The sequence below is a fragment of the Flavivirga rizhaonensis genome, from assembly GCF_004791695.1.
Lineage (GTDB): Bacteria > Bacteroidota > Bacteroidia > Flavobacteriales > Flavobacteriaceae > Flavivirga > Flavivirga rizhaonensis.
This window is the reverse complement of the sequence record NZ_SRSO01000004.1, coordinates 1-115,343: the sequence shown is the minus strand read 5'-3', so window position 1 is coordinate 115,343 and position 115,343 is coordinate 1. Positions and strand designations below refer to the sequence as shown.

105 protein-coding genes and 1 pseudogene (1 of these 106 running past the window's edge) are annotated in these 115,343 nt (G+C 29.6%); 57 read left to right on the top strand and 49 right to left on the bottom strand.

The window, feature by feature from the left end:
- A protein-coding gene (locus tag EM932_RS04215) for a mechanosensitive ion channel family protein (RefSeq protein ID WP_135875824.1) crosses the window boundary here: on the top strand, window positions 1-1,104 show its 3' portion. The gene continues 180 nt to the left of window position 1, outside the view; the window shows 1,104 of its 1,284 coding nt (coding positions 181-1,284); the start codon falls outside the window, past its left edge; it ends in the stop codon at window positions 1,102-1,104.
- Window positions 1,105-1,378: 274 nt separating this feature from the next.
- Here EM932_RS04215 and EM932_RS04210 read toward each other — a convergent pair whose 3' ends face one another.
- From EM932_RS04210 to EM932_RS04185, 6 genes are all read right to left on the bottom strand, one after another.
- Complete coding sequence (locus EM932_RS04210; RefSeq protein ID WP_135875822.1) at window positions 1,379-2,095, bottom strand: T9SS type A sorting domain-containing protein; 717 nt, start codon at window positions 2,093-2,095, stop codon at window positions 1,379-1,381.
- A gap of 381 nt (window positions 2,096-2,476) precedes the next feature.
- Window positions 2,477-3,535: a 3-isopropylmalate dehydrogenase gene (gene leuB / locus EM932_RS04205; RefSeq protein WP_135875820.1), complete on the bottom strand. Its 1,059-nt coding sequence runs from the start codon at window positions 3,533-3,535 to the stop codon at window positions 2,477-2,479.
- A gap of 20 nt (window positions 3,536-3,555) precedes the next feature.
- Entirely contained in the window at window positions 3,556-5,082 is a 1,527-nt protein-coding gene (locus tag EM932_RS04200) for an alpha-isopropylmalate synthase regulatory domain-containing protein (RefSeq protein ID WP_135875817.1), read from the bottom strand.
- On the bottom strand, window positions 5,083-5,679 hold the full coding sequence (gene leuD / locus EM932_RS04195; RefSeq protein WP_135875816.1) for a 3-isopropylmalate dehydratase small subunit: 597 nt from the start codon (window positions 5,677-5,679) through the stop codon (window positions 5,083-5,085).
- An 82-nt stretch (window positions 5,680-5,761) separates the two neighbouring features.
- Window positions 5,762-7,156 carry a 3-isopropylmalate dehydratase large subunit gene (gene leuC, locus EM932_RS04190; RefSeq protein WP_135875814.1) on the bottom strand — a complete coding sequence of 465 codons (1,395 nt, stop codon included), beginning with the start codon at window positions 7,154-7,156 and terminating at the stop codon, window positions 5,762-5,764.
- A gap of 193 nt (window positions 7,157-7,349) precedes the next feature.
- Window positions 7,350-8,237, bottom strand: coding sequence for a DUF72 domain-containing protein (locus EM932_RS04185; RefSeq protein ID WP_135875812.1), 888 nt, complete (start codon window positions 8,235-8,237; stop codon window positions 7,350-7,352).
- 281 nt (window positions 8,238-8,518) lie between these two features.
- On the opposite strand from EM932_RS04185, the gene EM932_RS04180 reads away from it, so the two are divergent.
- The 3 genes from EM932_RS04180 (at window position 8,519) to EM932_RS04170 (ending at window position 10,464) form a co-directional block, all read left to right on the top strand.
- Complete coding sequence (locus EM932_RS04180; RefSeq protein ID WP_135875809.1) at window positions 8,519-9,124, top strand: TetR/AcrR family transcriptional regulator; 606 nt, start codon at window positions 8,519-8,521, stop codon at window positions 9,122-9,124.
- A 50-nt stretch (window positions 9,125-9,174) separates the two neighbouring features.
- Window positions 9,175-9,924 (top strand): SDR family NAD(P)-dependent oxidoreductase, encoded by a 750-nt coding sequence (locus tag EM932_RS04175; RefSeq protein WP_135875807.1) that lies wholly within the window; start codon window positions 9,175-9,177, stop codon window positions 9,922-9,924.
- A 123-nt stretch (window positions 9,925-10,047) separates the two neighbouring features.
- Entirely contained in the window at window positions 10,048-10,464 is a 417-nt protein-coding gene (locus EM932_RS04170) for a glyoxalase (RefSeq protein WP_135875805.1), read from the top strand.
- A 170-nt stretch (window positions 10,465-10,634) separates the two neighbouring features.
- On the opposite strand, the gene EM932_RS04165 is transcribed toward EM932_RS04170, so the two are convergent.
- The 13 genes from EM932_RS04165 to hisG all read right to left on the bottom strand — a co-directional run bounded on the left by EM932_RS04165 (window position 10,635) and on the right by hisG (window position 22,880).
- Window positions 10,635-11,315 (bottom strand): DUF2461 domain-containing protein, encoded by a 681-nt coding sequence (locus EM932_RS04165; RefSeq protein WP_135875803.1) that lies wholly within the window; start codon window positions 11,313-11,315, stop codon window positions 10,635-10,637.
- A gap of 89 nt (window positions 11,316-11,404) precedes the next feature.
- Window positions 11,405-12,181, bottom strand: coding sequence for a tRNA pseudouridine synthase A (locus EM932_RS04160; RefSeq protein WP_135875801.1), 777 nt, complete (start codon window positions 12,179-12,181; stop codon window positions 11,405-11,407).
- Between the two features lie 204 nt (window positions 12,182-12,385).
- Entirely contained in the window at window positions 12,386-12,610 is a 225-nt protein-coding gene (locus EM932_RS04155) for a hypothetical protein (RefSeq protein ID WP_135875799.1), read from the bottom strand.
- A gap of 670 nt (window positions 12,611-13,280) precedes the next feature.
- Window positions 13,281-14,630: a right-handed parallel beta-helix repeat-containing protein gene (locus tag EM932_RS04150; protein ID WP_246040886.1), complete on the bottom strand. Its 1,350-nt coding sequence runs from the start codon at window positions 14,628-14,630 to the stop codon at window positions 13,281-13,283.
- Window positions 14,631-14,921: 291 nt separating this feature from the next.
- Complete coding sequence (locus EM932_RS04145; RefSeq protein WP_135875795.1) at window positions 14,922-15,272, bottom strand: hypothetical protein; 351 nt, start codon at window positions 15,270-15,272, stop codon at window positions 14,922-14,924.
- A gap of 44 nt (window positions 15,273-15,316) precedes the next feature.
- Entirely contained in the window at window positions 15,317-15,943 is a 627-nt protein-coding gene (hisIE, locus tag EM932_RS04140) for a bifunctional phosphoribosyl-AMP cyclohydrolase/phosphoribosyl-ATP diphosphatase HisIE (protein ID WP_135875793.1), read from the bottom strand.
- A gap of 47 nt (window positions 15,944-15,990) precedes the next feature.
- The gene (gene hisF / locus EM932_RS04135; RefSeq protein WP_135875791.1) at window positions 15,991-16,746 is read right to left on the bottom strand and encodes an imidazole glycerol phosphate synthase subunit HisF; all 756 of its coding nucleotides are present in this window, start codon (window positions 16,744-16,746) and stop codon (window positions 15,991-15,993) included.
- Between the two features lie 153 nt (window positions 16,747-16,899).
- On the bottom strand, window positions 16,900-17,634 hold the full coding sequence (hisA, locus tag EM932_RS04130; protein WP_135875789.1) for a 1-(5-phosphoribosyl)-5-[(5-phosphoribosylamino)methylideneamino]imidazole-4-carboxamide isomerase: 735 nt from the start codon (window positions 17,632-17,634) through the stop codon (window positions 16,900-16,902).
- 173 nt (window positions 17,635-17,807) lie between these two features.
- Window positions 17,808-18,389 (bottom strand): imidazole glycerol phosphate synthase subunit HisH, encoded by a 582-nt coding sequence (gene hisH / locus EM932_RS04125; protein ID WP_135875787.1) that lies wholly within the window; start codon window positions 18,387-18,389, stop codon window positions 17,808-17,810.
- Window positions 18,390-18,440: 51 nt separating this feature from the next.
- Window positions 18,441-19,574, bottom strand: a complete 1,134-nt coding sequence (gene hisB / locus EM932_RS04120; RefSeq protein ID WP_135875785.1) for a bifunctional histidinol-phosphatase/imidazoleglycerol-phosphate dehydratase HisB — start codon at window positions 19,572-19,574, stop codon at window positions 18,441-18,443.
- On the bottom strand, window positions 19,574-20,623 hold the full coding sequence (gene hisC / locus EM932_RS04115) for a histidinol-phosphate transaminase (protein WP_135875784.1): 1,050 nt from the start codon (window positions 20,621-20,623) through the stop codon (window positions 19,574-19,576). The genes hisB and hisC overlap by 1 nt, the downstream gene beginning before the upstream one ends.
- A 77-nt stretch (window positions 20,624-20,700) precedes the next feature.
- Window positions 20,701-21,984, bottom strand: coding sequence for a histidinol dehydrogenase (gene hisD / locus EM932_RS04110; RefSeq protein ID WP_135875782.1), 1,284 nt, complete (start codon window positions 21,982-21,984; stop codon window positions 20,701-20,703).
- 38 nt (window positions 21,985-22,022) lie between these two features.
- Window positions 22,023-22,880, bottom strand: a complete 858-nt coding sequence (gene hisG / locus EM932_RS04105) for an ATP phosphoribosyltransferase (RefSeq protein ID WP_135875780.1) — start codon at window positions 22,878-22,880, stop codon at window positions 22,023-22,025.
- A gap of 300 nt (window positions 22,881-23,180) precedes the next feature.
- Between hisG and EM932_RS04100 the strand changes: the two genes are divergently transcribed.
- The gene (locus tag EM932_RS04100; protein ID WP_135875778.1) at window positions 23,181-23,705 is read left to right on the top strand and encodes a thioredoxin family protein; all 525 of its coding nucleotides are present in this window, start codon (window positions 23,181-23,183) and stop codon (window positions 23,703-23,705) included.
- A 47-nt stretch (window positions 23,706-23,752) separates the two neighbouring features.
- On the opposite strand, the gene EM932_RS04095 is transcribed toward EM932_RS04100, so the two are convergent.
- The 3 genes from EM932_RS04095 to fabG are packed head-to-tail and all read right to left on the bottom strand — an operon-like array spanning window position 23,753 to window position 27,412.
- Window positions 23,753-24,568, bottom strand: coding sequence for a prohibitin family protein (locus EM932_RS04095; protein ID WP_135875776.1), 816 nt, complete (start codon window positions 24,566-24,568; stop codon window positions 23,753-23,755).
- Between the two features lie 12 nt (window positions 24,569-24,580).
- Complete coding sequence (locus tag EM932_RS04090) at window positions 24,581-26,614, bottom strand: VWA domain-containing protein (protein WP_135875774.1); 2,034 nt, start codon at window positions 26,612-26,614, stop codon at window positions 24,581-24,583.
- Between the two features lie 51 nt (window positions 26,615-26,665).
- Complete coding sequence (gene fabG, locus EM932_RS04085; RefSeq protein WP_135875772.1) at window positions 26,666-27,412, bottom strand: 3-oxoacyl-[acyl-carrier-protein] reductase; 747 nt, start codon at window positions 27,410-27,412, stop codon at window positions 26,666-26,668.
- 233 nt (window positions 27,413-27,645) lie between these two features.
- Between fabG and EM932_RS04080 the strand changes: the two genes are divergently transcribed.
- Entirely contained in the window at window positions 27,646-28,341 is a 696-nt protein-coding gene (locus EM932_RS04080) for a DUF6970 domain-containing protein (protein WP_135875770.1), read from the top strand.
- 96 nt (window positions 28,342-28,437) lie between these two features.
- Here EM932_RS04080 and EM932_RS04075 read toward each other — a convergent pair whose 3' ends face one another.
- The 8 genes from EM932_RS04075 to EM932_RS04040 all read right to left on the bottom strand — a co-directional run bounded on the left by EM932_RS04075 (window position 28,438) and on the right by EM932_RS04040 (window position 36,324).
- Window positions 28,438-29,013: a DUF4082 domain-containing protein gene (locus tag EM932_RS04075; protein ID WP_135875768.1), complete on the bottom strand. Its 576-nt coding sequence runs from the start codon at window positions 29,011-29,013 to the stop codon at window positions 28,438-28,440.
- A gap of 223 nt (window positions 29,014-29,236) precedes the next feature.
- Window positions 29,237-30,109: a succinate--CoA ligase subunit alpha gene (sucD, locus tag EM932_RS04070; RefSeq protein ID WP_135875766.1), complete on the bottom strand. Its 873-nt coding sequence runs from the start codon at window positions 30,107-30,109 to the stop codon at window positions 29,237-29,239.
- A gap of 102 nt (window positions 30,110-30,211) precedes the next feature.
- A complete protein-coding gene (locus EM932_RS04065) occupies window positions 30,212-31,156 on the bottom strand; it encodes a UDP-3-O-(3-hydroxymyristoyl)glucosamine N-acyltransferase (protein ID WP_135875764.1) in 945 nt (314 codons plus the stop codon).
- A gap of 7 nt (window positions 31,157-31,163) precedes the next feature.
- Entirely contained in the window at window positions 31,164-31,730 is a 567-nt protein-coding gene (efp, locus tag EM932_RS04060) for an elongation factor P (RefSeq protein WP_135875763.1), read from the bottom strand.
- A gap of 25 nt (window positions 31,731-31,755) precedes the next feature.
- On the bottom strand, window positions 31,756-32,541 hold the full coding sequence (lpxA, locus tag EM932_RS04055) for an acyl-ACP--UDP-N-acetylglucosamine O-acyltransferase (RefSeq protein ID WP_135875761.1): 786 nt from the start codon (window positions 32,539-32,541) through the stop codon (window positions 31,756-31,758).
- A 2-nt stretch (window positions 32,542-32,543) separates the two neighbouring features.
- Window positions 32,544-33,953 (bottom strand): bifunctional UDP-3-O-[3-hydroxymyristoyl] N-acetylglucosamine deacetylase/3-hydroxyacyl-ACP dehydratase, encoded by a 1,410-nt coding sequence (locus EM932_RS04050; RefSeq protein ID WP_135875759.1) that lies wholly within the window; start codon window positions 33,951-33,953, stop codon window positions 32,544-32,546.
- Window positions 33,944-34,966, bottom strand: coding sequence for a UDP-3-O-(3-hydroxymyristoyl)glucosamine N-acyltransferase (gene lpxD / locus EM932_RS04045; RefSeq protein WP_135875757.1), 1,023 nt, complete (start codon window positions 34,964-34,966; stop codon window positions 33,944-33,946). The genes EM932_RS04050 and lpxD overlap by 10 nt, the downstream gene beginning before the upstream one ends.
- 137 nt (window positions 34,967-35,103) lie before the next feature.
- A complete protein-coding gene (locus tag EM932_RS04040; protein ID WP_135875755.1) occupies window positions 35,104-36,324 on the bottom strand; it encodes an HD domain-containing protein in 1,221 nt (406 codons plus the stop codon).
- Window positions 36,325-36,428: 104 nt separating this feature from the next.
- On the opposite strand from EM932_RS04040, the gene porX reads away from it, so the two are divergent.
- The 3 genes from porX to EM932_RS04025 all read left to right on the top strand — a co-directional run bounded on the left by porX (window position 36,429) and on the right by EM932_RS04025 (window position 39,320).
- Window positions 36,429-37,982: a T9SS response regulator signal transducer PorX gene (gene porX / locus EM932_RS04035; RefSeq protein WP_135875753.1), complete on the top strand. Its 1,554-nt coding sequence runs from the start codon at window positions 36,429-36,431 to the stop codon at window positions 37,980-37,982.
- Between the two features lie 85 nt (window positions 37,983-38,067).
- Entirely contained in the window at window positions 38,068-38,478 is a 411-nt protein-coding gene (gene tsaE, locus EM932_RS04030; RefSeq protein ID WP_317129355.1) for a tRNA (adenosine(37)-N6)-threonylcarbamoyltransferase complex ATPase subunit type 1 TsaE, read from the top strand.
- 281 nt (window positions 38,479-38,759) lie between these two features.
- Window positions 38,760-39,320 (top strand): hypothetical protein, encoded by a 561-nt coding sequence (locus EM932_RS04025; protein WP_246040885.1) that lies wholly within the window; start codon window positions 38,760-38,762, stop codon window positions 39,318-39,320.
- 64 nt (window positions 39,321-39,384) lie between these two features.
- Here EM932_RS04025 and EM932_RS04020 read toward each other — a convergent pair whose 3' ends face one another.
- The gene (locus tag EM932_RS04020; protein ID WP_135875751.1) at window positions 39,385-41,808 is read right to left on the bottom strand and encodes a TonB-dependent receptor domain-containing protein; all 2,424 of its coding nucleotides are present in this window, start codon (window positions 41,806-41,808) and stop codon (window positions 39,385-39,387) included.
- Window positions 41,809-42,012: 204 nt separating this feature from the next.
- Here EM932_RS04020 and EM932_RS04015 point away from each other — a divergent pair, with 204 nt between their 5' ends.
- The 4 genes from EM932_RS04015 (at window position 42,013) to EM932_RS04000 (ending at window position 45,410) form a co-directional block, all read left to right on the top strand.
- Window positions 42,013-43,212, top strand: a complete 1,200-nt coding sequence (locus EM932_RS04015; protein ID WP_135875749.1) for an alanine dehydrogenase — start codon at window positions 42,013-42,015, stop codon at window positions 43,210-43,212.
- A gap of 38 nt (window positions 43,213-43,250) precedes the next feature.
- Window positions 43,251-43,622, top strand: coding sequence for a hypothetical protein (locus tag EM932_RS04010; RefSeq protein ID WP_135875747.1), 372 nt, complete (start codon window positions 43,251-43,253; stop codon window positions 43,620-43,622).
- A gap of 5 nt (window positions 43,623-43,627) precedes the next feature.
- Complete coding sequence (locus EM932_RS04005; protein WP_135875745.1) at window positions 43,628-44,221, top strand: sugar transferase; 594 nt, start codon at window positions 43,628-43,630, stop codon at window positions 44,219-44,221.
- A gap of 121 nt (window positions 44,222-44,342) precedes the next feature.
- Entirely contained in the window at window positions 44,343-45,410 is a 1,068-nt protein-coding gene (locus tag EM932_RS04000) for an SDR family NAD(P)-dependent oxidoreductase (RefSeq protein ID WP_135875743.1), read from the top strand.
- A 1-nt stretch (window position 45,411) separates the two neighbouring features.
- Here EM932_RS04000 and EM932_RS03995 read toward each other — a convergent pair whose 3' ends face one another.
- The gene (locus EM932_RS03995; RefSeq protein ID WP_135875741.1) at window positions 45,412-46,587 is read right to left on the bottom strand and encodes a proline dehydrogenase family protein; all 1,176 of its coding nucleotides are present in this window, start codon (window positions 46,585-46,587) and stop codon (window positions 45,412-45,414) included.
- A 134-nt stretch (window positions 46,588-46,721) separates the two neighbouring features.
- Between EM932_RS03995 and aroB the strand changes: the two genes are divergently transcribed.
- Window positions 46,722-47,789, top strand: a complete 1,068-nt coding sequence (gene aroB / locus EM932_RS03990; RefSeq protein WP_135875739.1) for a 3-dehydroquinate synthase — start codon at window positions 46,722-46,724, stop codon at window positions 47,787-47,789.
- A 41-nt stretch (window positions 47,790-47,830) separates the two neighbouring features.
- The gene (locus EM932_RS03985) at window positions 47,831-48,565 is read left to right on the top strand and encodes a tyrosine-protein phosphatase (RefSeq protein ID WP_135875737.1); all 735 of its coding nucleotides are present in this window, start codon (window positions 47,831-47,833) and stop codon (window positions 48,563-48,565) included.
- 9 nt (window positions 48,566-48,574) lie between these two features.
- Here EM932_RS03985 and EM932_RS03980 read toward each other — a convergent pair whose 3' ends face one another.
- From EM932_RS03980 to EM932_RS03965, 4 genes are read right to left on the bottom strand one after another with little or no spacing between them, the layout of a single operon-like run.
- Entirely contained in the window at window positions 48,575-50,938 is a 2,364-nt protein-coding gene (locus tag EM932_RS03980; protein WP_135875735.1) for a GumC family protein, read from the bottom strand.
- 7 nt (window positions 50,939-50,945) lie between these two features.
- Window positions 50,946-51,719 carry a polysaccharide biosynthesis/export family protein gene (locus EM932_RS03975; RefSeq protein WP_135875732.1) on the bottom strand — a complete coding sequence of 258 codons (774 nt, stop codon included), beginning with the start codon at window positions 51,717-51,719 and terminating at the stop codon, window positions 50,946-50,948.
- Between the two features lie 43 nt (window positions 51,720-51,762).
- The gene (locus EM932_RS03970) at window positions 51,763-53,703 is read right to left on the bottom strand and encodes a polysaccharide biosynthesis protein (RefSeq protein ID WP_135875730.1); all 1,941 of its coding nucleotides are present in this window, start codon (window positions 53,701-53,703) and stop codon (window positions 51,763-51,765) included.
- Window positions 53,700-54,830, bottom strand: coding sequence for an aminotransferase class I/II-fold pyridoxal phosphate-dependent enzyme (locus EM932_RS03965; RefSeq protein ID WP_135875728.1), 1,131 nt, complete (start codon window positions 54,828-54,830; stop codon window positions 53,700-53,702). Before EM932_RS03965 ends, EM932_RS03970 begins: the two co-directional genes overlap by 4 nt.
- Before the next feature lie 672 nt (window positions 54,831-55,502).
- Between EM932_RS03965 and EM932_RS03960 the strand changes: the two genes are divergently transcribed.
- From EM932_RS03960 to EM932_RS03900, 13 genes are read left to right on the top strand one after another with little or no spacing between them, the layout of a single operon-like run.
- Complete coding sequence (locus tag EM932_RS03960; RefSeq protein WP_135875726.1) at window positions 55,503-56,501, top strand: SDR family oxidoreductase; 999 nt, start codon at window positions 55,503-55,505, stop codon at window positions 56,499-56,501.
- A 26-nt stretch (window positions 56,502-56,527) separates the two neighbouring features.
- Entirely contained in the window at window positions 56,528-57,808 is a 1,281-nt protein-coding gene (locus EM932_RS03955; protein WP_135875724.1) for a nucleotide sugar dehydrogenase, read from the top strand.
- A gap of 45 nt (window positions 57,809-57,853) precedes the next feature.
- Window positions 57,854-59,386 (top strand): lipopolysaccharide biosynthesis protein, encoded by a 1,533-nt coding sequence (locus tag EM932_RS03950; RefSeq protein WP_170179717.1) that lies wholly within the window; start codon window positions 57,854-57,856, stop codon window positions 59,384-59,386.
- Window positions 59,386-60,660, top strand: coding sequence for a hypothetical protein (locus EM932_RS03945; RefSeq protein WP_135875721.1), 1,275 nt, complete (start codon window positions 59,386-59,388; stop codon window positions 60,658-60,660). Before EM932_RS03950 ends, EM932_RS03945 begins: the two co-directional genes overlap by 1 nt.
- Before the next feature lie 7 nt (window positions 60,661-60,667).
- Window positions 60,668-61,636, top strand: coding sequence for a polysaccharide pyruvyl transferase family protein (locus EM932_RS03940; protein ID WP_135875719.1), 969 nt, complete (start codon window positions 60,668-60,670; stop codon window positions 61,634-61,636).
- Between the two features lie 6 nt (window positions 61,637-61,642).
- Entirely contained in the window at window positions 61,643-62,704 is a 1,062-nt protein-coding gene (locus tag EM932_RS03935; RefSeq protein WP_135875717.1) for an acyltransferase family protein, read from the top strand.
- Between the two features lie 26 nt (window positions 62,705-62,730).
- Window positions 62,731-63,510: a glycosyltransferase family 32 protein gene (locus EM932_RS03930; protein ID WP_135875715.1), complete on the top strand. Its 780-nt coding sequence runs from the start codon at window positions 62,731-62,733 to the stop codon at window positions 63,508-63,510.
- Complete coding sequence (locus tag EM932_RS03925; RefSeq protein WP_135875713.1) at window positions 63,507-64,631, top strand: glycosyltransferase family 4 protein; 1,125 nt, start codon at window positions 63,507-63,509, stop codon at window positions 64,629-64,631. The genes EM932_RS03930 and EM932_RS03925 overlap by 4 nt, the downstream gene beginning before the upstream one ends.
- Window positions 64,628-66,235 carry a glucosamine inositolphosphorylceramide transferase family protein gene (locus EM932_RS03920; protein WP_135875711.1) on the top strand — a complete coding sequence of 536 codons (1,608 nt, stop codon included), beginning with the start codon at window positions 64,628-64,630 and terminating at the stop codon, window positions 66,233-66,235. Before EM932_RS03925 ends, EM932_RS03920 begins: the two co-directional genes overlap by 4 nt.
- A gap of 10 nt (window positions 66,236-66,245) precedes the next feature.
- Window positions 66,246-67,337 carry an EpsG family protein gene (locus EM932_RS03915; RefSeq protein ID WP_135875709.1) on the top strand — a complete coding sequence of 364 codons (1,092 nt, stop codon included), beginning with the start codon at window positions 66,246-66,248 and terminating at the stop codon, window positions 67,335-67,337.
- Between the two features lie 2 nt (window positions 67,338-67,339).
- On the top strand, window positions 67,340-68,230 hold the full coding sequence (locus tag EM932_RS03910; protein ID WP_135875707.1) for a glycosyltransferase family 2 protein: 891 nt from the start codon (window positions 67,340-67,342) through the stop codon (window positions 68,228-68,230).
- Complete coding sequence (locus EM932_RS03905; RefSeq protein WP_135875705.1) at window positions 68,230-69,372, top strand: glycosyltransferase family 1 protein; 1,143 nt, start codon at window positions 68,230-68,232, stop codon at window positions 69,370-69,372. Before EM932_RS03910 ends, EM932_RS03905 begins: the two co-directional genes overlap by 1 nt.
- 1 nt (window position 69,373) lies before the next feature.
- The gene (locus tag EM932_RS03900; RefSeq protein ID WP_135875703.1) at window positions 69,374-70,762 is read left to right on the top strand and encodes a phenylacetate--CoA ligase family protein; all 1,389 of its coding nucleotides are present in this window, start codon (window positions 69,374-69,376) and stop codon (window positions 70,760-70,762) included.
- Between the two features lie 73 nt (window positions 70,763-70,835).
- Here EM932_RS03900 and EM932_RS03895 read toward each other — a convergent pair whose 3' ends face one another.
- Both EM932_RS03895 and EM932_RS21055 read right to left on the bottom strand, forming a co-directional pair.
- The gene (locus EM932_RS03895; protein ID WP_211344254.1) at window positions 70,836-72,761 is read right to left on the bottom strand and encodes a right-handed parallel beta-helix repeat-containing protein; all 1,926 of its coding nucleotides are present in this window, start codon (window positions 72,759-72,761) and stop codon (window positions 70,836-70,838) included.
- Window positions 72,748-72,906, bottom strand: coding sequence for a hypothetical protein (locus EM932_RS21055; RefSeq protein WP_211344253.1), 159 nt, complete (start codon window positions 72,904-72,906; stop codon window positions 72,748-72,750). The genes EM932_RS03895 and EM932_RS21055 overlap by 14 nt, the downstream gene beginning before the upstream one ends.
- A 558-nt stretch (window positions 72,907-73,464) precedes the next feature.
- Between EM932_RS21055 and EM932_RS03890 the strand changes: the two genes are divergently transcribed.
- The 23 genes from EM932_RS03890 to EM932_RS03780 all read left to right on the top strand — a co-directional run bounded on the left by EM932_RS03890 (window position 73,465) and on the right by EM932_RS03780 (window position 99,518).
- Entirely contained in the window at window positions 73,465-74,796 is a 1,332-nt protein-coding gene (locus tag EM932_RS03890) for an MBOAT family O-acyltransferase (RefSeq protein WP_246040883.1), read from the top strand.
- A gap of 3 nt (window positions 74,797-74,799) precedes the next feature.
- A complete protein-coding gene (locus EM932_RS03885) occupies window positions 74,800-75,747 on the top strand; it encodes a hypothetical protein (protein WP_135875697.1) in 948 nt (315 codons plus the stop codon).
- A 7-nt stretch (window positions 75,748-75,754) separates the two neighbouring features.
- A complete protein-coding gene (locus EM932_RS03880; protein ID WP_135875695.1) occupies window positions 75,755-76,762 on the top strand; it encodes a GNAT family N-acetyltransferase in 1,008 nt (335 codons plus the stop codon).
- A gap of 43 nt (window positions 76,763-76,805) precedes the next feature.
- Window positions 76,806-77,762: a GNAT family N-acetyltransferase gene (locus EM932_RS03875; protein WP_135875693.1), complete on the top strand. Its 957-nt coding sequence runs from the start codon at window positions 76,806-76,808 to the stop codon at window positions 77,760-77,762.
- 4 nt (window positions 77,763-77,766) lie between these two features.
- Window positions 77,767-78,972, top strand: coding sequence for a GNAT family N-acetyltransferase (locus EM932_RS03870; protein ID WP_135875691.1), 1,206 nt, complete (start codon window positions 77,767-77,769; stop codon window positions 78,970-78,972).
- Window positions 78,965-80,134, top strand: a complete 1,170-nt coding sequence (locus EM932_RS03865; protein WP_135875689.1) for a GNAT family N-acetyltransferase — start codon at window positions 78,965-78,967, stop codon at window positions 80,132-80,134. Before EM932_RS03870 ends, EM932_RS03865 begins: the two co-directional genes overlap by 8 nt.
- Before the next feature lie 2 nt (window positions 80,135-80,136).
- Complete coding sequence (locus EM932_RS03860; protein ID WP_170179716.1) at window positions 80,137-81,315, top strand: GNAT family N-acetyltransferase; 1,179 nt, start codon at window positions 80,137-80,139, stop codon at window positions 81,313-81,315.
- A gap of 21 nt (window positions 81,316-81,336) precedes the next feature.
- A complete protein-coding gene (locus tag EM932_RS03855) occupies window positions 81,337-82,542 on the top strand; it encodes a GNAT family N-acetyltransferase (protein WP_135875686.1) in 1,206 nt (401 codons plus the stop codon).
- A gap of 35 nt (window positions 82,543-82,577) precedes the next feature.
- Complete coding sequence (locus EM932_RS03850) at window positions 82,578-83,714, top strand: GNAT family N-acetyltransferase (RefSeq protein WP_170179714.1); 1,137 nt, start codon at window positions 82,578-82,580, stop codon at window positions 83,712-83,714.
- 150 nt (window positions 83,715-83,864) lie between these two features.
- Entirely contained in the window at window positions 83,865-85,022 is a 1,158-nt protein-coding gene (locus EM932_RS03845) for a glycosyltransferase family 4 protein (protein WP_135875682.1), read from the top strand.
- A 51-nt stretch (window positions 85,023-85,073) separates the two neighbouring features.
- A complete protein-coding gene (locus EM932_RS03840) occupies window positions 85,074-86,486 on the top strand; it encodes an MBOAT family O-acyltransferase (RefSeq protein WP_135875680.1) in 1,413 nt (470 codons plus the stop codon).
- 2 nt (window positions 86,487-86,488) lie between these two features.
- On the top strand, window positions 86,489-87,442 hold the full coding sequence (locus EM932_RS03835) for a hypothetical protein (RefSeq protein ID WP_135875678.1): 954 nt from the start codon (window positions 86,489-86,491) through the stop codon (window positions 87,440-87,442).
- A 12-nt stretch (window positions 87,443-87,454) separates the two neighbouring features.
- Window positions 87,455-88,498 (top strand): sugar-transfer associated ATP-grasp domain-containing protein, encoded by a 1,044-nt coding sequence (locus EM932_RS03830; RefSeq protein ID WP_135875676.1) that lies wholly within the window; start codon window positions 87,455-87,457, stop codon window positions 88,496-88,498.
- A gap of 78 nt (window positions 88,499-88,576) precedes the next feature.
- Window positions 88,577-89,482: a sugar-transfer associated ATP-grasp domain-containing protein gene (locus tag EM932_RS03825; protein ID WP_135875674.1), complete on the top strand. Its 906-nt coding sequence runs from the start codon at window positions 88,577-88,579 to the stop codon at window positions 89,480-89,482.
- 189 nt (window positions 89,483-89,671) lie between these two features.
- Window positions 89,672-90,769 (top strand): hypothetical protein, encoded by a 1,098-nt coding sequence (locus tag EM932_RS03820; RefSeq protein ID WP_135875672.1) that lies wholly within the window; start codon window positions 89,672-89,674, stop codon window positions 90,767-90,769.
- 14 nt (window positions 90,770-90,783) lie between these two features.
- Window positions 90,784-92,268, top strand: a complete 1,485-nt coding sequence (locus tag EM932_RS03815; protein WP_135875670.1) for an AMP-binding protein — start codon at window positions 90,784-90,786, stop codon at window positions 92,266-92,268.
- Window positions 92,269-92,273: 5 nt separating this feature from the next.
- Window positions 92,274-92,516, top strand: coding sequence for an acyl carrier protein (locus EM932_RS03810; RefSeq protein ID WP_135875668.1), 243 nt, complete (start codon window positions 92,274-92,276; stop codon window positions 92,514-92,516).
- A gap of 17 nt (window positions 92,517-92,533) precedes the next feature.
- Window positions 92,534-93,154, top strand: coding sequence for a sugar transferase (locus tag EM932_RS03805; RefSeq protein WP_135875666.1), 621 nt, complete (start codon window positions 92,534-92,536; stop codon window positions 93,152-93,154).
- Window positions 93,155-93,401: 247 nt separating this feature from the next.
- Window positions 93,402-94,274: a 1-aminocyclopropane-1-carboxylate deaminase/D-cysteine desulfhydrase gene (locus tag EM932_RS03800; protein ID WP_135875664.1), complete on the top strand. Its 873-nt coding sequence runs from the start codon at window positions 93,402-93,404 to the stop codon at window positions 94,272-94,274.
- A 23-nt stretch (window positions 94,275-94,297) separates the two neighbouring features.
- The gene (locus EM932_RS03795; RefSeq protein WP_135875662.1) at window positions 94,298-94,918 is read left to right on the top strand and encodes a sugar transferase; all 621 of its coding nucleotides are present in this window, start codon (window positions 94,298-94,300) and stop codon (window positions 94,916-94,918) included.
- A 35-nt stretch (window positions 94,919-94,953) separates the two neighbouring features.
- Window positions 94,954-96,258, top strand: coding sequence for a phenylacetate--CoA ligase family protein (locus tag EM932_RS03790; RefSeq protein ID WP_135875660.1), 1,305 nt, complete (start codon window positions 94,954-94,956; stop codon window positions 96,256-96,258).
- Between the two features lie 58 nt (window positions 96,259-96,316).
- Window positions 96,317-98,404, top strand: coding sequence for a GNAT family N-acetyltransferase (locus tag EM932_RS03785; RefSeq protein WP_135875658.1), 2,088 nt, complete (start codon window positions 96,317-96,319; stop codon window positions 98,402-98,404).
- 85 nt (window positions 98,405-98,489) lie between these two features.
- Window positions 98,490-99,518, top strand: a complete 1,029-nt coding sequence (locus EM932_RS03780) for a peptidoglycan bridge formation glycyltransferase FemA/FemB family protein (protein WP_135875656.1) — start codon at window positions 98,490-98,492, stop codon at window positions 99,516-99,518.
- Between the two features lie 16 nt (window positions 99,519-99,534).
- Here EM932_RS03780 and EM932_RS03775 read toward each other — a convergent pair whose 3' ends face one another.
- Genes EM932_RS03775 through EM932_RS03765 form a run of 3 tightly spaced genes read right to left on the bottom strand, consistent with a single transcriptional unit; the run spans window position 99,535 to window position 103,223 of the window.
- Window positions 99,535-100,485, bottom strand: a complete 951-nt coding sequence (locus EM932_RS03775) for a PLP-dependent aminotransferase family protein (protein WP_135875955.1) — start codon at window positions 100,483-100,485, stop codon at window positions 99,535-99,537.
- A 4-nt stretch (window positions 100,486-100,489) separates the two neighbouring features.
- Window positions 100,490-101,941 (bottom strand): MBOAT family O-acyltransferase, encoded by a 1,452-nt coding sequence (locus tag EM932_RS03770; protein WP_135875654.1) that lies wholly within the window; start codon window positions 101,939-101,941, stop codon window positions 100,490-100,492.
- A 52-nt stretch (window positions 101,942-101,993) separates the two neighbouring features.
- A complete protein-coding gene (locus tag EM932_RS03765) occupies window positions 101,994-103,223 on the bottom strand; it encodes a GNAT family N-acetyltransferase (RefSeq protein WP_135875652.1) in 1,230 nt (409 codons plus the stop codon).
- 301 nt (window positions 103,224-103,524) lie between these two features.
- On the opposite strand from EM932_RS03765, the gene EM932_RS03760 reads away from it, so the two are divergent.
- Window positions 103,525-104,367: a cupin-like domain-containing protein gene (locus EM932_RS03760; RefSeq protein ID WP_135875650.1), complete on the top strand. Its 843-nt coding sequence runs from the start codon at window positions 103,525-103,527 to the stop codon at window positions 104,365-104,367.
- A gap of 74 nt (window positions 104,368-104,441) precedes the next feature.
- Here the strand turns inward: EM932_RS03760 and EM932_RS03755 are convergent, their stop codons facing one another.
- Both EM932_RS03755 and EM932_RS03750 read right to left on the bottom strand, forming a co-directional pair.
- Window positions 104,442-104,921: an Lrp/AsnC family transcriptional regulator gene (locus tag EM932_RS03755; protein ID WP_135875648.1), complete on the bottom strand. Its 480-nt coding sequence runs from the start codon at window positions 104,919-104,921 to the stop codon at window positions 104,442-104,444.
- A 70-nt stretch (window positions 104,922-104,991) separates the two neighbouring features.
- On the bottom strand, window positions 104,992-106,149 hold the full coding sequence (locus tag EM932_RS03750) for a M14 family metallopeptidase (protein ID WP_135875646.1): 1,158 nt from the start codon (window positions 106,147-106,149) through the stop codon (window positions 104,992-104,994).
- A gap of 289 nt (window positions 106,150-106,438) precedes the next feature.
- Between EM932_RS03750 and EM932_RS03745 the strand changes: the two genes are divergently transcribed.
- Together EM932_RS03745 and EM932_RS03740 are read left to right on the top strand one after the other, a co-directional pair.
- Window positions 106,439-106,819, top strand: coding sequence for a helix-turn-helix domain-containing protein (locus EM932_RS03745; RefSeq protein WP_135875644.1), 381 nt, complete (start codon window positions 106,439-106,441; stop codon window positions 106,817-106,819).
- A 37-nt stretch (window positions 106,820-106,856) separates the two neighbouring features.
- On the top strand, window positions 106,857-107,225 hold the full coding sequence (locus EM932_RS03740; RefSeq protein ID WP_135875642.1) for a DNA topoisomerase IV: 369 nt from the start codon (window positions 106,857-106,859) through the stop codon (window positions 107,223-107,225).
- 3 nt (window positions 107,226-107,228) lie between these two features.
- Here the strand turns inward: EM932_RS03740 and EM932_RS03735 are convergent, their stop codons facing one another.
- Window positions 107,229-107,732, bottom strand: a complete 504-nt coding sequence (locus EM932_RS03735) for a hydrolase (protein WP_135875640.1) — start codon at window positions 107,730-107,732, stop codon at window positions 107,229-107,231.
- Between the two features lie 10 nt (window positions 107,733-107,742).
- Window positions 107,743-108,504, bottom strand: a complete 762-nt coding sequence (locus EM932_RS03730; protein ID WP_135875953.1) for an MBL fold metallo-hydrolase — start codon at window positions 108,502-108,504, stop codon at window positions 107,743-107,745.
- A 92-nt stretch (window positions 108,505-108,596) separates the two neighbouring features.
- Here EM932_RS03730 and EM932_RS03725 point away from each other — a divergent pair, with 92 nt between their 5' ends.
- On the top strand, window positions 108,597-110,057 hold the full coding sequence (locus EM932_RS03725) for a TonB-dependent receptor (protein WP_135875638.1): 1,461 nt from the start codon (window positions 108,597-108,599) through the stop codon (window positions 110,055-110,057).
- Window positions 110,058-110,115: 58 nt separating this feature from the next.
- Here EM932_RS03725 and bcp read toward each other — a convergent pair whose 3' ends face one another.
- Window positions 110,116-110,568 carry a thioredoxin-dependent thiol peroxidase gene (bcp, locus tag EM932_RS03720; RefSeq protein ID WP_135875637.1) on the bottom strand — a complete coding sequence of 151 codons (453 nt, stop codon included), beginning with the start codon at window positions 110,566-110,568 and terminating at the stop codon, window positions 110,116-110,118.
- 35 nt (window positions 110,569-110,603) lie between these two features.
- Between bcp and EM932_RS03715 the strand changes: the two genes are divergently transcribed.
- Window positions 110,604-111,263 (top strand): endonuclease III domain-containing protein, encoded by a 660-nt coding sequence (locus EM932_RS03715; RefSeq protein WP_135875635.1) that lies wholly within the window; start codon window positions 110,604-110,606, stop codon window positions 111,261-111,263.
- Window positions 111,264-111,289: 26 nt separating this feature from the next.
- Here the strand turns inward: EM932_RS03715 and EM932_RS20820 are convergent, their stop codons facing one another.
- Window positions 111,290-111,436, bottom strand: coding sequence for a hypothetical protein (locus tag EM932_RS20820; protein WP_170179713.1), 147 nt, complete (start codon window positions 111,434-111,436; stop codon window positions 111,290-111,292).
- A gap of 57 nt (window positions 111,437-111,493) precedes the next feature.
- Window positions 111,494-112,078, bottom strand: coding sequence for an RNA polymerase sigma factor (locus EM932_RS03710; RefSeq protein WP_135875633.1), 585 nt, complete (start codon window positions 112,076-112,078; stop codon window positions 111,494-111,496).
- A gap of 240 nt (window positions 112,079-112,318) precedes the next feature.
- Between EM932_RS03710 and uvrA the strand changes: the two genes are divergently transcribed.
- Window positions 112,319-115,102 (top strand): excinuclease ABC subunit UvrA, encoded by a 2,784-nt coding sequence (gene uvrA / locus EM932_RS03705; RefSeq protein WP_135875631.1) that lies wholly within the window; start codon window positions 112,319-112,321, stop codon window positions 115,100-115,102.
- Between the two features lie 136 nt (window positions 115,103-115,238).
- Here uvrA and EM932_RS21480 read toward each other — a convergent pair.
- Window positions 115,239-115,343: pseudogene (locus EM932_RS21480) on the bottom strand (IS982 family transposase); the annotation flags it as partial.

Below are 115,343 nucleotides of genomic sequence, written 5' to 3'. Positions count from 1 at the left end.
CGCAAGATTCTGGTAAAAACCTTTTATAAATTTGCTTCGGTATCAAAAACAAATTTTGATGATTTACTAGTTGCTAATAAAGTTCCTCGTAATATCGCTCATATTATTCCGCTTCTTATTGCCATGGAATTCACGCCTATAATTTTTAGGGATTTCCTAAATTTTGATGGTGTTATTGAAAAAGGTCTTCAGGTATTTGCTATTATACTAACACTATGGATTGTAAGAAGTTTTCTAAATACTTTAAAGGATTACTTTAAGACGCTTCCTCGTCTAAAAGATAAGCCTATTGATAGTTATATTCAAGTCTTTATGATTTTTGCGTGGGTTGCAGGTTTTATGTCTGCAATTGCGATAATCACCGATACTCCTTTTGTCAAATTCCTAACAGCTCTTGGTGCAGCATCAGCAGTGATTATACTCATCTTTAAAGATACTATCTTAGGTTTTGTTGCAAGTATCCAAGTGTCTATTAATGATATGGTACGCATTGGCGATTGGATTACATTTGAAAAGTATGGAGCAGACGGTGATGTGGTTGAAATTAATTTAGCAACTGTCAAGGTTCAGAATTTTGATAAAACGATAACAACCATTCCAACCTACGCCCTAATTTCTGATTCTTTTAAGAACTGGCGGGGCATGATGAGTTCTGGTGGCAGACGTATTAAGCGGTCTATATCAATTAAAATGGACAGTGTACATTACCTTACTAAAGAACAATTGGATGCCCTTAGTGGTATTCAGCTTATAAGCACCTATTTAGAGCAACGTCAGGCAGATATTAACAACTTTAACAACACACATAATATTGATAAAACGAAGCTGTTAAATGGAAGAAATCTTACCAATTTGGGAGTTTTTAGAAAGTATGTTCAGACTTATGTAGAGAAGCATTCTGCAATTAACAAGGATATGACTATTATGGTACGCCAGTTAGCTCCTAGTGCTCAAGGCATCCCCATTGAGATTTATGCTTTTAGTAGTGATAAGCGTTGGGCAAATTATGAATATATCATGGCTGATATATTCGATCATGTTTTGGCAGCTGTACCTTATTTTGATTTGGAAGTTTTTGAATATCCTTCAACATTAAAACTTTAAAATTTTTGTACAAAAAAAGGGCTTGTTTTTTTATTAAACAAGCCCTTTTTAGATATTGTAATCTTTTAAATTATTTCAACATCATAACCATTATAGATATTATCTATTATACAAATCTAAAGGAACGAGGAGGAATCCCTTCTTTATGAGATTTCTCGAAAGTTTATCTTGAGCGAAGTCGAAAGGCTCATGCTTCGCTCTGTTGAAAATGACAAACACTTGAAAATCATTGATTTAATATTATTTTTTATAAAAAAATTAAATCGAACTGACGTTATTTTACAAATTTAGCAGTTCCTTCTTGTGTTTTGTAAATGTAAATTCCATTAGATAATTTCGAAATATCAATGGTTTTTATAGCTTCTCCTCTAAGCACTTGTACTCCTGTAATGCTATAAATTGTATAATCTGCAGGTTTTGATACATTTAAGCTTCCATTAGATACTGATAAGGAAATTTTTTCCTTTGAAACACTATTTGTAGAAAGTGTTCCTGGAGCAACAATTTCTATTACAAAGTCAGTACTAGTTCCCCAATCATTATCTGTTGACGGAGGAGCAGCTGAATATGCCTTTCCGTTTAATACAACGGTATGCTTGTTCCCAATGTTAACCGTTTCGCCAGTTGCAGTATTCATACCATTTGCCGGAACATTAATGGTTCGTGTAGTAGTTTTAGTCGTGGTGGTGCCATTATCTTCTCTGAGGTTTTGGGCATTGAAAAAGTTATCACCACTCTTAGGGTCGCCCACTTTAACTACTGAGAATGATCTTTCAATAAAGAAAGCACTTACAGAAACGGTGAATTCAACATCAAAGGAACTCCCTGATTCTATTTGAATAACCTGTCCTGCAGTTACATTAGGAGTAACAACTGTTCCCATAGTTCCAGTAGCTGTTACAGTTATATCAGAAACAGTTTGAGAGAAACCAGAAAAAGCAGCTAAAAAAGTTAAAGCTACAATTGAATTTTTAAGTAATTTTTTCATCATGTTTAGAAGTTTTATATAGTTTACGTTTAAATGTCAACGTAAATCTATTAAATAGTCTAAGCTGTTAGTTCTTCTATTTTACCCAAAACCTCCTCTTAATTAACCCTATACAACTAAAAATGCTTTTTTTCTGGTTTAAACACTTTAAGAATATTCTTATTAAATATTAATTATTGAAAAAAGACTTCAAGTATTTACTATTATACTGACACGAGTGTATCGCTTCCTTAATTTTGATTTAGAAATATTTTGATTACCTAGTGGCTCCAGTTTTAAAGGATTGAATGTTAGTGAATAAAATGCTCACACTTGTCACAAAATAAAAACGTGAACCCTTTTAAATGGGTCCACGTTTTAAATATATATTAGAGTAGTAATTTTCTAAATATTTGCAGCTAACCAGTCTCCTACTTCTTTGGTTCCGTAAGCTTTTCCACCGTTAGCTAGATCTTCAGTTACAACACCTTCTGCCAATGATTTGTTTACAACGTCTCTAATAGCAGCACCTTCTTCGGGCAAGTTAAAAGCTGTTTCAAACATCATAGCAGCAGATAATACCGTTGCTAAAGGATTTGCAATGTTTAATCCTGTAGCTTGTGGATACGATCCGTGAATAGGCTCAAATAAAGCAATGTCACTTCCCATAGAAGCCGATGGCATCAATCCCATTGATCCTGAAATTACAGAAGCTTCATCTGTTAAAATATCTCCGAATAAGTTTTCAGTAATTAGTACATCATAGCTATTAGGCCATTGTACCAATCTCATCGCAACAGCATCAACAAATTCATAACTAACTTCTACTTCTGGATACTCTTTTTCCATGGCTTGAACTGTTTCCCTCCATAAACGAGATGTTTCTAAAACATTTGCTTTATCTACGCAACATAATTTTTTAGAACGAGTCATAGCCAATTCAAATCCTTTTTTAGCCAATCGCTGTACTTCTTCTCTTGTGTACACACAGTTATCATAAGCTGTTTCGCCTTCATCTCTTCTCCCCTTTTCTCCAAAGTAGATACCACCAGTCAATTCACGTAAAAACACTAAATCAGTGCCTTCAATACGCTCTTGTTTCAGAGGTGATTTATCTATTAATGATGGAAATGTAAATGTTGGCCTAACATTGGCAAATAAGCCTAATTTTTTACGCATTTTTAATAAGCCTTGCTCTGGACGTACCTTTGCAGACGGATCGTTATCGAAACGCGGATGACCAATAGCACCAAATAAAACGGCATCTGAAGCCACACAAACATCATGGGTCGCATCTGGATAAGGCTCTCCAACAGCATCAATGGCTGCAGCACCAGTTAATGCTGGTTTCCAAGTTATTTCGTGTCCAAATTTTTTAGCAACAGCATCACTTACCTTTACAGCTTGATCTATTACTTCTGGTCCTATACCGTCTCCGGCTAAAAGCGCAATATTAAATTTCATTTATTTTTTTTATTGTAATCTTAGTTAATAATAATGTTTAGCATTTTTTCGGTCGCCTTGATAGCAGACACTGTCTGGTCTGAGTCTAAACCACGTGTTTTAAACTCTTTTTCAGGGCTCTTATTTTTCCAGGTTATAATGGTTTCACACAAAGCATCAGAATGACTCCCAGGAGGTATTCTTACGGCATAATCTATTAATCCAGGCAATACCATGTCTTTCTTCTTGAAGATATTTCTAATGGCATTCATAAAGGCATCAAATTGTCCATCACCTGAAGCATTTTCCTCAAAAGTTTCGTTGTTTATTGTTATAGAAACAGTTGTAGAAGGTTTTAAGCCTTTTGAATGTGTTAGCACATAAGAATTAACTTTTACCTTTTCTTCATATGTATAATCTAAAACATCAGAGATAATATATGGTAAGTCTTCTTTAGTAACCACTTGTTTTTTATCACCTAATTCAATAATACGTTGGGTTACCTTTCTTAAATCTTCATCATTAAGCTGAAGCCCCAATTCCTGTAAATTCTTCTGAATATTAGCCTTTCCAGATGATTTTCCCAATGCGTATTTACGAGTTCTTCCAAAACGTTCTGGTAATAAATCACTGAAATATAAATTGTTTTTATTATCTCCATCGGCGTGTATCCCTGCCGTTTGTGTAAATACATTAGCACCAACTACAGGTTTGTTAGCAGGAATCATCACCCCGGAAAATGTTTCAACCAACTTACTAACGGTATATAAAACCTTTTCATTTACACCAACTTTTATTTCAGGCATAAAATCATTGATAACTGCAATAGTGCTTGACATTGGTGCGTTACCCGCACGTTCACCCATTCCATTTATGGTTAAGTGAAGTCCATCTGCACCAGCTTTAAGAGCTTCCATAACGTTGGCTACACCTAAATCGTAGTCATTATGCGCATGAAAATCGAAATGTAAATTTGGATATTTATCCTTGATTTCTTTTACAAAATCGTAAGATTCTTTAGGAGTAATAACTCCCAAAGTATCTGGTAACATAATGCGTTTTATAGGTTGCGCTGAAAGAAATTCTAAAAACTCAAAAACATAATCTTTAGAATTACGCATTCCATTGCTCCAATCTTCTAAATAAATATTTGTTTCTATGCCTTTTTCCTTGGCTAATAAAGCTACTCGTAAAATTTCTTTAAAGTGCTGATTAGGTGTTTTTTTAAGTTGGTGAGTTAAATGGTTTAATGAACCTTTAGTGAGTAAGTTTTGAACCTTGGCACCAGCTTCAATCATCCAATCTATTGAGACCCCTTTATCAACAAACGTGAGTACTTCAACGGTATGTAAGTAATCATTTTCCTTAGCCCAATTCGTGACATCCTTTACAGCTTGAAGTTCGCCTTCTGATACTCTGGCAGACGCTATTTCTATACGGTCTACTTTTAACTCTTCTAATAAAAGCTTTGCAATGGTTAGTTTCTCTGAAGCAGAAAACGACACGCTCGAGGTTTGTTCACCATCGCGCAATGTCGTATCCATTATTTCTATTTTCTTCATTGCCATTTATAGCATCAAACCATTTGCAAATGTTTCTATATCACCTTTTATGTTTTGTAAATAATCAATATCATCAAAACCATTAAGCATATTATCTTTTTTGTAACTATTAATATCAAAAGATTCTTGCGCCCCTGTTGATTTTATAGTAATCGTTTGCTCAGGTAAGTTTACTTCAATTTCTGTATTAGCATCTTTATATATGGCATCAAAAATTTGCTCAGAAAACTCAGCGCTTACTTGTACAGGTAAAACGCCTATATTTAAACAGTTGTTTTTGAATATATCAGCGAAAAAGCTAGATACTACACAACGAAACCCATAATCATAAACCGCCCAAGCTGCATGCTCTCTAGAAGAACCAGAACCAAAATTCTTTCCTCCTACTAAAATCTTACCACTATAAATTGGGTTATTAAGTACGAAGTTTTCTTTTGGCGTATTATCACTATTATATCTCCAGTCTCTAAATAAATTATCTCCAAAACCTTTACGCTCTGTCGCTTTTAAGAACCTAGCAGGTATAATTTGATCGGTATCAACATTTTCTAAAGGTAATGGAACTGCTGTGCTTGTTAGTATATTAAATTTATCGTAAGCCATGTTTTTTAGTATTCAGTTGCCAGTATTCATTGGCAATATTTTTAAATTATATTTTATGTAAATCCTTCAAAAGTCTTTGGGATTATAATAAGTCTCTTGGATCGGTTACTACACCTGTAACAGCTGCTGCTGCAGCCACTAACGGACTAGCAAGTAATGTTCTGGAACCAGGCCCTTGACGCCCTTCAAAGTTTCTATTAGAAGTACTTACTGCATATTTTCCAGAAGGAACTTTATCATCATTCATTGCTAAACAAGCAGAACAACCAGGTTGTCTTAATACAAATCCAGCTTCAGTAATGATATCTAAAATGCCTTCTTCTTTAATTTTACCTTCTACTTCGTGAGAACCTGGAACTAACCATGCCGTAACATGATCTGCTTTTTGTTTTCCTTTAACTATTGAAGCAAATGCTCTAAAATCTTCAATCCTACCATTAGTACAGCTTCCTAAGAATACATAATCAATCTTTTTACCAAGCATAGAATCGTTTTCTTCATAGCCCATATAATCTAAAGATTTTTTGTAAGTAGCGACACCACCTTCAACAGCATCGGCATTAGGAATGTTATTAGAAATACCAATTCCCATACCTGGATTTGTACCATAAGTAATCATTGGCTCTATATCACTGGTCAAGAACGTTAATTCTTTATCAAACGTTGCTCCCTCTTCAGTTTTTAAGGTTTTCCAATGAGCCACTGCTTTATCCCAAGCCTCACCTTTTGGAGATAGTGGTTTGTCTTTTAAATATTCGAAAGTGGTTTCATCCGGTGCAATCATACCGCCACGAGCCCCCATCTCAATAGATAAGTTACAAACAGTCATACGACCTTCCATAGTCATGTTTTCAAAAACATCACCAGCATATTCTACAAAGTATCCTGTAGCACCAGAAGTAGTTAATTTTGAAATAATATAAAGTGCTACATCTTTTGGAGTCACACCCTTTCCTAATGGCCCATTTACATTAATGCGCATTTTTTTAGGTTTTGGTTGCATGATACATTGTGTAGATAATACCATTTCAACTTCAGATGTACCAATACCAAAGGCAATAGCACCAAAAGCGCCATGTGTTGATGTATGCGAATCTCCACAAACTATGGTAGCTCCAGGAAATGTAATACCGTTCTCAGGCCCTACTACGTGTACAATACCATTTTTTTTATGACCAAGTCCCCAATGGCTAATACCATATTCGTTAGAGTTATCCTCTAAAGCTTTTAGTTGATTTGCCGATAATGGGTCTTCAACAGGTAAATGTTGATTAATAGTTGGCGTATTATGATCTGCCGTAGCAAAGGTACGCTCAGGATACAGAACGCTTAAGCCTCTGTTTTTTAAACCTAAAAATGCTACTGGACTTGTTACTTCGTGTATAAAATGACGATCTATAAAGAAGACGTCCGGTCCGCCTTCAATCTTTCTTACAACATGCGAATCCCACACTTTGTCAAATAATGATTTACTCATAAAATATTTTAAAATTTAATGTATTGTATAAAATAGGTAAGCAAATTTATAAAAAACTGCTTTTTTTTGCAGTCTTTTAGGTGTATAAGACACTTTGGTATTAAATTTTTATAAAATAACCAATGAATAGTCTATTTTTTGAATAAAATGCAATAGATTATTAAAATCGCTTATAATTTTAAAACTAAGAATTTTAAAGCAATGTTTGTTGTCTGCTTTCGTTAGGAATAGTAAGTGTATAGCCTAATTCGTTGTTTAATTTTTTTACAAAATAAGCAGATAATAAAGGGGATTCTTTTTCTATGTTTTGATGAATAAAAAAATCAATTTCCTTAATACCAGAATCTTTCCAAAGTTTTAATCGTTTTGCCCAGTCATCTAAACGAGAATAATCGGTGTCATGATTAGCACCTACATACCTAACAAATGCAGTGGCATTGGTTAAGCGCATATGCATTAAATCACGTCTACCCGCCGTATCTACAATAACATTTGAGATATTGTTTTCTTCTAAAAGTTGATATAATTCCTCTGCTATTGCCTTATCATTATACCAATTAGTATGTCTAAATTCAATGGCTAACGGTATTTCATTTGGCCAATTTTCTACAAAGTTCACTACCCTGTTAAAATCCTTAGGAGCAAAATTACTATGCATTTGTAAAAAAATAGTTCCCAGTTTTTCTTTTAAATTAGAAGCATTGTATAAATAATTCTCAACAATTGCCTGCGTGTCATTTAATCGTTTCCAATGACTTATTTCCTGATTTAATTTGGGAAAAAATTTAAACCCTGGTGGTGTTTTATTGTACCAGTTAGCAAATTGTTCGGCTGGAAAAATTCTATAAAATGTGGCATTTAACTCAATGGAATTGAATTGTCTTGAATAATATGCTAACTCATCTTTGGTACCTCTTGGATAAAATCCTTTGAGGTCTGCCCTATTCCATTTTGCACAACCTACATAAATTTCGGGAATGTTATCATCTTTTACTTTGCTTAATACTTTATTGGTATCTAAATGATCTTCAGGTAAAGTAAAATCAATTATTTCTGGGTTATCTACTCTTCCAAATTTCATATATACACATTGTTTGTTTATTGGATTCAAATGTAGTAAAAATGATATGCTTTAGAGCATTTAAATTCACTAGGGCTAAAAACTTTTGATACTAATTTCACGAATTTACACGAATTAAAAAATCTACCAATTGAAATAATAGTTACTTGTTTTAATTTTTAGAATGTATTGACTGTTCACTGAATACTTCCCTCAATCCCCAAAGGGAAAGTTGAAATAAAAAAGGGGTTTCATCGTAAATAACAAAAATTTAACAATTAGATCTAAAATATTTTATATATTTGGAACGTTCATTTCAAATAGATATGCCAAAAGTAGAAACATTTAATAAAGAGTTCGTCTTAAAACAGGCTACTGATGTTTTTCATGACAAGGGATTTAATGCCACGTCCATGCAAGACTTAGTAGACGCTACAGCTCTTAATAGATCGAGTATATACAACTCTTTTGGAAGTAAATTGGATTTGTTTTTAGAATGTTTAAAATCATATAAGGAAGCACATTTTGTAAGAATTTCAGAGACTTTAGATAAGGCTCATAATCCGTTACATGCTATAGAACTTCTTTTTGAATATTATTTGAATGAAATTATTAAAGATAAAGATGATAAAGGTTGTTTGATTACCAATTGCACATCTGAAATGGCAAATCAGGAACCATCTATTATAAATTTTTTATGTTCTAATCAGAATTCTTTTATTGGATTTTTGGAAGACCTGGTTCGTAAAGGACAGGAAGAATCTGCCATTAACCTTAACAGGACTCCAAATGAATATGCCTTGTATTTATTTTCATCTATTCAAGGTTTTAGAACTGCTGGAATACTAATCTCAAACAAGAGCAAGTTGCAAACTATTGCAAAAACAATTATACAAACATTAATTTAATTTTTTTTAACCTTATTTGAAACGATTGTTTCAAATAAAAATATATAACTATGAGTAAACTAAAAAACAAAGTCGCCGTTATTACTGGCGCAAATAGTGGAATTGGCTTGGCTACTGCCAAATTATTTTTAGAGGAAGGTGCTAAAGTTGTTATCTCTGGAAGACGACAAGAAGCTTTAAATGAAGTAGCAGAAATACTAGAAGGAGATTTTATAACTGTTCTGGCTGATGTATCAAACCCCGAAGATAATGTCAAGCTTATTAAAGAAGCCACCAATGCTTACGGAAATATTGATATATTATTCCTTAATGCTGGAATAGCTCCTGTGGCGCCAACTACAGAGGTTACAACAAATCATTATGATGAGGTTTTTAATACTAATGTTAGAGGACCTATTTTAGCTACAAAAGAAGCTTTACCTCATATAAATGATGGTGGAAGTATATTATTTACTGGTTCCATTGTGAAGGACAAAGTATTCGATGGTTTTAGTGTATATTCTGCCAGTAAAGGGGCATTACGTGCTTATTCAAAGGTGTTAACCTCTGAAGTGAAATCCAGAGGAATTCGTGTCAATACGATTGCTCCAGGACCTATTGATACCCCTATCTATGGAAAATTAGGTTTACCTGAAGAGGTATTGGAAGAAAACGAAAAAAACTTTGCTGCTATGGTACCTCTGGGGCGTTTTGGAGTTCCTGAAGAAATCGCAAAAACTGCTTTGTTTTTGGCTTCTGATGATGCTTCTTATGTAAATGGTATAGACCTAGCGGTTGATGGTGGTTTAAGCCAGGTTTAAAACTCTAATCAAGGCTGAAAAATATTCATTTTCAGCCTTGTTGTTAATAAACTCGTTAACAATTATAAATTTGGTGATACGTTTTAAGTCCCTATAATCTATACTTTTATGAAAAACTAAATTATGAACACCAGACAATTTAACCTTAAAAGTATCCGCCCGGAAGTACCTTCTACAACTATTAACGATACCATGACTAGCGATGAGCGTTTTCAAAACCTGGTTTTAAGACCTATTGTAAAGTTACAAAGTGACTTATTAATTGCTGTTTTTAAAAATTATGTAGTAAAACATAAATCGGTTTTTTATGATTTGTCTACCGAAAAGCGCATTATTTATATTGAAAATGCGATTCAAAAAGATATGAAGTTTAGAAATTCTTTAAAAGGAATGATTATTGGACAGTTCACAGTTGAAGAATATCAATTATATATACAAAACTCGTCTGCTTTAAATAAACGAATGATGCGTATTGTTAAAGAACGCTTACTTAGTAATATTCAACTTTTAGAAAACCCGGAATTGCTTGCTGCTGTTTAGTTTTAAGTAATCAATCTAAAAAGTTCAAACGAACTCTGTCATTACGAGGAGAGAATCGACGCGGTAATCTTTTGAATTTAAACTAAAAATATAAACAGATTACCACGGCTTTTGCAAAGTCTAACAATTGATAACGCTTGAATTTGAACTTTTCCACACCAAACGCAAGCCTAAATTAAAGACACGCCATTTAAATCTGTAGTAAGTACATCGCTCATGTAATCAAAATAAGGTCTAATAGCCTTAAATGATTCGTTTACATCTTTTATAAAATTAGTATCTAAAACTTCTTTGTCTGTATACTTCTTAGTAAATATATATTGCTTCTTTTTTATAAGATCAATGGCTTTATGCTCTTTATTAAAACCTTTTGGGGCAGTTTTCACCTCGTCTCCAACAAATGTGTCACCCCACACACTATTAAACTTTTTATTTGCTAAGATTTCACGAATTTCACTATCATCCATTTCAAATTCTTTTCTAATTCGTAATAAATCGGCTGGAGCTGGTTCCCAAAAACCCGTAGCAATAAAACTTTCATTATTGGGTTGAATATGAAGATAATATCCGCCTCTTAATCTTGGCTTGGTTCTATGAAACGAACCACCAAAATGTGTTTTATAAGGATCTTTGTTTTTTGAAAAACGCACATCTCTATAAATTCTAAACATTTTTACCTTATCGATTTCATCATGTGTATTAAGAGCATTGAAAATTGTGTTGTAGACTTGTTTAACTTCTGCTTCTATGCTTTTGAATTCTTTCTTTCGTTCATTAAACCAATCTCTATTGTTGTTTTTTTCTAATTTTCTGAAAAAATCTAATGTTTCTTTTGGAACTGTTACACTCATGCTTATTGCGTCTTTTGAAAGTTGATTATTAATGTTAAAATTAGGCTAATCATTTAAATAATGTGAGGTAAATTACAAAAATCACTTTATTATTCAAATTCAATCTTGTTAAGAATTAGCCCTGATGCTGGAGCTATATACGCCATTTTTGTTTCACTACTGGGCAATAGGCTTGTTTTTATGTCTTCTATAGATAATTTACCTTTTCCCAAATCGATTAGTGTTCCCATCATTAATCGTATCTGATTTCGCATAAATCCTTTACCTCTCACTCTTAATAAATAGGTGTTTTTAGGGAAATAATTGGCTGAATACATGGTGTTTTCTACTAACTCACATAATAGGATTTCTCTATTGTAAATACCATGGTCTGTAGGTTTATAACAGTAAGATTTAAAGTAGTGCTCTCCTTGAAAAAGTTTTGCACCTTGCTTCATAAGGTTGATGTCCAGATTGTCAAGGATAGTCGTCATTATTGGCGCACAAAACGGGTGGCATTTCTCGCCACAGGTAAATAAATAGAGATACTCTTTAATTTTTGAGTGATTTATTATATTGAATTCAGCGTCTACTTCCCGTATACTGGTTGCTCTTATATCTTGTGGTAGGTTGTGATTAAACAGATCTAAAAAAGCGTCTTCATCTTCAATTGGTTCAAATAGAAACAACTCAAAGGCAGCATTTTCAGCAGATACCATCGCATCAGTTCTCCCAGAACTTAAACTCTTAAACCGCTTGCCTTCGAGAATAAAATTTAAGGTTCTGTCTACCATCAAGTGTAGCGTTTTTACATTAGGTTGCTTCTGCCAACCGTGAAAACGATATCCTAAATATTGGATAGTAAAAACGTAAAAATATTTTTTCATTTTTTAATATTAAATCTGATTCGAAAAATACGTTGTTTATTAATTGTGACAAAAAATTTATAACTTGTATATCTAATTAACTAACTAAACACTCATAATTATGACTAAAACATCAACTAATAAACCACCTGTTTAGTTCTGGATAGTAAGTGTTATTGTTCTTATTTGGAATGGTCTCGGTGTAGATGGATAATTAGGACAAGCTTATAATATAGAAAGATATCGTAATTCATTTTCGACTGAAGAACTTGAAATAGCAGCAAGTGCTCCATCATGGATTACTGCCTCATTCGCCATTACAGTTTTTGCGGGTGTTATTGGCGCTATTGGGCTTTTATTAAGAAAGAAATGGGCCACACTTTTTTGGATGATTTCATTAATCGCAGTTATTATCCAAATGGGATATGCTTTTATTAGTGGCCAGATCATAAATTTAGTCATGACTATTATGATACTAGTTTTTGCATTTGTTTTTCTTGGGTTTTCCAGAAAATCTAAAGCAAAAGGGTGGCTTTTATAAGCTAACTTACTAATTAATCTTCGAGGCTAAGCCTTGGGCCTGCCTATTGGTAGCTAAATGTCAGTCTGAGTACTTAGGCTATGCTCAGTATAAACTAAAGTCGAAGACATTATTAAACCATAGTTTTTAATAGCATTTCGTTAAGCTTCGCTAGGTATCTTCAATATAAAATATATTTTACTTGAACGTATATAGCGTAGCTATTGAGGAGGAATTTCATCCTTATGAGATTTCTCGAAAGTTTATCTTGAGTACTTCGACTACGCTCAGCATAAACTAAAGTCGAAAGGCTCATTCTTCACTCTGTCGAAATGACAAACACTTGAAAATCATTGATTTAATATTTACGAAGGGTCAGGGCTTGCCTGATGGTCATTTCTTAACGAGCACCTTAGGCCCTTTTTTAAATCTTATAATCATCTATTTAGGAGGGAACAACCTGCTCAAAAGGGGTTTCTACCTGATAGATACTATTAACATATCATCACGATGTAGCTTTTTCTTTAATATTATTATATTACTGTTTAGGGAGCAATATTTGTGGATACACTGTAACTGTTGGTAGACAGGAATAATGGTTTAGTTTATCCAGCATCCATCCCAAGGTGTATTTGGCTGTAATGGAATATCGAAAGCTTCTCCATTATATGTATTGCCACTAGCGCTTCCTGAAACTTCCAGAAAACGATATGCCCAGCACTTTTGTGGATGTTCTACCTTATTATTTTCTAATGTTAGATTTGTCATTTCTTTAAATACCAGATGTCCATTTTTGAGATAATTATCCCTGACTACTAAATCGGCTCCTTTATACATGTAAAACCCACAGTTGTTACAGGTGTTATCATAAATATAAGTTGTAGCTGGGTTTGTTTTTGGACTATCGTTAGAGTACATTATAATACCATTCCAGTTGTTAACTGAAACTGTAGTCATGGTAATATTGTTATTTCTAATAGTTAGGTCTCCCTTTTTCCAATAAACTATAGGTCCATCAATATATTGACTTTCTTCTCCTTGCAGTAAAATATTGTTTTCAATAATTACATTTTTTCCATCTGTATTCACAATATCGCCTCCTCGGTTATGGTGAAAATAATTATTTCTTATGGTTATATCTTGACTGTTATAGCTTAAGCTTTCTACATCAATTCCAAATTGAGGAGAGGTGCCTTTGGTATGATGAATTTCGTTGTTTTCTATTAAAATATCTGTACCACCAACAATTGAAACCCCTTGTCTGCGGTTATCAACCATATTATTCCTTCTAATATCAATATGTTTTACTGAAGAACCTGCGCCCTTTTGACCTACTAAAAGAATAGCATCTCCATTTGCTTTTCCTAAAGTGACATTCTCTACAGTTACATATTCACTTTCATTCTGAATACAAATTAAATGGCCTTCATCATGAACCGTTGATCCATCATTTTTTCTAGGTGTGTACTCATGGTTTTCTTTGTCTCCTAAAATAGTTCCTCCAGAAATAACCACATGAGCCTTTTCTGTTACTGCAATAGCACAGTAATTCCACTTGTTATTAGGAGCCATTTCTATAATAGTATTTTGATCTAATAAAAATGCCATATTGCTTTTTAGTTCTATACCAGCCTGATAAATATCATTACCATACTTACCAATCAAATAATGACCTTCAGGCAAACAAATCTGTCCGTACCCTTCTGACACGGCCCAATCGATAGCTTTTTGAATATTATCAGTTGTCTTTTCAGGATCTTTTCTATCATTTGGAATGTCCCACCTTTCTAACTCTATGATATATTTTTGCGTTGGAATTTCATTATAAGACATGGTTTCTATAGGAGGCATAGCACCCATAAAAGGATTAGGGTTATTAGAATCTGTGGGGCTTAATTCTGAATTGACAAAGATTTGTAAGTCTTCTGAATCTTCAAAGCAAGAATACATGCAAAGTGTTAAACAAAAAAGAAGTGTGTTCCTTTTTATATTAAAATAAGCTCTCATTAATTAATAGAGTTTGGGGTTATCAATAAATAATTTACGTAATAAAACAGAAAAAAGATTATGATTTATAAAACAAAGAGGCTGTCTAAAAAGTGTCATTCTGAATGGAATGAAGAATCTCTTTAAAATATATGACTCTGATTATGAGTGAAATAAAATTCTTCGCGTTGCTCTGGATGACAAGATTAACCACTTTTCAGACAGCCTCTTATTAATATTTTTAATTAATGAATGCTATCTAGCATCGTAAGCATTGTAAGCAGCTAATTGTTTTGAAGTTAATAAACTTCTTTTATAAGCCATTGTTTCGCTAAGTATAGGTGTCATAGCTTCTCTGTATGCTTCTTTTTTTTTTTTCTTTGATCTAGGTAAGTCATTTTCAAAAAGAACGAGTTTTTTATAAGCTTCCTTAAGTTTTAATGTTTGTTCCTCTGTTAGTTTTAATGATTTATCATTTTCTGTCAACATAACATTATCTTTCTTAATCAAGTCATTTATCTGGCTATCAACATCTTGCTGAGCAAATGTAACTGATGAGGCTATTATGAAAAATAATAACGATAGGATTGTTTTTTGTAGGTTCATGGGTGCAATAATTTAAATTATAGAGTAAATATAATAAATTTTAATTATTTGTGTCTTCCTTTTAATTCTTTCTCTATGTCTTTTAATGTAAATCCTTTAGCTTGCAACAGCATTAAATAGTGAAATAATAAATCTGCAGATTCATATAAAAACAGATCATCATTGTTGTCCATAGCTTCAATAACGGTCTCTACGGCCTCCTCTCCTACTTTTTGAGCTACTTTATTGATACCTTTGTCAAATAAGCTTGCTACATACGATTTTTTAGTGTTTTTATTTGAAACACGCTCTGTAATAACATCTTCTAAAGTAGAGAAAAAACCGTAAGTTGATGTATTCTCGGTTTTCCAACAGGTATCTGTTCCTTTGTGGCATGTAGGACCTACAGGATTCACTTGTATTAAAAGGGTGTCGTTATCGCAATCATTTTTTATATCAACTAGATTTAGAAAATTTCCACTTTCCTCACCTTTAGTCCATAAACGTTGCTTGCTTCTACTAAAAAAAGTAACCTGCTTGGTTTCAATTGTTTTTTGATAGGCTTCTTCGTTCATATAGCCTAACATTAATACATTTTTTGTTGTAGCGTCTTGTATGATTGCTGGGACGAGAGCCCCCTCTAACTCCCCCCAAGGGGGAGAAATAATATTTATATCTTTTTTATTTATCATAACTTTAATTTTTTACTCGTAATAAATTCTCCTTTGGGGCAAGGGGATTATAGTCGTACTTCAATATTATTTGCTTTTAAATCTTTTTTTAAGTCTGGAATTGGTATTTCACCAAAATGAAACACACTAGCTGCCAAGGCTGCATCAGATTTTCCTTCTTTAAAGGTATCTATAAAATGTTGTATGTTTCCAGCACCGCCAGAGGCTATAATTGGAATATTTAATTCTTCAGATAATCTGGCTAAAGCTTTATTCGCAAATCCATTTTTAGTACCATCATGGTTCATTGATGTAAACAAAATTTCTCCTGCACCACGTTCTTCAACTTCTTTTGCCCATTCAAATAAATCAATTTCGGTGGGAATACTTCCACCTGCTAAATATACTTTCCATTGTCCATCAACTTCTTTGGCATCTATGGCAACAACAACACATTGACTTCCAAATTTATCCGATAATTCATTGACCAAATCTGGTCTTTTAACAGCTGATGAATTTATCGACACTTTATCTGCTCCACATTGTAACAGGGCATCGACATCTTCTACAGAAGATATGCCTCCTCCAACTGTAAAAGGAATATTTACTTGTTCTGCTACATGTAATACCATATCTAAGGTGGTTGCACGATCTTCAAGTGTTGCCGAAATATCAAGAAACACTAATTCATCTGCTCCAATGTCTGCATATTGTTTTGCCAGTTCTACTGGATCTCCAGCATCACGTAAATCAACAAAATTGACACCTTTAACTGTTCTCCCATCTTTAATGTCTAAGCAGGGTATGATTCTTTTTGTTAACATAGTTGTTTTTCCTGCGAAAGCAGGAATCTTAATTAATTATAATTTTATTTGAATGAGACACTTCGACAAGCTATACTTGCTACTTTCATAACAAAATATATTTTGTTATTCAGGAATGCTCAGTGTGACATTTATAGCACTTCTATTTCCTTTTTACACAAATTTTTCTAGTTCGAATAGGCTTATTCTATTTTCGTATATGGCTTTGCCAATAATAACCCCTTCACAACCAATTTCTTTTAAGACTGGCAATTCTTCAATAGATGATATCCCACCAGAAGCTATTAACTTTATCGATTGATCACTACTACTATTTGAGCATTCTGAAATGATTTGTTTATACAATTCTATGGATGGGCCTTCAAGCATCCCATCTTTTGAAATATCTGTACAAATAACATATTTTATACTTTTCTTTTGATATGATTTAATAAACGGAATGACATCTTCTTTACTTTGCTCCATCCAACCACTAATCGAGACTTTTCCATTGTTACTATCTGCCCCTAGAATGATTTTTTCGGCGCCATATTTATTAATCCAACCTTCAAAAGTTTCTGGATCTTTAACAGCAATACTGCCTCCTGTAATCTGTTTTGCACCAGAATTAAAAGCAATGTGTAGATCTTCGTTTGTTTTTAATCCGCCACCAAAATCAATCTTAAGACTAGTTTTAGATGCTATTTGCTCAAGTACTTTATAGTTTACAATATGTTTTGCCTTAGCACCATCTAAATCTACTAAGTGTAAATGTTGGATGCCAGAAGCTTCAAACATCTTGGCAACTTCCAAAGGATTTTCATTATATACTTTTTTAGTGCCGTAATCTCCTTTGGTTAATCGAACACATTTTCCGTCTATTATATCTATTGCTGGTATAATTCTCATAACATTTCCTGAAAAGTCAGGAATTTTTTAATTAATACTTATTTTTTAACAGAGACACTTCGACAAGCTATACTTGCTACTTTCATAACAAAATATATTTTGTTATTCAGGAATGCTCAGTTGTGACATATCAAATATTTTTAACTACTTCTTTTATTTTATCAATCTAAAAATCATAAATCTAAAAAATTTTGTAAAATTTTTGCTCCTGCTAAACTACTCTTTTCTGGGTGAAATTGCACACCATAAAAATTATCGTGCTGTAAAGCTGAGGCATAATTAATACCATAATCCGTTTTTGCAATAGTTTCACCACAATGTTCTGCATAATAACTATGTACTAAATACATATATTCATTTTCTTTAATTCCAGAAAACAAATCAGATTTTAAGTCTTTAATAACATTCCATCCCATTTGAGGGACTTTTACATCATTTGTAAAACGTTTTACTTTAGTTCTAAATATTCCAAGACCTTTAGTGTTTCCTTCTTCGGTCGATTCACATAGTAACTGCATGCCTAGGCAAATGCCTAAAACGGGCTGTTTTAAGGTAGGGATGAGTTTGTTTAATCCACTGTTTTGTAACATAGCCATTGCTGAACTTGCTTCTCCAACACCAGGGAAAATAATTTTATCTGCTGCCAAAATTTCATCGGGATCGTTTGATAAAATGGCATCAATTCCTAAACGTTTAAAGGCAAATTGAATGCTTTTAATGTTTCCTGCTCCGTAATTAATAATTACAAGTTTCAAATCTTTAATTTTGCTTTAATTAGTTCTTTTTGGGATTTAATTTTTTATGATTTATAAAACTCCTTTTGTGCTTGGTAAAATCATTTTCTCAACATCACGCTTTACTGCCATCTTTATAGCTTTTGCAAATGCTTTAAAAATGGCCTCTATTTTATGATGTTCGTTTTGCCCTTCGGCTTTAATGTTTAAATTACATTTAGCACCATCTGTAAACGATTTAAAGAAATGGTAAAACATTTCTGTTGGCATTTTGCCAATCATTTCACGCTTAAAATCTGCTTCCCAAACAAGCCAGTTTCTTCCACCAAAATCAATAGCTGCTTGTGCATAACAATCGTCCATAGGTAAACAAAACCCATAGCGTTCAATGCCAAGTTTATTACCCAAAGCGGTGTTAAATAACTCGCCTAGTGTAATGGCAGTATCTTCAATCGTGTGATGTTCATCAACTTCCAAATCACCATCAACTTTTATGTTAAGGTCTAATTGTCCGTGACGCGCTATTTGATCTAACATATGATCAAAAAAGGCAAGACCGGTATTAATATCACTTTTACCCGTTCCATCCAGATTTACCTGAATGGCTATCTTGGTTTCATTAGTATTTCTAATAATTTCTCCTGTACGGGCGCTGGTTTTCAAGAAGGTATAGATGGCCTCCCAATCATTGCTTTCTAATGCGATATATGGATCTAACTGCTCTCTTTTTACAGTAATTTCATCGGTTCCTAAATGAGTTTCATCATTTATGAAAATACCTTTAGCTCCTAAATTTTTTGCTAATTCTATGTCTGTAAGCCTATCGCCTATTACAAACGAGCTTTCCAGGTCGTAATCATCAGAAAAATACTTTGTTAGTAACCCTGTATTAGGTTTTCTTGTTGGCGCATTGTCTTTTGCAAAGGTTCTGTCTATAAACTGTTCTTTAAAAACAATGCCTTGGTCTTCAAAACATTTAATAATGAAATTATGAATAGGCCAAAAATCAGTTTCTGGAAACGCTTCCGTTCCTAATCCATCTTGATTTGTAACCATGACGATTTCATAGTCTAATTCTTTAGCTATTTTACCTAAATATTGAAATACTTTAGGGTAGAATTCTAATTTATCTAATGAATCTATTTGCTCATCAGCGGGTTCTCTGATAATAGTGCCATCACGATCTATAAAAAGGACCTTTTGCATTATATTGATTTTAAAGTGTTTATTAATATCTTGTTCTCTTCAGATGTCCCAACGGTTAATCTTAAACAATTCTCACATCCTGGTTGCGTGGTTCTGTTTCTTATAACAATCCCTTTGTCTATTAGCTGATCATAACGTTTTACCGCATCATCAACTTTTACTAAAACAAAATTGGCATCAGATGGGTAGATTTTTGAAATATAGCTAACAGATTCTAATGCTGATATTAACAGTGTACGCTCTTCTAAAATACTATTGATTTGATTTACCGCTAAACCCTTGATGCTTAATTGTTTAATGGCTTTTTGCTGCGTTAGTTCATTAACATTATATGGCGGCTTTATTCTATTTAAAATAGAAATAATCTCTGTTGATGCATAGCAGATTCCCAGCCTAATTCCTGCCATTCCGTAAGCTTTAGACAACGTTTGAGTGACGACCAAGTTTGGAAATTCCTCTAAGCGATCTATCCAACTATCTTCTTTAGAAAAATCGATATAAGCTTCATCAATAACAACAATCCCTTCAAATTTATTTAATAATTCTTCTATTGATTGGTTTGAAAAGCTATTACCTGTAGGGTTGTTTGGTGAACATAAGAAAAGAATTTTACTACTTTCATCTACTACATTTAATATGGTTTCAACTTGTGGCTGAAAACTGTTTGATAGCTGCACTTCTTTAATACCGACTGCATTAATATTTGCTAATACACTATACATACCATACGTTGGTGGTAATATGATAATATTATCTTTGTTTGGCTCGCAAAATGCTCTGAAAATGAGGTCGAGGACCTCATCGCTTCCATTTCCTAAGAGAATGTTTTTAGAATTAATATTTTTTATTTCAGAAAGCATCGTCTTCAAGTCCCCTTGTTGTGGATCCGGATAACGGTTTACGCCATTGTTAAAGGGGTTTTCATTGGCATCCAAAAACACCATAGCATCACTATTACCTTGAAATTCATCCCTCGCAGACGAATAAGGTTTTAGAGCCTTAACGGTAGCACGTGTTAACTTGTCTATATTGAAATTTGTTGTTTTCATAGTTATTTTATGAACTTAGTTCATGAGGTTTCTGTCTTACTGAAACAAGTTCAGTACATATCGCAGGAATGACAAAATTATTTTAAATCCTTTAATCTAATTGACACTGCGTTTTTATGTGCTTGTAAACCTTCGGCTTCTGCCATTAATTCTATGGTTTCACCGATGTTTAATAAGCCGTCTTTCGATATCTTTTGAAAGGTCATACTCTTTAAAAAACTATCTAGATTTACTCCAGAATAAGCTTTAGAGAATCCATTTGTTGGCAGTGTATGATTTGTTCCAGAAGCATAGTCACCTGCACTTTCTGGTGTGTAATCACCTATAAAAATAGAGCCTGCATTTGCTATCCCATTTACATAGAAATCCTCATTTTTTGTGCATATAATAAAATGTTCTGGTCCGTATTCATTGATTAAATCAAGAGCTAATTCATTGTTTTCTATATAGATTAGTTTAGAGTTCACAATGGCTTTTTCTGCAATGGCTTGTCTTGGTAGTTCCTTAATTTGTTTTTCGACTTCATCTGAAACGGCACTAATTAAATTTTTAGAAGTAGAAACTAGAATAACCTGACTATCTGTACCGTGTTCTGCTTGACTCAATAAATCTGAAGCAATGTATGTTGCATTGGCACTATGGTCTGCAACTACTAATAATTCACTTGGTCCTGCGGGCATATCTATAGCTACTCCAAATTTTGTAGCGAGTTGTTTTGCAACAGTAACAAATTGATTTCCTGGTCCAAAAATTTTATAGACTTGTGGAATCGTTTCGGTTCCAAAAGTTAATCCTGCAATGGCTTGTATCCCTCCTACTTTAATGATTTTTGTAACGCCACAAAGCTGCGCAGCAAAAAGAATTTCTGGAGCTAATTTACCTTCTTTATTTGGAGGAGAACATAACACAATTTCTTCACAACCTGCAATTTGAGCAGGAACTGCTAGCATTAAAACAGTTGAAAATAAAGGTGCTGTGCCTCCAGGGATATATAGGCCTACTTTTACAATGGGGCGTTTTTCCTGCCAGCATTGTACACCGTTGGTCGTTTCAATGTCTACTTTAGAAGTCTTTTGGGCTACATGAAATGCTTCAATATTTTTCTTAGCCTTTTTAATGGCGTTTTGAAGCTTCTCAGGGACATTTTTAATAGCGTCTTCAATTTCTTCTTTGGTAACTATATTTGATTGTAAATCAACACCGTCAAAACGAGACGTATAGTCTTTAATAGCCTCGTCTCCTTTTTGGCGTACGTCATTGAATATCTTATTCACAGTGGTCTCTATATCGTCGACTGTCTGTGTAGGACGTTTTAATATGGTTGTCCAGCTGCTTTTATTTGGATTGTCTATAATTTGCATATCGTATCAATTTAAAAGATACTGAAACAAGTTCAGCATTAAAGAACCATTTTTTCAATAGGACAAACTAAAATACCTTCAGCACCGTTATTCTTTAATTCATCAATAACATCCCAAAATTCATTTTTATTTATAACTGAGTGAACAGAACTCCAACCTTCTTGTGCTAACGGTAAAACTGTTGGACTCTTCATACCAGGAAGTACATTAATGATATCTTGAATTTTTTCATTCGGTGCATTCAATAAAATATACTTAGATTGGCGCCCTTTTAATACAGATTGAATTCTAAACTGAATCTTATCAAGAATGGCCTGTTTTTCTTCGTTAAGAAGTGGAGAAACAGCTAATACTGCTTCCGATTTTAAGATCATTTCTACCTCTTTTAAGTTGTTCTTAAATAAGGTGCTACCACTGGAAACGATATCGCATATGGCGTCGGCTAGTCCAATATTTGGCGCAATTTCTACCGATCCATTGATAATATGAAGATTAGCAGAAATGTTATTCTTTTCTAAATAACTTTTAACGGTGTTTGGATAAGAGGTAGCAATACGCTTTCCTTCTAAATCTTGTATCCCTTTATAGTCTACAGACTTTGGTACTGCAATACAAACTCTGCAAGTAGAGAATCCTAATTTTTCAGCAACTCGAATACCGTTACCTTTTTCTATTAGAACATTTTCACCAATAATAGCCGCATCTACTACCCCATCCTTTAGATATTGAGGAATGTCTCCGTTTCTTAAGTAAAATACTTCTACAGGAAAGTTTCTGGCTGATGCTTTTAATTGATCTTTTCCATTATCGATAGAAATACCAATATCTTTTAAAATTCTCATCGAATCTTCATTTAAACGACCCGATTTTTGTACTGCAATTCTTAATTTACTCATTTTGTTGTTTTTATGAGTTTGAAACAATCAATTTTGGAATTTAAATTAAAAAACCCGTTTGATTGTCTCAAACGGGTTTTAAAAATATGTTGATTTTATTCAATACATTTTCAGTTCGCTTGAGAGCAAATATGAAAATGGTGATGTAATTGAATAAATTTCATGTTTTCTTTTATTTCTGCAAATATCTATAATTTATAGTTATAGTTCCAAATTATAGTTTGAAAATTTAATTATTATTATTAAATAGACTTTAAAATTTATTTAATTTTAACGAATAAATTAATCTAATGCATAATTATGAAATTAAAATCCATTTTACTTTGTATAGCTATTTTTTTTATTAGTCATAATGATACTTTTGCTCAAGAAAGTGCCGAAAAAATTCTTAAAAGTGCAAGTTTGCATGCTAAAGATGGTAATAAAAATGTTTTTGTGATTTTTCATGCGTCTTGGTGTGGATGGTGTAAAAAAATGGATGAAAAGATGAATGATTCTAGATGTAAAGATTTGTTTGATAAAAATTATGTTATTGAGCACTTGGTAGTCAAAGAGTCTAAAAAAAACAAACATTTAGAAAATGTGGGAGCTGAGGATATACTAAAACAGTATAAGGGAGACAAATCAGGTATTCCGTTTTGGTTGATTTTTAATAATAAAGGAGAACTCTTAGTAGATTCTTTTGATGCTAACGGTCAAAATTTAGGATGCCCGGCAAGTAAAGAAGAAGTTCCCGTTTTTGTGAAGAAATTAAAGGAAACTTCCTCGCTGACTTCTGATGAATTAGCTGTTATTTCCGAAGTCTTTTTAATAAAAAAACAGTAACTACATAAAAGTGTAATTACTGTTTATAATTATTGAGAAGATTATTTTTATTGATTCCCAAGTATAATAGGTAATCCGCTATCGCCAGAACCAATAACAATCACCTTGCTATTTGGAGATTCTGCTAATTTCATAGTGGCATCAATACCTTTATCTTGTAAAATTTTATCTGTTAAAGACGCGCTTAAAATTCTGTTTGATTCTGCTTTTCCTTCAGCTTCAATAATTACTTTCTCCGCTTCTTTAGCAGCAGTAACCAATCTAAATTCATATTCTAGAGATTCTTGTTCTTGCTTTAATTTACGTTCGATAGCATCTTTAATTGTATTGGGCAATGTAACATCTCTAACTAATACTTCATTTAATTGGACATATTGCTTTTCCAATATCTTTTTGGTTTCTTCGTAAATTTCATCTTGAATAGCGTCACGTTTACTTGAATATAGTTGTTCTGGGGTGTAACGTCCAACAACACTTCGCGCAGCAGAACGAATGGCTGGCTGTATAACGCGTTGCAAATAGTTCTGCCCAAGAGACTGGTGTAAATTACCAAGGTCTTTATAAACAGGCTCGTACCAAGCTGAAGCATCAATTTGAATTTCTAATCCATTTGAAGATAGTACTTTCATTTTTTCAAAAAGTTCTTGTTGACGTACTTCATAAACATAAACCTTATTCCAAGGTGCTACTATATGAAATCCTTCTGCCATTGGTGGCTCACTAGTTACAACTCCTTCTCCAAAGGTCTTAAACAAGACACCTGCTTCACCAGAATCTATAGTTACAGCAGATTTTGCTAATATTACAACAAGTACTATTGTAGCAATAATTGCGGGTAATGCAATTTTTGGTAATTTTTCCATTATTATTTTTATTTAAATTAATCCGTTATATTTTCTAATAAACCACTCTAAACCCAAGCTTAAAGCTAGTATAATGAGTAGATATTTCCAATCTATCAAAGGTATGATATTTTTATGGCTTTTTTGAATGGATACAAAACGATTGTCATTTAATAAATCGTTTATTAAGCTTTCTGTATTGTCAATAAAATAACTTTTACCCTCACTGTTAGTAGCTAACTGTTGCAACTTTGTTACATTGGCATTTAAAAATTGTTGTTCTACATTATATTCTAAAACCTGAAAGCTCCCAGATTTAGATACTTTATCATTGGTTGCACTTACCGTAAAATTATATTCTGAAGGTGGTAAACTACTTAAATCTACTTGAAAGTTATTGTTTTTAAGAATAAGCGGAAATGTTTTGGTTTCTTTTGAGGTTTCATCTGTTACTGAAATGTTAAGTGTTTCTCGCGCGTCGAAAATGTAGTTTTTATCGAAAAATTCAGCTTTTATTATAATATTACTACTGCCATTATAAAAAGATTCATAATCAATATTTAATCGATCTTTTCTTTTGTTTGAAGCTAGGTACTGGACAAGTTTTCCTATAAAGTCATCAAATTGATTAAATGATTTATTGTTAATGTAGCTCTGTGCTCTCCATTGCCAAATGTTTTCACCAAATAGAACACCTTCTCTCCTACCATTGGTTTCATAGGTTACTAATAACGGTTCATTTGTCGAAATTCCATTGATGCTTTTATTTAAAATAGACTCGAATGGTATTGTAAATGATACTAATCCGTAATTTGAATTTAAAGGAGGGAATAATTCAAAATTAATATCATCAACTATAAAAGGTGTGTAATTGGTATTCAACTCTGCTTGATAACTTTCGGTTTGATTTGTTATTTCGTATGTGAATCCTAGTTTATTATTATTTATAAAATTTAAATCAGATTTTGTTCCTATAATAGTAAAATAGTTCTTATTATCTTTTTTTAAAATATCAAATAATTCCTTAAACTTATAATTTGGCTGATTAATTATAATTAATTGAAAATCATTTATTTGATTCAAAATTTCTTTTGAGTTTAAAAATGTAACTGAGCGTTGCTCATTACTTTCTATGCTTTTTTTAAAAGTTCCTAAATCTGGATGTGGAAAATCACTTACAATAGCAATTTTTGTTTTCTGATCGATAACTTCTACGGCAAAGTTTTTAGAGTTATTAATCTTGTTTTTTTCATGGTCTATAGGAACAATTGTTGCTCTATAGCTACTCACACCAACTCCATTTGCTGGCAATGTAAAGTTAACAATCTTAGAGTTGTTTTCTTTTGAAAAACGTATTGATTCAGAATAAACAGTTGCATTGCCCTTTGTTACTATAAAGCGAGAACTTATAGCATTATTTCCATTGTAGACTAGTATGGCTTCAATAGGGAATCTGTTTTTTAAATAGGCATACTTATTTACATTTAATTGCTGGATTTTTAAATCGGTATATGTTACGGTATCTCCCAATATTATTGGAAAAATGTTTTGTTTGTATGTTGATGTTGCAAATTGATAATCGTTACCATAGGTTTGATTACCGTCTGAAATTATTACTGTAGGAGCTGTAGTTTGCCTGTATATCTGAGATAATTGCTTAAAAGCATTATTTATATTTGTTTGGTTTTCAAAGAAAGTAGTTGAATCTGAAGCTTTAAGTGATTCTCCAAATGTATATAGATCTATATTGAATTTATCATTTAATTTATCATTATTGGATAATTTTTCAACTAAACTAATGGCTTGAGTATCTTGATTTAGGTGTTTTATAGAACTTGAGTTATCTATAGCGACCACCAGGTTAGGCTTTTCAACAAAAAAACTAAGTTGTTCAAACTTTGGATTTATAAGTAATAGAAGAATAGAAAAAATACTAAGAAATCTTAAAAAAGAAAAAAGCATGTTTAATTTAGACATGCTTTTCTTTTTATTGTAATACTGGAATAAGGCTAATAAAATAGCTCCTATTCCAGCGAGTATGATATAAATAAGAGTTTCTGTTTGCATTTAAGGTTACTGATTTTAGAATTCAAAAATCGTGATTCGTAAATCTAAAATTTAAGTCAGCATACCTCCATCAACATTTAGAGTCTGCCCCGTTACATAAGCACTCATATCACTGCCTAAAAACACACAAACATTTGCTATATCTTCTGGTGTTCCTCCGCGTTTTAAAGGGATTCCAGCACGCCATCCTTTAACAATCTCTTCATCTAACTTTGCTGTCATTTCTGTTTCAATAAACCCTGGAGCAACTACATTACTTCTTATGTTTCTTGAACCTAGTTCTAAGGCAACCGATTTAGAAAACCCAATAATTCCTGCTTTTGAAGCTGCATAATTAGTTTGTCCGGCATTTCCTTTAACTCCAACTACAGAACTCATGTTTATAATGGAACCTTTACGTTGTTTTAACATAGTTCTCTGTACTGCTTTTGTCATATTAAAAACAGACTTTAAGTTAACTTCTATAACGGTATCAAAGTCTTCTTCACTAATACGCATTAATAAGTTATCCTTTGTGATACCTGCGTTATTTACTAAAATATCGATAGATCCAAATTCTGAAACAACTTCATCAGCTAGTTTTTGAGCATCATCAAAACTTGCTGCATTACTTTGATATCCTTTTGCTTTTATGCCCAGGGCATTTAATTCTGCTTCTAATGCATTTGCAGCTTCTACAGAAGAACTATATGTAAATGCTACATTGGCACCTTGTTCTGCATAAACTTTCGCAATTCCTTTACCAATTCCACGACTAGCACCTGTAACTATGGCTGTTTTTCCTTGTAATAATTTCATTTAGATATTTTTAATTTGACACAAAAACACAATTATACATATCGTGTTTTTCGTTCTTAAAGTTCGTTAATAAATTAGATATTCAAATATAGGAAATACAATGTTGTATCATATAAAAAATGATATAAAATCATATTATAAATGATAACCAAAAGATTCCTTTTTTACGCAACCTTTGTTTGTTGATTGCATCTAATAATTGAATTATATCGTAAAGTTTAAACCCAAGCACTATGAAATATACATTTCTTCTTTTATTATTAATATCATTTTTTGGATGTAATGAAACTGATGATGATAATGCTTCTTCCAAAATATGCTCAGCAGATCCGCTTGAAAATGTTGAATGGTTAAAGGAATTGGTTAATAACCCTAATCCTAATGGCTTAGAAATCATACAATATGATTATAAACAGCAAACCGTTTTTTCAATAAATAACTGCTTAAATTGTGCAGATGGCTTTGTTATTGTTTATGATTGCAAAAAGAATAAAGTTTGCGAATTTGGGGGCATTGCAGGAATAAATACGTGTCCGGATTTTGACACAAAAGCCATCAATAAAAAAGTGTTATTCACTGATAGAAATTGCGAAAAGGGGACTATAATTAGCCCTAAACTCTATAAAAAATTAAAGCCCTCACCTATTACATCTGCGGAGATTAATGGTAATTGTTTGAATATAACGTTTAGCATTCTTTCTACTCAAGATAGAATTGAAGATGTTATATTGGTAGATTCCGGGGAGGTACTAGAAAGTATGCCTACGCAAAGACGTATAAAATTTAATATTAAAGAAAACTTAACGAAGCCAATCTCAATATCTGCCACAACTTTTTTTGATGTTTCTAATCTTGCAGAGCAAGGAGAAACTATTATATTAAATATTGATGGATTTGATACTTCAATTGAATATACCAGAGTTCCTTAAACAGATAATAAAATAATTTTCACATAAATTAAAATCCACCAGCTAATAATAGTCGGTGGATTTTTCATATTGCCTATTTTATATTTTAGATATGCATTAGTTATTTGCTACAAACTTAATATCTACCATTCCTAGATAAGATGTTTCTGAGAATGTAGTTGGTAATGTTTGACTTGTACCATAGTTAGACCCATAACCAGAAATTAATACATCTCCCATTTCTATAGGGAATAAGTTATTTCCAGCATTAGTAAATTGGTAATAGTCGTTTGTATTAACAGAAACGAAGTATGTTGTTCCAGAGTCGATAGTTATGGGTTCTATATCTTCGAAAGATAAAAGTCCAGAACTTGAAACAACCATTACAGTTGCTAAAATGGCTTCTGTTTCTACATTCCACAACGTTGCTCGATAAGTCTCATTATTCGGTACTCTAATACCTAGTGCTGTAATTTTTCCGCTTTTAAATGTTTTAAATTTGTATCCCATCTCGAAGGTACTAGGACTATTTACTTTTTGATAGTTAACTTGCATATGCCCGCTTTCTATCAACGATTTCATCGGATATTGTGATGTGGCTTCTACAACTTCTATTTCATCATCATCCTTCGAACAGCTATTAAAAAATATTCCTATAATAATTAATCCCCAAATTAGTTTTTGTGCTTTCATGATCTCTGTTTTTTAGCTTTATACTAGTATATCAACAAGACCATCATTTTGTTACCTTATATTTTACTTTATTCCACAAAAAAATCCGTTAACAAATAAAAGTCAACGGATTTATATTTTATATTGCCTCACCCAGAACTGCCGGAAAAGAAGTTCTGACCTCTCCAAAGGAGAGATGTAATAGGAAACCCCTCCCAAAAGGTCGGAGAATTTTTAGATTAAGTTACCCTAATACTTCTGCTATTTTCTTACCTATTTCTGCAGGAGAATCAACTACATGAATTCCACAAGTTCTCATAATTTTCTTTTTAGCTTGGGCAGTATCATCACTTCCTCCAACTATAGCACCAGCATGCCCCATAGTACGACCAGCAGGAGCTGTTTCTCCGGCTATAAAACCAACTACAGGCTTTTTACTACCACTTTCTTTATACCAATTTGCAGCATCTGCTTCTAATTGACCTCCTATTTCCCCAATCATTACAACGGCTTCAGTTTCTGGGTCGTTAATTAGTAACTCAACGGCTTCTTTAGTTGTTGTTCCTATAATTGGATCTCCACCAATACCTATTGCTGTAGTAATTCCTAATCCTTGTTTTACAACTTGGTCTGCAGCTTCATATGTTAATGTTCCAGATTTAGAAACAATACCTACTTTGCCTTTTTTGAAAACAAAACCTGGCATAATACCAACTTTAGCTTCTTCTGGAGTAATAACACCTGGGCAGTTAGGTCCAATTAAGCGACAGTCTTTATTTTTTATATAATTAGACGCCGTAATCATATCTGCAACAGGAATACCTTCTGTAATTGTAATAATAACTTTAATACCAGCATCCGCAGCTTCCATAATAGCATCTGCCGCAAAAGCAGGTGGTACAAAAATAATAGTTGTATCTGCTCCAACTTCTTTAACAGCATCTAAAACCGTATTAAAAACTGGTTTGTCTAAATGTGTTTGCCCACCTTTTCCTGGTGTCACACCTCCAACAACATTGGTTCCATATTCAATCATTTGACTCGCGTGAAATGTACCTTCACTACCTGTAAACCCTTGAACTATAATTTTTGAATCTTTATTTACTAAAACACTCATAGGAGATTATTTGTCTTTTATTAATTTAATTGAGCAAATGTAATTTTTTGTATTAAAATTCTAAAGTAAAAACGTACTTTTTATTTTTAGAAATATTAAGCTCTATTTTTTGTCTTGTTTCTTTAATTTATCTAGTATTTCGGGAATCTTTCTTATCGATGCAATTTCTTTATATTTTGAGCGAAAATCATCTGCTGGTATTCCAAAATAACTTTTGCCACCTTCTAACGATTTACTAACGCCTGCCTTTGCAGATATTACGGCTTTTTTTCCAATGGTGATCCCACTTGTTATCCCAACTTGCCCCCAAATAGTCACTTCATCTTCAATAATAACACAACCTGCTATTCCTACTTGTGAGGCTATTAAACATTTCTTTCCAATAACAGTATCGTGCCCTATTTGAACTAAATTATCAATCTTTGTGCCTTCTTTAATCCGAGTATCTGCTGTAACACCTCTATCTATTGTGCATCCTGCACCAATATCTACATGATCTTCTAAAACAACACGTCCACTGGATTTTAAGCGATCGAAGCCTTCTGGTCTATTTTTGTAATAGAAGGCATTTCCTCCTAAAACAGATCCAGCATGTATAGTAACATGGTTTCCTATTACGGCATCATCATAGATGCTTACATTAGAATGAATAACACAATTATCACCTATTACAACATTATGGCCAATAAAACTATTGGGCTGAATTATTGAGTTTTTACCAATGGTTGCACTGCTGGATATTTGACTATTGCTAGATTGGAATGGTTTAAAATGATTTGTAAGCTTGTTAAAGTCTCTAAAGGGATCATCACTTATTAATAATGCTTTTCCCTGAGGACATGTAACTTCTTTATTAATAAGTATAATAGTCGCAGCAGAATCAAGTGCTTTATCGTAATATTTAGGATGATCAACAAAAACAATATCTCCTGGTTCTACGACATGAATTTCATTCATTCCAAGAACAGAAAAATCATCATTACCAACAAAGGTACAATCAATTAATTGTGCTATGTCTTTTAAAGTATGTGGTTGAGGAAATTTCATTTATAAATTATTCCTTTACACGCTCTTTATAAGTTCCCTTATCTGTTTCAACCTTTATTTTGTCACCTTCATTAATAAATAAAGGAACATTAACAGTTGCACCTGTTTCTACAGTTGCAGGTTTTGTTGCATTAGTAGCTGTGTTTCCTTTTACTCCTGGCTCTGTTGCTGTTACTTCTAATATAACACTTGCAGGCATTTCTACAGAAAGAGGCATATTGTCTTCAGAATTAATAATAACCGTTACAACTTCCCCTTCTTTCATTAAACCAGGATTATCTAACGCAGATTCTACTAATTGAATTTGCGTGTAATCTTCTGTGTTCATAAAATGATAATACTCACCATCATTATATAAAAATTGAAATTTATGGGTTTCAACGCGTACATCTTCTAGTTTGTGACCAGCAGAAAAGGTATTATCTAAAACTTTACCACTAGTAACACTTTTCATTTTTGTTCTAACAAATGCAGGACCTTTACCAGGTTTTACGTGTAAAAATTCTATTATTTTATAAATATCATTATTATATTTAATACATAATCCATTCCTAATATCACTTGTAGTTGCCATAAAATATTTTTTGTGTAATCGTTAATTAATTTGATTTGAAATATCCTTTCATGATACCTCTATGTGAATTTTTAATAAATTGAAGGATCTCATCACGTTCTGGAGTTGCTTCCATCTCTGCTTCAATAATTTCTGAGGCCTGGGTATTGTTATAATTCTTTTGATAGAGTATTCTGAAAATATTCTGAATCTCTCTTATTTTTTCTGTTGTAAACCCACGCCTTCTTAAACCAACAGAATTTATACCAACATAGGATAAAGGTTCACGAGCCGCTTTTACAAAAGGAGGTACATCTTTTCTAACCAAAGATCCACCAGTAACAAAGGCATGGTTGCCTACAGATACAAATTGATGTACTGCAGTCATTCCTGCTAAAACAACATGGTCTCCTATTGTTATATGTCCAGCAAGTGTACTGTTATTAGAGAAAATACAATTATTCCCAACAATACAATCGTGAGCAATGTGGCAATACGCCATTATTAAACAATTATCACCAATAACAGTTTTCATTCTATCGGTTGTACCTCTATTAATAGTAACACACTCTCTTATAGTAACATTATTACCAATTTCTACAGTTGTATCTTCATCATTATATTTTAAATCCTGAGGAACAGCAGAAATAACTGAGCCAGGAAAAATATTGCAATTTTTACCAATACGAGCACCTTCCATAATGGTTACGTTACTACCTATCCAAGTCCCCTCTCCTATTTTTACATTATTGTTAATAGTTGTAAATGGTTCTATTACTACATTTTTAGCGATTTTGGCACCTGGGTGAACGTATGCTAGTGGTTGGTTCATATTTATTTTTTTACTTTAGAGATTTGAGCCATTAGTTCTGCTTCTGCACATAGTTTGCCATTGGCATAAGCATAACCTTGCATGTGGCATATACCACGACGAATAGGAGTTATTAACGTACATTTAAATATTAATGTATCTCCAGGCATTACTTTTTGTTTAAACTTAACATTATCCATCTTCATGAAAAAGGTTAAGTAATTTTCTGGATCTGGAACCGTATTAAGCACTAAAATACCACCGGTTTGCGCCATAGCTTCTACAATTAGAACACCTGGCATAACGGGAGCTCCTGGGAAGTGACCAGCAAAAAACTGTTCGTTCATAGTAACATTTTTTGTAGCGATAACATAATTATCAGAAAGCTCAAAAACTTTATCTATTAATAAAAAAGGTTGTCTATGAGGTAACATGGCCATAATTTGATTTACATCCATTAGAGGAGGTTGATTCAAATCTATATTTGGCACATTATTGCGGCGTTCGTTTTTAATTATTTTAGCTAATTTTTTAGCGAATTGAGTGTTTACAAAATGACCAGGTTTATTAGCTATTACTTTTCCACGGATTCTTGTACCTATAAGCGCTAAATCTCCTAAAACATCAAGGAGTTTATGTCGTGCTGCTTCATTTGGATGATGTAAAGTTAAATTATCTAAAATACCGTTTGGTTTTACGGCGATAGACTCTTTATTAAAGGCAATTCTTAATTTATCCATAGTTTCTGGAGATAATGCTTTGTCTACATAAACAATCGCATTATTTAAATCACCACCTTTAATTAGTCCGTGCTCTAGAAGCATTTCAATTTCATGTAAAAAACTAAATGTACGCGAATTTGAAATATCCTTTTTGAAATCTGAAATTTTATTTAAAGTAGCATTTTGGGTACCTAATACTTTGGTTCCAAAATCTACCATGGTAGTTATTTGGTATTCTTTAGAAGGCATTACTAAAATTTCGCTCCCAGTTTCTTCATCTGTATAAGAGACAATATCTGTAATTACAAACTCTTCTCTAAAAGCATCGAGTTCTACAATACCAGCTTTTTCAATAGCATCAACAAAAAACTTAGATGACCCATCCATAATTGGAGGCTCAGAGGCATTCAATTCTAGAATAGCGTTATCAACATCTAATCCTACTAATGCAGCAAGAACGTGCTCTGAAGTTTGAATAGCTACGCCGTTTTTCTCTAAACAAGTACCTCTTTGTGTGTTAGTAACATAATTAGCATCAGCTTCAATAATTGGTGTACCTTCTAAATCAACTCGTTTAAAGGCCAATCCGGAATTAGCAATAGCTGGTTTAAAAGTTAAAGTAACATCTTTTCCCGTATGTAAACCGACACCTGTTAAAGAGATTTCACCCTTAATGGTTTTTTGCTTTATTTCAGTATTAACTATTCCCATTTATTTTTTTCTAAATCATTAATATTTTTTACAATCTTAGGTAAATTTTTAAAATGCACATATGATTTGTTATAATCACTTAAAGCTAATGCTGGCGATCCCTGTAGAATTTCATTGTCTTTTACGTTTCTAGCAATACCAGATTGTGCTTGAATTTTCACATTGTTACCAATAGTAATATGTCCTGCAATACCTACTTGACCACCAATTTGACAATACTCTCCGATTTTGGTTGAACCAGCAACACCAGATTGTGCAGCTATTACTGTGTGTTTACCTATTTCTACATTATGTGCAATTTGTATTTGATTATCTAATTTAACACCATTCCTTATTATTGTTGATCCTAAAGTCGCTCGATCTATAGTCGTTCCTGCTCCTACATCAACATGGTTTTCTAAAATAACGTTCCCAATTTGAGGTATTTTACTATAACTCCCATCTTGGTTTGGTGCGAAACCAAAACCATCGGCTCCAATGATTGCACCAGAGTTTATAACACAAGAGCTTCCTATAGTTGTATCTGAATAAATTTTGGCTCCAGAAAACACAATAGAATGATCTCCAATGGTAACATTATCACCTATATAGGCATTTGGAAAAATCTTGACGTTATCTCCTATTGAAACATTTTTTCCTATATAAGAGAATACCCCAATATAGATGTTATCACCATGAATTGCAGATTCTGATATATAGGAAGGTTGTTCAATTCCTACTTTGTTAAGCTTAACCATGTTATAATACTCAAGTACTTTAGAAAACGCTGCATAAGCATCTTCAACTTTGATTAATGTGGTATTAATTTCGTTTTCAGGAATAAAGCTTTTGTTAACTATGGCGACTGAAGCTTTTGTAGAATATATGTATGGCGTATATTTTGGGTTAGATAAAAATGTTAGAGAACCTTGAGTCCCTTCTTCAATTTTAGATAACCTTGAAACTTCCATATTTGGATCGCCAACAATATCTCCTTCTAATATTTCTGCTATTTGTTGTGCTGTAAATTTCACACTGAAAAGTTTGTTTTTTGTTTGATTGACGCAAAAATAGGAAAAATGTACTAAAGTTTTCTATGTGTAGATGCTTATTGTTTTCTATAAACTGGTGTGGCGTTTTACGTAGTTATTTTTTTACTTTAAAAAAATAACTACAGTGTTTCTTTAGGATAACATATGTAATATTTAGTTACTGGTTTAGATAACGCCTTAAGGTTGAGCTGGTCTGAAGCCTTAACTATATCTTCAATTTTTCCAGATTTGTGCAAAATATTTATTCCTTGATGTTTTAATTGATATGCTTGATTAGATATTTCTCCGGTAAATACAAAATATTTTGCTTCATCTTCATTTATATCATGAGCATTAATTAAGTTTTGGATATGCTTTTCAAGATTTTGCTTTTTTATTACTTTCTTTTTTAATTTGACTTTTAATAAGTCTCTATTAATGATCATTTTACTTAAATGACTGAGTACAAAATCACTATGATGCTGCCAGTTTTTCATAGCCGAAATAATATCGTAATCATCTAATTGCGAAAAAACATCTAGCGTCTCATTGTTAAAGTTGTCAATTGATATTTTATTCTCTAAAAAAAACAATAGTGCTTTACTAGCTTCTAACGTTGTTTCATTATTGTGTAATTCCTTAGCTCGCTTCAAAACACGAATCAATAATTGTTCTGCAGCTAAGCCCGTTTTGTGTAAATAAACCTGCCAATACATAAGACGCCTTGCAACAATAAATTTTTCGACACTATAAATTCCTTTTTCTTCAACAACTAATTCATCATTAACAACATGAAGCATCGTAATTAATCGTTCACTATTTATATTACCCTCTGCGACTCCAGTATAAAAACTATCTCGCTTTAAATAATCTGCTCTGTCCATATCCAATTGTCCGGAAATAAGCTGACACATAAATTTTCTATGGTATTTACCTTTGAAAATTTGGATGGCAAGCGTTAAACTTCCGTTAAATTCTTTATTTAATTGCTCCATAAAAAGCAAAGAAATGTCTTCGTGAGATACATCATTAACAATGCTATGCTCCATGGCATGAGAGAAAGGCCCATGACCAATATCATGCAATAAAATAGCAGCATAAAGTCCTTTTTCTTCTTCTTCAGAAATTGTAACTCCCTTAAAACGAAGTACATTAACAGCCTGCTGCATTAAGTGTACACATCCTATTGCATGATGAAATCTAGTATGATGAGCACCTGGATAAACCAAATAAGACATACCCATTTGGGTAATTCTTCTTAATCGTTGAAAGTATTTATGTTGAATTAAATCGAAGATAAGCGAATTTGGAATAGTAATAAATCCGTAAATTGGGTCGTTTAATATTTTAAGTTTGTTCAAACTTGAAAAGTTAATGTTTAATAGACACAAATATAATTATATGTAGTTTATATATAAGGCCATATTAAAAACAATTACTATAAATGATTATTAAAAATATTTGAATGAATACAATACAAATACTTTGGGTAGATGATGAAATTGATTTACTGAAACCTCATATTCTATTTTTAGAGCAACGCAATTATAAAGTTACAAAATGCATGAGTGGTACTGAAGCTATTGATGCTATAGATGAAAAAAGTTTTGATATCGTATTTTTAGATGAAAATATGCCCGGACTTACTGGTCTTGAAACTTTAAATGAAATAAAAGAAAGGCAAGATAACCTTCCGGTTGTAATGATCACGAAGAGTGAGGAAGAATACATTATGGAAGAAGCTATTGGCAATAAAATAGCGGATTATCTTATTAAGCCTGTAAACCCTAATCAGATATTGTTAAGTTTAAAGAAGAACTTGGATAATTCTCGATTAGTATCTGAAAAAACAACTTCAAACTATCAACAAGAGTTTAGGAAAATAGCTATGGATTTGTCTATGGTTAATACCTATGAAGAATGGGTGAATCTATATCAGAAGCTTATTTATTGGGAAATTCAGCTTGAAGATATTGAAGATCCTGGGATGTTTGAAATTTTAGAGTCTCAAAAAAACGAGGCAAATATTCAGTTTGGGAAATTTATAGAAAAAAATTACGCGAATTGGTTTGAGCCAAATACAGAATCTCCAATAATGTCGCATACCCTTTTTAAAGAAAAAATTGCTCCTGAGATAAGTAAAGAGCAGCCAACGGTTTTAATTGTTATTGACAATTTACGCTATGACCAATGGAAAGTTTTTGAGCCTATTATTAACAATTATTATAAAAAGATTAAAGAGGACGCATTTTTTAGCATTTTGCCAACGGCAACTCAGTATGCTCGTAATGCCATTTTTTCAGGACTCATGCCTAGCGATATGGAAAAACTATTTCCAAAATATTGGAAAAATGATACTGATGATGGCGGTAAAAATATGCATGAACCCGATTTTTTAGATACTCAAATGAAACGATTAGGATTAAGTCATTTGAATTATGACTATCATAAAATTACTAATCTAAAAAACGGCAAAAAACTAGCTGATAACTTCAAATCGCTTAAAGACAATGACCTTACCGTTATAGTGTACAATTTTGTTGATATGTTATCGCATTCTAAAACGGAAATGGAAGTTGTTAAAGAACTGGCTTCAAACGATAAGGCATACAGGTCTTTAACATTAAGTTGGTTTAAAAATTCGCCACTTTTAGAGATGATACAACAGGCTCAACAATTAGGGTTTAAACTTATTTTAACTACAGATCATGGTACTATTAATGTTAAGAATCCATCAAAAGTTATTGGAGATAGAGACACAAGCTTAAATCTTCGTTATAAAACTGGTAGGAGTTTAACTTATGATGACAAAGATGTATTGGTCTTTAAAAATCCTAAAGATGCTCACTTACCTTCTATTAACATGAGTAGTTCTTATATTTTTGCAAAAAGTGATTTGTTTTTTGCTTATCCTAATAACTACAATCATTATGTTAGTTATTTTAGAAATACTTATCAGCATGGAGGTGTTTCTCTTGAGGAAATGATTATTCCTTTTGTAGTATTTATTCCTAAATAATCTATTAAAAGCAAAAAACATCGATTAAATACGTATTTTTATTGCTTTTTTGATTTTTTTTAACTATAATTGTGTGTAAAATATTATGAGATTGGAACTTAATTTTGGATTAAATGATGTCGAAAATGTTGCAAAACAACTAATTAAAAACGTAAAAACTAAGACCTTATTATTTTATGGAGATATGGGTGTTGGAAAAACAACATTAATAAAAACCATTGTAAAAGTTTTAGGAAGTCATGATGAAGTTAGTAGCCCAACATTTTCAATTGTAAACGAGTATCAACTAAATAATGATAAAATCTATCATTTTGATTTATATCGAATAAACGATTTAGAGGAAGCTTATAATTTTGGAATTGAGGATTATGTTGATTCTGATAATTGGAAATTAATTGAATGGCCAGAAAAAATTGAGCCAATTTTGAACAATCATTTTGATATAATTAATTTAAAATTAGATTCTGATAATCATAGAATTATAAAATTATATTAACGAACAAATTACTAACATAACATTAGCTTTAACAAATAAATAACAGAAAAAACACTCTGAATTTTGAAGTTTTACGGGAAAACCACATTGTAAATTTTAAAAAAGCTTAATTTTAACATTTTTTTAACATTTCAAGAAATTCTTCAAAATAGCCTTTAGTTACATTTGGGTATATTAATTAATAAATCCCTTTAAAATGAAAACTAAAAAGTACTTAATTGCAATCGCAATTTTCGGAGGAATGTTGTTTATGGCTCAAGCTGCAGACGCTTATAATCAAGATGGACAACAAACAGCAAAAGTCGAAAGAAAATTGGTTAAAACAATCACGAGGTAGTAACATAAAAAAGTATGATAATAAATCATTACTTATAGGGAGTATTATTGGAACTTTAATTGCAAGTACTCCTTATTTATTTTATTTACATTTAAGTGTGCCACAACAAAGAGTGTGGCACACTTTTTTATTTACCTATGATAGTAAAGGATGGGGAGATGCTAACGTTGCTATGTGGGTTTTTACTGGTAAAGTGGTCCCTTTATTACTATTACTTTTATGGTTTTTTACAAACAGACATTGGTGGTACCATACATTACTGGTTCCAATAGCAATGTATGTGTATCAAATTTTCGACTTTTTTAACTCAACCTTATCATATGTGGATGAGTTTCAACTAATATATTTAATCCCTATTATGGTAGTGGTAATACCTACTATTTATTTAATTCGAGCTAGAATATTTAATAAAGTAAATGAAACTACTAAATCTTTACAGGAATTGGAAGATGAATTCAAGTTATCTCCGAAAAGTTTTTGGGATAAGGTAAAGCAATATTTTTAGTATAATTTAAGAATAATAGTTTTTTATTAAAGTCAAAGAATTGAGATGATAATACTCTAAACCTTTAGTTGATATTTAATCTGTCACGCTCCTTTAACTTTATATTTTTTTCGTTAGTGCTTAATTTAAAGTTTCCAAATTTATAATTAAACCCAAAAGTAATTAGTCTGTTTTCCGTTTTTGATTTAAAAAACACATCTTGGTTTAGGTATTGGGTATTACTTGTAAAGTTTAGCGTATTAAATATATCAGTTATTCCTAAATTAACCGAAGCCCTATTATTCCAAATAGTCTTTTTTACATTAAGATTTAATCCAGATCTAATACTAACATCTGTTGGACCACTTACTGTTGGAGAAATGCACAAAAAAGAAATATCAATTGTTAGGCTTTTATCTTTTAAAAAGGAAAAATAATTAGCTATTTGCGAATAAATAGACCATTTATTATTTGTTAATAATTCATTATTACTTTCTAGGGCAAAAAATTGCTCATCATAATAAAATATTGAGGAGGCTACATATAAATTCCAACGAGATAAAATTTTTGTGTATGTTGTAAAATCAAGCCCGTAAGAAACACTTCTGTTTATATTAGTATTTCTATATGTTAGCTTGTTTTTTTCATTGTCTTGAAAAGTTATTTGAACTGTTGGATTGTTTTCATAACGATAATACAATTCAAAAGTGTAATTTTTATTAAAAGTATACCCTAAAGTAAATATATCATCTATTTGAGGTTTTAAATTAGGATCACCATTAATATAAGCATTATCATTTAAAAAATATTTAAAAGGGTTGAGTTCATTATATCGTGGCCTATAGATACGTTTATTGTAATTAAAATAAAGTTGATCATTATCGTTTAATTTATGCAACAAATAAAACGACGGGAAGAATTTTAAATAATCATTATTATTTATTTGATTAGTTGACGTTGAATTTCCTTTAATATCAGTATATTCTCCTCTCATTCCTAATTTAAAACTCCAATTAGCCCAATCTTTTGAATAACTTATATATGTAGCATAATTAGTTTCATCATACAAAAAAGTGTCTGAATTTTGTAGATCTTCTATTTTTTCGTCATTTACATAAATAAACTGATTTAAAATACTTTCAGAATTAATATTGGAGACCTTTCCGCCTGTCTCAAACTTTGCAGAATCATTAATTGGTAATTCGTAATCTATTTGTCCAGTATATAATTTTATTTTTTGACTAGAAAATGTTTGAAATCTATTACTTCTTATAAGAGTATTATCAGGAAAACGATAATCGGTATCAACATTTTGAAAACTTGAAAAATCATAATTAGTATGATGAGCACTTACAAGGAGTTTCTCTCCTGTTCTTTTAAATTTATGAGTATAATCAAGAGTAAACGCCAAATTGTAGGTTTCATCAACTTTACGATTTAAAGTATTAAAAGTAGAATCTAATATTCTATTTGCATTAAAAACTTCAGTTGATGAATTTGTTAAAGTTTTTGTATTATTACGTGGGAGCACTAATATATTTGTTAAAAAACCTAACCTATTATGATCATTTATATCATAATCTATATTGGCGTTAATATTCTGGCTTTTTGATTTACTAATTTTATCAGAATGGGAACCCCAACTAGATGTTATTTGATTGTTTTCTATAAAATTAATAGACTCGTATACAAATCTATAATCTTTTCTAGGGCTTACATTATAGTTTACATAAGTACTAAGCTTCTTTGTTTTAAAAAAATGATTGGTGCCCAATGAATATTTTGGAAATTCAGAACCTTGTTTATAATTACCAAAAACACTTCCGTTATAACCTGCAATAATATTTTTACTGGTTATAATGTTAAGTACAGCACCGCCTTCTGCTTCATACTTTGCAGGCGGATTTGTAATAACTTCAATAGATTTTACATTACTAGCAGAAGTACCTTCTAAAAGTTGTTGTACTTCACTTGAAGATAGATGTATCCTTCTGTTGTTTATGTATATTGTTGGTGTCGATTGTTTTATGGTAATTGCCCCATCATGAACCAATACACCAGGAGTATGCTTTAAAACATCTAAAATGTTATCATTTGATAATGTAGAATTCTCAACATTAAAAACCAGACGATCTACCATGCGTTTAACAGTCGGTCTCTTTGCTACAACAGTCACCCCATCTAATGTCTCTAAATTATCTTCAAGTATAATAGCATCAAAATGAATATTTCTATCCAATTCTACTCTGGTAGAATACGCTTTAAATCCAAGAAAGCTAACTTTTAATATATAATCCTGAGCTTTTAGATTTTCTATTATAAAATAACCATTTTCATCTGTAGAAGTGCCATTCGCGTTTTTAGAAACCCCAAGACTAGTAATGACTATATTTGCATACGCTATTGGATTGTTATTACCATCTTTAACATACCCATTTAACCTATATTCCTGAGAAAAAGACGAGAGAGAAAGCAGTAGACTAAAATAATAACATAGATTTTTAATCATATATATATTTATGATGCAAACTTATAAATAATTAATTTAAAACATTTTATGGAGTCACTATAAAAATAGTGATTATTTTCTTACAAAAAGCTAAATAAAAATATTAATCTTGCTAGCAATTAAAAAACTAAAATAATTATTTTGAGTTTATATCAACAATAGAAAAATTATTTGTAATTTGATTTTTTATTAATTAAGCTAACCATGTCAAAATCACTCTCGCCTTTTACAAAGCAACAACTTTTACCTCAAGAAGAAACTCTTGAACTACTAAGACGTAAGGGAGAATTGTTTATAGGTATACCTAAAGAAACTGCTTTTCAAGAAAAGCGTGTGTGCTTAACACCAGATGCCGTATTTGCTTTAGTAAGTAACGGCCATAAAGTATTACTTGAATCTGGTGCGGGAAATGGTGCTAGTTTTAGTGATAAAGACTATAGCGAAGCCGGAGCAGAAATCACAAAAGATACTGCTAAAGTATTTGCATGCCCAATGATTCTTAAAGTAGAACCTCCAAGTATAGAGCAAATTAAACTTATTAACCCTCAAACTATATTAATATCTGCGCTTCAAATAAAAACCCAGTCAAAAAAATATTTTGAGGCACTAGCATCAAAACGCATTACCGCTTTAGCCTTTGAGTTTATACGAGACGGAGATGGAACCTACCCTGCTGTGAAATCGTTAAGTGAAATTGCAGGTACTGCCTCTGTTTTAATTGCTTCAGAGCTATTATCTGATGCTAAGGATGGTAATGGGTTAATGTTTGGGAATATTAGTGGTGTTCCTCCTATAAAAGTTGTTATATTAGGAGCTGGGACTGTTGGTGAGTTTGCTACTAGAAGTTCTATAGGACTTGGAGCAGATGTAAAAGTTTTCGATAATTCCATTACAAAATTAAGAAGAATACAGACGAATTTGGGCAGGCCGTTTTTTACTTCTACAATTACCCCAAAAAATTTAACAAAAGCCCTGAAACGTTGTGATGTTGTTATTGGAGCAATACGAGGAACAAACAGAGCACCTGTAATCGTTTCGGAAGCTATGGTTCAATCGATGAAAAAAGGAGCCATTATAATAGATGTAAGTATAGATATGGGAGGATGCTTTGAAACAAGCGAAGTAACAACACACAAAAAACCTACATTTATAAAACATGATGTGATTCATTATTGTGTTCCTAATATTCTAGCGAGATATTCACGTACAGCATCTGTTTCTATAAGTAATATCTTTACGCCTTATTTGTTGAAAATAGCTGAGGATGGCGGTATAGAAAATTCTTTAAGATTTGACAGAGGTTTAAAAAATGGATTGTATTTTTACCACGGAATTTTAACTAGTAAATCTGTAGGTGATTGGTTTGATTTAGATTTTAGCGATGTTAATTTGCTTATTTTTTAATTAATTACAATTCTGATTTATTTCACTAAACACATTAAATGAAACTTATACAACGCGTTGGCTATTATCTAGGCGGGTTTTCTATCGGATTAATAATATTAGCTTTCTTCTTAAATGGTAAAAAGACCTCATGTAGTTACGGTCCAGATGCTAGAGTTTTAAAGAATATTAGGCTAAAGAAAATTATTTATAGTGATAATATTCAATCTGATTTCAAGCTTTATAATATAGACTCGGTAGCAATAAATCATATTTTAAAAAAAGGTAGCATAAATTTTTCTGAAAGTAATGCAAGACAAAAACCATGCGGTATATATAATGTTGAGGGTGAATTTGAAGAAAAAGAAATTATATTAATTGTTGAAAATTGTGATAGCATAGCCACCATAACTAATTTAAAAATAGAATAATAACAATGCTTAAACGTAGTTTTGATGTTGTTCTTTCTATAATCGGATTATGTGTCCTCTCTCCTTTTTTAATATTAATTTCTGTTTTAATTATATTAGACTCAAAAGGACCTATTCTTTTTGTTCAAGGGCGTGTTGGAAAAAACAATATAGATTTCAATATTTTTAAGTTTCGCACTATGCGTGTGCAATCTCAAAATAAAGGATTGCTTACCTTAGGAAATAATGATTCCAGAATAACCAAAGTAGGTTATTTTTTAAGACGCTATAAAATTGATGAGTTTCCTCAACTTATAAATATTTTAAAAGGGGACATGAGTTTTGTTGGTCCAAGACCAGAATTACGTCATTATGTGAATTTTTATAGTGAAGATGATATGCAAATTTTTTCTGTTAGACCAGGTATTACCGGCTTGGCATCTCTAAAATATAGAAATGAGGTAGAACTTTTGAAAGCCGCTAAAGATCCAGAAGATTTTTTTATAAATACTATTATTCCAGATAAACTAAAATATAATAAGGAGTATATTAGAAAACGAAATTTCTTTTTTGATTTAAAACTTATTGGTCTTACGGTAATTAAGGTGATTATTAAGTAATTTGAATTATTTGTAATTTCTAATATATTTAAGTATTTGGCTCAAAACATTATTATTTATACTTTGCAAATACAATTCATCTTACATTAAATATGCGTTTAAGCGAATCTAAAAGTCAAAAATGAATAAGACTACCTCGGATCACATAGATAGGTTATTAATTGATTCTGGATTGTTTCCTACCCCCAAAAAAACTCAAAGACCTGTAAATAGTTTTGATTTTTCTGATGATACTATTTTAATCACAGGAGCTGCAGGCTCTATAGGTAGTGAGCTTTCCAAACAATTGTTAACATGCAGTTATAAAAAACTAATCCTTGTAGATATTGCTGAATCGCCTCTTTATAATCTTATAAAAGATTTAGAGTTTGAAAACACTAATAAGATTGATTTCCTTCTTCTGAATATTACAGAACATCAATCAATAAGGCACCTTTTCGAAACTTACAGACCTACACTTATTTTTCATGCTGCCGCATACAAGCATGTTCCTTTAATGGAAGAGAACGCATATAAGGCAATCAAACTTAATATTTTAGGAACGAAGTTACTGGCAGATTTGTCTATAAAGTACCGTGTTGAAAAATTTATTTTTATTTCTACAGACAAAGCAGTAAACCCAGTCAGTGTTATGGGGATGTCTAAGCGTATAGCAGAAAAATATCTAAACTATTTATCTAATAAACTAAACACAGGATTTACTATAACACGATTTGGTAACATATTAGGTTCTAATGGATCTGTTTTACCGCTTTTTAAGAAGCAAATAAAATCGAATACACCGCTTACCATAACAGATAAAAATGTTTCCCGCTACTTTATCAGTAAAAGTAAAGCTTGTTCTTTAATATTACAGGTTGCTACTTTTAATAATGAAGAGAACAATATATTTACTTTTAACATGGGAGAACCAATTAGAATAACCGACTTAGCAGAAAGATTAGTATCGCTTTGCAGTAATATTAATAAAAAAATTGAAATAAAGATTACAGGATTACGCCCTGGAGAGAAGCTCCATGAGAGCATTGTTTCTAATAGTGAAATATTAGTGCCTATTAATAAAAACATTCTACTGGTCGAATCAAAAAATAATTTAGAAACTAAAAATATTGATTTTTCTGAATTAGAAGGTGTGACACTTAATATGTCAAATTTAGAAGTTAAATCTATTTTAAAAAAGTATATCTAAATTATAATGCTTTCCGGCGTTTCTTTTCTTTAGTTAAAAGTGATAATTCTCTGCCAGTTTGACCAGCTACAGAAGTATTCTCCTCTGCTCTTCTAATTAAATAAGGCATAACATCCCTTACAGGACCAAAAGGAATATATTTAGCGACATTGTAGCCTTTATCAGCTAGGTTAAAACTAATATGATCACTCATACCATATAACTGGCCAAACCATATACGGCTATCGTTATTTTTTAAGTTTTTACTTGCCATTAATTTCATTAGTAAATACGAACTATCCTCATTATGAGTTCCAGAAAATAAAGACATGCAATCTAAGTTCTCAATCATGTACAGTAATGCTTTATCGAAATTCTCATCAGTATCAGATTTACTTATACAAATAGGAGACGTATACCCTTTTTCTTTGGCTCTATCGTTTTCTTTTTCCATATAAGCACCACGAACCAATTTATAACCAAGAAAGTAATTACCTTTCTTTGCTTTTTGATGTTCATTCTTTAAAAATACCAATCTATCATGCCTGTACATCTGTAACGTATTATATACAATAGGTTTTTCTTTATTGTACTTTTGCATCATTTCTGTTACTAATTCATCTGCTGCATCTTGCATCCAACTTTCTTCAGCATCAATTAAAACAGCAACGTCATTATCTTTCGCTTTTTTACAAACAACATCAAACCTATTTACAACACTATCCCATTCCTCTTGCTCATTTTGGGTTAAAACTTCTCCACTACCAACTTTTTCATATAAACTTAATCGCCCAAAACCTGTTGGTTTAAATACAGCGATAGGAATAGCATCAATATCCTTAGCAAAATCAATAATTTTGAGTATGGTATGCATGGCAGAATCAAATTCCTTCTCATTTTCTTTTCCTTCAACAGAATAATCTAAAACAGAGCTCACTCCTTTTAAAAACATCCTATTGATTACAGACAAACAATCTTCTTCGTTAACACCTCCGCAAAAATGGTCAAATACGGTAGAACGAATTAAACCTTCAATTGGTAAATTGGCTTTAATAGCAAAGTTTGTTGCTGCAGTTCCGATTCTAACTAAAGGCTCAATAGATATCATTTTAAATAAAAAGAATGCGCGTTCTAATTCAGAATCATTCTTTAATGAAAATGCAATTTCTGTGTTATCAAATATTCTATCTGTACTCATGGAAAAAATTTGGGTAAATATAATTATAATCCATATATTATTTTGTATAAAATAATATCATTTATATGTTAAATACTATCATTTTATATAAAATCTCCTTAATTTCACAAACTTTTAAAAACATTAATTATTTCATGGATTCAATTACAACAAACGAGTGCATAATTCATTTTAATAACGCTTGTTATAAATCTCTAAACAAGCACATTGAAAATAATAATTTTTCTAAAATATTTATTTTAGTTGATGAGAATACACATGAATTTTGTTTACCATATTTTTTAGAAAGATTAGAAACAAATATCGTTATTGAAATTATAGAAATTGAATCTGGAGAAATTAATAAAACAATAGATACTTGTGTAGGTGTTTGGAATACACTTTCTGACTTAGATGCAGATAGAAAAAGCTTACTTATTAATATTGGTGGTGGTGTTATTACAGATTTAGGTGGTTTTGTAGCCTGCACTTTTAAAAGAGGCATCGCGTATATTAATATCCCTACTACTCTACTCTCAATGGTAGATGCATCTGTTGGAGGAAAAACCGGGGTTGATTTAGGGCATCTAAAAAACCAAATAGGTGTTATTGATAATCCAGATTTAGTACTAATTGATACTAAATACCTGAATACTTTACCTCAAAACCAAATGCGTTCTGGCTTAGCTGAAATGTTAAAACATGGCTTAATCAGTGATGAAAACTATTGGAATAAATTTGAAGATTTGTCAAAATTAACTTTAGATGATTTGGACATTTTAATTTACGAATCTGTATTGATTAAAAAGAATGTTGTTGAAAATGATCCTTTTGAGGATAACCAACGTAAGACTTTAAACTTTGGCCACACACTAGGTCATGCTATAGAATCCTACTTTTTAAGTAACCCAAACAAAGCGGCATTATTGCATGGAGAAGCTATTATTGTAGGTATGATTTTGGCATGTTATATTTCTACCGAACTAGCAGGTTTCCCGAAGCAAACCACATTAGATATTAAAAACTTATTTATCAATTATTATGGTAAAGTAAAAATTGAAGAAAACGAATATCCAGCTATAATTGAATTACTTAAATATGATAAAAAGAATAATCACGGCAATATCAATTTTGTACTTTTAGAATCTATTGGTAATCCAAAGATCGATTGTTTAGTTGATGACAAAATAATAGTCGACGCTTTTCATTTTTACGACAACTAATAGTAAATATTAGTTTAATATCATATTTATTAACTTTATAAATGCTTCATTTTTTTTCTAAGAAACTATTTTTAAAAGACCTATTGGAAGGTTTTGTAGATATCCATAATCATATTCTTCCAGGTATTGATGACGGTGCAAAAAGTGTAGAAGAGGCTTTATATTTGATAAAAAAAATGAAAGAATTGGGAATAAAACAGTTTATACCCACGCCTCATATTATGCAGGATTTTTATCCTAACACAGACGAAACTATTGGTAATGCATACTATGTTTTATTAGAGGCTTTAGATACAGAGATTACATTAAATCCTGCTGCAGAATATATGCTTGATAGTCATTTTGAAAGTTTATTAAAAACAGGAAATTTATTTACTTTAAAAGGAAAGTATCTACTTATTGAAATGTCGTATTTCCAAGCTCCGATTAATTTAGAGGATCTTATTTTTAAAATTAAAACACAAGGTTACACTCCTGTTTTAGCTCATCCAGAGCGTTATTCGTTTTATCATAATAATCTGGAATACTATGAAAGGTTAAAACAATTGGGGTGTTTTTTCCAACTTAATTTACTTTCACTAAGTAATCATTATGGTAAAAATGTTGAAAAAACTGCTGATCATTTAATAGAACAACAACTAATCGATTTTGTTGGTACGGATATTCACAACAAAAACCATGTAGATAAGTTATCAAACCTAGTGTTAAACAAAAGTAGAGATGAACATTTAAAAGAAATAATTAAAAATACGAACCAAACGTTTTCAGTTATTTAAGTTTTTCTTTTAAAAAAAACCTTTCTTTTTTGGAGCTCCATAATAACCGTATTTTGCTCCATACCCAAAGTTTGATTGTTTTACATCATTAACAACAAGCATCATTCCATTAAGTTTATTTTCTGCATGTAATTCTTTCGCAAAATTCAATATACGTTTTTCGGTGTAATCTGCTCTTGTTAAATAAATTGTATGACCTGCATATTCACTTATTAATAAAGTGTCCGTAACAAGCATGGATGGTGCTGTATCGACTATGATATAATCATATTGGTCAGAAACAGTATCAAATAAATCTTTTATTCTATCATTCATTAAGAGTTCTGCCGGATTTGGTGGTACTTTTCCTGAAAGTAAAATATCAATATTTATTCCATTAATGTTATGTGTATTAATTGTTTCCCCAACTATTATAGATTTATCAACTAAAAATTCAGTGAGCCCAATTTTTGAATGTTCTTTTTCTTTTTTGTTTTTAATTGCAGAGTAAATTTGAGGATTTCTAATATCAGCACCAAGCAGTAAAACTCTTTTACCGGTATTTACTAGTGTAAGAGCCATATTTAAACTGAAGAAAGATTTTCCTTCTCCATTAATAGTTGATGTTACGAAAATGACATTTTCGTAATCTCTAACTTCTCTCCCTCTCTTTACGTAATCAAGATTCGTTCTTATTATTCTAAATGACTCAGATAAGATGGATCTGTCATTGCGCTCTACTAAAGTATTACCATTTCTTTTTACTCTTGGAATCTCTCCTAGTACAGTTATATTTTTAATTTCTCTCTCTAAATCTTCTTTATTATGAATTTTAGTGTCTAATAAATGCCCTAAATAAATTAATGAAAAAGGAATTATAAGCCCAAAAAATAATGCTGCAATGTATGTAATTTGTTTGTTTGGTGATATTGGTCCTCCGTTGCTATTATATGCTTCATCAATTATTTTTGCTGTCGGAGAAGTTGCTGTCAAAGATATGGTAGCTTCTTCTCTTTTTTCTAGCAAGTATAAGTATAGTGATTCCTTAATACCTTGTTTTCTTTCAATAGATCTTAGTCTACGTTCTTGCCCTGGAACAGAGAATATTTTAGAATTTATCCTTTTTGATTGGTTTTCCAAGCTACCTATTTGTATTCTAAGTGATTTACTTGAGTTATTAATACTTTGTTGTAGATTTTGTCTTATGCCACTTAAGGTTTGGTCTAATTCTATAACAATAGGATTTTGCTCTCCTGCACTTTTTAAAAGTGTTTTTCTTCTTTCAAGTAACTCATTATATCTAGATGAAAGTTGGCTAATAGATGCATCTCCCAAGCCTAAATTGGCAGGGATAGCTTGGTACTTTTCCTCACCTAATGATTCTTTCATGTAATTTAGTTGATTCAATTGCATTTTGGAAGCATCCAATTGCTGCTCATTTAATACACTTGAATTTAAAAACTGACCAGCTTCAGAAGCGACATCCGTTATCTTATTTCCCGTTTTAAATTTTACAATACTATCATCAACGTTAACTAAGTCAGAGGCTATTAATTCAACACGCTTATTAATAAAATCGGCTGTGTTCTTTGATATTTCATTTTTCTTTTGAATAGTAGAAATATTATACTCATCAATCAGTGTGTTTACTATGTCTTTAGCTTTTTGTATAACAGGATCAGTTATACTAACACTAACAACTTTTGATGATTGACCTGTTGGTAGTATAGAAATTCTATATTTAAGAGATTCTGCTAATGTTTCTAAAGGTGTTATTTTAATCCTAATGCTACTTCCTATATAGCCTTTTATATTTTTTTCTGTAGGTGTAATTATAAGGCCTCCAAAAAAGGTAGGAATTGTTTCTCCAAAAGTATATTTTTTTGGAGGATCTTCTTCATTAATTTTAAAGTTAAAATGTGTAACAGAAAGAATTTCAGTGTAAAAATTGAAATTAGTCGTATTAATAATTGAATCTGATTCGATAAAATTTATAACTATTGGAGATGTTTTATAAAGTTCAAATTCGTTAACTCTGCCTTTTGAAAAATAGCTAATGTTTAGATGTAATCTATTAACAATATTTCTTAAGAAACTTCTAGATTGAATGACTTGTATTTCATCTTCAACCATCGCATCCTCTTTTTCAGAAAAAATAGATAGATCTTTTAAAGCCCCTGCTGAAGATGCATCTTTATCATCTAAAAGCATTATTTTGGCAGTTGCTCTATATTGTGGCATAGTATACCTTAAATGTAAAAAAGCTAAACCTAAGCATATAATACAGCTTAATACAAACCATTTCCATTGCTTTATATATATTAAAAGCGTTTTTTTTAGATTAAAATCTTCGGAAGTGTTATCTGATAAGTTTTTATTGTCAACTAAAGCCATGTTAATTCTAATTTCTAGTAATTAATAAGAGGGTTGTAGTTATAAGGAATGATGCGATTGAAATTAGTGTTCCAATTCTCGCATCGCCAGAAGCGCCACTTATAGCTGAGTTATTAGGTTCAACATATATATAATCATTTTGTGTTAAATAATAAACAGGAGAATTAAAAACTTCTTTATTTGTTAAATCAATTCTTGTGTAAGTTTTGGTACCATTAAAATCTCTAACTATTAATATATTATCTCTTCTGCCTTTTATAGTTAAATCTCCAGCCATGCCAAGTGCTTCTAGAATAGACACTCTTTCTCCTGTAACAGGGTAAACACCAGGGTTATTAACCTCACCAGCTACAGTTACCCTAAAATTAAGAACACGAAAAATAATTACAGGATCCTTTAATAGTTTGCCTTCTGCAAATTTCTTCTTAAATAAAGCTTTTGCTTCCTCAACGGTAAGACCCAATAATTTTATTTTACCTAACACAGGATAATCTACATTTCCTTCTGAATCAATTAAATAATCAATTAATTCTCCTTGACCACCAGCAGACCTAATTAGGTTATATGGTTGTGTAACAGTAGGATCTAAAGTAGAAACATAAATACTAACAATATCACCAATTTTAAGTTTGGCAGTAAAAGTATCCGTATCTACAATAGTTTCAAAATTTTTGGCATTTTGAAAGTAAACGACATCTTGTTTTGATGCACACGAAGTTAAAAACATACTAATTACTATACCAATAATAAATAATTTACTTTTTATAAGTGATATGCTCATTTTTAATATTATTTGGGGAAAATAGTGAAATTAAAATAGATAATTATAGGTTCCCATAATTTTTATTGGTTCTATCTTTAGAGATGCCTTTAACTTTTTTATAAATTTGAACTCTTTTATCAAAACGCTCATAATCAGAATTGTTAGATTTATATTCTGGTATTAATCGTTTCATTTTCATAACAATATTATTATTTTGAAAACGATTCGTGATACATAATTCTTCTATTTCTGATTTTATTTTATCATAATCCAATTCTCTGGTTTTACTAATCATTATCTTTTTATGGTATGTAGACAATGTATTTTCACCATTGGCCAATAACTCTTCGTATAATTTTTCGCCAGGTCGTAAACCAGTAATTTTAATATCAATATCTTCTGGAAATCTTAAACCGGAAAGCTTTATCATATTTTTTGCCAGATCATAAATCTTAACAGATTCCCCCATATCAAAAATGAAAATCTCTCCCCCTTTACCCATCGTTCCTGCTTCTAACACTAACTGAGAAGCTTCAGGAATAGTCATGAAATATCTGGTGATATCTCTATGAGTTAAAGTAAGTGGCGTACCATTTTCAATTTGCTTTTTAAATAAAGGAATTACAGATCCATTAGAACCTAATACGTTTCCAAATCGTGTTGTTATAAATTTTGTTTTACTTTCTTTCTGAAGGCAGCTAATATACATCTCTGCCATTCTTTTCGTAGCCCCCATAACACTTGTAGGGTTAACAGCTTTATCTGTAGATACAAAAACAAATTTCTTTACATTATATCGAGATGCTGTATCAGCTAGTAATTTTGTACCATTAACATTAATTTTAATAGCTTCATATGGTGACTCTTCCATTAAAGGCACATGCTTATAAGCTGCGGCATGAAATACCATGGTTGGTTTATGGTTTTGAAAAATAGTGTCTATTCTTAAACCATCTCGAATATCTGCGACTATCGCTGTGAAATTATGTTTTCCATTTTGTTTTAAATCCTGCTGTACATCATAAAGCGCAGATTCTGCCTGATCAACTAAAATTAATTTTTTAACATTAAAATTAGAAAGTTGTTTTACTAATTCGCTTCCTATAGACCCTGCTGCACCAGTTACAATAACTGTTTCTCCTGTAAACTCATTTATTAAATTAGGATTGTTTATTTCTATAGGAGGTCTTCCAAGTAAATCTTCTATTTGTACCTGCTTAATTTGCTTAACATTTAACTCTCCATTAATCCAACTTTCAATAGGTGGGATTTTTGTGATTTTTAAATTAAGATTCACTAAGTCAATTAGATTTTCTTTTTCTATATTCTTAGAAGCAATAATTAACTCGTCTATTTGATTAGATTCAATATAGTCATTGTTGATTTTTTCTTTTGAAAAAATAGAAATACCATTTATAGATTTACCTTTCTTTTTTGAATTATCGTCAATAAACCCTACTACCTGAAATTTTGTAGTAACATTGCTTATTAAAGCATTGTAAGTGACAATTCCTGAATCACCAGCACCATAAATCAACACCCTTTTTGAAGACATTAACTTACACTTTAAGTACTTATAAGACATTTTAAAGAGTAACCTACTTGCACTAAGCACTACAAAACTTAATAAGGCATGCATTACGACTATAGATAATGGTATTGTAAATTCAGGAAGTATCTCAAACATTCTATTAACAGATACGACAGCTATACATATTAACGACATTACGCTAATAGATTTAAATAAATTTACAACGTCAGTAAATCCAGTATGTCTAATAACACTTTTAAATGATCCTATCAGTAGAAAGCTAAAAGTCGCTACTATAGCTAAAAAAGGTAATTGGATCAAAAACTGCTTTAAATCGAAATTTAATGTAAAATTAAACCTAATTAAATATGCCATGAAAAATGTCGACAAAACAATTGCTAAATCGATAGCTAAAACCAGCCATTTTGAGGCGTACTTCTGAGAGAAATAGGTAAAATAATTATTTATCATAAGTTCGGGGTTTTTAAAATATTATTAAGGATCCTATCCAAATCATCTTGACTTAAATTAGATCCACTTGGTAAACAAAGACCTTTATCAAAAAGATCTTCTGAAATACCATTAGTAAAATGCAAACAATCTTTAAAAATTGGCTGCATATGCATTGGTTTCCATAATGGTCTTGACTCAATATCGTCTTCTGATAACGTAAGTCTTATTTGTTCACGAGTCTCAAAAGAGTCTGTCTTAATACAAGTAATCCATCTATTTGAAACGAAACCTTGCGGTTCTTGTAAAAATTCAATAGAATTAAATTGTGATAAATTCTTTTTATAAAATTCAAAATTTTGTCTTCTAGCATTGACTCTGTCGTCAATCACTTCCATTTGCCCTCTTCCGATTCCTGCTAAAACATTACTCATTCTATAATTATAGCCTATAGATGAATGTTCATAATGAGGTGCATTATCTCTTGCCTGAGTTGATAGAAAAACTGCTTTTTCTTTTAAGCTTTGAGTATTAGCTATTAAAGCTCCTCCCCCAGAAGTAGTTATTATTTTATTACCATTAAATGATAAAATACCAATATCGGAAAGTGTCGCACAATTTTGATTGAAATAGGTACTACCTAATGCTTCTGCGCTATCTTCTATTACAGGGATTTCATATTTTCTGGCAATGACATTAATTTCATTAGCCTTGTATGGCATACCATATAAATGAACTGCTATAATGGCTTTTGGTTTTTTGTGTTTTTCAATTCTGTCTTTAATCGCTATTTCCAATAATTCCGGAGACATATTCCAAGTATCAGGTTCACTATCTATAAAAACTGGTGTTGCACCTTGATACAATATTGGATTTGCAGAAGCAGAAAAAGTAAAGCTTTGGCATAACACTTCGTCACCATTAGAAACATTAAGCAATTGAAGTGCTAAATGTATAGCAGCAGTACCAGAACTTAATACAGCAACATGTTTATCGTTGCCTAAATAACGTCTTAAATCATTTTCAAAACCATCAACATGCGGTCCTAATGGAGCAATCCAATTAGTGTCAAAAGCATCAGCAACAAATTTTTGTTCTGTGCCTCCCATATGAGGAGATGATAAATATATTTTAGTTTTGGTCAACATTTATAAGTTTATAAGTTTCAGTTTATTGCATTACTTATCTACATAACTTTATAGCTATGCTTTAAATACATGTTTTTTTCTAGATGATTTCCCTCTTTGTTCATAAAACAAAAATTAATTCCTTATCAGCTTAAATTAAATAGTACTAAATGATATTCTTAAAATATTTATTGTTAATCAAAATTTTACTTTTTATTTAAATTAACTTTTGAGAGGTTTTGAAAATACTTATTTTTTATCCTTTTAATACAATTAAATCAATAATGCTATTAATCAATTCAATTTGTGTTTTACGGTGTAAATTTAGTAATTGTTTTAAAGCAACATGGTTAGATTCAATTTAATTCGCTAAAAGAGTAATTAAAATCGGTTAAATACATGCATGCTTTTAATTGGAAGTAAAAGTATGCATATCATCGATTCTATATTTTAATTTTGGATTAAATAATCAATTAAGGAATTAGAAAATACAAGTAAACTATAATTAATAAAACTAAAAAGGTATCTCCAAGTAACTAATCATTAATTCTTGTGTAAAAGACTTTGTTTGATCGATTATTTTGACATGTATTTGGATTTCATCGGTAAAAATGAAACCTTGATATAATTAGTTAACCTTTTACATTTATTTTTTCCATATTTGCCTCGAACAAAATAATCCCAAGTCTAAAAATGACCGAAGAAAAATTAAAAACTTTAAAAGGAAGAAAAATACTAATTACAGGTGGAGCAGGTTTTATTGGCTCTAATTTATGTGAAATATTATTAGAGAATAATATAGAGACTATTTGCCTTGATAATTTCTCAACTGGAAAGCGAACTAATATAGAACCCTTTTTAGATAACGATAATTTCAAATTAATTGAAGGGGATATTAGGAACCTTGAAGATTGTCACAATGCATGTAACGGAGCAGACTTTGTGTTGCATCAAGCAGCTTTAGGGTCTGTACCTAGATCTATAAACGATCCAATTACCACAAACGATGTAAATGTTTCTGGATTTTTAAATATGCTTGTCGCTGCAAGAGATGCAAATGTAAAACGTTTTGTATATGCTGCAAGTTCCTCAACATATGGTGACCATGAAGCATTACCAAAAGTAGAAGACACTATAGGGAAACCATTATCTCCTTATGCAATTACTAAGTATGTGAATGAATTATATGCAGATATTTTTTCCAGTACATACAAGTTAAATACCATTGGACTGCGTTATTTTAACGTTTTTGGAAAAAGACAAGACCCAAATGGAGCATATGCTGCTGTAATACCTAAGTTTGTTCAGCAATTTATTAGCCATGAATCTCCTGTTATTAATGGTGACGGTAGCTATTCCAGAGATTTTACATATATAGATAATGTTGTACAAATGAATATGAATGCATTAACGACTGATAATGTGAATGCATTAAACACGGTGTATAATGTAGCTTATGGCGAAAGAACTACTTTAATTGAATTAGCCAATCTATTGAAGATGTATTTATCTGAATTTGATGACGCTATAAAAAATATTGAAATAAAACACAGAAATAATAGAATTGGAGATATCCCTCACTCTTTAGCTTCTATTGATAAAGCAAAACAATTATTAAATTACGACCCTAAGTACAATATTAGTAATGGCTTAAAAGAAGCAGTTAACTGGTACTGGAAAAATTTAAAATAAGTTAGTTATATTATCAAATTAAAAAAATGAAGGATATAAAAATTGCTATTATAGGTTTAGGCTATGTTGGTCTTCCTTTAGCTAGGCTTTTTGCAACAAAATATAATGTTGTTGGCTTTGATATTAATCAAGAAAGAATAGATGAATTAAAACGAGGTAATGATTCGACTTTAGAAGTTGAATCTAGTGTTTTAAAATCTGTTTTAAAAAACAATCCAAAAGAAAGCATTGGTCTATTTTTCTCTTCAAATATTGAAGATATAAAAGATTGCAACTATTATGTGGTTACTGTTCCTACTCCTATTGACAAAAATAATCGTCCAGACTTAACACCTTTGTATAAATCTAGTGAAACGGTTGCTAAGGTTTTAAAAAAGGATGATATCGTTATTTACGAATCTACCGTATACCCTGGTGTTACTGAAGATGAATGTATTCCTGTATTAGAAAAAATAAGCGGTTTAAAGTTCAATGAAGATTTTTATGCCGGTTATTCACCTGAAAGAATTAATCCAGGAGACAAGCTTCATACTGTAGATAAAATACTAAAAGTTACAGCTGGTTCAACTCCAGAAATAGGTAAAAAAGTTGATGACTTGTATGCTAGTGTTATAACTGCAGGTACACATTTGGCTCCAACTATTAAGGTTGCTGAAGCTGCAAAAGTTATTGAAAACTCTCAACGCGATATAAATATAGCCTTTGTTAACGAATTGGCTAAGATTTTCAATTTAATGGATATTGATACACATTCAGTGTTAGAAGCTGCAGGTACAAAATGGAATTTTTTACCATTTAAACCAGGTCTTGTTGGAGGCCATTGTATTGGTGTCGATCCTTATTATTTGGCACAGAAAGCACAAGAAGTTGGATACCATCCAGAAATCATATTAGCTGGGCGTAGGGTAAACGATAGTATGGGACAATATGTGGCTTCAGAGGTTATCAAATTAATGGTACAAAACGATATTCGGATAAAAGGAGCTAACGTATTAGCTTTAGGGATTACATTTAAAGAAAATTGTCCAGATGTAAGAAATACAAAAGCCGTTGATGTTATTAATCAACTTAAAAGTTATGGAACACAAGTAACAATTTACGATCCTTGGGCTAGTCCTGAAGAAGTAAAACATGAATATGATTTGCAAACAGTAAAACAATTACCAGAAGGCACATTTGATGCTGTTGTTTTAACAGTGGCTCATAAAGAATTTCTTCAAGAAGACTTAAAATCATTATTAAAACCTAATGGAATTTTATATGATGTTAAAGGTATTCTTAGTGAAAATGTAAATGGTAGGTTATAACCTTAATTTTGACCATTAAAAACTTTTAACTAAAAACCAACCATTTTGAGTCAATTAAAAAAAGGAGCTTTTTTAAACTATACAACGATTATATTAACAAATGTAATTGGGTTGTTAATGACTCCTTTCATACTTAATAATTTAGGTAAAGCAGAGTATGGCATCTACTTAACAATAGGTGCTCTAGTAGGGACTATTTCTTTACTAGATTTTGGACTTAATAATACTATTGTCCGTTTTGTAGCTAAATATAAAGCAGAAAAGGACATCATTGGTCAAGAAAATTTTCTCGCCACAACATTGCTTATTTATTTCGGGATTTCTTCTTTGGTCGTAATAATCGGGATTATTTTTTATGGACATATAGACACATATTTCACCAAAATGAATCCAGAAGAGATTGAAATAGCAAAAATAATTTTTGCTATTTTTATTTTTAATCTAGCTGTTGGTTTACCTGGTGGTTCTTTAACAGGAATATGTTATGGTTATGAGAAGTTTGTATTTCCAAAAACACTAAATATAGTAAGATATGTTTTGAGATCTGTAACTGTAGTAGCTGTTTTACTTCTGGGAGGAAAAGCAATAGCTCTAGTAATTATTGATTCTATTTTTAATATATGCATTATACTAATTACAGGATATTATGTATTTAATAAACTGAAAATAAAAGTGAAACTTCATTCCTTCTCTGTAAATTTCATAAAGCAAATATTTAGTTACTCAACATGGATATTTGTATTTGCATTAGTTTCACTATTTCAATGGAAAGCTGGTCATTGGGTTTTAGGAAGAATAAGTCCTCCTGGGGTTCTAACTATATATGGAATTGGCATTGTTTTGGGAACTTATTATGGTGCATTTTCTACAGCAATATCTAGCGTTTTCTTACCTAGAGCTACAAAAATGTCAGTAGATAATGCTTCTGGAGAAGAATTGACTGATATGATGATTAAAATTGGTAGATTATCTTTTATTATCTTAATGTTTATATTAACAGCTTTTTTCCTTTTTGGTAAACAATTCGTTTTTTTATGGGTTGGAGGTGAATTAGGAAAAGATGGTAGTTTTCAATCTTGGATAATTGCTTTGATGATAATGTTAGCTTATACCTTACCGCTTGTACAAGGATTTGGAAACTCTATTTTAGAAGCAAAAAACAAATTAAGATTCAAAGCTATTTTGTATCTTTCTTTTATGATATTAGGTACAATTTTAGGCGCAGTTTTAGCATACAAATATGAAGGAATTGGAATGATGGCAGGATCAGTAATAGCTTGGATAATTGTGCAAAACGTTATGAATTTTTATTACCACAAAAAAATAGGACTTAATATCATCCGGTTTTTTAAGGAATTATTTAATAGAACTATTTTTGTTATAATATTGGCCTTAGGATTTGGCTTTGCTATAAATTTAATTCCAGGGATAGGGTGGCTTAATTTTTTAATTAAAGCTGTTATTTATACTATAATATTTTGCTTTTTAACTTATAATATTGGGTTAATCGACTTTGAAAAAGATTTGTTTAAAAAAACATTAAGTCCTATTTTAAAATTTAAAAAGTTACTGAAGTAATGCTAAAACTTAAAAACATAAATATTGAAGATAATGGTAAAAAAGTATTGTATGACTATACTACCACTAATAAAAATATTCAAAAGTATTTTAATTTTGAAAACCCTTTATACGCAAAGTATAAAATAGATATTAGTAAAGTTCCAAATAGTATTTTAGTAATCCCGTTTATATCAAATGTTTTGTCAATTGCCTGGTTCGCTGGTTTTGATGTTGAAGTACCAGAATTAGATGAGGATTTTTATACAGCTATTAAATTAGTTAAGACTGAATTTGAAAAACAATATCCTGAATATAAATTAAAAGGAAATTTAAAGGCTACAAATACTATTAAAAACAAAATAGATGGTGCTAACACTGCTATGTTGTTTAGCGGAGGTGTTGATGCATATGCTACTTATATAAGAACTTTTAATGAAACGCCAGATTTAGTCACCATATTAGGGGCAGATATAGAAATTGAAGATCATTCACAATGGAATAGTTTTACTGATTTTATAGAAAATGAAGAGCTTCTAAGAAATAATAAAAAAGAATACATTGAAACTAATGTAAGACAGTTTTACAACTATCAAGTTGAGTTATTATTGAATGATATAGGCTGGTGGGGAAAAGTACAACACGGATTATCTCTCATAGGTTCTTTAGCCCCCATTTCATATGTAAACGCTTATAAAGATATATATATAGCATCTTCATATACAGAAAAAATTGATATAGCTTGGGGTTCTACACCAGAAATCGATGAGAAAATATCATGGGCAGGTGTTAAAGTCCTTCATGATGGTTATGAACTTAAAAGACAAGATAAAGTTGATTTAATAACAAAGTTTTCAACTGATACGAATACTAATTTTAAATTACGTGTTTGTTATTCTGAATTAAGAAGTGCATTCAATTGTAGCAAGTGTGAAAAATGCTATAGAACTATACTAGGGCTCATTCTTAATGGGAAAAACCCAAACCACTATGGTTTTAACGTTGATGAAAATGTATATTCAGATATTTTTGAAACTTTGAATTATGGAGGCGCAAGTACCGGTATGCAATATTTTTGGAAGGAACTTATGGAGAAAGCTAAGGATAGCAACTCTATTTTTATATTTAAAAATAAAGCATTAGAACAAAATCAATTAGATAGAATACGAAATGGCGAGATAGATAATTTATTAGAAAATAAAATAACTAAATCTAGCAACTCAATTGGGAAATTGAAATTTATAATACGAAATAAATATCCCAAATTATTAAAATTATTAAAAAAAATCAAATAATAAAATTATGAAATACGGTTTAATGACATATATAGAAAATCAGAAATTTTTTAATGTTGGTGATAATATACAAAGTTTAGCTGCAAAACAGTTTTTACCAAGTGTAGATAAATATGTTGATAGAGAATCTATGGCTGACTATAATGACGAACCTGTTAAATTAATAATGAACGGTTGGTATATTCATAATACTTCTAATTGGGTTCCTTCTGACAAAATTCACCCTTTATTTGTCTCTTTTCACATGAATAATACAGCAGCTCCTTTCATGTTGACCGATAAAGGCATTTCATATTTAAAAAAACATGAACCCATAGGCTGTAGAGATCAATTCACAGCAGACACTTTAAAGGCTAAAGGTATTGACGCTTATTTTACGGGATGTCTAACGCTTACATTAGATTCTTATAAAGTGGATGATTCTGAAAGAGGAGACGACATATATATAGCCGATCCCTTATATAGCTATCCAAGTAAAGATAAATTATTTTACAGCAAAAAATCAATAATTAGAAGTATTTTAAATGGAAAAGCCTTTAAGTTAGGCAAGAAAAATAAGCATTTAAAAAACTTTATAAGCCAAGAATTATTAGATAAAGCTGAATTAATAAACCAAGAGCCATTAAACAACATATCAAATGAAGAAAAATTTGAAATGGCAGAAACATTATTAAAAAAATATGCTAGAGCTAAATTAGTTATCACATCAAGAATTCATTGTGCCCTACCATGCTTAGCAATGGGAACTCCCGTTATTTTCATAAATGGATTTGACCAATTTGTTGATTCGTGTAGATTTGATGGCATTCTAGAGTTGTTTAATAGAATTGATGTTAATAGTGAAACAGGAGAATACACTGCAAATTTCGATTTAAAAGGTAAGATTGATAGAAATACCATGGTTAAAAATCTAGGGTTGCATCATAAATTAGCAGAACCTTTAAAAGAAAAATGCAGGAATTTTATTTCAAAATAATTTGATATGGATAAAAAATTAAGTACAAAAATATCTATTCTTTCTTTTTTTCTTTTACTCTTTGTTGTTGTTATTCATTGTTATAATATAGAGTATAATAATTCTGGAAATAATGAAGTTTGGTTTATAGAGAACTTAATTTCTAATGGATATTTAGAGTTTGTAGTTCCAACTTTCTTTTTTATCTCAGGTTATCTGTTTTTTTTAAGTTTTGATTTAAATAACAATAATAAATTGTTATTTAAATCAAAACTATTTAAAAGATTAAAAACTCTTGGTGTACCTTATTTATTTTGGTGTACTTTTTGGTTTTTATTCATTTACCTTTTACAAATTATACCTTTACTAAAAAGTTATTTTTCTTCTCCTCTTCATGAAATGAACCTTTTTAATCAATTCTCTAATTTAATATTAGAGCCCATAAACTATCAATTTTGGTTTATTAGAGAATTATTGCTTTATTTTCTCATATCACCTCTTATATTCATATTATTGAAATACTTTAAGTACTATTTTTTACCAATTATTTTTTTATTAGCTAGTTTTAAAACAAGTATTTTTACTATAGCAGAAATAGATATCTTTAAGTATGGGATGATCGTTTATTTTATATTTGGCGCATATTGTTCTCTTTATAAAGTTAATTTAACTCTTAAATTAAATAAATATTTAGCTTTATTATTATTGTTATTATGGATATCAATTTCAACAATAGCTAAATATTATGAGCTATTTATAGTTAATGATTGGAAAATTATTTTATTATCAGATGTTGGTGCTTTATTAGGCTGCATAGCTATTTGGTCATTATATGATATTATAGAAGATAAAATCCAATTTAAATCACATGAGGTTTTTTCATATGGTTTTTTTATATATGCAACACATGGGATTCCTTTACTATTATTGAAAAAAGTTGAAACCGCTTTTTTTATATTAGATGATAAAAAGTTATTTATTCTATATTTTATTAATTTTTTAATTACTACTGTCTTTATAATTTTAATCGCCAAATTCTTAAAAAAAACATTTCCTAAATTTTATTTTTTCACTACTGGCAATAGATAATTATAAATATTTAAAAATAATTAAACATGATACCTAAAAAAATTCATTATTGTTGGTTGAGTCAGGATCCCTTCCCAGAATTAATTGCAAATTGTTTCGAGTCATGGAAAAAAATATTACCAGATTATGAGTTTATTCTTTGGGATACCAAAAGATTTCCATTAGAAAGTAACCAATGGGTAATGAAAGCATTTGAAACTAAAAAATATGCATTTGCAGCAGATTATATTAGACTCTATGCTGTACATAAGTATGGAGGTATTTATTTAGACACCGACATTGAGGTTTTAAAAAGTTTTGATTCATTATTACATCTACCATATTTTATTGGGTCAGAAGGTGATGGAATTATTGAAGCTGGAGTGTTTGGTGCTGAAAAAGGAACTAAATGGTTAGAAGATTGTTTAGCACATTATAATAATCGTAATTTTATTAAAGACGATGGTAGTTTTGATACTCTCACATTACCAAGAATAATGATGAAAAAAATTCTTGAAAAACATACAATCATAGAGATTGACAATCCTATGATTAATAAAATTTCGTTTGAAAGCACTAAAAATGAATTATTTATGTTTCCAAAAGACTTTTTCTGTGCTAAAAATCATGGCACGGGTATTATTGAAAAAACGGAGAGGACTTTTTCTATTCATCATTTTGCAATGTCATGGCTTCCTAAAAAAACAACCTTTTTCCCTAATATAAAAAGAAAACTTATAAGTGTTTTTGGAGTTAGATTCATTTACAAAATTATAGAGGTTTTTAGATTGAGAGAATTAAAAATGTTCTTATCAAAAAACAAATGAGACTAGTATATATAACAGATCAAATTTATTTACATGGTGGAGCAGAAAGGGTATTGTCTAACAAGGTTAATTATCTCACAGCTTTTAATACTGTAGAAGTCTATATAATAACTTCTCAGCAGGATGGACAAAAACCATGCTACCATATAGATTCCAAAGTAGTGATAAAAGATCTTGATATTAAATACGTGAGAACAGAAAGTTACTTTTCCGTCTCAAATTTACGAAAAGCTCCAGCACATTATTTTAAATTAAGTAGACTTCTTAATAAAATCAAACCGGATGTTGTTATAACACTTAGCTCTCAGTTTGATTATTATTATTTACCCTATATCCACCGGAAATCTATTAAAATAAAAGAGTTTCACTCTTCAAGACATTATTATCAAGAAATAAGACAGCATGGTAGTAATTCTTTTTTGAAAAAAATCATATATAAGTTAAATGATTTCACAGAAAAAAAATACTCATTTAATGCTATTTTGACTGATGATGAAAAAAAATATTTTAAATCAGACAACACTGTTGTTATTCCCAATGCATTAACGCGATTTCCTGATGACTCTTCAAGTCTTAAAAATAAAAAAGTTATTAGTGCAGGTAGAATAGCTCCAGTTAAAAGGTTTGAGGATTTAATCTCCGCATGGAAAATCGTGGCAGAGACTAATAAAGAATGGGTTTTAGAGATTTATGGAAATGGAGAGGGCTCTTATTTAAAAGACTTGAAAAAATTAATAAATGAAGCATCATTACAAAAAAGCATATTTATAAAAGAAGCAACTAATGAAATAGAAAAGAAAATGTTGGAGGCTTCTTTTTATGTTATGACTTCTGAAACCGAATGTTTTCCTATGGTTTTATTAGAAGCTATGTCTGTTGGCTTGCCAATAATATCATTTGATTGCCCAAATGGACCTAAGAATATTATTACTAATCATTCTGATGGACTATTAATTGAAAACAAAAATATTAATGCATTAGCAGAAGCTATATTATTAATGATGAATAATAAATCTTTACGTGAAAAGTTTGGTAAGAATGCAAAGCTTAGTGTTAAGAAATATGACAAAGAGATTATTATGAAAAAATGGTTGGAATTATTTAAATATAATCAGTCATGAGCAAAAGATTTAAGGTTGGAGTTATTATAGATGATAATAAAATTTCAAATTGGAAACATACTACCATTAATAAGCTTCAAAATCAAGATTTTATAAAATTAAATCTTATTCATTTAAAATTTAAAAAACAAAAAAAGTTAATAGATTTTTCTCCAACCTTGTTTTTAATAAAGCTTTTGTACAAAATAGTTCAAAGAATTGAAAGCAAGTTATTTTCAGAAATAGGACCAAATGCATTCTTTAAATCAGAAATTGATAAAACTTCAATAGAAAATGAAGTATCCTTAAATAATTCTAAAAATGTTGCTAAGCATTTAAAATCGTCTAATTATGATGTTTTAATAAACTTTAGTACTCATAAATTTAATAAAAAATGTATAAATGCTCCTAAATATGGGATTTGGGAAATATTTTCAGGGAACAATACTTTAAGTAACCTTTATATAGGTTTTCAGGAAGTGTTTTTAAAGAGGCCTACGCATCGAATATCACTTCAAAAACTGAAGGGTCAAAAACTAAATAAAGTACTATACCAATCTTATTCTCAGGTAAACAAGTTTAATCTTTTAAGGAATAATAACCAAGCTTTTTGGAAATCCCCTGAAATAATACTTAGGACTATTAAAAACCTTCAGGATCCTCATGATATAGTTGAACAACAGTATACAACCAAAAGCCCAACAATAGATAATTCACCTATTATATTCTTTTTTAAGTTAATATTCCTATTGCCTTTTAACTATTTTCAATATTTTATTAGTAAAATAAAAAAACGATTTGTTTTTGATCAATGGATTTTAATGTATCAATTTAGCGAAAGCCCTAATCATAATTTTTCATTCAATACATTTAAAAAGATATTACCCCCAAAAGACAGATTATGGGCTGATCCTTTTGTTATTAGTAGAGAAGGTAAATATCATATCTTTATAGAAGAATTATTATTCAAAGAGGGAAAAGGCTTTATTTCTCATTTCACAATTGATGAAAAGGGGAATTATACAATACCTGAAAAAATTATTGAAAATGACTATCATATGTCTTATCCTCTTTTAATAGAAGATAATGGTTCATTATACATGTTGCCAGAAACAAATCAAAATAAAACAATTGAAATTTATAAATGTATAGATTTCCCTCATAAATGGAAATTAGAAATGAATCTTATGGAGGATATTGAAGCGGTTGATACTACTATATATTATAAAGACAACAAGTATTGGATGTTTACCAATATAAGAAAAAATGAAGGCATCGCGTTTGAAGATGAATTGTATATTTTTTCATCTGATAAGTTATTGAGCAAAGATTGGGTCTTGCATCCTCAAAGTCCTGTTGTATCTGATGTTACAAAATCCAGACCAGCAGGTAAGATATTTAAGAAAAATAACACTCTATATAGACCATCTCAAAATTCGAAATATCATTATGGGTATGGGCTAAATATTTTTGAAATTGTTAAACTTAATGAAGAAGAATATGAAGAAAAGCTTATAACATCTGTTATTCCAGATTGGGATAAAGAAATCGTTTCAATTCATACTTTTAATCAAGATATTGAATTTTCAATAATTGACGCAGAGGCTAGAAGAAAAAGGCATTAAACTTATATAAATGATAGATTTTATTCCGTTAGAACACTTTGCCGAAATTTATTTTAATGTATTATTAATATTTACATTATTGTGTCTATTTCATTCAGCGGTAGTCCCTATTCATAGTAAAAAAAATCTTTCTTTTATTAATTTTTCTGGTTATTTCTTGTTTTTTAGTATTGTTTTATACTTAGGACTTCGCCCCATAAGTGGTAAATATTTTGGTGATACTAGAACTTATGCAACTTATTTTGAATATTATGCTAATGGTGGTGCTATCGTTTCTCTTAAAGATGTTTTCTTTCATGTTTATATGAAATTTTGTTCTGCATTTATGAATGTTCATATATTTTTTACATTATGTGATTTCTTATACATCTTTCCTTTGTATAAAATCTCAAAAACATTATTTAAAGAATATTGGTTTTATGCATTGTTTATGTTTATTATATCATTCTCATTTTATACCTATGGTACAAATGGGATTCGAAATGGTTTAGCTACATCTTTTTTTTTATGGGGAATATGTTATCATAAAAATAAAATTTTTATGGGGCTATTTTTCCTTTTATCGGCTTCTTTTCATAAAACCATGTATCTACCAATAATTGCTTATATAATCACTCATTTTTATAATGATCCAAAACGTTTTTTACAAGGCTGGCTTATGTGCATTCCTTTATCTCTTGCACTAAGTAGTGTATGGATTTCTCTTTTTAGTAGTTTAGGTTTTGCAGATGATCGCCTTTCTAGCTATCTAAGTGGTGAGGCCGCAGAAGGAACTTTTTCTAGCACAGGTTTTCGATGGGACTTTTTATTTCACAGCTCTTTTGCAGTTGTTGCTGGATGGTATTTTATATATAAAAAACAATTTGTAGATAAACTATATTTTCAACTTTTCAACACCTATTTATTATGCAATGGTTTTTGGATTTTAGTTATTAAAGCTAATTTCTCAAATAGATTTGCTTATTTGTCATGGTTTATGATGGGATTAATTATTATTTATCCGTTTTTAAAACAACGTTTTTTTCAAAATCAACATTTAATAATAGCAAAAGTGATGCTAATTTATTTTATGTTTACTTATTTAATGTTCTACATATATTAATTATGAAAACTATTACTGTATTTACGCCTACGTATAACCGAGCATATTGTTTACATCAATGTTATGAAAGTTTAATCAATCAATCTAACCAAGACTTTATATGGCTTATAATTGATGATGGCTCTACGGATAACACTAAAGAACTAGTTGCAAGCTGGATAGAAGAAGAAAAAATAGACATCATTTATCATTATCAAGAGAATCAGGGGATGCATGGTGGTCATAATGCTGCCTATAGATTGATAGAAACGACTCTTAATATATGCATTGATAGTGATGATTGTATGGGGAATAATGCAATTGAAAAAATCCTTACCGCTTGGGACTTAATAAAAGATAAAAAAGAGTATGCTGGTTTAGTTGGATTAGATGCTGACTTTAAAGGAAATTTAATTGGTACCAAAATTCCAGAACATTTACAGCAAGTTACCTTATATGATCTTTATAATAAATATGATGTAAAAGGAGATAAAAAACTTGTATATAGAACAGAAGTTGTAAAAAAATATCCTGCGTACCCAATATTTGAAGGTGAACGATTTGTTCCTTTAGGGTATTTGTATCAGCTTATAGATCAAGATTATAAACTATTACCTGTTAATGAGGTATTTTGTGAAGTTGAATACATGGTAGATGGATCAAGTATGAATATGCTAAAACAATATAGAAGGCACCCTAAAGGTTTTGCTTTTTCAAGAAAAAGTAGAATGACATTAGCAGAGAACTTTAAAGACCAATTCAAAAACGCTATTCATTATGTTTCCAGTTCAATGTTTACTAAAAATAGTGCTTTCTTAAAAGAATCGCCCAAAAAGTTTACGACTATTCTTGCCATCCCTTTTGGTTTTTTGCTTAATTTATATATTAGAATAAAAACTAAAGATAATCATTAATGGCAGTAATTAGAGTTTTACAAGTTTTTACTATTATGAATCGTGGTGGTGCAGAATCTATGATCATGAACTATTATAGGAGTATAGATAAAAACAGAGTTCAATTTGATTTTCTGGTTCACAGAAAAGAAAAAGCAGCATTTGATGATGAAATAGAGAGCCTAGGAGGGAAAATATATAAACTAAACTCCATTAACCCACTGTCTCCTAATATTTATTACAATGAATTAAGGGCCTTCTTTAAAAAACATAATGAATATAAAGTCATACATTCTCACTTAAATACTTTTAGTTTTTTCCCTTTAAAAATAGCAAATGAATTTAAAATACCTTGTCGCATTGCACATGCGCATATAGCCATAGAAAAAATAAGATTAAGAGATTTACTTCCTAATGGAGAAAGTTACAAGGAAATATCTAAAAAAATAATTAAGTTTCATCTAAAAAAGAAGATTCATACTCATACTACGCATTATTTTTCTTGTGGAGAAAAAGCAGGAAAATGGCTGTTTGGCGAAAAAACACTATTTACTATAATGAATAATGCCATTAATGCTAAAGCTTTTGCTTATAACCCAGAAATAAGTGCAAAATATATAAAAGAGTATCATTTAGAAAACCAATTGGTTATTGGGCACGTAGGCAGATTTTCGAGCCAGAAAAACCATTCATATTTGTTACGCATTTTTAGTAGTCTAGTTCAAAAAAAGGATAATTGTGTATTAATCCTAATTGGAGATGGGCCTTTAAGAAAAAAACTAGAATTAGAAGTAAAAAATTCAGCAATTGAAAATAAAGTTCGTTTTTTTGGTGTTAGAACAGATATTCCTGAGTTATATCAAATGCTTGATGCTTTTGTTTTTCCTTCGTTTTATGAAGGTCTTCCTGTAACTCTTATAGAAGCACAGTCTGCAGGGCTTAAGGTTTTTGCTTCGGATAGGATTACTAACGAAGTGCATTTAACTAATGATATTAATTTTCTACCTATTACAATATCTCCTGATGTATGGGCTGATAAAATATTAGAAGGCACTGAAAACGAAAAGTCAAATAACTTTGATTTAATAAAAGAAAAAGGTTATGACATTCAAAAGAATACCGAAATTTTTCAAGAGTTTTATTTAAAACAAATGCATAAATAGCATGGGAAATCTAAGAGAAAATATTTACAATAAATCTCCTCATTTTATACAAAATTTAATTGTGTCATTATATAATATTTTGGCCTACAGGAAAAGGTATTCAGGAAAATATAATGAGTTTATAAAACACTATTATAAGAATAAAGACCTAACATTAGATGAATTAAAAAAAATTCAAACGACTAAATATAGGGACTTTATTAATTATGCAATAGAAAATTCTGAGTATTATAATAAAACGCTAAATCAAATAGAATCTCCAGAGAGCATAGATAATATTCGGGAACTCCCAATTATTGATAAAGAAACCTTACGTAATAATATTCAGGATGTTTATACTATTCCAAAGAATACAGGAATAATATCTAAAACAGGTGGAACTACTGGAAAGTCGCTTGAAGTTGTATATACTGAGGATGATGTGAAAGAGCGGTTTGCCATTCTAGATACTTTTAGAAATAATTTCGGATACAAATTAGGAAAAAAGACTGCTTGGTTTAGTGGCAAAAACCTATTAAACTCCAAAAATATTAATAAGAATAGATTTTGGAAAACAGACTATATTTACAATGTTAGATATTATTCTACTTTTCATATACATAGTAAATATCTAAAATATTATTTGGGAAATTTAATAAAATATAAGCCATTATATATGGTAGGTTTTCCTTCAACGATGTATGAAGTTGCTAAATATGGATTGGCTAATAATATTGATTTCCCTATAAACACAATAAAAGCTATTTTCCCTACAGCAGAAACAATTACCGATGAAATAAGAGAAGTATTAGAAAATTATTTTAAAACTAACTTATATAATCAATACGCCTCGTCTGAAGGAGCACCTTTCATTATAGAATGCATAAATAAAAATTTACATCTAGAACTACAAAGTGGTGTATTTGAAGTGCTTGATGAAAATAACACCCCCTCTAATAAAGGACGATTAGTTGCTACAGCTTTTAATACCCATGGCACACCTCTTATTAGATATGATATAGGTGACCAAATAGAATTAAAAGAAGGAACATGTAATTGCGGAAATAATAACCCATTAGTTAAGGAGGTTCTTGGACGTATATCAGATTTTATTTATTCGGAAGAAATGGGTAAAATAAACCTTGGCAATGTTTCAAATTGTCTAAAAGGAGTAAAAGGGATTGTTAAGTTCCAAATCCAGCAAGATTCAATACAACATCTTTTAATTTTAATTGAAAAAGATGAAAATGAGTATACTTCAAAATACGAAAATATTTTTTTACAGAACCTAAGAGAAAGAGTAGGTGAAATAATTCAAATAAAAATAGAATATATTGAAGAGATTCCTGTTGAGAAAAGCGGGAAATTTAGATTAATTAAGAATAATATAAAAAATAAAATTTTAATTTAAGATTTAATATAAAAAACCCCAGAATAATAAAACTATTCTGGGGTTTTACTTTTTCTCTAAATAGAGTTACTATTTAGTTACAAGTATTAGAATCTGGTATATTGATTTGCGAACTTCCACTATCTGTCTTAGTGCAACTAAAATTACCAGTAACAGAAATAGTATTAGAATTAATATCGATAACAGAATTGCTTTCTCTTAAATGAATCCCATGACTTATTTCTGAAGCAATAGTATTAGAATTTAACTTTATTTTAGAGGTATTAATTAATTGCATACCTCCACCAACTAAATTGTTATTATTGAAATCTAATCCTTTAGAGTTTTCTAATGTCACTTTAGATTTCGATAAAAATTTATTGTTTTGGATAGTAACTTTATTGTTTTCTTCCCCAGCTTTATTATTAAGATGCACAAAATTTAATTGATCTTTTTTTACTGATATTTCATTACCTTCTATTATAACATTATTTGCATGAGTTAAAGTCGCCCCGATTCCTCGACTACTAGAATGAGTACTATTAATAATATTCCCAGTAATTTGACAATCTCTAATCCTCACAAAATTAATTCCATTAATACAGTTTTCAATAGTGTTATTAGATACTTCTATCTCTTGATCATACATAATAATACCAGTACCATAACCATCAATATGATTACCCGATATTGTATTGTTAGAAATAGACTCAGAAGGAATTCCACCAGCGACTATGGCTGTTTTACCTTCTACACCTCCTATTGATTTAAATTTATTATTAATTATTTTACTGTCAGATGTATATAAGTAAGAAATACTTTTTTCCATATCATTACCTTCTATTGTTATTTTTTCTCCAATAGATATTCCAAAACCACTTCCTCGACTTCCCCGTTCAACATTGTTTTTGATAGTTATATCATAAGCTCTTTCATAAAAAACTAGATTTCCATTACTATCTCGTCTTCTTTCTGCTTCTATATTAATCGCAAATCCTACAGTAGCACCCTCAGTTTGACTTGTAGCACGTCCTGCATTTAAGAATTGGTTATTTTCTATTAATATATTATAACCATCAGTTATAGACATATTAGATCGTCTGTTTAAATCAAAAATACAATTTTTAATAATAATATCATGCGATGGTCTATAGTTTGGCTGAAAAGAAAAATTTAAAGCACTTATAGACATTCCATCACCTACGCCATTTAACATTTTAACACCATCTATTACTATATTACTGGAAGCTTTAATTTGAAAAACATGTCCCCATTCATGAGACCCGCCTGATGAATAATCATGAGCATCTCTACCTCCATGTAAATTACCTCCAATAATGGTAACATTAGAAACATCTCGTAAAGCAAACAAAGCATAATCTCTTCTACCATTTGGAAATGTTCTAAGATGCGTATTGTCAGTCATTACTAGATTAAAATCAGAAGGTACATTAACAGCTTCTACAGTCTCATAAAAATTTGCATTAACAACGGTACTAGTAATTTTAGAAACTTCAAAATAAGCATCCAATTTATCTATTTTAAAAGTAGTGACACCCAATTCTTTAGACATTTCCATAGCCTCTTCTAGAATTTTGTTGTTTCTTAAAGCAATTTCAGATGTAGTTTCTCCTTCAACTATTCCCCAACGTTTAGGGTCAAAATTAAATGTAGGGTCTTTTAGCTGTGGACTAGAACCTCCTATAGTTAAAGTAGAATTTAGAAGATGTCCATCTATAATACTTCCTTCAGAAAAATTAATAGTACCATTAATAATATCACCACCTTCAAAATCAATGGTAACATTCGCTGGAAGGTTAACAGTTTCACCTCCTAAATCTAAAATACAGTCTATAATTACAGTAGCGTTAGGGTCTAAATTGTCTAATGTAAAATCACATGGTAATGTTGCATCATGATCATCACCATCATCTGAAGGATCTTCAGTATCTATAGGTGTTTCTTTTTCTTCCTCTATAATAGGTTCAGTGAATAATTCATCTTTATTACATGATATCATTGATATCATTAATAGTAACGTAAATAGCATAGTTTTTAAAGTCCTTTTCATAATAATCTCGATTTGGGGGGTTAATATCTTTTCCAATAGTAAAATAATTTTTTAAAAAATCGTTTAAGTGTATTCTTTTTTCGACAAAATACATTTTAAAAATAATTTGTAATCGATTAAGTACAATTTTTTACGATTAAGTGTTTTTAGTTCCTCTAACTGATTGATATTTACGTTCAAGAGTTTAATTTGGATTTTCTTTATGCAAATAAAAAAGACAAAAATAACGCCTAACACCCATTATATCTATAAATTGTTAATAAGTTCTAATAACTTACTATTTTTAATGTGCTAATATTCAGACGCTTAAAAAATAAACGTTAAAAATAAAAAAATGCCCATTTTAAGTTAAAAAGTTTCGAACTTATAAGGTCGATATACGGTAATATGCATAATAATGATGATGAAAAAATCGATAAAACACACTATAAAGATATTAAACCTTTTTATTTTCATTTCAACTTATTTTTTAAAGAATCATGTAAAATTAATTTATGTTTGTTTAGTAATTTATCCCTCTAATTATAAGTAATAGATGCTCTTTAATTCGTTTGAATTTCTTCTTTTTTTCCCAATCATGATTATTGGGTTTTACCTACTAAAGCATAAATATAGATGGCTATGGCTTTTACTAGGTAGCTATTATTTTTACATGGCACATGAACCAGAGTTGCTTATATTATTAATAATATCAACGTTGGTAGATTATTATTGTGGTATAAAAATGTACGAGGCAAACAGTAAGCCATTAAAAAGAAATTATTTAATTATAAGTATAATAACTAATGTTGGTATTCTTTTTGTTTTCAAGTATCTACTTTTCTTTACATCAAACATTCAATGGCTTTTTGATTTCTTTGGGACAGAATTATTAAATGACCAAGAAGCAAATTCGTATAATTTCAGCAATATTCTACTTCCTATTGGTATTAGTTTTTACACGTTTCAAACCATGAGTTATTCTATAGAAATTTACCGAGGTCTAATTAAACCTGAACGACACGTTGGAAAATTTGCGTTGTATGTATCTTTTTTTCCGCAATTAGTAGCAGGCCCAGTAGAACGAGCTTCAAGGCTTCTTCCCCAATTAAAAGAAAACATTAAACTCAACATAAACAATCTCAAAGAAGGTATAATTATGATGGCTTGGGGATTTTTTTTGAAACTTGTGGTGGCAGACAGATTAGGCATTTATGTAGATGAAGCTTTTAGAAACCCTGATTCTCAACATAGTTTATCCTTAGTGCTAGGTAGTATTTTCTTTTGTTTTCAAATATATTATGATTTCTCTGCTTATACATCTATAGCTATAGGTGCCGCAAAAACAATGGGATATGATTTAATTCAAAACTTCAATCAACCAATTTTCGCAACTTCTGTTGCAGAATTTTGGAAACGTTGGCATATATCTTTCACGCAATGGCTAAGAGACTTTATATACAAACCATTGGTTAAAAAAAATAGAACTCCCAGACTTCTAGCAGTTTTTATTGTATTTTTTATTAATGGCTTATGGCATGGCGCAAATTGGACATTTGTTGTTTGGAGTTTACTGAATGCTTTAATATTAATTATTGAAATTTCTACAAAATCGATTCGCCATTCAATTTTTAATTTGTTGCATCTACCAAAAAGAGCTAGAGAATTAATAGGATGGGCTACAGGTATAAGTTTAATTATTACAACACTAGTTTTCTTCAGGTCTCCAAACATATCGCACGCAATGGTTTATGTAAAAAGCATGTTTGCCTTTAATAATAGCTTTCACGTTAATATTTTAGATAACTATTTTGAATTACTCTTAAGTATCATTTTAATTTTTGTAGTTCAAGTCATATATTATTATAAAGGTAACAGTAAAGTCTATGAGTTATTTACTGAGCGTACAAAATGGACGAAATATAGCATGAGCTTAGCTTATATTTTAATTATTGTTTTATTTGCCATTAATAGACAAAATTCATTTATCTATTTTCAATTTTAAACTATGTTAAAAAGTTTCGTCATAAAATTATTCATAATAGCAATAACATTTATTACTATTTATTTATTCTTTATAGATAAGCTTGCTAAAGGTTTTGTTGATACAAACTATAATAAATTCACCCAAGAAGCTGGCGGCTTAATTTTAGGTCTATCTAGAGCAAATGAAGGTATATCTACACTTATCATAGAAGAAGAATTAAAAAAATATGACTTCTTTTCTAATAAGCCATTAGTGAATTTTGCTCTTAATGAAGCTCATTTTGGAGAGGTGTATTATGAAGCTATTAAAAAAAAGATAAAAACTAATAATGGTATTTTTATTTTATCGATCAGTCCTGGAAATTTCACTGCTCCTTTAGGTTTAGATGATGAAAAAGTTTTTGAATATGATGAAAGACTAACTTTAGGAAAAATAAATAATTTTGTAACTTCTCCTAATTATAATTATATAATGAATATATATGGAGCTTCTTTATATAATAGTTTACATGATTTTGACCAATGGAATCATAGAGTCTCGCATCTTAATGGGTGGAATGAAGTTAAGTTAGAAAGTGAACTTGATACAATAACAGATAAAGATATAGAATATTGGAAATCGTTGACGTTAAAATTTTATGACCAAAAGATAAAAACAGAGCAAATATCTTCTTATCGTTACAATTATTTTATAAAAACTATTGAATATCTTAAAACCAAAGGAGAGGTATTTTTTATAAGAATGCCTTCAGATTCAACCATATTGAAAATTGAAAATAGTCACTGGGAAAATTTTGATTTTGAGATGGATAGTATTGCTAAATCGTATCATATTCCCTATTTTAATTACTCAAAAAAATCAAATAATTATAAAACATATGATGGCTCTCATTTAGAATCGGAAAGCGCAAAAAAGTTTACAAAACTTTTGTGTGAGGATATTAAAAAGTTATTAACTAAAAATAGATAAAAGATTAATGGCTAACTCCCCATATCTACTTAATACCTTTAAATCAATTTGGTTAAACCATTTTAATAGTGGAAGAGCGCCTTTGGAGTTTAGTTTTGTTGATATACTAACCTTTATAAAACACAAGAAATTACCTGTATATTATAATGCAGGTAAAACAAATACGAAAGGAATAAATTATAAATTATCAAATCTGCTTTTAAGCGATTACAAGGATAAAGTCTTTATAATTTATGATGTACCAGAGTTTAACAAAGGAAATTGGGAAAAAAACCACAAAATGGGTTGTTATAAAATTAAGCAATACCCTGGTTATATATGTGACTTAATAAACTATACAAGCCTAGAAGAATATATGCTTGAAGAAATAAGTAGAAAAAGTCGCTATAAATTAAATAGTTACAAAAGGAAATTGGAAGCTTCATATAATATTCATTATCAAATGTATTTAGATGATATTACTCCAGAGATGTATGAAACTATTTTTAACGATTTTCAACATCTTTTAAAAAAACGTTTTTTAGATAAAAGGACAGTAAATAACAATTTAAATCCAGATGAATGGGCTTTTTATAAAGACGTTACTTTACCAATGATGCTAAACAATGAGGCTGGAATTTTTGTGGTTTATGATACCAACAAACCAATAGCAATAACTTTACTTAATTTTTCTAAGAATGCTATGTTTGATACTATTAGAACCTTTGATATTGATTATGCAAAATATAGATTAGGCTCTGTTAGTATAATGAAGCAGATAGATTGGTGTATAAAAAACAACATCAAAATTTTAGATTTTTCTAAGGGCTATTTTGAGTATAAAGAACGATGGGCAAATAAGCCATATTGGTTTGAATATCATATTTATTTTGATAAAAAATCAATTAAGGCAAAAATATTGGCTCTGTTCTATAAAAACTTTTTTGCTTTTAAATTATATCTTAGAAAAAAACAACTTACGAACTTTGTACATGAAATAAATTTTATTCTACACAAAAAAAGATATGCTGAATAATTATTAAGTAACTTCAACCTTAAACAAAACAAACTGTTTGAATATGCTTCATAAGCTTTTTAACTTAAAAAATAGTCACTTAATTTTTGATTTATTTTTAGAAAATAAAATAAATTCGTTTTACGCACCTCATATTTTAAATAACCAAACAAATGTAAGTTTCAGTCCTAGCTTTGCTTTGTCCAGCACCTTCAAAACACTGTATATAGTTAAAGATATTCCAGATTATTTGAATTTAGAATTTCAAAAATTAAACAATAATACTGATTTTAAGAAAGTAAACCAATATAAAGGGTATTTAGTCAATTTAATTGAATGCGATAGCACTGAAGCTTTTATTGCTAAAAATTTAAACAAACGAAACAGGAAAAACCTATATTCAAAAAAAAGAAAACTCTACAAAAACCATAAAATCTCATCACAGATTTTCTTTGGAAGCATAAGCAAAAGTGTTTATGATAATATATTTGAAACCTTATACACATTATTAAAAAATAGATTTAAAGAAAAAAAAATACACAACCGGTATTTATCAAATTGGAAAGCTTTACAAGCCTCTACATTTCAAAAAATTTTAGATAAACAAGTATCATTACATATCATTTATGATGATTCAAAACCTATTGTAATCACTTTAAATTTTCACAAAGGAGATGTTGTTTTTAGTCATATACAGGCTTATGATGTAAACTATTCTAGGTACAATTTGGGAGATATTAGCATGATGAATCATTTAGAATGGTTAATAAACAATAATATTGCTGTATTTGACCTCTCGATGGGAAAAACCTATTACAAAGAAAAATGGTGTAACCATACATATACTTTTATATATCATATTTTTTACAATAAAAAAGCGCTATTATCAAAAGTGTGTGCAAATATTATTGTTAATGAATTAAAGTTTATCCAGTTTTTAAGGAATAAAAGTATTATTGGGAAGTTAATTAATTTTGATAAATTTCTTTATTACTACAAAAGCAACGTCTCAAAAGAATAGTTAAATGCTAAAGAAAATAAAACCAGAAGTTTTAGATGTTTTAAGCACTTTTCTTGAAAGAAAAAAGGCATTGCCTATTTATAATAAAATTGTAAATACAATTTCTGGTACGCCAATTTACGAAACTCTTGATACCAAAGATAAAATCGATAGCTATCTATACTGCATTTATGATTTTCCTGGGTATTTAAAAGGCTACGTTACCAAAAAGGGATGGAAACTTAAAATTATAAACACTTATAAAGGTTCATTAATCCTATTAAAAAACTATATAAATACCGAAGATTATTTAAAGCATAAATTTAGTGCTGGCAGACGATCTAAGTTTAGAACCTACCAAAAAAGACTTGAAACCTGTTTTAATATTGAATACAAAACATATTTTGGTAATATTTCTAAGGATGAATACGAATCGCTTTTTAAAGCTTTTCATGACATGACTAGAAAACGCTTTCTAGAGAAAAAAATACAGAACTACGATTTATCTCGTTGGGATGTTTACCAAGAAATTGCTTACCCTTTAATCAATAGTAAAGAAGCCGTTTTATTTGTTATTCTTAGTGATAATAAACCCATAAGCATTTGTTTAAACTTCATAAGGCAAAAAACCATTTATGGCTACCTAAGGGCTTTTGATGTAGATTACTCAAAATTCTATATTGGTTTTACTGATTTTATAAAACAGCTGCATTGGTGTTTTGAAAACGGTATTGAAGTTTTCGATTTATTAAAAGGAAGTTATCCATATAAAATGCGATTAATTGATACACAATATAATTTTCAAAAGCATATTCTATATAATTCAAATTCATTTTCAACAACAGTTTCTGCCAACGTCATTACTGGTAAAACTCAAGCTTTCTATACTTTGGTAAAAGTGTTAAAAAAATTAAATGTAAATAAGCTTTATTATAAATTTATAAACTATAAATATCGAAATAAAGAATTACAAGGGTTTAAAAACGAATATGAAAACATTGTATTAATTAATAATTTTAAAATAGAACCAAATGAGGTAATAACTGAGTTAAATCTTAACAATGATTCTTTAAGTTTTTTAAAGAGGTTTGTGTTTAATTTTTTGTATAGTAATCAAGAATCCATAAATAATGTCAAATTATTTAGGTATAATAAAGAAACAAACTCATATATAATCAAAGGGCAGAAGAATACTCAAAAGATAACGCTTCAACGAGCACCACATGTTTAAAAAAGTAAAACCAGAAAATATAAACTTTCTTAATGCTTTTCTTGAAAAAAGAGAGGCTTTACCTATTTATAACAGCCTTACAAATACTATTTCTAAAAAAACAACTCATAAAAGTACGGCAGCATGTACTATTCCTAAAAACATGTATTGCATAAACGATTTTCCTTCTTATTTAAAGGGAGATATTCCTGACAATGCTTGGAAAGTAAAAACTATTAACACTTACAAAGGATCATTAATTCTTTTAAAAAACTATAAAAACACCAACGATTATTTAAAAAAGAAATTTAAAACACCTAAAAGGTTTAGGATTTATCAAAATAAACTTGAAACTTGTTTCAATATAGAATATAAAACCTATTATGGTAATATTTCAAGAGAAAACCATGACTATCTTTTTAGTGTATTTCAAAAAATGTTAGAAAATAGGTTTTTGGAAAAGAAAATAAAAAACCATGACTTGTCGCGTTGGGATACGTATCACCAAATTGCTTACCCGCTAATCAATACTAAAAAAGCTGTTTTATTTGTTATTTATAGTGATAACAAGCCTATTAGTTTTTACTTAAACTTATTAAAAGACGAAACAATTTATGGTTATGTAAAAAGTTATGATATTGATTATTCTAAGTTTTCTATAGGGTTTATTAATTTTATACAGCAGTTACGTTGGTGTTTTGATAACAATATTGAAGTTTATGATTTATTAAAAGGAAGCTACCCATATAAAAACAAGTTAATTGATAATGAATTCTATTATCAAAAACATGTTATTTATAATTCAAAATCATTGATAGCAGCTATTTCAGCTAACATTATAATTGCAAAAACTCAAGTTTTTTATGCAATCATAAATATTCTGAAAAAATTAAATATAGATATTTGGTATCATAATTTTCTAAGCTTTTTACATAAGAGCAAGATTAAAAGTGATTCGCAAGATATTATAGTAACTAATCATAGCCAAATAGATTCAAAAGAACAACTAATTAAAGTGGATTTAAATGATGAATCCCAAAGTTTTTTAAAAAAAATAGTGTATACTTTTTTATATCATAATAAAGAATCATTAAGAACTGTTGAATTATTTAAGTTAAAAAACAAAACGAAGACTTATCTAATAAAAGGTAAAAAACAAACGCAAAAAATAACATTTCAATAATTTTGAATAAAGTAAAAAAAATAACATTCTTAAAAGCTTTTACTGAAAATAGCCTACCTCCTATTTGTAGTAAAATTATTTATGGAAAAGATTTTTATTATAATACAAATATTGATACCGATTTAGATTTAAAAAAACAAATATTAATATTTAAAGACGTCTCTGATTATTTAGATATTGAGTTGTCTGAACACTCAAAAAGTATTGTTAACAATAAAATAAAAACCCTAAATGGCCATTTGATAGAGCTCCATTTATTTAGAGATATATCAGAATACTTAAAAAAAAAATTTAACTCCAAAAGTAGATCAAACCTTAGACGCTACGAAAACAGGTTAGTTACATGTTTCAATATTAAATACGCTTCATATTATGGAGATATAACTAAAGAAGAATACGACATGCTTTTTGTTGTTTTAAAAAAAATGCTAATTAAAAGGTTTGCCGAGAAACAAGAAAACAATTATGAGTTACAATATCTTGGAGGGTATTATGATGTTTTATATGATATGATATTGAAAAAAAAAGCAAATCTATTCGTAATATATGATGGAAAAAAACCTATCAGCATTAGAATAAATATGTGTAAAAAAAAATTAATATATTATATTTTAAGCGGGTATGATATTGACTACTCAAAATTTCATTTGGGATTCATTGATATGCTTAAAAATATAGAATGGTGTATGGATAACAATTTTGAGATTTATGACCTTTTAAAGGGGTATGATTACTATAAAACCAAATGGTCTACCAAAACACATGATTATTATAATCATATAATTTACAGATCTAATTCAATAGGTATTTTACTAATTGGACAATATTTTGCTATAAAAGAAATTATTAAATATAAAAGCTATAGGCTTTTCAAAAAATGGAATTTACATACAAAATATAAAGGTTTAAATAAACATATATTTAGAATAAAAAATTTTACTAACAATAAAAAACTTCCGACTATACTAATAGACAGTAACGCAAAAACTACTGACAAAATAATTGAAATAAATATTGATAAAGACAATGAATATGCATTTTTAAGAAAGCCGGTTTATGATTTTCTATTCTTAGTGAATACATCTATAGAAAATGTAATTATTGGTAAGCTAAAGGGGACCTCAAATAAATTTATTTTAAAGTATAAAAACAAAAAACAATTACTCACAATAATCAATTAGCACTTATAGTCAATAAGATAAATGAGTTTAAATACAAGACATACTCAATTGAGTTTTTTTTTAGATATTTTTTTTAAAGAAAATAGGTTTCCTTTTTTTTATATAGAAATAACCAATTCTTTTTTTAATAAAGTCATCTATAAGGTTAACCCAGACAAGAAATTTAATTTGAATTTTGACGTGTATTCTATCAGAGATGTGCCAAACTATTTAGTGCCCAAATATATTAAAAACAAACATTTAAAGTGCCTTACTGCTCCACTCTTTCAAGGTTATTTAATTAACCTAATGCCATTTAAAAATATTGAAGATTACTTTGATAATAAATTAGGTAAACCCAGAAAATCTCAGTTAAAGCGATACAAAAAAAGACTGGATTTGTGCATTACTCCAGAATATAAAATTTTTTATGGTAAAATATCTAAAAATGAATACGATCATATTTTTAAGGAACTTGTTTTAATAACTGAACGACGCTTTGCGCAAAAGAAAGAATTGAACTTTGAATTACCTTATTTAGAACTCTACCAAAGCATGATGTATCCATTAGTACTAGATAAAAAAGCAAGCATATTTGTGATCTATCATGAAAATAAGCCTATAAATATTACTCTAAATTTTATTGATGATGTTACTATTTATCACTGGAACAGTTGCTATGATATTGATTATCAAATGTTCAATCTAGGACATATTAATATGGTTAATCATTTAGAATGGGCTTTTAAAAATGGGTTTAAATTATTTGATATGGGAAGAGGTGATTTTTTACATAAAAGAAAATATGTAAATGAAAGTTATATGTATAATGAACATATAATTTATAATTCTAAATCGTCATATTCATCAATTATAGCACATTTAAAAATATTGAAGTTAAAAACACGCTATACAGTAATTCAATTTTTAAAAAAATTTAATTTGCATTTATGGTATGGTTACTATGCAAAGTATAAATATAAAATTATAGAATCAAAAAATGTAAAACCAGTTTCTAATATGGTGACTATCGATAATGATATTTATGAAATCCCAAAACTTGAAAATTTAGTACTGATTGATATAAATGATAGTGAATATGCTTTTTTAATAAAATCATTAAATTATTTTTTGCACAAAAATCAAGAGTTCTTCAAAAATGTTAATATATATATGGATAAAGAAAATGAACAAACTTATTATTTTAGTGGTATTAAAAAGAACCAAAAAATAATTATTTTAAAATAATATTATGTTTTTTTTGCATTATGACATTTAAAAATATGATAACAATATTTCCGAAATTATTTAGAACAGATGAAGTGATTCGACTTTATTTAAGTTTTGAATACTTTGGCATTAAAGTTAAAAACCCGCTAAACAAAACTCCAAAAAACGCTATATACTCTTTTAGACTAATTCCTGAATACTTTAAACTAAATCTAAAGGATACTTCATTTTCAACAAAAATAATCCCTCAATATAATTGGGGGTATTCAATTTTATTGCATGCTTCAGATTCTATTGAAGGGTATATGAAGCGCCAATTTAATTCGAAAAAGAGAAACATTTTCACTAGATATGTAAAACGCTTAGAATCCTGTTTTAACATACGTTATAAAATGTTTCATGGTGATATTTCTAAGACTGATTATGACTCTATAATGGAATCTCTTCACCATATGATTACTTGTAGGTTTGAAGAAAGAAACGAATCGCATAAAAACTTACATGAATGGGATTATTTAGTAGAACATACCTATGCAGAAATTATTAATAAAAAGGCCTCTTTATTTGTTGTATACAACGAAGAAGAACCTATTGAAATATCTTTGAATTATCATTTTGATAAAATACTTTTCAGCTATATATCTTCTTATAATATTGATTACTCAAAATTTGGATTAGGTCATGTAGAAATCTACAAACAAGTTGAATGGTGTGCAAACAATGGTTATATCCTTTTTGAAATGGGGGTTGGAGGAATGGACTATAAGAGAAGATGGAGTAACAATATTTATAGATACAATCACTATGTTACTTATAAAAACTTAAATATTAAATCTAAATACAAGGCAAAATTACTAATAATTAAAATCAAAATTAAAGAATATCTTAAATCTAAAGGAGTAAACGAAATTCACTCAAAATATAATAAATACTTTACAAAGAAATCAAACGTACAAAGTAATATTGCACTATCTGAAATTAAAGTAACGCCTGATTTAAACATTACTAATTTTGAAGAAATACAACAACATACAATTAACACATATAGTTTTTTAAAAAAGTATATTTATAATTTTTTATACACTACAAAAGAACATCTTGATGATGTAAAAATATATAAACACAATAAAGAGAATTCATTTTTAATTAAAGGAACAAAAAGTTATCAAAAAATTGGATTTAACGATTAGTTATTCCTTTTAGACGTGTATAATTAAAATAAGTTTCAGTTAAAAAGCTGTTTATCCTAAAAACTCAGTAGTAGAAAGAGAAAAGCAAATGAAAACTAATTACTTTTATATATTTGTGACCGCAAAATCATAGGTTAATATAACCGATTTATGAAGAAGAAAATTATTAGAGTTACTACAGTTCCTTTGTCAATAACTGGGCTGTTAAAAGGTCAATTAGGATTTATGTCAAGTTATTTTGATGTCCTTGCAGTTTCATCAACAGGTAAGGATAATGCACTTGATCGAGTTTCGAAGCACGAAAATGTGCCTACTTTGGCTATCGAAATGACAAGAAAAATAACTCCTATTAAAGACTTGTATGCTGTCTGGCAATTATATAAATTATTCAAAAAAGAAAAACCATTTATTGTACATTCCCACACTCCAAAAGCTGGAACTTTATCTATGCTTGCAGCAAAAATGGCAGGTGTTCCGCATAGGCTCCATACTATAGCTGGCTTACCTTTACTTGAAGCTACAGGCTTCAAGAGACTTATTCTTAATCTGGTAGAGAAAATAACTTACAAGTGCGCTACTAAAATATATCCTAATTCTTTCGGGTTAGCAGATATTATTATGAAATCCAATTTTACAAATAAAAATAAACTGAAAGTAATTGCAAACGGGAGTTCTAATGGTATAGATACCTCTTATTTTGACCCGGTAATTTTTGATAATGAGGAAAAGAAGCTTGAGTTTAGAACAAACTTAGGTATTTCAAAAGATGATTTTGTATTTGTATTCATAGGAAGATTAGTTTCAGATAAAGGTATGAACGAATTGATGCTTGCTTACAATATGATAAGTAAAGAACATAAGAATATAAAACTATTACTAGTAGGAACATATGAAAATGAATTAGATCCGCTTTCGCCAAAGTCTATGGAAATAATTAAAAACAATAAGAATATTATTTCTACTGGTTGGGTTAATGATGTTAGACCTTATTTTGCAATATCAAATACCTTGGCCTTCCCTAGTTATCGTGAAGGCTTCCCAAATGTAGTAATGCAAGCTGGAGCAATGGAGTTACCAAGTATTGTAACAAACATTAATGGTTGCAATGAAATAATAGAACATAAGAATCATGGTTTAATTATTCCTGTTAAAAATCATGAAGCTATCTATGAAGCTATGAATTATATCTTAAAAAATAAAAAAGAAGCCGCAGAAATGGGGGTGAAATCTAGAATAAATATTATTTCAAAATTTGAACGTAACCATGTTTGGGAATCACTATTAAAAGAATATAGAAGTTTAAATTAGATTAATTTATAGTAAAATACAATTACAAATTCATACTATCTTTTGTAAAAAATGTTTTTTAATTCAACCACCTTTTTTGTTTTTTTATCAATAGTGTTTTTACTCTATTGGAGTCTTTCTAAAAATTTAAAGACACAAAACATTCTGCTTTTAATAAGCAGTTATATCTTTTATGGATGGTGGGATTACAGATTTTTGGCTTTAATAATAGCCAGTACAATAGTTGATTATTTTGTTGGATTACAAATAGAGAAATCTACAGAGAAATCGAAAAGAAAGAAATGGCTTTTAGTTAGTCTTATTTTTAATATTGGGCTTTTAGTTTTTTTTAAATATTATAATTTTTTTATTGAATCTTGGGTCGATTCACTCTCATTATTGGGATATTCAATAGAAAACACTTGGTCTTTAAAAATTATACTCCCAGTCGGCATTTCGTTCTACACCTTTCAAACCTTATCATATTCAATAGATATTTATAAAAATAAAATATCACCAACAAAAGACTTTATAAGCTTTGCAACCTTTGTTTCTTTTTTCCCTCAGTTAGTCGCAGGGCCTATTGAAAGAGCCTCAAATTTATTACCTCAAATATTAAATCCAAGAAAATACACATATGAAGGACTCTCGAGTGGTATAAAACTAATGATTTTTGGTTTTTTTCTAAAATTAGTAATTGCAGATAGAGCCGCAATCTATGTTAATGCAGTGTTTAATAATGTAGAAAACCATGATGGATTGACTTTCATTGCAGCTACTATAATGTTTTCATTCCAAATTTATGGAGATTTTGCAGGTTATTCTTTGATAGCAATCGGAGTAGCAAAAATGTTTGGGTTAAATTTAATGACCAATTTTAAACGACCTTATTTCTCTGCTTCTATTGGCGAATTTTGGAATAGATGGCATATTTCATTATCGACATGGTTTAAAGATTATGTTTACATTCCATTAGGTGGGAATCGCACTAAAAAATGGCGCTGGCTCTTTAATCTCTTTATTACTTTTTTAATTAGTGGGTTGTGGCATGGATCAAATTGGACTTTTATAGTTTGGGGTGCTTTGAATGGTCTTTATCTAATAATGGAAGTATTAATTTTTAAAAGAAAAATAAGAACTGGTATATTTAACATAATTCCAACCTTTATTCTAATAAACTTTGCTTGGATATTTTTTAGAGCTAATACTTTACAAGATGCCATTTTTATTATAATAAAGATTTTTACAAAGCCTGGTTATTTATATTTTGGATATGGTGAAGATATAATAGCCTTCTTTTATGCTGCCTTGGCTATTGGGCTATTAATATTTGTTGAAATTAAAAAAGAGTTTTTTAATTCATATTTTTCTGTTTTCAATAATAAGCACGAAATCATTAGGCTTTCGGCTTACGCATTAGTAATTTTTATCATCTTTTACTTAGGCGTATTTGGAGAAAGTCAATTCATTTATTTTCAATTTTAGAAATGATAAATACTCAATTAAAATATACTTTTGCAAAAGTTTTAAAATTTATTGTTATAATATTTATAATAGATTTTGGATTGGGTTTCATTGCAAAGGAGTTGTTTTTAAGTCAAGAAACAGGTAAATTCGCTAGATCTACATATGCAATTACAAAAGCAAAAGAAAATATATTAATATTTGGAAGCTCTCATGCCCATAGGCATTATGTTCCTGAGGTCATAGAAAAGAAAACAGGAAAAACATGTTATAATGCAGGTGCTGACGGGCAGCAATTAGTTTACCATAGCGCCTTGCAAGGAATGATTTTTAAAAGAACATTACCAGAGCTAATAATTTTAAACATAGATGAAAATTTTCTGTTTAAATCGGAAAAAGCTTTTGATAGGCTTGACGATTTAAACCCATATTATGATGATTATAGTAATGAGCTAGATCCAGTTTTTAACTTAAAATCTAAATATGCAGATCCAAAATTATTTTTTAAAGCTTATCAAAATAATTCTACTTTAATCCAAGCTGTTAGATATTATTTAGCACCACAAGAAACGCCACAAGGATATCGTCCTTTATTTGAAAAAATGACTTTTGATAAACTTACATCACACAGAGAAGACATTCAAGAAAAAGAATATACAGAAGAAATTGACTCCGTATTTGTTAAAACTCTTGAGAATTTTATTAATGAAGCTAAAACTAATAATGTTAAACTAGTATTTGTAACATCTCCAAACCTTATTCCAAGAAATGTTTCAAAAAACAAATCCCTTACAGAAATAAAAGCAATCGCTAAATCTAAAAACATTCCTTTTTATAATTATTTAAATTCTAAAGACTTTGCTAATAAATTAGATTTGTTTTATGACCCATCCCACTTAAATGATAATGGTGCAAGGCTATTTACAGGTTTATTAATCGACTCAATATTAAACGATAATAAAAAACATTTTAATTAAACTTAAAATAATATGATTTCAAGGCTTAAACATTTTAAAGTTTTTTTTTCTGATAAAGACAGAAAAAATTGGCTTATAATTATTAAAGAAATAATTCAATTTTCTTTATATAAAAAAGTACTGCCTACAGATTATATTAGGAAATTTTTATATAGAAAAGATATTACAGATATAAAGTCTTATTTATCTTTTAAAGAATTTAATAGTATTTTACTTTCTAAAAAACTGGTATTTCCTATAGTTACAACTTTACTGGAAAATAAGTTGATCTTCAGTATAATGTGTGAGCAATACAAGCTCCCTGCTCCCAAACTTTTAGGATATAATTATAAAAATAGTTTTTTCTTAAACAAGAAAAATTCCTTAGTCTCAAATAAAAAAGAACTTGCTAGCTTCTTCCAAAAACTATTTACAGTAACAAAAACAGATACTATATTTTTAAAACCTATAGATGGTATTGCTGGTAAAGGTTGTATTTTATTAAAACAAGAAACAATCAACAATCAAATAGATGAATGTGCTCATGCATTATTTAATAATAGTTATATTTATCAAGAATATATAAATCAACACCATAAGATTAATTCCATATATTCTAGTTCTATAAATACAACACGAATAATTACCTATACAAACGACTTAAATGTAATACAGGTTATCTCTTCTTTAATGCGATTTGGCACAGGGGAAACAATTACAGATAATACTGGTACCGGAGGTTTTTATATTTCAGTAAATCATAATACTGGTACTTTAGAAGGTGTAGCTAGACAAGACATAGTTAAAGGCGGTAAAACCTTCACCAGACATCCAAACACTAATACTGAATTAGAAGGCTTTATAGTTCCTCATTATAAGGAATCTTGTGAATTAGCTAAATCAGCATCCGCATTTTTCCCTAATAGAATTATTGGATGGGATATTGCTATTTCTGAATCTGGTCCGACTATAGTCGAGGGCAATCATAACCCTAGTTTGCATATGTCAGATGTTGCATATGGAGGCTATTGTAAACACCCATTAATCAAAGAAATCTTAATGGAGATAGATAATTAATATAATAAGAGTTTAGTTTATAAACACAATGTTATTGAACGATAGTTAAATAATATTTTATTTTAAAAAAACAATAATATGATTTCAAGACTTAAGCATTTTAGCGTGTTTTTTTCTGATGAAGACAAGAAAAATTGGTTTACAATTATTAAAGAGATAATTCAATTTTCTTCATATAAAAAAGTACTCCCTACTGATTATTTTAGAAAATACTTATATAGAAAGGGTGTTACAGATATAAAGTCCTACTTATCATTCAAAGAATTTAATAATATTTTGCTTTCTAAAAAACTAGTATTTCCTGTAATTACAACTTTACTAGAAAATAAATTGATTTTCAGCATAATGTGTGAGCAATATAAAATTACTACTCCTAAACTTTTAGGATATAACCATAAAAATAGTTTTTTCTTAAATAAGAAAAATTCCTTAGTCTCAAATAAAAAAGAGCTGGTTAATTTCTTTCAAAAAATATTTGCAGCAAATAAAACACATACTATCTTTTTAAAACCTATAGATGGCATTTCTGGTAAAGGCTGTATTTTATTAAAGCAAGAAACAATTAACAATCAAATAGATGAATGTGCTCACGCATTATTTAACAATAGTTATATTCATCAAGAATATATAAATCAACATCACAAGATTAATTCCATATACTCTAGTTCTATAAATACAATACGAATAGTTACCTATATAAACAAATTAAATGAAATACATGTCTTGTCATCTTTTATGCGATTTGGTGTAGGGGATAAAATTACAGACAATACGGGATCTGGAGGTTTTTTTATTTCAGTAAATCATGATACAGGCACTTTAGAAGGCGTAGCAAGACAAGAGATAACCAAAGGAGGAAAAACTTTCACCAAACATCCTAACACCAATATTGAATTAGAAGGTTTTATAATTCCTTATTATAAAGAATCTTGCGAATTAGTTAAATTAGCAACATCATATTTTCCTAATAGAATTATTGGATGAGATATTGCTGTTTCTGAATCTGGACCTACAATAGTCGAGGGTAATCATAATCCTGGTTTACACGGCTCAGATATAGCATACAAAGGCTACTGCAAACACCCATTAGTCAAAGAAATCTTAAAGGAGATAGAAAATTAATAAGAAGTTGGGTTTAAAATACAATACCATATCGTAAAACTAATTTTAATTATGAGTGAAGACCTAAAAGTAATTGGAATAACAAAGAAAAATCTACGAGATAGTATTGAAAAGAATATTTATTGGAAGGAAGACTTGGCACCAATGCCCAAAAGTAAGGCCCATTGGCTAGTATCAAATAATAGAATTCAAGAAGATGATTACTGTGGAGTTATTGCTTTTGAAGGTAAAAAAATGGTTTCTTTTGTTTACATGATACCAGATTTAATTAACACTCATGACAATATAAGCAAAAAAGCCTATTGGATGATAGATTGGTGGGTAATAGAAAAATATAAAGACACGGTACTCGGTACATATGTTTACAATGAAGCCATTAAGTTAGCAGGTAAACAAGTTCTCATAAAAGGATATACTGAAAATTTACAAGAATTTTATGATAAACAACCATTTACTTTAATAGCGTCTAGATATAGACATACTATTTTTTTTAGCTTAGATTCATCAATGTTAATCGGAAAGTTCAAATTCTTAAAATCTATAAAATTTGCTATAGATATGTTTGACTCTTTAATAAGTAAAGTTATTCGATTAATAAATAAATATAAATTAGGCAAAAGAACAGTAAATATTAAATATGATTTTGTTAATCAATTAGACAATGATACTTGGAATTTTATAGAGCCATTATGTAAAAACGATTTAATTTTTAAAACTAGAGATTATATCGATTGGCAAATAAACAATAATCAATATTTACAAACTCCCATAAGCATAAAAACCCCTTATAAAAACTTACAAACTGGAATAAGTAATAATATCCATATTCATAATTTAAAAATCATACTAGATAATAAAATTATAGGCTTTGTATCTTACATCATAAATTATAATGAATTTAATGTAAAATATTTCTTAGTAGAGGACGAAATCAACTACAATCTGTGTGTAGATGCGCTCATTGAAAACTTCATAAAGTCTAAAAGAAATTTTATTTTTACTGATGATACTAAACTATCAAATAATATAAATAAACGATATTTTTCTATCTTTAATCATAAAGTATTAAAAAAAGGACTTGTGCATAACGATACTAAATTTGATTATGACAATTTAAAAATGTTAAACAGGGATGGGCATTTTTACTAAACTATATAATAAACATGAACTATATAGATAATTTACAAGAGTCTATTGAAAAGCATTACAATAAAAATGCATTTTTTATTGATGATACTTTTTTCACATATAAAGATTTAGCAATCGAAATATCTAAAATAAGGATTACTATTAATCAAACATTAAATACTTCGGAGAAACTAATTGGCTTAATTGCAAATGATGATATAAAAACTTATGCTGCTATAATAGCATTTTGGTTAGAAGGAAAAGCCTATGTACCAATTAATCCAGAACACCCCCAGGATAGGAATGAAACTATTTTAAAATCTTTAGAGACAAATTATATTTTTGATTCTACTGAAAAAGCAAGTTTTCATGGTTTTACACTTTTATTTCCTTCAAAAACAAATAATGAGAACATAGATATCAAAGCTAATTCTATAAAAGAGAATGATTTAGCTTACATACTATTTACGTCTGGATCTACAGGAACCCCAAAAGGTGTTCCCATTACTTATAATAATTTAAACGCATTTATTAAAGCCATAAACTTTGATGGAGAGTTTAAATTAAACTCAAGCGATCGATGCTTACAAATGTTTGAGCTTACCTTTGATTTTTCAGTAGTATCTTATATTTTTCCTTTACTTGAAGGAGCTTGTATATATACAGTTCCACGACATTCAATAAAATATTTTTACATCTATAAATTAATAAAGGTTCATCAGTTAACCGTTTTATCATTAGTACCATCTATAATACACTATCTCAGACCATATTTTGAAGAAATAAAAGCACCTCAAGTACGTTACTGTAGTTTTGGTGGAGGTGTTTTATACAACGATATTATTCAAGATTGGAATAAATGCATCCCAAATAGTAAAACATTTAATTATTATGGCCCAACTGAAAACACTATTTATAGTAGCTATTACAAACTAAACAAAGAAAACAAAACACATAATGGTGTTATCTCTATTGGACGCCCTTTAAACGAAGTAACTTATATTATAATTGATAAAAATAATAAAGAGGTTCCTATTGGTAAATCTGGAGAATTAGCTTTGTCAAGTAATCAACTTACCCCTGGGTATTGGAAAAACGAACAAAAAAACAAAGCATCTTTCTTTTTTAAAGAGTATAATGAAGAGTCATTACGCTTTTATAAGACAGGTGATTTATGCTTTAGAGACTCCGAAAATGATTACATCTATTTAGGAAGAATAGATTTTCAAGTAAAAATAAGAGGATTTAGAATAGAATTATCCGAAGTAGAATTTCATGCTAAATCTAAATGTGTGAAAAAAGTAAACATGGTGGCAATTGATATACTTAATGATTTAGGAAATGCAGAACTTGCATTAGCCATAGAGTCTGAAGTATTCGATACTTCAGAAATCCTAGAAAACATGAAAGAAAAAATGCCTGATTACATGATTCCTGCACATATAAAATTCATAAAAGAGCTCCCATATAACAGTAACGGTAAAATAGATAGAAACCAATTAAGAACTTATTTAAAATAAAAAAAATGACTACAGAAGATATATATGAGAAAATTAAACCCGTTTTTTCTAAAGTTTTAGAACACAATAACTTTGAACTAACAGAAAGCACAAATACAAATGATGTAGATGGATGGGGATCTTTAACACACATGATAATTATTGAAGAGATTGAAAAAGTATTTAATATTAAGTTTAAATTACTAGATTTAATGACTATGGAAAATGTTGGAGATTTAGTAAATGCTATTAAATCAAGTACAGATTAAAACTAAATTTAGCTTCCGTGTATAAAAATATAATAAAACCTTTTTTTGATTATATAGTTGCCATTATTGCTATTATTTTACTATCACCAATAATATTCATTACAACATTACTTCTCTGTTTTGCAAATGACGGCAAACCTTTCTTTTTTCAAGTTAGACCTGGAAAAAATGAAAAGCACTTTAAAATAATAAAATTTAAAACTATGAACGATAAAAAAGATGCAGATGGTAAATTACTACCAGATACTTATCGTTTAACTTCCATAGGGAAATTAGTAAGAAAAACATCAATTGATGAATTACCACAACTAATCAATATTTTAAAAGGTGATATGTCTTTAATTGGCCCAAGACCTTTATTGATTCAATACTTGCCTTTTTATAAACAAAACGAAAAGAAGAGACATACTGTAAAACCAGGGATAACTGGACTTGCTCAAGTTAATGGTAGAAATAATATTAATTGGGATTCGAAACTAAAATTAGATGCAGATTATGTAGATCATTTATCTTTTAAAATGGATATGAATATATTAATTAAAACAATATATAAAGTAATAGGTTCAAAAGATGTAGCGATAGACAATACTAATGTTGAAACTTTACTTAACATAGAAAGACAAGATATTTTTAAATAAGATATAGATTATTCCCACATTATATTGTATTAATAATTTCAATTAATACTCTTATATTGTATGTATTTCGATTGATTCAAACTTTCAAACTGGTAAAATAATTACAAAGCATTTAAATTATAAACCACGTAATCGATAAAAACATGAATAAGAACGTATAATCAATTCAAAAATAAGATAATATAAAAGATAGTACTATTTTTGAACAATCTCAAAAAGTATTATAATTCCATACTAGTACAACCCTATGATACAAAAAATAAATGAAGACCTTGCTATCTTTAGAGATGACAACTATCCTTTTTTAGGAGGCGGAAATAAAGCTCGAAAAATGATGGCTCTCCATGAAAAATTAAAATCTGAAAATTACAATGCTATTGTAACTACTGGAGGCATTCAATCTAATCATTGTAGAGTAACAGCTCTATATTGTCATAAATATAATATAGAGTGTACACTTGTTTTACATGGAGATAAGGATAAATTTTTAACTGAATCTGGTAATGCAAAAATAATTCGAAATACGCCCACTAAAATTATTTTTTCTGAAATAGACCAGATTTCTAGTAATATGGATAAAGCTATTGATAACTATAAAAGTCAAGAAAAAAAACCTTTTTATCTTTATGGAGGTGGTCATACTTTTGAAGGAGGAAAAGCATATATCGATGTTATACAAGAATTAATTGAATATGATTACATTCCTGATTACATATTTATAGCTAGCGGAACTGGCTCAACGCATGCAGGGCTTTTAGCTGGTATTGCAAAATTTAAATTTAAAACGAAAGTTGTTGGTATTTCTGTAGGAAGATCAAAAAATAATGCAGAAAAAGTTGTTTCTAAATTCGCAAAAGAATTATCTGAAAATTATAAAATTTCAAATGGAATTGGAAAAACAGAAGTAGATGATTCTTTTTTATGTGGTGGCTACGGATTTTATAATGATGATATTAAAAAATTATCTGGTAATTCTTTAATTGATTATAATATCTTTTTGGATACCACATATACTGGCAAAGCATTTTATGGAATGAAAAAATATATTGAGAATAATGCTATTAAAGGCAAAATATTGTTTTGGTACACAGGTGGTATTTATAACTATTTGGCAAAATAACCTTAGACTATAAAAAAACAAAAATGTTATATAAATTAGCTCTTAAAAGATTAATTGATTTTGTACTGGCAATGTTTGGTTCAATACTAATTTTTCCAATATTTCTCCTAATATATTTATTGTTATTAATTGATTATAAAAGTTCTCCATTTTTCTATCAAGTTAGGGCTGGAAAAGAAGGTAAAGCTTTCAAAATATTTAAGTTCAAAACCATGAATGATTTGAAAGATTCTAATGGAAACCTTTTGCCTGACCATGAAAGAATCACTAAAATTGGTGGTATTTTGAGAAAAACATCTTTAGATGAAATTCCTCAATTATTTAATGTCATAAAAGGAGAAATGAGTTTAATTGGTCCTCGCCCACTCTATTTAAAATATTTGCCTTATTATACAAAAAAAGAAAGTATTAGACATTCTGTTAAACCCGGAATTACAGGTTTAGCGCAAATATCTGGTAGAAATACCATTGGATGGAATTCAAGGTTACAAAAGGATGTTGAGTATGTAGAAAAGCTTTCTTTTTTACTAGATATTAAAATCATATTCAAAACCATTGAGAAAGTATTATTATCAAAAGATGTCGCTACAGAAATGGAATCCGGTATACTTGATCTTGATATGGAAAGAAAAACTAAAATATAAACCTTCATTTATACACAATACGATTTTTAAACGAAATGAATTTATTAAATAAAGTAAGAAGTAAAGGTTTTTGGTTGTTAGATAGTCTAAAAGGAGGGTATCTTAAAAAAGATATAAATGATATAGCTAATACACTTGAGATTTCATCTTTTAGTTTAATTCAAAAAAGGAATGCTCCAATTTTAAAGGATTTGTTAGAAAGAGTTGTTCAATCTTCCAAATTTTATAATAAATATAAATCATATAAGAGCCTTGATGACTTTCCAGTTGTTAATAAATTAATAATAAAGGAGAACTTTGACATAATAAATATATTACCTAAAGATTCTCCTAACATAGTTAAAGTTAACAGTAGTGGATCTACCGGAATTCCTTTTGAAATATATCAAACAAAAAGAAAGGCTCGCAGGAATAAGGCGGATGTTATGTTTTATGCCAAAACTGCTGGGTATACAATTGGAGATCAACTTTTATTTGTAAGATTATGGACTAAGAAATATAAAAAGAGTCTATTAGTAAAAACAATGCTTAATTTAATTCAAATTGATGTTGAAAATTTGTTAGATAAAGATATAGCAGCGCTTATCACTAAAATAAAATCCAATAAACAACCAAAAGGTTTTGTTGGATATCCATCTGGTTTTGAAAAAATCTGTAATTATTTAGATAAAATAAAGTCTGCACCAATAGATTGTAATGTAAAATCTATTATTGCCACATCAGAAGCTCTTTATGATAGCATAAGAGAAAAAATGGAGTATTATTTTAATGCACCAGTCGTTTCGAGATATTCAAATGAAGAAAACGGTATTTTGTCACAACAAATGATAGGTGATAAATTTTATACAATCAATTGGGCCAGCTTTCATATTGAAATTTTAGATCTTGAAGAAGACAAGCCAGCCAAGCCTGATGAATTAGGCCGCATTGTTGTTACAGACTTATATAATCTGGCAACTCCTATGATTAGATATGATACTGGAGATTTGGGTAAATTTTGTAATTTCGAAAATGATAAAATTCCAAATTTCGAAGTTGTAACAGGAAGAAAAAAAGATATCTTATATAATACCAAAGGAGATGTAGTTAGTCCTTTCATAATTCATGCAAATTTATATAAGTATCCAGAATTAAATCAATTCCAAATTATACAAAAGGATAAATGTGAATATATTTTTAAAATCAATAGTGATTCAAATTTCTCGAAAAAAGAAGAATTCATAGCCTTTTTTAAATCCTATTTAGGCTCTGATGCAAATGTTTCTTTAGAGTATACTAATGAAATACCTCTATTGAGTTCTGGAAAAAGAAGGACTATAATCAATTTATACAAACCTTAACCTTAAAACAAAAAATAATTAAATGTATTATTTAACTAAGTTATAGAAAATTATAAAGATGGAGCAAAACATACTTTTCACATGTGCAGGTAGACGAAACTATCTTATTAATTATTTTAAAGAAGCTTTAAATGGAAACGGGAATGTTGTAGCTGCTGATAATCAAGTTTTGGCGCCAGCATTAATTGATGCAGATATTGCAGTAAAAGTCCCCGATATTTATGATAAAAACTACATACCTAAATTAAAGGAAATAATTAATACTTATAGTATTACTGCTATTATTTCCTTAAATGATTTAGAACTTCCAATTCTATCAAGAAATAAGGAAGAATTAGAAAAGGAAGGTGCAAGAGTATTAGTTTCAGACAAAGATGTCATAGCGATAGGTTTTGATAAATGGAAAACTTATAATTTCATAAAAGATTTAGGGTTAAATACTCCTAAAACTTATATTGATATAAATGAAGCTATTAAAGATATAAACGATCAAAAATTAAAATTCCCTTTGGTCTTAAAACCTCGTTGGGGAAGTGGTTCTATAGCAATAGATTTTCCCGAAACAATTGATGAGCTTAAATTATCCTATAAGCTTCAGAAGATTAAATTAGGAAGATCTATTTTAAGTAGAGCAAGTGACGAAGATATAGAGCAAGCCATACTAATTCAAGAAAAACTTGACGGAAAAGAGTATGGTTTAGATATCGTAAATAATTTTAACAAGGAATATTTTGGAACTTTTGTAAAAGAAAAACTTTCAATGCGTTCTGGAGAAACAGATAAAGCTTCATCTGTAATTAGTGATGCATTTGAAGGTCTTGGAGAAAAAATTGGAAGTAACTTAAAACACCTTGGCAACATGGATGCTGATGTTTTTTTAGTGAATGAAGAATTATATGTTTTAGAATTAAACCCAAGATTTGGAGGTGGTTATCCATTTTCTCATGAAGCTGGGGCTAACATCGTTTCAACTTATGTAGATTGGCTTAATGGTAAAAATAATCAGGAAGCATCTAACAATATTAACTATAAAAAAGGGATTACTTTTTCAAAATGTGATAGACTTTTAAAAATAAGTGATCAAAGTTCTGAAATTAAATTAATTGTAAACGAAGTTATTGATAGTGAGGATATAAGTTTATATCATACTTATATAGATAAACTGGAATGTGACAACCCTTATTCAAAAACACGAGTATTAAATTCATATCTACACCTTCAAGATGATAGATTTAAATATTTTGTATTTATCAAAAGTGATATTCCTATCGTTATTATGCCTTTTTATTTTAGAGAAGTTTATGTTAATGACAAATTAACGTCTTATTTTGATGTTTGCTCACCATATGGGTACAGTGGTCCTTTTTATAATGATAGCTTGCAAAAAGAAAAATTATTAGAATTTTGGAAATATGTAGACAGTTGGTATAAAGAAAATAATGTTATTTCAGAATTTATACGATTTAGCCTTAATAGAAATCACCATTTCTATTCTGGAAAACTCATACCTACATTAACAAATGTTCAAGGCAAAATCTTAAATGAAGAAGAACAATGGAAAAACTTTAAATCTAAAGTTAGAAATAATTATAGAAAAGCTATTAAAAACAATTTAGAATTCAGGGTTGAAAATGGTGAAATATGCGAGGATAAAATAAAAACGTTTTATAGTATTTATATTTCTACAATGAAAAGAAATAATGCTAGTAAACAATACCATTATCCGCTGACCTATTTTATTAAATTTATTAAAGAAAACATTAATAAATGTGCTATAGCTATGGTTTACAAAGATAATCTAGCCATATCTGTAGAACTACTTTTATTATCTAAAAAAACAATATACTCATTTTTAGGAGGGACATTACATGACTATTTTTATGCAAGACCAAATGATTTCTTGAAAATAGAAGTGATGAAATGGGCAAGAAAAAATGAAATAGAAAATTATGTTTTAGGAGGTGGTATTGAAAATAATGACAATTTATACAAATACAAAAAATCTTTTTTCCCTGAAGATCAAGATGTTATTTATTATACTGGTAGAAAAATAGTCAATGATAAAATATATAATAAACTCATTAAAAAAGTTGATGCTAAAAAGAGTCTTTGTGAAAACTTTTTCCCCGCCTATAGAAACTCATAAATCATTAGTACAAGTAATTTAATAAAACTTGTTTTAAATTCAAATAGATAATATCACTATAAACCTACACACTCAACACGACTGAATGCATATTGATTTACAAATAATTACTAGCAAAAACGAATGGAAAAAAACTTTGGCGAAAGTTAGCAATTATGATTTTTACCACACATATGTATATCATAAATTATCAAAAAAAGAAAACGAAGAAGCTATACTATTAAAGTATTCCGAAGACGATAAACTCATTTGTATTCCTTTCATTCTCAGAAAAATTAAGAACACAGAATATTTTGATGTGACCTCTGTTTATGGGTATTCTGGACCACTTCATAAAAATATTAATCCATCATTTGACAATACTAATTTTATAAAGGTATTAAAGAAGTATTTTATAGATAAAAAAATAGTATCTGTTTTTTCAAGACTAAATCCTTTTATAAAAAATCAAGATTTAATATTAAAAAATTTTGGTAGTATTGTTGAACTTGGCAGTATAGTTAATATTGATTTATCCAAGCCATTAGAAAATCAAAAAGCATCGTTTTCCAGAACCACAAACCGATACATTGCTAAAGGGAACAAGTTTTTAGAAATTAAAAAAAGCAATAAAAGCAATGATATTGAATCATTTATAAATCTATATTATAAAAATATGGATCGAGTAAAGGCAAAAAAAAGGTACTATTTTAGTAAACAATACTTTTTAGATTTTATAGCTAGTGATGAGTTTAAAACTAATATTATTCTTGCAATTTGTAAAAAAACTAACAAAATTATTTCTGCAGCATTAATGGTGGAAACAAATAATATTATTCAATATCATTTATCAGGAACTGATGTTGAATATTTGAAAATTTCTCCAATTAGGTCGATTATAAATAAAACTATGGTTGACGGGACAAAAGATAAATTCACTTATTTTAATTTAGGTGGCGGTTTAGGAAATGAACAGGATAACCTCTTCAAATTTAAATCGTCTTTTTCTACAGATTTCAAATTTTTTAAAATATGGAAATATATTGTAAATAAAGAAGTGTATGAGAGCCTAGTTAATCAAAAAGATATAAAAATACAAACAGATTTTTTCCCTCTTTATAGAGAAGAAGAATAATTATTAAAAATATTATTTATAATAATTTATAATAATTTATAATTATATCTGCAATTATATCTCTCCCATGATTATTCCAATGCATATCATATATTAGCGTTGTTGGTTTTTTAGAAGAATTTAAAGCAACATAGGTATCTATATATTTAAAATTGTTATCCTTTAAGTAGTTTAAAAAAATTTGTGGTGTAACATTAGTATCTAAAAGAAATGTAAAGCGGTTTTTATCAAAACCATATTTTTTAATTAAACTTTTAAAGTTTTCTATATAGGTTATATACTTTTCTTTAATGTCATTCTTAGTTTCAGTTCTTTTTAATAACACTTTATTTTTTTTTCCAATTGAAGATAGCTTTCCTGCCAATTTCCATAGCGGATCAAGAACTCCAATATTTTGAGTATAAACTAATAGTTTTATGCTACGTATTTTTTTGTAGAAAGGGGACTCTAGGTGCATTCTATCTTGTACTAATTTATACTCTTTTCTAATCAAATCGTCATCAAACTTTAGTCCAATAACTACATGATCAATCTTATCAAAAGTTTCTTTATAAGCATGAATTAAATGCAATTGATCTGCCAAATCATAACCAGCATATCCATATTCATAAACCTCAATTCCCTCTAGCCTATCCTCTATTTTCTTTCCTATAGAATTATAATAATTTTGATGAAATCCTTGGATAAATGAATCACCCACCAATGCTAATTCAACTTTATCTATAGATGGTACAAACTCACGATAAGAGTTATACCCTGAATTGTTAATATTAAACTCAGAGAAGTTTTGAAGCCGATTCCCTGTTACAGAATGCCCTTTTTGGTTTGGTTCCCATTTCTCTACATTAAACTCATCAACAAACCTAGTAGGGTTGTCTTTACTTAAATGTGTAACACGTACTAATATTTCTAATGTTAGTAAAATTAGAATCACATATAATCCACTTTTAAAAAAAAACTTTTTCATCATATTAAAATTGAAAGTAAATAAATGATCTATCTATACTACTATCATAAAATAAAAGCATAGTAAATATAATTAGCGTGTAGATAACAAATCTTGTAAATTTAGATTTGAATTTAAACGGAGTACGTTCATCTTTTCTTATTATATATTCGTACAAAACAAATACAATTAAAAGAACATAATAGTCTATCATTCGATAACCCTTAGGATGGAGATAAGTTTCAAATGAAAAATCAGTGATTATTTTATAGATAAAATTAAAAGCATCCATTATAGATTCTGATCTGAAAAAAATCCACGAAAATGTAACTAATGAAAAGACCTTTATAATTTTAAACACCTCTACAATAGAAGGAAATAACCTATTCTCTCCAACAATAGAATCTTTATATATCTTATTTTTTCCTATTAAAAAAACTGGAATAAATGCCAAAGCATGCAAAGCTCCCCAAAAAATATAAGTCCAGTTTGCTCCATGCCAAAACCCACTAACTAAAAAAACAATAGTAATATTCTTTAGTGATATCCATTTACTATGATGAGACCCTCCTAATGGTATATAAATATAATATCTAAACCATGTAGATAAAGATATATGCCATCGTCTCCAAAACTCTGCTATATTTCTTGAAAAATATGGAAATTTAAAATTAGACATCAACTCTATTCCAAAAAGTTTTGCAGTACCTATGGCTATATCTGAGTAGCCACTAAAGTCTCCATATATTTGGAAACTAAACAATGTAACTCCCATAATAAGCGTAGAAGCTGAATAATCAGAATAATTAGCGAAAATATCATTGACAATAGGAGCTAATGCATCAGCTATTACCACTTTTTTAAATAACCCCCATAATATTAATTTTAAACCACTTACAGATTGGTTGTAACTAAACGTTCTTTTGGTTATTATTTGAGAGAGTAAATTTGTTGCTCTTTCTATAGGTCCTGCTACTAATTGAGGAAAGAAACTTACAAACGCAGCAAACGATAAATAATCTTTTGTTGGTTTAAGTTTTTTATAATAGATATCAAAAGAATACGACATGGTTTGAAACGTATAAAAAGAAATCCCAACTGGAAGGATAACTTTCAATGTCCATGTACTTCCCATATTGTACCCAAAAAGGGAAAACATATCTATCCAAGAGTCTACAAAAAAGTTATAATATTTAAAAAAACCTAAAAGACCAACATTAAAAGCTACACTACACCATAACCATAATTTTCTTTTTGATGATTTATTATTGGAATCTATCATGATACCAACAAAGTAATCTACAGTGGTGCTTAAAATAATTAAAGAAAGGAATCTCCAATCCCACCATCCATAAAATACATAACTGGCTATAAGTAATAAGATATTCTGCTTTTTTACACTTTTTTTAAATAAAAACCAATAGAGAATAAAAACAATAAATAAAAAAATGAAAAACTCTAATGAATTAAATACCATTGTAATTTATTATAAAAAGTTATATGTAATTTTCAAATCAAGCATTTTTAACTTATTTAGTAATAGTCTCAAGTAAAATATTAGGTTTAATAGAAAAAAACTTATTTACCTTATCATTCTCTATTTGATAAATTTTATTATCATTATCTTTTATCTCATAGATTGATATATTATCATATCTAGCGGATTGTAAATATTGAAAATCATAAACATATTTTCTTAAGAATGCATATTTATCTTTGGTGAGATCAATAATGTCACGTTTACTCCCTTTTAAATGATTATAATCTTCTATTTCCTCAAAAACTAAATCAGTGCTATTGTTTTTAGTGTCATCAACATGCTTATTTTTATTTCTCAATAAAGACTTTAATTTAGTAAGTATCACAAAACGTTCTTTATTCATAATTATATAGCCCATTGCTTGATTGACTTTTTTAATTAAAAATGCCTTAAAGGTTTTACTTAAAGATTTTTTGTTGAAAATCACATGACTTGTGTAGTCAAAAACAGTATTACACCAATAACGCTTATATGGATAATCGCCATATCTCATATTAAAAACATGATATCCATTATCAAAACACCATTCCATCTTTTTCAATATAATAATGTTTCCTAAACCAAATTTAGAGTAATCTATTTCATAAGAGCTAATTGCACTTTCAAAAATATTTTCGTACAAATAATCTAGACTTATAGAGATGGGTATATTATTGCTATATATAACAAACAAGCAAGCTTTTTTATCAAGAATCATATTATAAGTTGCTTTCTTATAATAATCCCAGTTTTTTAAACTACTGTGTACATCTCCTCTTTGTACAAATCGCTTTTCTATCATTAAACGCAATCTTTCTATTATCTCTGCACATTTAGCTTCTTCTATATCACCACAATACACTTTGTAGCTTATATCAAAACAAGTTTCAAGCCTTTTTAAGCGTCTTATTACTAACTTATTTCCACTTTTACCTAACTGTTTAATCATGTATTCTTTAACATTACTAGCTTTAGATAAGTCACACATGAACCCTTTAAAGTATTTATACTTAAATACAGATAATGGTAATTCTTTATTATTTAGTTTTAATTCAAAAAATGAAGGAACAAACTCTATTAAATAAATGTTATCGAGAGATTCTTTTTCTAAACTTGAATTAGAATTAATATAATTCTGATCATTAATTTTATTATATACACCATTATATAAGTTATTAAACACATTTTTTTCAAAAAAATCTTGTGTGAAATTATAGTTTAATGATTTTAACAAGTTCATTTTAATTTTTTTTAGTTATTTTATCATTCTCTATATGCTATTAAAAAGCTAAGCAATTAATTCTTTTTTAATAGATTCCAAATGTCTTACAACCTATCTGGAATATCAAAATTATTCTTTGAATTACATAATTACTATGATAACAACACAAAATTAACTCTACACATAAAGTTAGTATATCGAAATAATTGATCAATTAATCTAAATAATATGATATAAATAAAATAGAATTAAATATTTCGATACTTTTATCTAATAGAAATAGTTTTTATAGGTTATTTGAACCCTAAAATTACACAAAATGAATATAGTCTCTAAGATCTTGGATCAAAGTCAACCGATTGAAGAAATAACATCTATAGACGCTGTATCCTTTAAAAAGGAATATTTTAAAAAGAAAAAACCTGTTATCATAAAAGGAATCGCTAAAGAATGGGAAGCTGTAAAAAGATGGGATTTAGATTTTTTCCTAAGACTTAAGGATGATAAAGATATATACTTGCTATCAGATAATTTCATTCAAGACGATAACAGATATAGAAAGGCATCTTTTAAAGAGTATATAATGCAACTAAAAGAAGCAGAATCTAACAATAAAGATTTTAAAGATTATTTAACAACATTAGACATTTTTAAATACTACCCAGAGCTTAAAAATGATATCAATTTTCCTTTTTTTGGAAAACACACAAAAGTAAACGATATAACAGCTTGGATTGGCCCTTCAGGTACTATTTCTGGTTTTCATGCAGATACTGCTAATAATTTGTATGCTCAAATAAGAGGCAAAAAGATGTTTATAATTTCTTCAACAAAATTTAATAAAACGATGTACCCAAGTAGTAAACACATTTATGGTGCTGTAGCTAGCGAAGTAGATATTAATAATTTTGATGAGGATAAATTTCCTAAGTTTTTGAACAATGACTTTAAAAGCGTTATTCTAGAGCCAGGAGATATATTATTCGTACCACAAAATTGGTGGCATTATGTACAAGCTCTTGATTCTTCAATAAGTATTAGTAATTTTGGTTATACAAAATTTGAAGTGTATAGTTTAAAATTCAAAGAACGAATTATACAGTCTTTGCATAAAAGAGGCTATTACAAAGCTAATAATTGCTTTTGCTGTGAAAAAAGTTAATAACATAAAAAAGCTCTTTTCTTTAAAAGAGCTTTTTTATGTTATATTCTCCAAAAATAAAAGAACTAATAATGCTACATATTTTTAAATATAGAATGCATTAGACGTTTTTTATCATTTATGCTTTCCTCTAAAGATATCATAGTTTCTGTTCTGTATACACCTTCTATATCATCTAATAGGAAAATAACTTCTTTAGCATGTTCAGTACTTTTGGCCCTAATTTTACAGAAAATATTGAATTTCCCTGTAGTTATATGCGCTACAGTAACGTATGCAATTTCATTGATGCGTTCTAAAACAAACTTAGTTTGAGACGTATTATTTAAATACACCCCTACGTATGCTATAAATGAATAACCAAGCTTTTTATAATCTAGCATTAATGAAGAGCCTTTTATAATTCCGGATTCTTCCATTTTTTTTACACGTACATGTACGGTACCTGCAGAAATTAATAATTTCTTTGCAATGTCTGTAAATGGTATTCTTGTGTTATCGATTAACATATCAAGAATTTGATGGTCGATTTCGTCTAATTTGATTTTCCCCATAATTAAGTATTCTTAAATAAAAAGCAAAATTAATACATTTTCATTAATAATTATGCATAATCCATATGTTTTATTTCGTTATTAATGCGATTTTCTCATTATTTATTATTACGAAAACGTTTTCGTAATTGATTTTCACCAATTTATTGTCAACATCTAAAACCGCAAAGTCATTGGCATTGATTTCTTTATGTCCATAAAAAGTATCTAAATTTTCAATTTTTTCAATTTTAGGAAGAAATTCAATTTTATTATCGATCAATTTTTCCTGATATTGAATTGCTATGTCATTAATTTTTTCATTAGAATTACCTGGAACCTTAGCATTTCTTATAATGACATCGAAAAAACATTTTTCATTTTCTGGTATTTCTAAATAATGTTTATAATTATCCCCTTTAACAGCATTATTAGCAATATAATTTAATGATGAAATATATGAGATGTAAATAAGTTCTCGGGTAACTTCCCGCCCATAATCATCTTTATAATGGCCCGCTTCAAATAAAATTGTTGGAATATTTTCATTTTGAAATGTATCACCAACACAATTTAAATTAAATGCATCATCATAGACTCCTACTTGATTAGGGATAATCTTTTGTAAAGCATCATTCATAATATTGATAACCTCCATAGCAATCTTTCTGTTGGGTGTTATTGTACAGGCTTCATCTTGTGCAGGTGCCAAAAATGATACTGTTGCAGATTTATTGGCATTTCCAGCACTAAAAATAGTTCGTTGGCCATGTAAATTAAAGCAAAAATGAGGTTTAAAAGATTCAAAGACGGTTCTTAAAGTTTTACTCTCTGGCTGAGATAAATTTTGAGCGTCTCTATTTAAATCAACTCTGTTAGCATTTATCCGCGTGTAAGCCGCTGCGCCATCTGGATTAAGTATAGGTATAACATATAAAGTACAGGCTTCTACAATGTTTTTACAATTAGTATCTGAATCTAAAAGTGTGTTTAATAGATCAAATAAAGCTTTAGTCGTGGTCGACTCATTACCATGCATTTGTGACCACATTAAAATTCGCTTTTTTCCTTCACCAACTTTAAGTCCGTAAATAGGGTTGTTTAAAACCGATTTACCAATGGTTTCTATAGCAACATATTCTTTTAGGTTGTTTAAGAGAGGTACTATATGCTTGTTGGTTATATAACGGTGTGATAAGTTGGTTTCTTTATGTTTTGAAAATAAAGATTTTATTTCTTCTACTTGCATACTGTTTTTTTATGTTGACAAAGTTAAACAATTACAAATTCACAAATGTAAACACATTAAATAAAGCAAATGTTCACATTTATATACAAACATTTAATGATTAAGCTACAGATGTTTACTTGAATAGTCTTAATATAATTTTTAATATATAAATATTTGTTAATTAGTATTTTATGGTTTATTACATAAAGTAAAAGTATCATTAAAAATCTATATAATTCCAGAAAAACCCTATCGCCTAACATAAATTTGTTACATTTGTAAAAACAACAATAAAATATAGTTTACAATGGTAAACATGAATGATTTTGTAAACAGATTACAAAAAGTAATGGATTACTATGGGGAATCTGCTTCCTCTTTTGCTGAGAAAATTGGCGTACAACGTTCAAGTATTTCACATATATTATCTGGTAGAAATAAACCCAGCTTAGACTTCATCTTAAAAATCCTTTCCTCATTTCCTGAAGTTGATTTGTATTGGCTATTTAATGGAAAAGGAGATTTTCCTTCAAAAAGTAACCTTAAAGAACCTGAACCCCATCCTAAAAAAGAAACAGATCTTTTCTCTGTAAATGAAAAATTGCCAGTTAAAACACCTAATGATAAGGACATTGAACGTATTATTATTTTTTATTCTGACGGAAGTTTCAAAAACTTTGAGAATTAGTACAATTCTTTAGTAAATTTGCTCCTAAAGTTATTGTATGAGATTTCTATTCCTAATACTTTTATTAAGTGTTGTTAGTTGTTATGAAACAGCTCGTGATTGTAAGGACTATAAAACTGGGGAATTCTATAGTGAAGTAATTATTAATGATGAATTGTTTACATCTAAATTCAAAAGAACGAACGAGTTGCAGGTTGAAGTTTACAATAATAAGATTGATTCGTCTAAACTACGTTGGATTAATGACTGCGAAGTTATTTTTAAAACAATCAAGCCTAAAAACATGGCGGAACAAAAAGATATTCATTTAAAAATTTTAACAACAACAGATTCTTCATATACTTATGAATATTCCTATGTAGGCGAAATAAAAAAACAAAAAGGTATTGCCTATAGGGTTAAGTAGACACTATCTGTCAAACGGGTATAAGAAATACTCAACTAGATTAAATTTAAGCTGTTTATCTTGAGTTATCTCATAAGTTAAAAAGATTTCTCCCCAATACTCTCCATCGGAAAAATCAGCAATTATCCATTTGTGATTTAACATTTTCACAGTATTAATCATCATCTTTCTACCCTCACTAGCTACATAAGGTACAATAGGATGCTCGCCTTTAACTTCATTTAGTTTGTAAAGCTCATCTTTTATAAAAGGAATCAATTCAGATATATTATAACCATCATTTTCAAAATAACTAATAGCATCTTCATTTCTATCTAAATTAAAATGCGAAAGCTTCAAAATATCATCTTGTAAAGCAGCTACCGAATCTTTGTATTTTTCTAATACTGTTTTTTGAGCAGTGAGCTTATTATTTATATCTTCAAATATCCGCTTTGAATTCACATACTGAAATAAGACCAATAATGCCGTAAAAACGAACAAATACATAAAAATCCTTTGTTTCATACTTTTTAATTTAAATTGTTATTTCTAAACCATCATATGCTAAAAAAACATTCTCTGGCAACGTTTTCTCTACTTCCTCATGAAACCCAAGTAAATGACTAATATGAGTTAAGTAGGCCTTTTTCGGTTTTACTTTATCAATAAACTGCAATGCTTCTTCTAAATTAAAATGTGAACGATGCGAATCTATTCTTAAAGCATTGATAACTAATACTTTTACGCCTATAATTTTTTCAATCTCCTTATCTGAGACAGTTTTCATATCGGTTAAATACGCAAAATCATTAAATCTATAACCAAATACCTGTAGCTCATCATGCAAACCATTAACAGGCATTACTTTCATGTTTTTTAGTTTAAATGATTTGTTTTTTACTCGATTTGTAATAACAGTTGGAGCTCCTGGGTATTTATTTTTTGTAGCAAAAATATAATCAAACCGTTTGCGCAATGATTTTAACACACGCTTATGTGCATAAATAGGAATATTGCCTTGCTTAAAATAAAAAGGTCTAATATCATCCAACCCCAATACATGATCGGAATGTTCATGAGTAAAAACAATACCATCAATTCTATCACATTCAGCCCTTAGCATTTGGTATCTAAAATCCGGTCCACAATCAATCACATACGTGTAATTATCCCAGGCCACTAAAACAGAAACACGCAATCTTTTATCTTTTGAATTTGCACTTAAACAAACAGGATGCTTGCTTCCAATAATTGGAATACCTTGTGATGTTCCCGTTCCTAAAAAAGTTACTTTCAACTGCATTAAGTTTTGCACAAAAATAGCGTTATTTTTTTGTTTGCTATACATATTTAATACCTTTGTAGCAGGACAAACAACCAGTAAATAATATGGAAATAACCATAAAGGGTGATAAAGAATTTAATGATGTTCCTTCGTTAAAATCGAAGGCACTTCGTATTAATTTAAACGAAAACATCTACGGAACATTTGCAGAAATTGGAGCAGGTCAAGAGACTTGTCGTCATTTTTTTAGAGCTGGTGGGGCTTCAGGGACCATTGCAAAAGCAATGTCTGCCTATGACAAGGATTTTAGTGATGCTGTTTATGGAGCTGAAGATGATGGCCGTTATGTAACAGAAGACCGTTTAAGAAAAATGCTTAGCCATGAAATGGACCTCATGGAAACAAGGTTAACACGAGAAAAACATCCAAATAAAATATTTTTCACATATGCTAATACTGTTGCTACAATAGACTTTGCGAAGCAATTCAAAGGTCACGGATGGGTTGGTATTAAATATCAAGTTGAAGCTACAGGTGATTATAATGAGATTCTTTTACATCTTAGATTTAAAGAAACGGATGCACGTTTACAGCAAGAAACACTTGGCGTATTAGGCACAAACCTTATATATGGTGCATTTTATAAATATAACGAGCCTAAAAAACTACTACGCTATCTATATGATCATTTAGACAAGGATCAATTAGAAATTGATACTATCAATTTTTCAGGACCAGCCTTTCAAAATATCGACAACCGATTAATGAGCTTACAGCTTGTTAAAAATGGCATGACAGATGCTGTAGTGTTTGGTCCTGATGGAACAAATGTACTTCCAGCAAGAGTTTTTTACAAAAAGAACATTTTGGCCCTACGAGGCAGCTTCAGACCTGTAACTAAGGTAAACATGGCAATGTATGAGAAATCATACGAAATGTTTATAAAAGAAAGTAAAGTTAATCCTGATAAAACCGTAGTCGTTTTTGAAATCACACTATCAAATTTAAGAGCAGAAGGAGAAATTGATGAACAAGATTTTATAGACAGAGCAGATTTGCTATGTTCTTTAGGACAATCTGTTATGATTTCTAACTTTCAGGAATACTTTAAGGTTGTCGAGTACTTTTCAAATTACACCAAAGCCAGAATGGGATTAGCTATGGGGGTTAGTAATTTGGTTGATATTTTTGATGAAAAATACTATCGTCATATAAGCGGTGGTATTCTTGAAGCATTTGGTAAATTATTTTTCAAAGACTTAAAAGTTTACCTATACCCAATGCTAGATCCTGAAACTGGGGAATTAATTAATAGCGAAAATTTAAAAGTATATCCACGTATGAAAGAATTATATAAATTCTTTAAATACAATGGAAAAGTAATCGACATAGAAGATTACGATAAAAGCATCATGAGTATATTTTCTCGCGAAATTTTACGCATGATTTCTGAAGGTGAACGTGGATGGGAAGATATGGTGCCAGAAGGCACAGCAGACTTAATTAAAGATTATCGTTTATTTGGGTATACCAGAAAACCTTTAACCCTAGCTAAACGTAAATAGATAATATTACTTTATAAAATTATAAAAAGGCCTTCTTAAAATTTCAAGAAGGCTTTTTTTATTCTAATATTTGGGCTGCATGTATTTTGGCTTTTACTTTATCAACAACTTTTTCAATCACACCTTCTTCGTCAATAACGAAAGTAATACGGTGAATACCATCAAAAGTACGTCCCATAAATTTTTTCTCCCCCCAAACACCAAAAGCATTGATTACTTCTTTATCAACATCTGCTAATAATGGATATGGAAAATTAAATTTCTTTTTAAAATTTGATTGTTTCTTTTGAGTATCTGCGCTAACGCCTAAAATCTCATAACCCTTTTCTTTCAAGACAGTATATTCATCCCGTAAATTACAAGCTTCTACTGTACACGTTGGGGTATTCGCTTTTGGATAAAAGAAAACCACTAATTTTTTACCTTTAAAATCTGATAATTTAACCGTATTTCCTAGCTCATCTAAAGCTTCAAAATTTGGTGCCTTATCTCCTACTTTTAATGTGTTCATATTTTATAACTTTGTTATTGCTAAAATACAAACGAATGACCAAACAAGAAAGAGTAAACTTTGTTATTAATACACTATATAAACTTTATCCAGAAATACCTATTCCTTTAGATCATAAAGATCCTTATACCTTATTAATAGCAGTACTGATGTCCGCTCAAAGCACTGATGTTAGGGTTAATAAAATAACCCCTTTACTATTTGAAAAAGCAGATAATCCCTACGATATGATTAAATTATCTGTAGAAGAAATAAGAAACATTATAAAACCAGTTGGCTTATCCCCAATGAAAAGCAAAGGTATTCATGGTTTATCGGAAATACTAATAAAAAAACATAATGGTAAAGTACCACAAAACTTTGAAGCACTTGAAGCTTTGCCTGCCGTTGGACATAAAACTGCCAGCGTTGTTATGTCTCAAGCCTTTGGCATTCCTGCTTTCCCTGTAGACACGCACATACATAGGTTAATGTATCGTTGGAATTTAAGTAACGGTAAAAATGTTGTGCAAACAGAAAAAGATGCAAAAAGACTATTTCCAAAAGAACTATGGAACGACTTACACCTTCAGATTATTTGGTACGGAAGACAATATTCCCCTGCAAGAGGTTGGGATCTAGATAAAGATATTATCACGAAAACAATTGGTAGGCAATCTGTTATCAATGATTACAATAAATTGAAAAAGTCCTGATAAAAATATCAGGACTTTTTGAAAACTTAGTTTAGAAGCGCTTCAAACTTCAATTTATTATAATTTATAACACTTAAAGCCTTAGAATAATTTAGAAGAAAATTAACCGTTTCTTCTTTGGGTTCACGTTCATTTAAATTTTTAATAGAATTTTCAGAGTAAATTTTTGCCATTTTATCGATTTAAATATTAATTCAGATAATAAACGTAACAAAATTTACTTTATTGTATTAATTTGTTAAAACAATGTTATGCTTATCTATAATTTTCCTTAAATTTATCAAAGCATAACGCATTCTACCAAGAGCTGTATTAATACTAACCCCTGTTCTGTCGGATATTTCTTTAAAACTCATATCGTTATAAATACGCATCAATAATACTTCCTTTTGGTCTTCAGGAAGCTCGTCTACCAATCTTCTCACATCACTTTCAACCTGCTCTTTAATAATGCTTTTTTCAGCATTTAAACTGGTGTCGCTTAAAACAGAAAAGATACTAAACTCTCCTGCGTTATCAAATTTTGGCATTCTTTTGTTTTTCCTAAAAAAATCAATAACCAAATTATGAGATATCCGCATTACCCATGGTAAAAACTTACCTTCTTCATTATAAGAGCCACGTTTAAGAGTCCTAATAACTTTTATAAAAGTATCTTGAAAAATATCTTCAGCAACATCTTTATCATAAACTTTAGAATAGATAAAGCTGTAAATTTTTTGTTTGTGTCTGGTAATAAGGATTTCTAGAGCACTTTCATTACCTTTAATATAGTTGCTAACTAGATTAGCATCAGAAATTAATTCGTATTGCATAATAATTACTTTTAGTGCATCGAAGAGGACTTCTTTGCTTGGGGTTACATGTTTAAAAGTAATGTTCTGCTTATAGGCGAGAGTTAAATATTAAGGTTAATAAGGAATTCAAATATAACAACAATAAACTCGAAAAAACAAAAAAATAACCGCTTTTTTTAATATTTACTTACAATACAATGCATTTTTTATGCTGCAATAGTTATAGTATCTTTGCAAAATTATTCCTTTAAAAAGCCTATGAATACTAATATTTCTGAAGTAGATCCTAAAGAAAACATCATCATTAAAGGTGCAAAACTACATAACTTAAAAAATATCGATGTAATAATACCCAGAAACAAATTGGTGGTCATTACAGGACTATCTGGCTCTGGAAAATCAAGTTTAGCCTTTGATACATTATATGCAGAAGGTCAACGTCGTTATGTTGAAAGTTTATCGAGTTATGCTCGTCAATTTTTGGGTCGATTAAACAAACCCAAAGTAGATTACATAAAAGGAATCGCCCCAGCCATAGCTATTGAGCAAAAGGTGAATTCAACAAACCCAAGGTCTACTGTCGGTACTACTACAGAAATTTACGATTACTTAAAACTATTGTTCGCCAGAATTGGTAAAACCTACTCACCTATTTCTGGTCATGAAGTAAAAAAAGATACAGTAACTGATGTTTTAAATTATTTAAAAACATTTCCCGAAAGAGAAAAACTACTACTGCTCGCTCCTATTTATTTAGAAGAAGGCCGAAGTATGCAAGATAAGCTCAAAGCCTTGCAACAACAAGGTTACGCTCGAGTAAAAATAAAAGATTCGGTGACTCGTATTGATGAAATTGACACGCCATCAGATACAGAAAATATATTATTAGTTGTTGATAGGATTATTGTTAAAAATGAAGAAGATTTTCTTAATCGATTAGCAGACGCTATACAGACAGCTTTTTTTGAAGGGAAAGGCGAATGTATAATAGAAATTTTAAGCAGCAACAAGCAACGTATGTTTAGCAATAGATTTGAATTGGATGGTATTAATTTCTTAGAGCCAAACGTACATTTATTTAGCTTTAACAACCCATATGGTGCTTGTCCTAAATGTGAAGGCTACGGTGATATTATTGGTATTGATGATGATTTAGTAATACCAAACACAGGGCTTTCTGTTTATGAAAATGCTATTTTTCCATGGCGAGGAGAAAGTGTGGGTTGGTATAGGGATCAATTAGTAAACAATTCTCATAAATTTAATTTTCCTATTCACAAACCGTACTTCGAGCTAAGTGATACCCAAAAACAACTCATTTGGAATGGAAATCAATATTTTGAAGGATTAAATTCATTTTTCGCTGAATTAGAATCAAAAGCATATAAAATTCAAAACCGTGTCATGTTATCCCGCTACCGTGGAAAAACAAAGTGTAAAGCATGTAATGGTAAACGTTTGCGTTCTGAAGCGAATTATATAAAGATTGGCGGTGCCACTATTACAGATTTGGTAGAAATGCCTTTAGATAAATTAGCGAATTTTTTCAAGCAGCTAGAATTAAGTGATTACGACACGCAAATTGCTACCAGACTGCTAAAAGAAATTAATAATAGATTATCATTTCTGTCAAATGTCGGTTTAGACTATTTAACACTTAATAGAAAATCAAATACCCTATCTGGAGGCGAAAGCCAACGTATTAACCTAGCCACATCCTTAGGGAGTAGTTTAGTAGGATCTATGTATATTTTAGATGAACCTAGTATTGGTCTACACCCCAAAGACACAGAACGTTTAATTTCTGTATTAAAATCACTGAGAGACTTAGGAAACACAGTTATTGTAGTTGAGCATGACGAAGATATAATGATGGCTGCAGATAATATTATAGATATAGGTCCTGAGGCAGGAACTTTTGGTGGTCATGTGGTTGCACATGGTAATTATGCAGATATTCTGGCATCAGAATCTTTAACCGCTCAATATTTAAATGAGTCATTAAAAATTGAAGTGCCAGAAAAACGAAGAACCTCAAAATACTATGTAGATATCAAGGGAGCTCGTGAGAATAATTTAAAAAATATCGATGTTCGCTTTCCGCTAGGCATGTTAACTGTAATAACTGGGGTTTCTGGTAGTGGAAAAAGCACATTAGTTAAAAAAATATTATACCCTGCATTACAAAAGAAATTAACCGATTTTGGGGATAAACCAGGTCAATTTAGTAGTTTAAATGGTAATTTTAGTAATATCAAACATATTGAATTTGTAGACCAAAACCCCATTGGTCGCTCTTCACGCTCTAACCCTGTAACCTACATAAAAGCTTACGACGACATAAGAGCTTTATTTTCAAAACAGAAATTAAGCACTATAAGGAATTATCAGGCAAAGCATTTTTCTTTTAATGTAGATGGCGGACGTTGTGAAACTTGCAAAGGAGAAGGTGAAGTGACTATTGAAATGCAGTTCATGGCCGATGTACATTTAGAATGCGAAACCTGTAAAGGGAAACGCTTTAAAAAAGAAGTGCTTGAGGTGACTTTTGGAGATAAAAGCATTGATGATATTTTAAATTTAACTATAGATAATGCCATTGAGTTTTTTGATAATCAGAAACAAACCAAAATTAAAAACAAACTTCAACCTTTGCAAGATGTTGGCTTAGGTTATGTGACTTTAGGACAAAGTTCTTCTACCCTTTCTGGTGGTGAAGCGCAACGTATAAAACTAGCATCCTTCTTGGGTAAAGGTAATAAGAAAGATAAAGCACTATTTATTTTTGACGAACCGACTACTGGCTTACATTTTCATGACATTCAAAAACTCCTAAAATCTTTTAACGCTTTAATTGATAATGGGCATTCTATTATAGTGGTGGAGCATAATTTAGAACTTATTAAATGTGCTGATCACATTATAGACTTAGGACCCAAAGGTGGAGAAACTGGAGGAAACCTCGTTACCTCAGGAATTCCTGAAGATATCATTAAAGTAAAAGCGTCTGAAACTGGAAAATATTTAAAAGATAAGCTTTAGCCTCCATAAAAATATTGCGCTTAATAAAATAAGAAGCCAACTAAACTAATTATAACTATAGCTATTGGTATTACAAACATTAAATAGACAAAACTTGAAATGCTGGTTTTTATAAACCTGAGTTCGAGCTAAGGATTTAGAAAAACAATGCTAATTGTTCAGACTTATATGTTTCAAATTTGATAGCAGGTTTCTTTTCTTGAAAAGAATAAGCAATTAAACTAGCAATCAAGTTGGTAAT

Coding starts and splice junctions, on each gene's coding strand:
- EM932_RS03850 (WP_170179714.1), top strand. CDS start 82,578: ATGATAACAATATTTCCGAAATTATTTAGAACAGATGAAGTGATTCGA.
- porX (WP_135875753.1), top strand. CDS start 36,429: ATGAATACAATACAAATACTTTGGGTAGATGATGAAATTGATTTACTG.
- EM932_RS03790 (WP_135875660.1), top strand. CDS start 94,954: ATGAATTTATTAAATAAAGTAAGAAGTAAAGGTTTTTGGTTGTTAGAT.
- EM932_RS03970 (WP_135875730.1), bottom strand. CDS start 53,703: ATGATAAATAATTATTTTACCTATTTCTCTCAGAAGTACGCCTCAAAA.
- EM932_RS21055 (WP_211344253.1), bottom strand. CDS start 72,906: ATGTATTTTGTCGAAAAAAGAATACACTTAAACGATTTTTTAAAAAAT.
- EM932_RS04025 (WP_246040885.1), top strand. CDS start 38,760: ATGGACAACAAACAGCAAAAGTCGAAAGAAAATTGGTTAAAACAATCA.
- EM932_RS03815 (WP_135875670.1), top strand. CDS start 90,784: ATGAACTATATAGATAATTTACAAGAGTCTATTGAAAAGCATTACAAT.
- EM932_RS03865 (WP_135875689.1), top strand. CDS start 78,965: ATGTTTAAAAAAGTAAAACCAGAAAATATAAACTTTCTTAATGCTTTT.
- EM932_RS03875 (WP_135875693.1), top strand. CDS start 76,806: ATGCTTCATAAGCTTTTTAACTTAAAAAATAGTCACTTAATTTTTGAT.
- EM932_RS03960 (WP_135875726.1), top strand. CDS start 55,503: ATGACCGAAGAAAAATTAAAAACTTTAAAAGGAAGAAAAATACTAATT.
- EM932_RS03935 (WP_135875717.1), top strand. CDS start 61,643: ATGGATAAAAAATTAAGTACAAAAATATCTATTCTTTCTTTTTTTCTT.
- EM932_RS04175 (WP_135875807.1), top strand. CDS start 9,175: ATGAGTAAACTAAAAAACAAAGTCGCCGTTATTACTGGCGCAAATAGT.
- leuB (WP_135875820.1), bottom strand. CDS start 3,535: ATGAAATTTAATATTGCGCTTTTAGCCGGAGACGGTATAGGACCAGAA.
- EM932_RS04155 (WP_135875799.1), bottom strand. CDS start 12,610: ATGATCTGGCCACTAATAAAAGCATATCCCATTTGGATAATAACTGCG.
- EM932_RS03785 (WP_135875658.1), top strand. CDS start 96,317: ATGGAGCAAAACATACTTTTCACATGTGCAGGTAGACGAAACTATCTT.
- EM932_RS04210 (WP_135875822.1), bottom strand. CDS start 2,095: ATGATGAAAAAATTACTTAAAAATTCAATTGTAGCTTTAACTTTTTTA.
- EM932_RS03840 (WP_135875680.1), top strand. CDS start 85,074: ATGTTTTTTAATTCAACCACCTTTTTTGTTTTTTTATCAATAGTGTTT.
- EM932_RS04145 (WP_135875795.1), bottom strand. CDS start 15,272: ATGAACCTACAAAAAACAATCCTATCGTTATTATTTTTCATAATAGCC.
- hisF (WP_135875791.1), bottom strand. CDS start 16,746: ATGTTAACAAAAAGAATCATACCCTGCTTAGACATTAAAGATGGGAGA.
- EM932_RS03845 (WP_135875682.1), top strand. CDS start 83,865: ATGAAGAAGAAAATTATTAGAGTTACTACAGTTCCTTTGTCAATAACT.
- fabG (WP_135875772.1), bottom strand. CDS start 27,412: ATGAAATTATTACAAGGAAAAACAGCCATAGTTACAGGTGCTAGTCGT.
- EM932_RS03905 (WP_135875705.1), top strand. CDS start 68,230: ATGGCAGTAATTAGAGTTTTACAAGTTTTTACTATTATGAATCGTGGT.
- EM932_RS04075 (WP_135875768.1), bottom strand. CDS start 29,013: ATGAAAGCACAAAAACTAATTTGGGGATTAATTATTATAGGAATATTT.
- EM932_RS04160 (WP_135875801.1), bottom strand. CDS start 12,181: ATGAAAAAATATTTTTACGTTTTTACTATCCAATATTTAGGATATCGT.
- EM932_RS03710 (WP_135875633.1), bottom strand. CDS start 112,078: ATGCAATACGAATTAATTTCTGATGCTAATCTAGTTAGCAACTATATT.
- EM932_RS03780 (WP_135875656.1), top strand. CDS start 98,490: ATGCATATTGATTTACAAATAATTACTAGCAAAAACGAATGGAAAAAA.
- EM932_RS03945 (WP_135875721.1), top strand. CDS start 59,386: ATGCTAAAACTTAAAAACATAAATATTGAAGATAATGGTAAAAAAGTA.
- EM932_RS03820 (WP_135875672.1), top strand. CDS start 89,672: ATGAGTGAAGACCTAAAAGTAATTGGAATAACAAAGAAAAATCTACGA.
- uvrA (WP_135875631.1), top strand. CDS start 112,319: ATGAATACTAATATTTCTGAAGTAGATCCTAAAGAAAACATCATCATT.
- EM932_RS20820 (WP_170179713.1), bottom strand. CDS start 111,436: ATGGCAAAAATTTACTCTGAAAATTCTATTAAAAATTTAAATGAACGT.
- leuD (WP_135875816.1), bottom strand. CDS start 5,679: ATGGCTTACGATAAATTTAATATACTAACAAGCACAGCAGTTCCATTA.
- EM932_RS03855 (WP_135875686.1), top strand. CDS start 81,337: ATGAGTTTAAATACAAGACATACTCAATTGAGTTTTTTTTTAGATATT.
- EM932_RS03770 (WP_135875654.1), bottom strand. CDS start 101,941: ATGGTATTTAATTCATTAGAGTTTTTCATTTTTTTATTTATTGTTTTT.
- EM932_RS04065 (WP_135875764.1), bottom strand. CDS start 31,156: ATGAAATTTCCTCAACCACATACTTTAAAAGACATAGCACAATTAATT.
- EM932_RS03745 (WP_135875644.1), top strand. CDS start 106,439: ATGGTAAACATGAATGATTTTGTAAACAGATTACAAAAAGTAATGGAT.
- EM932_RS03715 (WP_135875635.1), top strand. CDS start 110,604: ATGACCAAACAAGAAAGAGTAAACTTTGTTATTAATACACTATATAAA.
- EM932_RS03900 (WP_135875703.1), top strand. CDS start 69,374: ATGGGAAATCTAAGAGAAAATATTTACAATAAATCTCCTCATTTTATA.
- EM932_RS04020 (WP_135875751.1), bottom strand. CDS start 41,808: ATGATTAAAAATCTATGTTATTATTTTAGTCTACTGCTTTCTCTCTCG.
- EM932_RS03835 (WP_135875678.1), top strand. CDS start 86,489: ATGATAAATACTCAATTAAAATATACTTTTGCAAAAGTTTTAAAATTT.
- EM932_RS03885 (WP_135875697.1), top strand. CDS start 74,800: ATGTTAAAAAGTTTCGTCATAAAATTATTCATAATAGCAATAACATTT.
- hisG (WP_135875780.1), bottom strand. CDS start 22,880: ATGAGTAAATTAAGAATTGCAGTACAAAAATCGGGTCGTTTAAATGAA.
- EM932_RS04170 (WP_135875805.1), top strand. CDS start 10,048: ATGAACACCAGACAATTTAACCTTAAAAGTATCCGCCCGGAAGTACCT.
- EM932_RS04050 (WP_135875759.1), bottom strand. CDS start 33,953: ATGGGAATAGTTAATACTGAAATAAAGCAAAAAACCATTAAGGGTGAA.
- EM932_RS04090 (WP_135875774.1), bottom strand. CDS start 26,614: ATGCAAACAGAAACTCTTATTTATATCATACTCGCTGGAATAGGAGCT.
- EM932_RS04185 (WP_135875812.1), bottom strand. CDS start 8,237: ATGAAATTTGGAAGAGTAGATAACCCAGAAATAATTGATTTTACTTTA.
- EM932_RS03760 (WP_135875650.1), top strand. CDS start 103,525: ATGAATATAGTCTCTAAGATCTTGGATCAAAGTCAACCGATTGAAGAA.
- bcp (WP_135875637.1), bottom strand. CDS start 110,568: ATGAACACATTAAAAGTAGGAGATAAGGCACCAAATTTTGAAGCTTTA.
- EM932_RS03825 (WP_135875674.1), top strand. CDS start 88,577: ATGATTTCAAGACTTAAGCATTTTAGCGTGTTTTTTTCTGATGAAGAC.
- tsaE (WP_317129355.1), top strand. CDS start 38,068: ATGAGATTGGAACTTAATTTTGGATTAAATGATGTCGAAAATGTTGCA.
- EM932_RS03995 (WP_135875741.1), bottom strand. CDS start 46,587: ATGAGTACAGATAGAATATTTGATAACACAGAAATTGCATTTTCATTA.
- aroB (WP_135875739.1), top strand. CDS start 46,722: ATGGATTCAATTACAACAAACGAGTGCATAATTCATTTTAATAACGCT.
- EM932_RS03985 (WP_135875737.1), top strand. CDS start 47,831: ATGCTTCATTTTTTTTCTAAGAAACTATTTTTAAAAGACCTATTGGAA.
- EM932_RS04015 (WP_135875749.1), top strand. CDS start 42,013: ATGTCAAAATCACTCTCGCCTTTTACAAAGCAACAACTTTTACCTCAA.
- EM932_RS03910 (WP_135875707.1), top strand. CDS start 67,340: ATGAAAACTATTACTGTATTTACGCCTACGTATAACCGAGCATATTGT.
- EM932_RS03940 (WP_135875719.1), top strand. CDS start 60,668: ATGAAATACGGTTTAATGACATATATAGAAAATCAGAAATTTTTTAAT.
- EM932_RS03915 (WP_135875709.1), top strand. CDS start 66,246: ATGATAGATTTTATTCCGTTAGAACACTTTGCCGAAATTTATTTTAAT.
- EM932_RS03795 (WP_135875662.1), top strand. CDS start 94,298: ATGTTATATAAATTAGCTCTTAAAAGATTAATTGATTTTGTACTGGCA.
- EM932_RS03800 (WP_135875664.1), top strand. CDS start 93,402: ATGATACAAAAAATAAATGAAGACCTTGCTATCTTTAGAGATGACAAC.
- hisA (WP_135875789.1), bottom strand. CDS start 17,634: ATGAGAATTATACCAGCAATAGATATAATAGACGGAAAATGTGTTCGA.
- hisD (WP_135875782.1), bottom strand. CDS start 21,984: ATGCAAATTATAGACAATCCAAATAAAAGCAGCTGGACAACCATATTA.
- efp (WP_135875763.1), bottom strand. CDS start 31,730: ATGGCAACTACAAGTGATATTAGGAATGGATTATGTATTAAATATAAT.
- EM932_RS03810 (WP_135875668.1), top strand. CDS start 92,274: ATGACTACAGAAGATATATATGAGAAAATTAAACCCGTTTTTTCTAAA.
- EM932_RS03765 (WP_135875652.1), bottom strand. CDS start 103,223: ATGAACTTGTTAAAATCATTAAACTATAATTTCACACAAGATTTTTTT.
- hisC (WP_135875784.1), bottom strand. CDS start 20,623: ATGAAAACAACAAATTTCAATATAGACAAGTTAACACGTGCTACCGTT.
- EM932_RS03880 (WP_135875695.1), top strand. CDS start 75,755: ATGGCTAACTCCCCATATCTACTTAATACCTTTAAATCAATTTGGTTA.
- EM932_RS04010 (WP_135875747.1), top strand. CDS start 43,251: ATGAAACTTATACAACGCGTTGGCTATTATCTAGGCGGGTTTTCTATC.
- lpxA (WP_135875761.1), bottom strand. CDS start 32,541: ATGAACCAACCACTAGCATACGTTCACCCAGGTGCCAAAATCGCTAAA.
- EM932_RS04200 (WP_135875817.1), bottom strand. CDS start 5,082: ATGGCAATGAAGAAAATAGAAATAATGGATACGACATTGCGCGATGGT.
- EM932_RS03755 (WP_135875648.1), bottom strand. CDS start 104,921: ATGGGGAAAATCAAATTAGACGAAATCGACCATCAAATTCTTGATATG.
- EM932_RS03750 (WP_135875646.1), bottom strand. CDS start 106,149: ATGCAAGTAGAAGAAATAAAATCTTTATTTTCAAAACATAAAGAAACC.
- EM932_RS03965 (WP_135875728.1), bottom strand. CDS start 54,830: ATGTTGACCAAAACTAAAATATATTTATCATCTCCTCATATGGGAGGC.
- hisIE (WP_135875793.1), bottom strand. CDS start 15,943: ATGATAAATAAAAAAGATATAAATATTATTTCTCCCCCTTGGGGGGAG.
- EM932_RS04150 (WP_246040886.1), bottom strand. CDS start 14,630: ATGTATTCTTGCTTTGAAGATTCAGAAGACTTACAAATCTTTGTCAAT.
- sucD (WP_135875766.1), bottom strand. CDS start 30,109: ATGAGTGTTTTAGTAAATAAAGATTCAAAAATTATAGTTCAAGGGTTT.
- EM932_RS03890 (WP_246040883.1), top strand. CDS start 73,465: ATGGCACATGAACCAGAGTTGCTTATATTATTAATAATATCAACGTTG.
- EM932_RS04165 (WP_135875803.1), bottom strand. CDS start 11,315: ATGAGTGTAACAGTTCCAAAAGAAACATTAGATTTTTTCAGAAAATTA.
- EM932_RS03870 (WP_135875691.1), top strand. CDS start 77,767: ATGCTAAAGAAAATAAAACCAGAAGTTTTAGATGTTTTAAGCACTTTT.
- EM932_RS04080 (WP_135875770.1), top strand. CDS start 27,646: ATGAAATATACATTTCTTCTTTTATTATTAATATCATTTTTTGGATGT.
- EM932_RS03735 (WP_135875640.1), bottom strand. CDS start 107,732: ATGAAACAAAGGATTTTTATGTATTTGTTCGTTTTTACGGCATTATTG.
- EM932_RS03975 (WP_135875732.1), bottom strand. CDS start 51,719: ATGAGCATATCACTTATAAAAAGTAAATTATTTATTATTGGTATAGTA.
- EM932_RS04095 (WP_135875776.1), bottom strand. CDS start 24,568: ATGGAAAAATTACCAAAAATTGCATTACCCGCAATTATTGCTACAATA.
- leuC (WP_135875814.1), bottom strand. CDS start 7,156: ATGAGTAAATCATTATTTGACAAAGTGTGGGATTCGCATGTTGTAAGA.
- EM932_RS04000 (WP_135875743.1), top strand. CDS start 44,343: ATGAATAAGACTACCTCGGATCACATAGATAGGTTATTAATTGATTCT.
- EM932_RS03955 (WP_135875724.1), top strand. CDS start 56,528: ATGAAGGATATAAAAATTGCTATTATAGGTTTAGGCTATGTTGGTCTT.
- EM932_RS03740 (WP_135875642.1), top strand. CDS start 106,857: ATGAGATTTCTATTCCTAATACTTTTATTAAGTGTTGTTAGTTGTTAT.
- hisB (WP_135875785.1), bottom strand. CDS start 19,574: ATGCAAAAGGTCCTTTTTATAGATCGTGATGGCACTATTATCAGAGAA.
- EM932_RS03830 (WP_135875676.1), top strand. CDS start 87,455: ATGATTTCAAGGCTTAAACATTTTAAAGTTTTTTTTTCTGATAAAGAC.
- EM932_RS04005 (WP_135875745.1), top strand. CDS start 43,628: ATGCTTAAACGTAGTTTTGATGTTGTTCTTTCTATAATCGGATTATGT.
- EM932_RS03895 (WP_211344254.1), bottom strand. CDS start 72,761: ATGATATCATGTAATAAAGATGAATTATTCACTGAACCTATTATAGAG.
- EM932_RS03925 (WP_135875713.1), top strand. CDS start 63,507: ATGAGACTAGTATATATAACAGATCAAATTTATTTACATGGTGGAGCA.
- EM932_RS04100 (WP_135875778.1), top strand. CDS start 23,181: ATGAAATTAAAATCCATTTTACTTTGTATAGCTATTTTTTTTATTAGT.
- EM932_RS03920 (WP_135875711.1), top strand. CDS start 64,628: ATGAGCAAAAGATTTAAGGTTGGAGTTATTATAGATGATAATAAAATT.
- EM932_RS03930 (WP_135875715.1), top strand. CDS start 62,731: ATGATACCTAAAAAAATTCATTATTGTTGGTTGAGTCAGGATCCCTTC.
- EM932_RS03980 (WP_135875735.1), bottom strand. CDS start 50,938: ATGGCTTTAGTTGACAATAAAAACTTATCAGATAACACTTCCGAAGAT.
- EM932_RS03725 (WP_135875638.1), top strand. CDS start 108,597: ATGGAAATAACCATAAAGGGTGATAAAGAATTTAATGATGTTCCTTCG.
- EM932_RS03775 (WP_135875955.1), bottom strand. CDS start 100,485: ATGAAAAAGTTTTTTTTTAAAAGTGGATTATATGTGATTCTAATTTTA.